This window comes from Pseudomonas sp. HOU2, from assembly GCF_040729435.1.
GTDB lineage: Bacteria > Pseudomonadota > Gammaproteobacteria > Pseudomonadales > Pseudomonadaceae > Aquipseudomonas.
Genome location: NZ_CP160398.1, coordinates 57,672 through 173,014 on the forward strand (window position 1 = coordinate 57,672; position 115,343 = coordinate 173,014).

The following is a 115,343-nucleotide window of genomic DNA, read 5'->3' on the forward strand; positions in this document are numbered from 1 at the left end:
CCTGTAGGAGTGAGCCTGCTCGCGATGGCGGTGGGTCAGCCACTCTGTGGTTGACTGATACGACGCTATCGCGAGCAGGCTCACTCCTACAGGGGAACGGTGTCAGACGCGGAACTGGCGCAGCAATTGGTTCAGCTGTTCACTCAACTGCCCAAGCTTGACGCTCGCCGCACTCGACTGCTCGGCCGCCAGCGCCGTGCTGTGAGACAGGCCGGCCGCCTGGGTGACGTTCTGATTGATGTCCTCGACCACATGCGCCTGTTGCAGCGTGGCGCTGGCAATCGAGGCGTTCAGGCCATTGAGATTGCGCAGGGCCTGGCCGATGGCATTCAGGCTCGCGCCGGCCAATCCCGCCTGTTCGATGGTCAGTTGCGAGGCCTTGCTGCTGTCGCCAATGACTTTCACCGCCGCTTCGGAATGATTCTGCAGGCGTTCGATCATGCTCTGGATTTCCGCCGTCGACTTTTGCGTGCGCTGCGCCAGCAACCGTACTTCATCGGCCACCACCGCAAAGCCCCGGCCCTGTTCCCCGGCGCGGGCCGCTTCGATGGCCGCGTTGAGTGCCAGCAGGTTGGTTTGCTCGGCAATCGAACGGATCACTTCCAGCACACTGCCGATCTGCGTGCTTTCGGCTGCCAGGGTGCGAATCACTTCGACCGCCTGATCAATGGTTCCGGACAATTTGTCGATCTGTTGCAGGCTGCCGTCGATGTTGATCTGACCCTGCTGCGCCTGAGCTTCGGCATCGCGCATTTCCGCAGCAGCATGTTCGGCGTTCTTCGCCACATCCTGCACGCCGTAAGTCACTTCGTTGATCGCGGTCGCCACCAGTTCCATCTGCTGCGATTGCTGTTGGCTGCGCTGCTGGGCCTGGGTCGCGTCGTTACCCAGTTCACTGGACGACTGGCCGAGCGCACTGGCCGAAACCTGCAAGTCACCGATGACCCGGCGCAACTTGGCGGTGAAGGCGTTGAAGTGATGCGCCAGTTGCGTGACTTCGTCCTGACCGTGGGTGTCGAGGCTGCGGGTCAGATCGCTTTCGCCGCTGGCGATGTTGGCCATGGCGTTCACGGTTTCCTGCAACGGACGGACGATGCTGCGGGCAATCAAAATTACCAGCAAGGCCATGATCACGGCGATCACCAAACCAATCACCGAAGCCTTGATCAACTGCCCCCGGAACTCGCTCTGCACATCATCGACGTAAACGCCCGAACCGAGCACCCAGCCCCACGGCTCGAACAATTTTACATAGGAAGTTTTCGCCACCGGTTCGCTGGCACCGGGCTTGGGCCAGCGGTAATCGACCATGCCGGCGCCTTTGCTTTTGGCGATCGCGACCATCTCGTTGAACACCGCGAAACCGTCCGGGTCGCGGATCGCCGAGAGGTTCTGGCCTTCGAGTTTGGGGTTGGTCGGGTGCATGACCATCACGGGGGTGAGGTCGTTGATCCAGAAATAGTCGCTCTGGTCGTAGCGCAGGCCGCGAATCGCGGTCAGCGCCTGTTTCTGCGCAGCGTCGCGGGTCAGGGTGCCGGCAGTTTCCAGGTCGTGGTAGTAGGTCAGCAGGCCGCTGGCGGTCTGCACCACATGCTGGGTTTTCTGCGCCTTGGCGTGGTACAGGTCGTCGTGGATCTGCTTGAGCATCAACACGCCCAAGGTCAACAACATGACCACGGCCACAATCAAAATGAGCCACAAGCGTCGGCTGATCGACACACTGCGCAAGCTGTTCATAACGCTGTCACTCCGATTTCTTTTTCTTGTAATAAATCAACGCCAGCATCCAACCACGTTTGGGTGGTCAGGCATACGCGACCCAAGTCGAATAACGCCGCAGCACTATTAAGGCTTGTCTGTTAGGATTTCGGCCCCGCGCGTGAAAACCTGAATCCAAATTGATATTTCACGGAATTTTGACCGTTTCGTGTGGATGCTGTGTGCGCGGAATCGGTACAGCAACAAACAGCTACGCTGATCGCAGTGAACGTAAAAAATATTATCGGGGCATGCCACCGTGTATCGCTCTTTGGGGGACTGATGGATCTTTGGACCGCCTTGCAGGCACTGATTCTTGGAGTTGTAGAGGGGCTGACGGAGTTTTTGCCCATTTCCAGTACCGGACACCAGATCATTGTTGCCGACTTGCTCGACTTCGGCGGCGAACGGGCCATGGCGTTCAACATCATTATTCAGCTCGGCGCGATCCTCGCGGTGGTCTGGGAGTTTCGCCGCAAGATTCTCGACGTGGTGATCGGCTTGCCGACCCAGCCGAGTGCGCGGCGTTTTACCGCCAACCTGCTGATCGCGTTTCTGCCGGCGGTGGTGCTGGGGGTGATTTTTGCCGACCTGATCCACCAATACCTGTTCAATCCGATCACCGTTGCGACCGCGCTGGTGGTGGGTGGCGTGATCATGTTGTGGGCCGAACGCCGCCAGCATGAAGTGCACGCCGAAACCGTGGACGAGATCACCTGGAAGGACGCGCTGAAAGTCGGTTTCGCGCAGTGTTTGGCGATGATTCCCGGCACTTCGCGTTCCGGCTCGACGATCATCGGCGGCCTGTTGTTCGGCCTGTCGCGCAAGACCGCGACCGAGTTCTCGTTCTTCCTGGCGATGCCGACCATGGTCGGTGCGGCAGTGTACTCCGGTTACAAGTATCGCCAGCTGTTCGTGCCGGCGGACTTCCCGGTGTTCGCCATCGGTTTCATCACCGCGTTCATCTTCGCCATGATTGCTGTGCGCGGTCTGCTCAAGTTCATCGCCAGCCACAGTTACGCGGCATTCGCCTGGTACCGGATTGTTTTTGGTCTGGTGATTCTGGCGACCTGGCAGTTCGGCTGGGTCGACTGGTCGGCGGTCAAACCATGAGTGATTCCCGCGCGCGCCGCCCGGATGGACGCCCATCCGGTGGCGGCGTTCAGCATCTGAAACTGAAACTCGCAGTGCTGCTGATCGTCTGCGCGCTGCCACTGTTCGGCTCTCTGTCGATGTGGCTGCGCGGCATCTCGCTAGTGCCGTTGACGGCTTATGGCGTGGTCAGCGTGCTGGCGTTTTTCATGTACTGGGCAGACAAGCGCAAGGCCCGCGCCGATGCCTGGCGCACGCCGGAAAACATCCTGCATGCACTCGAACTGGCCGGCGGCTGGCCCGGTGCGCTGATCGCCCAACAGGTGTTCCGGCACAAGACGCGCAAGGTGTCGTTTCAGATTCTGTTCTGGGTCATTGTGGCGTTGCATCAGGTGTTCTGGATCGACCAGTTGTTTCTCGGTTCGAACCTGCTGTCACTGTTCTGAATCACCACAAATCCCTCTGTAGGAGCTGCCGCAGGCTGCGATCTTTTGATCTTTTAAAAAGCAAGATCAAAAGATCGCAGCCTGCGGCAGCTCCTACAGGGGGGGGGTTAGAGCAGTAATCCGATTTGGGTTTTCTTCGGCAACTTGCTCACCACCAACTGGTGCGAACGCGTCAGCAATCCCTGCAGTTCCTCGGCGCCCAGCGGGTAGGGCGGGTGCATGATGATCCACTGCGCCCGCGCCAGATAAGGGGCCGGGTGAATACCCGGGCGGTCGCAATGGCCGAGAAACAGATCCTTGTCGACCTTGAACGCCAGTGAGTCCCCGCGCAACCCTTGCAGGGCGAACATCTTGTTGCCGGCAATCGAGAACACCCGCACACCGCCCCACTTGTAATCCTCGCGCGCGCCCGGCAAGGCCAGGCAAAAGGCGGCGACGTCCGCTTCGTTCATTTTTCCCTTGTTCATAACAACCGCTCCCCGCACGCATTGAACGATTCGACCAGGTGATCGATCCACGCCCGCACCGCCGGCATTACCCCGCGCCGATGCGGATACACCGCCTGCAACCAGCCGCCGGGCAATGACCATTCGGGTAGTAATTGCACCAGCGCGCCGCTCTCAAGGTCAGCTTCGCAATACATCATCGGCAGCAGAGTGAAACCCTGGCCGGCCAGCACACAGGCTTTGCGCACGATAAAGTCATCGATGCCCAGCCGCGCCTCCATGTTCAGTTCGACGCTGTTGCCTTGCTCGTCCAGCAAGCGCACATGCACCATGCGATCGGCCTCCAGTGCGCCGAGCACCGGCAGGTTCTTCAAATCCTGCGGATGAGTGATGGTTTTGCCCTCGACAAAGGCCGGGCTGGCGACGACGACCATTTGTGCCTGGCGCAGACGTCGAGTCACGAGCAACGGATCTTCATCGCCCAGCTCGCGTACACGCAGGGCCACGTCGAAGCCTTCGGCGACCAGATCCACCCGGCGATTGAGCAGCACCACCTCCAGTTGCACCTGAGGAAATTTGCCGAGGAATTCGCTGATCACCCACGGCAACATTTCTCGCGCCAGACCAGTGGGACAGGACACGCGCAAGCGGCCGCGTGGCTCGCTGGACATGCTGGCGACCGCTTCGTCGGCCATCTCCGCTTCCAGCAACATCGCCTGACAGTGACGCAAGTAGCGTTCGCCAACAGCGGTCAGGTTCAACTGGCGCGTGGTGCGTTGCAGCAGACGGGCGCCGAGGCGCTCTTCGAGTTCGGCAATGCGTCGTGACAGGCGCGACTTGGGAATGCCCAGCAAACGCCCGGCCGCCGCGAAGCCACCGGCCTCGACCACCTTGGCAAAATAGTAGAGATCGTTGAGATCCTGCATCAAAAGTCCACCGTTCTATCAGTGGGACGAACTATCGCATTGTCGGCGGCTAATCAGCTATTGGTTTCTTCCGTAGGATTGTCTCCATTCCGTCGCCGCCGGCGATTCTTTCCAGGAGATTCCACATGAAACTGCTGCACATCGATTCGAGCATTCTGGGCGACAACTCCGCTTCCCGTCAGTTGAGCAGCCAAGTCGTCAAAGCCTGGCAAGCCGCCGAGCCAACCGCCGTGGTGACTTACCGCGACCTGGCCGCCGACGCCATCAGCCACTTCTCGTCGACCACCCTGGTGGCTGCCGGTACCACCGCTGAACTGCGCGACGCCGCACAACAGCATGAAGCCGAACTGAGCGCCTCGACCCTGGCCGAATTCATTGCCGCCGACGCCATCGTCATCGCCGCGCCGATGTACAACTTCACCGTACCGACTCAGCTCAAGGCCTGGATCGACCGCGTCGCCGTGGCCGGCCAGACTTTCCGCTACACCGAAGCCGGCCCTGAAGGCCTGTGCGGTGGCAAGAAAGTGGTGATCGTCTCCACCTCCGGCGGCATCCATGCCGGTCAGGCCAGCGGCATCGCTCACGAAGAATATCTGAAGCTGGTACTGGGCTTCCTCGGCATCACCGACATCGAAATCGTCCGTGCCGAAGGCCTGGCTTATGGCGAAGAAGTACGTAACAACGCGATGAGCGCTGCTCAGGCGAAGATCAGCGAGCAGCTGTTCGCCGCTGCGTAAGCATTGCGTAAAGACCAGCTGCCGTTCAGGTAGCGCCTCAAAAACTCTGTATTCTGGTTCTGCAAGGGCCGGATGCAGAGTTTTTTGTTTCTGACTGTTGCATAATCTGGCCCGGGTTATGCAGTCAAACGATCAACGTCTGAGTGCACCGCTGTGCCGAATCTCCGAACCTCGGGATTTGGGGCGTGTCGGAACACAAAGGATCTTTCGATTGAGTAACACAGGGTGGGCCATCCGATGATGCGTCTTTGTGCAACGTTACTGATTTGCCTGCTTGGCAGCCTCGGTTCAGTGCATGCCGCGCCCGGGCGACACCCTGTCTGGAGTGTCGGTTACCACGAGATGACCTTCCTCGATCCGCTGGATCTGCAGCCGATGCGCGCCATCGCCTTCTATCCCTCTAGCGATCGCGAACACACCAGCCTGCTTGAGGGCTACACCGTCGAGGCGGGCGCCGACACCAAGGTGGCCATCGGCCGCTTCCCGATGCTGATGCTGTCTCACGGCAACACCGGCACGCCGCTGGCACTGCATGACCTCGCCACCTCGCTGGCACGCAAGGGCTTTGTGGTGGTCGCAGTAATTCATCCCGGCGACAACTCCAAAGACCACAGCCGCCTCGGCACCCTGAGCAATCTGTATGGCCGGCCAATCCAGATTTCCGAAGCGATCACCGCCACCCTGGGCGACCCGATGCTCTCGCCGTTCGTCAACGCTGATCAGGTCGGGGTCATTGGTTATTCGGCCGGTGGCGAAACCGCGTTGATCCTCTCCGGGGCGCAGCCGGATCTGGATCGTCTGCGTCGTTACTGCCAGGAGCGTCCGGACGACCATGATGCCTGCAATACCCAGGGTGAACTGATCGTCGACCGCGATGATTTGCAGCCAGTGGCCGATCCGCGCGTGCATGCGTTGCTGCTGATGGCGCCGCTGAGCCTGAAATTCGGCCGTAGCACTCTGGCGGATGTGCATGTGCCGGTGCTGCTGTACAGCGGCGATGGCGACAAACTGGTGGCCTTCGACAAAAACGCCGCCGCTCTGGCGCGCAAACTGCCGACCGCGCCGGACTTCAAGTTATTGGCCGGGGCAGGGCACTTCGTGTTCATGGCGCCATGCAACGAAGAGCAGATCCGCGCCATGCCGGCGCTGTGCACCGACGCTGACGGGGTGGACCGCGAAGACATCCATCGCAACCTGATTTCCGAAGCCGGGCAGTTCTTCTCGCGCACGCTGGGCAAGCCGAGCCGGGCGGGGATGCAGACTGCGGATCAATAAAGATCAAAGATCAAAAGATCGCAGCCTTCGGCAGCTCCTACAGGGGATTGCATTCCAATGTAGGAGCTGCCGAAGGCTGCGATCTTTTGATCTTTTGATCTGGTCTTTCAGCTCATCGCCCGGCGCTTGAGCAGCAAGGTCAACCCTAACCCGATCACCGACAACAGCGCCGCACTGAAGAAAATCCACGCATACCCCAGATTCAATGCCACCGCGCCCATCAGCGGCCCGGCAATTGCCAGCGCCAAATCAAAGAACACCGCATACGCCCCCAACCCCGAGCCACGGCTGGAACTGGGCACCTGCTTGATCGCCTCGACCCCCAGCGCCGGATACACCAGCGACAAGCCAAACCCCGCCAGTCCCGCGCCGATCAACGCGAACGCGGTGGAGGGTGCCAGCCACAGCAACACCAGGCCGACGGTCTCGATGCTCATGCAGGCAATCGCCGAATTGAAGCCGCCAAAACGGCTGATCGCCGAAATGAACAGCAGTCGCGACACGATGAAACACACGCCGAATACCGTCAGGCAATACGCGGCGCCGCTCCAGCCTCGGTTGAGGTAATAAAGGGTGATGAAGGCGGTCAGCGTGCCGTAACCGATCGACGCCAGACTCAAACTGGCCCCATACGGTGCAATCCGTCCGAACACGGCCCAAAAAGGTAGCCGTTCGCCACGCACCACCGGCACCGAAGGTTTATTGCGGATCAACACCAGGGCGCCCGCGGCCAATACCGACAAGGCGATGCCCAGGCTGGCAAAGCCGTAGTCGGCGACCATGACCACGCCCAGTGGTGCGCCAATCGCAATCGCGCCGTAGGAGGCAATGCCGTTCCAGCCGATCGACCTTGCCGTGTGTTCGACGCCGACCTGGCCCATGCACCAACTGATGGTGCCGACGCCGATCAAGCCCTGTGCGACGCCGAGCAGCAGCCGACCGATGATCAGAATGATCAGGCTCGGCAACGGGAAGTCCTGCAACAGCGTCGAAGTCAGCGTCAGCAGCCCGCTGAGCACAATCCCCGACAAGCCATAAACAATCGCCCGTTTAGTGCCCAGCGTATCCGACATGCGCCCGGCCATCGGCCGACTGAGCAGGGTGGCCAGATACTGCGAGCCGATCACCAGCCCGGCAATAACGGCACTGAAACCCAGCTGCTCATGCACATAACCGGGCAACACCGCGATCGGCAGGCCGATGCACAGGAAGGCGACAAAGGTGTAGAACACGATGGAGACGATCTGCAGGGTGATCGCCAGGGAGCTTTGCGGAGGCGGTTGCTGCGCAGACATGTGGACTCGTTCGCGGGCGGCGGTGGGAGAGTCGGCATCATGGCTTGGCATTGAAATAAAAGGAAGCAGGCTAACTATTAAAACGATCGTCCGTTCGCAGCCCGAGCCTCCGGCAGCTCCTGTACAGTTCAAAAGCTGACCATGTAGGAGCTGCCGAAGGCTGCGATCTTTTGATCTTCAGGCCTCTGAAATGCAAAAGCCCCGTCACATGGACAGGGCTTTCTTCAAAACTGGAACAATTTAGAACACCACACCCTGACTACGCAGGTAGTCATCGTAAGTGCCGCTGAAGTCAGTCACGCCATTGGCGCTCAGCTCGATGATGCGCGTGGCCAGGGACGATACGAACTCACGGTCGTGGCTGACGAAGATCAGCGTGCCCGGGTAGTTTTCCAGCGCCAGGTTCAACGCCTCGATCGATTCCATGTCCAGGTGGTTGGTCGGTTCGTCCATGATCAGCACGTTCGGCTTTTGCAGGATCAGCTTGCCGAACAGCATGCGGCCTTGCTCACCACCGGAAATCACTTTGACAGACTTGAGGATCTCGTCGTTAGAGAACAGCATGCGGCCCAAGGTACCGCGAATCATCTGCTCGCCCTGCGTCCACTGACCCATCCAGTCGAACAGCGTGACGTCGTCTTCGAAGTCGTGCGCGTGATCCTGAGCGTAGTAGCCCAGTTCCGCGGCGTCGGTCCACTTGACGCTACCGGCATCCGGGGTCAGTTCGTTGACCAGGGTGCGCAGCAGGGTGGTTTTGCCGATACCGTTCGGGCCGATGATCGCTACGCGCTCGCCGGCTTCAACCTGGAAGCTGAAATCCTTGAACAGTGGCTTGCCGTCGAAACCTTTGGCCATCTTTTCGACCATGACCGCCTGGCGGTGCAGCTTTTTGTTCTGCTCGAAGCGGATGAACGGGCTCACGCGGCTGGAAGGCTTGACCTCGGCCAGCTGGATCTTGTCGATCGCTTTGGCGCGGGAAGTCGCCTGTTTGGCTTTCGAGGCGTTGGCCGAGAAGCGGCTGACGAACGATTGCAGCTCGGAAATCTGCGCTTTCTTCTTGGCGTTGTCCGACAGCAGTTGCTCGCGGGACTGGGTCGCCACGGTCATGTACTCGTCGTAGTTGCCCGGGAACAGGCGCAGCTCGCCGTAATCCAGGTCAGCCATGTGCGTGCACACGCTGTTCAGGAAGTGACGGTCGTGAGAGATGATGATCATCAGGCTGTTACGCTGGGTCAGGACGTTTTCCAGCCAGCGAATGGTGTTGATGTCCAGGTGGTTGGTCGGTTCGTCGAGCAACAGCACTTCCGGATCGGAGAACAGCGCCTGCGCCAGCAATACGCGCAGTTTCCAGCCTGGCGAGACTTCGCTCATCGGGCCGAAATGCTGTTCCAGCGGAATACCCAGACCCAGCAGCAGTTCACCGGCGCGGGATTCGGCGGTGTAGCCGTCCATCTCGGCGAACTCGGTCTCCAGCTCGGCCACGGCCATGCCGTCTTCTTCGCTCATTTCCGCCAGCGAGTAGATGCGATCGCGCTCGGCCTTGACCTTCCACAGCTCTTCGTGACCCATGATCACGGTATCGATCACGGTAAATTCTTCGTAGGCGAACTGGTCCTGGCGCAATTTACCCAGACGCACGTTCGGCTCGAGCATGACCTGACCGCCGGACGGATCGAGGTCGCCGCCGAGGATTTTCATGAAGGTCGACTTGCCGCAACCGTTGGCGCCGATCAGGCCGTAGCGGTTACCCGCGCCGAATTTGACCGAAACGTTTTCGAAGAGCGGCTTGGCGCCGAACTGCATCGTGATGTTAGCTGTAGAAATCAAAGGTTTTTCCTGCGAAGCATGCTGAGTAGCGAGGGTGCGGCTGGAGCGCTTGGCCCGAGTCAAAGTGCGCTGAGTCGGGACAGTCCCGTCATCAACCAAGGGGGGCGCGTAAAGTTTGGCGGCGATTGTACTGGTCTGGCTCTTTAAACGATAGGGCGATGACGTCGCGCCCGCCGTTTGGCAGATTCAGCGGACAGTTTTTCACAGATCAGGTTCACTATTGGTTACAAAGTATGGCTAAAATGCCATCCGATTACCCAATAGCCGCTAACGGCATGGGCTCAAGGAAGTGCCACCGGGATAGTATTTGTATTCATGCCACTGCATCAGACCCTGGGCCTCCGGCCGGCAGGCGCGCAGTTTGTTCACTTTTGACGTGTGACGATTTCCGTGAAACTCATCATTGCCGCTATTTATGTCATTTCGATTGCATACGTTCACCTTCGTGGACGTGTGCGTCACAAACTGGGCCGTCAACTGAGCGATCACTCGACGTTTCTGGCCCCGATCAACTGCTTCCTTTATCTGTTTTCGAAGAAGCCGAACAAACCGTATCTCGATCCGTCCGAGTTTCCGGACCTGAGCCCGTTGCAGGCGCATTGGGAAGAAATTCGCCAGGAAGGGCAGGATCTGCTGCGTGCCGGTGAGATCAAGCGCTCGAATCAGTACGATGACGTCGGTTTCAACTCGTTCTTCAAAAGCGGCTGGAAGCGTTTCTACCTCAAGTGGTACGGCGAGAGCCATCCGTCGGCGATGAAGCTGTGCCCGCGCACCACCGAACTGGTGCAAAGCATCGGTTCGATCAAGGCCGCGATGTTCGCCGAGCTGCCACCGGGGTCGAAACTGGTTCGCCACCGTGACCCGTATGCCGGTTCGTACCGCTACCACCTGGGTCTCGACACGCCGAACGATGCCGGTTGCTACATCAATGTCGACGGCGAGAGCTACCACTGGCGCGACGGTGAAGCGGTGATGTTCGATGAGACATACATCCACTATGCCGAAAACACCACCGACAAGAACCGCATCATCCTGTTCTGCGACATCGAGCGCCCGATGAAATATCGCTGGGCGGCGGCGTTCAACCGCTGGTTCAGCCGCACCGTGATGTCCGCAGCAGGTGCGCCAAACGATGCTGGCGACCGCACTGGCGGGATCAATCGCCTGTTTACCAAAATCTACAAGGTTCGCCTGCGTGGTAAAGAGCTGAAAAAACGTAATCGCGCGCGTTACTACATGGAAAAGTGGGCGATCTTTGGCGGTTTGCTGGCAATCTTCATTCTGATCTGACTGCTGTACCGCGCGTGTTTATGGCATCGCCAGCAGGCTGGCTCCTGCAGTGGAATGTGTGTTCGGCAAAGAACGAATTCCAACTGTTTGGAGCCACCTGCTGGCGATGAGTCTCTCAAAGCCAACCTGTCAGCTTCCTGACAGGAAACGGATCTGATTACGCCCCCGAAGCCTTTTTGGTCTTTCTCGCCGGAGCTGCCTTACTGGCAGGCTTGTCTTTTGCCTTCGCTTTGGCCGGCGCTTTACCGCCCAGACTGCGCTTAAGCAACTCGGTCAAGTCGATAACATCCGCAGACTTGCGCTCTTCCTCGCCACCCACGGTCTCGACATCCTCGATCTTGCCTTCATGGGCCTTTTTCTCGACCAGGGCCATGATCTTGTCTTCAAACTCGTCCTTGTAGTCTTCCGGACTCCAGTCGCCACTCATGTCCTGCACCAGACGTTTAGCCATGTCCAACTCGCCCTTGGCCAGTTGCGGTTTGGTCACTTCGCTGCCCAGTTCCAGTTCGTCGAGGCCGCGCACCTCTTGCGGCCAGCGCAGTTTGACCAGCACCAGCGCCGATTCCAGCGGCATCAGTGCCGCCAAGTATTGCCGAGTGTGCAGGACGACGCGGGCGAGGGCGACCTTGTTGGTTTTGCTCAATGTTTCACGCAACAAGGCGTAGACCTTGCCGCCGCGTTTGTCCGGGGCCAGGTAATAAGGCGTGTCGATGTTCTGCAGCGGGATCTGCTCGGCATCGACGAAGGAGAAAATGTCGATGGTTTGCGTCGACACCGGGTGCGCCGAACGGATCTCTTCTTCACTGAGCACGACGTAGCGGCCTTTTTCATAGGCCACACCTTTGACGATGTGCTCCTTGGTGACTTCCTTGCCGGTGACCTTGTTTACCCGTTTATAACCCACCGGATCCATGCTGCGGTTGTCGAGCCAGTCAAAGTCCACGCCGTGCGAAGAGGTTGCCGACACCAGCGCGACAGGGATGTGTACCAGTCCGAAACTGATCGCGCCTTTCCAGATTGCCCGAGCCATGGTGAGTTCTCCAAGTGATGTTCAGGTGACCTGTGGCGCCGTGTGAAAGTTTCCGGCATTTGCGTGGCGCGCAGCGTTGCCGGTCAAGCCGTGTTACATCTTGTTTAAGGGCGACGGGTTAACAAATCCGAACCCGGGGCGTAGCGTGGACTCGAAGGCTTTATCACCTGTGCATCGAGAGGCCACCCCATGAACCGAATACTGCCAGGCATTATTGTTCTGCTCCTTGGGGCCGGTCTGGCGCATGCCGACGTCGCGGCACCGTCCGCGCCTCTGTTACTGGCGCAGAACCCAGCCGGCACCAACAACAATCCCTACAACAGCCCGATCCGCCGGGCCAATCCCAACAGCATGCAGGGCACGCAGCCCAGCGCGCCGGTGATTCGCGGGCCGAATACAGTGCCGGTGCCCAGTACGCCCACCGTTGGCAATGGCGGCATCGGCAACGGTCAGCAGCAACGCTCGGTACCGAGTACGCCGCCCAGATTCATTCCCAACCCACCGCCACGCGATGGAGACAGCAACCGTTGAACGGCGGGACTGCGTTCCTGTCAGCCTTTGAAATGAACAAAAGGAATCGTGCATGTTGCGTAAACCCCTTCTAGCCACGTTGTGTGCCGGCGCGCTGATCAGCGCTCCCGCGTTCGCCGCTGCCCCCCAAGCGCTGCAAAGCGAGCAGGGCACCCTTGAAGTCACCACGATCACCCAAGGCCTTGAGCATCCCTGGGCGCTGGCGTTTCTACCGGATCGTCAGGGGATGCTGGTGACCGAGCGCCCGGGCAACCTGCGGGTGATTACAGCCGACGGCAAGCGTTCCGAGCCCATCAGCGGCGTGCCCAAGGTCTGGGCCAAGGGCCAGGGTGGTTTGCTCGATGTGGTGCTGTCGCCAGACTTCAAACAGGATCGATTGGTCTACCTGTCCTACGCCGAGGGCGGTGGCGCCGGGGACAAGGCAGGAACGGCGGTGGGGCGCGGCCGACTGTCAGACGACTTGAAGACAATCAGTGATTTCAAAGTGATCTTCCGTCAGGAGCCGAAACTCTCGACCGGTAACCACTTCGGCTCACGGCTGGTGTTTGACCGCGACGGTTACCTGTTTATCACCCTGGGCGAAAACAACGACCGGCCGACCGCGCAGGATCTCGACAAGCTGCAGGGCAAGGTCGTGCGGATCTTCCCCGACGGCAAGGTGCCGGATGACAACCCGTTCGTGGGCCAATCCGGCGTGCGTCCGGAAATCTGGTCCTACGGCCAGCGCAATCCGCAGGGCGCGGCGCTCAATCCATGGAACGGGACGATTTGGGAGAACGAACACGGCCCCCGTGGCGGCGATGAGGTGAACATCATCGAGCGCGGAAAAAACTATGGCTGGCCGCTGGCGACCCACGGCATCAACTATTCGCTGCAACCGATCCCCGAAGCCAAGGGCAAGAGTGTCGAAGGTGCGGTTGACCCCTATCATGTCTGGGAGAAATCACCCGGTGTCAGCGGTATGGCGTTCTATGACGCTGATCGTTTCAAGCCTTGGCAGCAGAACCTGTTTATCGGCGCGCTGGTCAGTCAAGAGCTCATTCGCTTGCAGTTTGACGGGGACAAGGTGGTGCACGAAGAGCGGCTGTTGGGTGAGCTGAAACAGCGGATTCGGGATGTGCGGCAGGGGCCGGATGGCTATCTGTACGTGCTGACGGATGAGCAGAACGGTGCGCTCTACAAGATCGGCCTGAAGTAACTTCACTTCAAATGTTCAAAGATGTCCTGTGGCGAGGGAGCTTGCTCCCGCTGGGTTGCGCAGCAGCCCCAAAATCTTGTGAGCGCTACGCACTCATGCGGGAGCAAGCTCCCTCGCCACAAAAAAGTCTCTAGAGCGTAACGATAGTTGGGGTAGCGCGAGCATACAAAACCACCGCCGCGCGCAATTTCCCCCGACCAAACCGACTCATCTTCTCAAACTCGCCATGGCTGACTGGCACATGCTGGCAGTCCATCGGCTGGCGATGCTGGCTGTGATCGACATCCGGATCGTGCAGATAAACAAAGTCTTCATCGCAGTCGGTCACCATGACCCAATGCGGTGATTTGGAGCGGGTCAGGCGATAGCTGCTGATCAGCACCAGAGGCTGACCGCCAGCCTGCAGCAGGCGCGGCAAATCCAGGTGGGTACCAATCTTGCGCTCGATATCGGTCTCTTGCATTTGGGCGCTGAACTCCTCGTGTACCAGGCGCATGACGTCTTTTTTATGCTCATCGCGCACGCCATCGAGAAACAATGGCCCGGCCATACTCAGTTGCAAACGCACCCGGAAACCCCGCCGCCAGGCCGCCAGTGCCAAGCCTTGAGGGCTGCAGCCACCATGGCCGGAGGTCATGAACACCGTGGTCGCCTCACGCCAGATCTGCAGTTCCTCACGCCGCTCCAGCAAGCGCTCAGGTTGCAGCGCGCCCATGGCCATCAGCAGGCAAGCCGGGCCACAGGTGAATTCGGTGGTTTGCGGGTAATAGGGCACCTTGATGTTGCGCGAATCACGGTGCTGAACAATGCGCTTTTCCAGACGCAACGCATCGGCGTGGTCTTCGTAGTAATCATGAATCAACGCAAAGCGTCGGTAGCCGTTGCGCTCGTAAAGCGCGATGGCGGTGGGGTTGTCGATACGCACTTCCAGGCGCAGGTACGCGCAGTCATGCTCGACGGCGCAGGCCTCGATACGTTGCAGCAACTGTTTGCCCAAACCGCTGCCGCGAGCTTCCCCGGCAATGGCGATCGAGTACAGGCGCGCCAGCGAGGTGCCGCGATGAAACAGCACCAGTGCGTAGCCGAGCAATCGACCGTCAAGCTCGGCGACCAGCAACTGCGCATGGGCGCGGGTGATCATCCATTGAAAGCTGCGGCTGGTGAGCCGGTCGGTGGTGAAACATTGCATTTCCAGGGCCAGCAGCGCTGGCAGATCTTCAACTACCGCCAAACGAAAAACAGCATTCATATGACCACCGTAAAAGTTGCGTAACGAAACGGGACTTTCGAAAAACTTCGTGCTTAATAGAAATGGTCTTGTTCTCCAACGGATCAATCTCTATGTCAGCGGTACAGGGTCATTGGCGCGAAGTATCCGAGCAAAGTTTGCCGGCGGCAACTTTTTTAAATCCAGCCATCAGAACTTCCAGTCAAGTGTTGATTATCGTCGAACGCAAGGAAGACTGGGCCTCGTACTTTCCCAGCGAGGACATCGTCACGGCTCAGGAATACCTCGAGCAAACCCGTGACAGCGAGCCGGGCAAGCGGGTGCAGGTGATCAACCTGTGCCGCAGCTACAAGTATTTGGGGCACGGTTACTACTGCTCACTACTGGCTGAAGCCCGAGGCCACAAGGTGATTCCTTCGGTACGCACCATCAGCGAACTGACGAAAAAATCACTGTATGGTCTGGCATTGGACGACCTCGATAAAACTCTGGAAAAAGCCCTCAGTCATCATCTGTACAGCGATACCGAAGGTTTTACCCTCACACTCTATTTCGGCAAGACGCATATCGAGCCGCTGCAGGATCTGGCTCGACAGTTGTTCGAAGTGTTTCCGTGTCCGATCCTGTTAGTTGAGTTTTGTCGAACTAACGGTTGGCACATCGAAGGCATAAAGTCCGGCGCGCTGCACAAGTTGCGTGATGACCAAGAAGATCAGTTCGCCAATGCGCTGGATGGCTTCAGCCGTAAAGTCTGGCGGGCGCCACGCTCGCCACAAGTGGCGCGTTACGACCTGGCTATCCTGCACGATCCGCAGGAAGCTTTGCCACCATCCAACGCCAAGGCGCTGGAAAACTTCGTGCGAGTCGGCAAGCGCATGGGCATCGACGTCGAGCTGATCGAACGCAAGGACTACGCACGGATCGCCGAGTACGACGGCTTGTTGATTCGCGAGACCACCAGCGTCGACAACCACACCTATCGCTTTGCAAAAAAAGCCGAGAGCGAAGGACTGGTGGTCATGGACGACCCGACGTCGATCCTGCGCTGCACCAACAAGGTCTACCTGACCGACCTGCTCAACAGCCATCAACTGGGCATGCCCGCCACGGAAATTCTCTACAAGGAACGACCGGAAGACTTCGAACGGGTCGGCGAACGCCTCGGTTTTCCGCTGGTGCTGAAGATCCCTGACGGTTGTTTTTCTCGCGGAGTGATCAAGGTCGAAAGTCAGCAGGCGTTGCTGGAGGCCACCGCTGAACTGTTCGAACATTCGGTATTGCTATTGGCTCAGGAGTTTTTCTATACCGAGTACGACTGGCGCATCGGCGTGCTCAACCGCAAACCGATCTTCGCCTGCCAATACTTCATGTCCAAGGGCCACTGGCAAATCTACAACCACAAAGCCAAGGGCCAGGACATCAACGGCGAGTGTCGCACCCTGGCCGTTCATGAGGCGCCGCGAGCGGTGGTGGAACTGGCAGTGAAGACCGCCAACCTGATCGGCGATGGCCTCTACGGTGTGGACTTGAAACAGGCCGGCGACAAAGTGGTTGTAATCGAGGTCAACGACAACCCGAACCTCGACGCCGGCATCGAAGATGCCTACTTGCAGGACGATCTGTATTCACTGGTGCTGGAGGAGTTCGTGCGACGGCTGGAACTCAAGCGTCGCGGCCAAGCCTGGTGACGCGCCGATGATCAGCAGTTTCGCATTGAGTCATGGCGCGTTGCAGCGGGTCGAGCGGCTGGACGCCGAGGTGATGCTGTTCAGCAATCCCGATGCCGCCGAGCGCGATTTGCTCCACAGCCACTACAAGGTCGACGAACACGCGCTGGCCTCGGCGCTGGACCCGGACGAGGTCTCGCGAATCGAGTTTCACCCCGATCACTTGTTCCTGATCTGGAAACGCCCGGAAAACTATTCCGGCGGAGGCAGCCTGGCGTTTGAAGTGTCATCTTGCGGCCTGCTGTTTGCGCCCGGCCAATTGCTGGTGATCGCCACCGACGACACGCCGCTGCACGGCATCGGCACCCGGCAGCCGCTCAACGCACCGCTTGATGTGTTGCTCGATCTGCTGTTCAACAACATCCACCATTACCTTGGCCATCTGAAGGTGATCAAACTGGTGGCCCGCGAGCTGCAACAGAAGTTCAACGCCTCGATGCAGAACCAGCATCTGGTGCAGATGTTCAACCTCAGCGAAAGCCTGATCTATTACATCAATGCCCTGCACAGCAACGGCGCGGTGCTGACGCGGCTGCGCAATCATGCGGAAAAGCAGCATTTCGGCAGTGAGGCGATCGGGCTGATCGACGACCTGATCATCGAAAATAACCAGTGCTACAAGCAGGCGGAGATCTACTCCACGGTGTTCTCGGGGCTGATCGATGCGCGCGGCAACTTGATGAATAACAGCATGAACAACCTGCTGCGCAAACTGACGTTGATCAACGTGGTGTTTCTGCCGTTGAACCTGATTGCGAGCATTGGCGGGATGTCGGAATTCAGCATGATGACGGCGGGTACGCCGTGGTGGATTTCCTACCCGGTGTTTCTGCTGGTGATGTTGTTGGGGGCAGGGGGGATGTTGTTCGGGTTGCGGCGGTTGGCCAAATAATCAGTGGTGACTTGGCCGACGCCATCGCTGGCAAGCCAGCTCCCACAGGTTTTGGGCGTGCCGCAAACCTCGCGGGCAACTCCAGACTTTGTGGGAGCTGGCTTGCCAGCGATAGCTATTTCAGCAGCAAAATCCGGCTTAGCTCGCTTGAGCCTCCTCAGCAGACTTCCTCTTTTCCCGAACCCCACGCACCACCAGATACAACAACGGCCCGATCGACACAAACACCGCCGTCAGCAACAGATACGGCACCACCGACCAGACCGACATCCCTCGCGAGCCTGCATCCTTGACCATCCATACCCCGGCCAGCGTCGCCAGCAGATACAGATCAATCACCACCTGCGCCGTGTCCGGACGCGACATCAGGCTGATACCGAAGTCGATCAGCGACTGTTCGGCCTGGAGCATCACCGATACGGTGTAGCCGGTAAACGCAATCAACGCAGTGAGGGGCAGGGCGACAGACATCATGCATTCCTTCCTTGGGTGATGAGCAGAATCGCCAGCCTACCTTGGCATCCGCAAATAAGCCATTGACTCGCCGGCCGCCGCCGGGCTAATTTCAGGCCCATGACTTCCACTGTATTGCGCTGCCAGCCAAGCATTATTACCGCCATTCCTCATTTGGCGGGCTAGCTCACGACTGCAGCACCCAACCCGCCCTAGAGGCGGGTTTTCATTTTCTGTCTCCAGGGTTTTAACAACGATGGCTCCCCGTAGGAGCTGCCGAAGGCTGCGATCTTTTGATCTTGCTTTGATTTGAGAAAAACAAAGTCAAAAGATCGCAGCCTTCGGCAGCTCCAACACGGCGCCCGGAGATGACGATGAAATACAGCCCCGACCAGCAAGCCCTGCTTGAGCAGTACGTGAAAAAGATCCTCGCCGCGCCGGTCTACGACATTGCCGTGCGTACGCCGTTGCAAGCGGCACCGGCGCTGTCCGAAGCGCTGGGCAACCGGATCCTGCTCAAGCGCGAAGACCTGCAACCGACGTTCTCCTTCAAGATTCGTGGCGCCTACAACAAGCTGGTGCAACTGAGCGATGCGCAGAAATCGCGCGGGGTGATCACCGCTTCGGCGGGCAATCATGCCCAAGGCGTAGCGCTGGCGGCGCGGGAGCTGGGAATCGCGGCGACCATCGTCATGCCCTCGACCACGCCCGAACTCAAGGTGCTTGGGGTACGAAGTCGGGGCGCCGTGGCGCTGCTGCACGGCGAGAGTTTTCCGTTTGCCCTGGCCCATGCGCTGCAACTCGCGGAGCAAACCGGGTGCACCTTTGTCTCTCCCTTCGACGATCCAGACGTAATCGCCGGCCAAGGCACGGTAGCCATGGAAATCCTCCGTCAGCATCAGGGCCCGCTGGATGCGATCTTCGTTCCGGTCGGTGGGGGCGGGCTGATCGCCGGCATCGCGGCGTACGTCAAATACTTGCGGCCGGAGGTACGGATCATTGGAGTTGAATCGGAGCACTCGGCCTGCCTGAAGGCGGCGCTGCAAGCGGATGCACGCGTTGTGTTGCCCAGTGTCGGAACGTTCGCCGATGGCGTGGCGGTGGCGCAGATCGGCGATTATGGTTTTGAGGTGTGCCGGTTTTGTGTGGACGAGGTGGTCACCGTCAGCAATGACGAACTCTGCGCGGCGATCAAGAACATCTACGACGATACCCGCTCGATCACCGAGCCTTCCGGGGCGTTGGCGGTGGCCGGGATCAAGCAGTACGTGGCGCGCAGTGGTGTTCGCGAGCAGACCTTCGTCGCGATCGACTCCGGCGCCAATATCAACTTCGACAGCCTGCGCCACGTCGCCGAGCGCGCCGCGGTATGCGGCGTCCCGGCGTGATACCGCTCAGGGCAGCAGTGGGCGCAGGAAACTGCGCTCGTAGCTGACGATGAATTTCTTCTGCACCAGTGATTCCACCAGCGCCGTGCTTTCCGGGTCGGTCAGCGCGATGTGCCGGTAGCTTTCGTAATCGGCCAGCGAGGGAAAGCTGAACAGGCAATAAGCGATGTTGCTCGCGCCCTCGGAGGGCAGGAAATAGCCGTGATGAGTGCCGCCCAAGCGCTCGACGATGCCCAGCCAGGCCTTGGCGTAGGCCTCGAACTCGGTCAATTGGTACGGATCGATCACGTATCGCACATGGCAGGTAATCACGTTTGGCGCTCCCTGTTCAGGTCATTCCGCAATGGCGGTGCCGACCTTGTCCGAAGCCGACCAGATGCGATAGCGCACCTCGACATCTTTCGGGGCGTAGATCACCAGCGGCAGCTTGCTGTTGTAGCGCAGCATGAAGCCGTCACCGACGACCGGGACAAAGGCGCGTTTCTTCGCGGTGCCGGGTGGGCAGGCCATCAGCGTGCTCATCGGGCCAATGACTTTTTCCAGGCGGTAGAAGGGATAGCCCCAGCCTTCGAGGTTTTTCTCGTCCAGAGCGCCGCCCAGGCGCTGGCGATTACAGTCGACTTCCAGGGTTTTGCCGGCGAGGACTTCAACCTGGAAGTTCTCCTCCTGATCCTGTTTGGGCAGGTAGATGACTTGGCGGGTGAAGCCGTTTTCCGCCTTGGGATACGGCGCGACGTCTTCGAGTCTGGCCGCGTGGGCGAGGGTAGACAGGCCAGCAACGAGCAGACCGATTGTCGCGCGAGCGCGTAAAGAACCCATGAAAGCCTCCTGGCGGGTGTAGGGTGGATGTCGGGCATTCTCACTGTCATCAGCGATGAATGCAAACCGGCGTCGACTTGCAAATTGCAGTGCTCAGGAGAGTCGATCTTGCATTTTGCAACTGGCCAACTGCTGGCCACCGCGCCAAGTGCTTGATTTCATGAGGGTCGAAATGACCCGATGAAAGGCACGTTTTATGCGTCGCTTTGGTGCAGCGCACCGTCTTCGGGCGCCTACACTCCAATGGGCATTTCGCAGTACAACCGTTTGCCGCACTAGGGAATCAGCGGGGACACACCCGTGCAGGGGCAGCAAAAGCGGTCAACGTGAAGAGTTGATTGGCAGTTTCATCAATAAGGAGAGGTTCACCATGTTTCTGTCTGCCTTGGAACTACGCAATATCATTGAAAGCAGTTTTTTGCCTAAACGCTGCCAGTGCACGCTGTCGCCAGACCTGTCGATGACCGTCAAGGTCTTCGGCGACCACCAGACTGACCAGGTTGATCTGCACGTCAGTGGTATCGACGCCAGCCACCTCAACGGCTGTCGCGAGATCAACGAACTGATTGCCGGCCTGCGTTCGGATCTGGCGCAACAAACCACGCCACAGCATTACAGTCCCCGCTCCAGAGCGCTTTAACTTACCGTTTCACCCAGTTCGACCGTCACGCGCCGGGCCTGCACAAAGCCAAGGCCCAGCGCGAACTCGACCAGCACCGCGAGCAGAATCCCGGGGCCGGCATGGCCGTTAAGCCATTCGCCAAAACCCAGTACCGTCAAACCAAAACAACCGACGATAAACCCGTTACTCAGGGCATTGCGACCCAGCGACGGCGGCGCGCTGCGCACCAGATAAAACATCACCCCCAACGCCGCAAACAGCACCGCACTGCGTCGCGCAACAAACCCTACCGCGCTCGAATACTCAATGCTCCAGATCGCCAGCAACACTTCCGGGAAAAAGCCCCAGACGAGCGCCAGTACAAAACACAATGAAGCCGTGATGATCGACAACGTGCGAAACGACAACTGCATGGCGAGTCCTTGCGGCAGTGAGAAGTGACCCCGAGCATAACCCGCGAGCCCTTCACCGCCTACCGCAAAGCCGCAAATCAGAGCCTTCTGTCAGTTCTGCTCGCTGCAAGCGTCAGACATTTTCCGGTAGGTGATTTCCTCAGGCTTACCGGCATTGTCGATGTACTTCATATCAGCGCTCACGACCTTGCACTGGCGCGTGGGCTGCTCGGTCATGGAGATCACTTTGTTCACATGCAACGGCATACCGTACTGATAGGGAACGGCCTTGGACGTGGCGGTGGTGTCATTGGCCTGAGCCAGCCCGGCGAATGCGGTGCAGGCGAGGACGGAGGTGAGCAATAGCGTGCGAATGTTCATGAATCGGACTCCCGTGCGACGGAATAAGCGTTCGGCGCCATACGGCCGAACCTGCCGCACTCGGCGTCAGCCAGGGGCTGAGGTGTGCGGTTCAGTACAGTCTTGGACTGCGGCGTTAAGCGATGGTTAACCTGGCTGAACGCCGGCTGTCTGGCAGAGGGATGATTTCTCGGGGATGCGGTGCCGATTCCTACAAGAGGTGATGCCTTGTCTGCTTTCGGCGGCGGGAACGGGGCGGGTATGGTTTGGCGTCGCTGCAAAATCAGCGATTCGGGTTTGGTCACCTGAGAAGAGTTCATTGCATATGTGCCTTCATTTGCACTACGGACACTCATGTTCGTAAAGTGCACTGCTGTGGCGGCTGTGTGCAGGACGCCTTCGGGCGAGCTGAGTTTGAACTGTTCTCGGTTGACCAAGCCTGTACACGGCCGCCTCCCACCGTTTGGTCACGGTGTTGGCGGTTACCCTCTAATACAGTTGAGTAATCAGTATGCCAATACTAAATCCGCTCCCAAACCGCTATCACCCGCTAAACAGCGGCGTCACCGACAGCGCGCCAATGGTCATCGACACCCAAGCCAACCCCCAAGACATCCTCGAGTCCGCCGTCCAGCGCATCCGCGCCTGCAGTGACCTGCTCGAAACCCTGCACTGCATGTGCTTCCGGCATGGCGATGTTCAGGACATTCCCCACATTACCCATGCACTGTACCTGCTGGCGCAGGATGGCAATGATTTGCTGCAGGTGGCTCAGCAGCAGATGCTGGATTGGAAGGCGCCGGTTTGCTGATTTGCCTGACGGTTAAGCATTCACGGGCAGGTGAGTTATCTGCCCGTGCTTAGGCGGATGCCATTCGAGGGTTTTCAGAGACGGGGAGTTTCATCTGGGACAGGATCGAATGGACTAATCAAGCCAGGGCTCCATTTCAGTTCAACAACATTTCCGGGCAAAAAACGGACGTGAAGATAATCATCACCGCGTTCCCGACGAGGGAGAGGCACGGTTGCTTCATGATTTTCTTTCTTGACTCCTTGCCTGAGCTGTTCGCCTGTACGGCTGAGTATCCACTTGATCTGAACCGTTTTCCCTTCGATTTTCTGGCAGCACATAATTCCGCCACCGCCCATTGCAGCCAAATTGCCACCCCAAAAATCATTGACCCAAAAACTAAGAATTGGCCGATCCGTGTGGTTCTCCGATGTCAGCATGGCGCCGGGTGTGCGAAATAACCCCGGAATTTTCGGGGCGGCGTAGATAAATATCAAAGCCACCAAAGCCAGGACTATCCGTCTTCGTCGCCAGGCTCTGCGCCGGCGTGCGTCCGCAGCAATATCTATCAAGCGATTGAAATCCCTATCAAGAGAGCGATGCCCAGACTTTGAGCCCGCGATGAGATTTGCCTTGATTTAGGTCGATGCACCTGAAGACTCTGCTGAAGGTTTGCGCATCATCTGCTCCAGATAGTCAGGAGCCATCCCTTTGGTTTTATTCAGGCTCGGCATGTCGAATTCCCGAACGCGGAAATACTTTGGTATTGGAGCACCCGTGCCTTTAGGTATCTGTTGGATCATGTATTGATCGTTTACGTAAAATTCGAGCAGATCTTCCACGTCAAAGCTGAGGCCTTTGGGGACGGGAGCGAACCATTCGTCCAATAGCGCTTTTACCGGGGCGGAAGGAAAGCTGGTTTTCAACCTCCAGGCTTCCCGATCTACGTCTTCAAGCCAACTGAGTTCGGCACGAAGGGCGGCCTTGCCTTGCTGGGTTTGCTTGAGCGCTTGATCGCGTTTTGCTGCTTGCGCCTCGCTTTCGCTACTCATCCCAAACGCACGGGCGATTGATCCTTGCTTGCCCAGAATAGGACGTTGAAGGCGCTCTTCCTCGTCGTCGTAAGCTTTGTGCTGGCCCCGGTATAGTTCCCATAGACCGCGCAAGCGTTGGATATACAAACGACGATGAGCAAGGAAAGCCTCAGCAGAAATTGTTTTATTTCCTGCTTTGCTCATGTAGTTACTGCTAGCCCCGATAGCGCTAATACCGTTTATATGATCATTTAATGTGAATAGTTTCGCGACGCCGAGGTCGATTTTCCTCAGTTCATTAAGCGTTGGGAACGGTACCCCGGCACGAAGCGATGCTTGGTACATTTCATGGAGACTTGCTAAGTGGAGTTCAGAGCTATGTTGTACGTCGTCTTTTCTCAAGCCTCCACCAACATCATAAGATGTGCCTGGAACTAGTCGTTCCTCCCATTTTGGCGTTGATGGACCTGTGCCAATCAATCTTGACCGCCGAGAGTCTTGGCACTCGTGAGCTGCTACGAGATGAAGAGCTGACCTTACGGGACCTGCAAGGCACTCACCGTCATCGACGACGTTTACAAATGGTATCAAATACTCAAGGATGATGGAGTTTTCACCACTGCGATCCACTGAATCGAAGAGACCAGCGAAATTGACGTCAAGCTTTGCGCCTTTAAAATTCGTTGTCGCCGGATCGCACTCCTCAAATAGCTTATGGGTAAAGGCACGGGCCAGCGTAGCGCCAAAGTCATAGCCATAAACTGAAACCGAAACTCGTTTTACCGGAACTTCGGATTTGCTTTTAATATTGGTTAACGTGTCTTCCAATACGCTGAATGCGGCTTCGAGTCTTGTATCAACGCCGGTTTTGAAAAAGGTTGCTGCAGCTTCGTTATCGCGAGTAGCTCCAAAAATGTCCAGTGTTGCTGGGGCCACGGCTTTGGCAATGCTTGATACAATGCTGCCAGCTTTCAAATTGCTGACTGCGCTTTCCCACCATTTTTTACCCGAAATGACGTCCTTTACCGCATCAAGTGGGCTGTTTTTCATCGTATCTTCAGGAGATTTGAGGGCGCTGTCTTTGGCTCTATTTAAGGCACCATCTAAGCCGGTGTTGCTTAGTTCAGCACTACCACCCAACGTTTCGTCGAACTTCGACCCTAAGCCTGATATATAAAACTTTCGGTAATGTGCATTGGAGGGATCGGTTGACTTGCTGTGGTTAATGGCGTACGCCAAAAATAGTCGAGCAACATTGGTTAGTCGGCTTTCTTTAAGGTCGTCAATCAAGTTTCGACTAAAGCCGTCAAAAAAGAACCCAACATGAAGCGTAGATTCGCAAGGCAGAACAGGATTTTTTTCAGTGCCTGTATTAGCACATGTCTTGGCGCTAACCGATTGCGCTCGATCCAAATTGTTTGTGCTGGTCATTTAATACTTCCTTGTCCAGTGGTCGATCCAAGTGCTGAATTCGTATCAAAAGGGCTATCAAGATTTTGACTCCATTTTATCTCCACTACATTTCCCGGGAGAAAGCGCACATGGAGATAACGGTCGCTTCGATCCTGTTTCGGTAGCGCCAGTGTTGCCTCATGAGTCTCTTCCTTTAGACCCTGCTCTGATTGTTCTTCTGTGATACTTAGTATCCAAGATACCTTTACGGTGGGGCCTTTAATGGCTTGACAGCAAGTAATGCCTCCGGTACCCATGGCAGCTAAGTTTCCGCCCCAAAAATCATTCACCCAAAAACTGAAAATCGGTCTATCCATATAGTTTTCAGACGTCAACATCGCGCCCGGTGTACGAAACTGGTTATAAAGAAATGAACCTATAAAAGGCATCAGTAATACGAATATCCCGATGGCAAGATTGCGGCGTCGCCAGATTTTTTGCCGCTTGGTATTCATGGCCATGGTCATTTACGAAAATCCTTCATCCAGCAATGCATCTTGAATATTCAAAAAGTGTGGGACAAACAGAATGACTGATTTGCAGGTTCATCACCCAACTCACTCCGACAACTCTCTCATCACCACCCCAAGCGGCAGATTCTCTCCAACCGCTCGCGCTTTGGCCTTTTCCCACATCGGCCAGTTTCCTGGGAATTCGCGATCCATCAGTTGCAGGCTGGCAAACAGGCTGACGTCCTCGGGGTCGGTCAAACCTTCTTCGCGGCCCGCGTCCAACGCTTCTTTGACCTGTTTCAGCCGTGCACCGTGGCAGGTGCTGCTGAATACTTCCGGCGCTTCTTTTTCCAGTTCGGTGGTGAGGCTGTAGGGCAGGGGATCAATCTCCATGTCCGTCCACAGCTTGCCGTCCAGAAAGATCGGATCGTATTTGCCGGGTTGTTCGAGGTTGAGTCCTTTCAGGCACTCCCATTGATCCTCTTCTGCGGGCACCCACCATTCTTGCAGTGGACCAAACAGCCACGCATGCCAGGAAAGATCGTCACGGGCGTACAGCATCGGCAGCACTTCCGGTGCGTAACTGCGGATCATCAGCACTTCGCCCGCCTCATTTTTTGCCAATAACGCATCACTCAGATGAGCGGCGAGCTTGTCGGCGGTACATGCGGTGCGAATCCAGCTAGCCATAGCGGTACAGCCGGTGAAGTATTCGTGAGCGAGAAAGGCCTCGAACTCCATGTGGCTGACGTCGACCAGCCACGGGCCGTAGTTGCGCAGTTCGGCGAACTCCGGTTGCACCATCAACGGTCGGCGTGACGGATCGGGATTGAGAAACTGCAACCGGGCGGGTTCTGCCAGCAGACCGATTTCAACGATGGCGAATAGCGACTGAGCGTTCTTTTGCGCTTCGCTCCAGGCGTTCGCGGCATCACTCTTCGTCATCAATTGGCCCCCGACTGCAGCGCCAGTTTTTCTCGCATGGCTTTCTTCAAACATTCAACGCAGATGCCTTTGGGCGCTTGAAGCTTCGGTGTTACCGCTAACGATTCAGCCTGCATCATCTGATTGATGCGGGTTTGCATCAAACGTCCGGCATTATCGATCGCGGCCAGCCCAGGAATGAACGGTGCGAGGATCTGGATGCCGGTACCGGCCCCAGGCGCACCGCCGGTATTCACTTTCACCTCAGCGCCACTGATCGTGACACCACCGGCATCCACCTTCACAAAGCTCCCACCCGCCTTGGCGGTCAGCTCCATGCCACCCTCGATCACCACTTTCTCACCCGCGTGATAGTGAATCTCGGTCCCGGCCTCGACAAACTGCGCCGTACCGACTTTCACATGCTGCGTCACGCCCACCGTCAGGTGATCATCCGCGCGCATTTCACTGACACGATCCAGATGGGTTATCCGGTGTTCTTCAACCTTGAACTCGCTCAGGGTGTTGGCCTCAACCGTGTCATGCCGCTCATTCCCCACGCGGATCTTCTGGTCGTGCTCGATGTTCTCGTCCCAGTCGCGCTGCGCATGGATGTAGATCTGTTCGACACCCTTTTTGTCTTCGATGCGAAACTCGTTGTAGCCCTTGCCGCCCGGAGAGCTGAGGGTTTTGAAGGTGCTGCGGGTCTTGTTTGCCGGCAGGTCGTAGGGGACGACGTTTTCCTTGTGGTACAGGCAGCCGGTGACGAGTGGCTGGTCGGGGTCGCCTTCGAGGAAGGTGACGAGCACTTCCATGCCGATACGCGGGATGGCGATGCCGCCGTAGGCGGCGCCGGCCCAGCCGCTGGCGACGCGCAGCCAGCAGGTGGTTTTGTCGTCGGACTGGCCGTCGCGGTCCCAGTGGAACTGGACTTTGATGCGGCCGTACTGGTCGCAGTGGATCTCTTCGCCGGCCGGGCCGGTGACGACCGCGGTCTGGCTGCCGAGGACTTTCGGTTTCGGGTGTTCGAGGGCCGGGCGGTAGTGCGCGTCCCACGGGGTGGCGAGGAAGCTGTTGCGGTAGCCCTGGTGGAAATCGCTTTTGTTGTCGGTGACGTCGCTGGTGACATTTTCACCGAGCACCTGCGGTTGTTTGCCTTCGTGGAAGACTTCCAGCAGCAGCCACAAGTCGTTCCATTCAGCGCGCGGGTGTTCGGCCAGGGTCAGGAAGTGGCCGCTGGTCAGGGTCGGTTCGTCACCTTTGCCTTCGGCGAGTTTGTAGTCGCTGCGATGGCGTTCGAGGGCGCGGGTCGAGAGGAATTTGCCGCGCTCGCGGGTGGTGAAGCGGCCGGGGTAATCGTAGTCCTCAAGATCCGGGGCGAACTCGGATTTGACCGCGCCTTCGGGCAGAATCTGCGGTTTTTCGAAGTCGTAGTCGCGGCGGCTGACGCGGGTGGTGCGGGTTTCCAGGCGCAGGTTGAAACGCTTGATCACCGGTTTGTCGGCGCTCATGCCGGAGTCTTGCTGGTAGCTCACGGCCTTGAGTTTGCGGAACACCGTCTGGTCGTCGCCGAACACCAGTTTGTGTCCGCTGCTGCTGTGCTGGAAGTGGAAGTGAATGCCTTCCTCTTCGCACAGGCGCTGGATGAAGTGCAGGTCGGACTCGTCGTACTGCACGCAGTAGTCGCGCTGCGGGTACTCGGCGTTGAGCTGGAAACTGTAGGCGTCGGCCAGAATGCCGCGATCTTCCAGCACCTGGGCGATGATCTTCGGCACCGTGAGGTTCTGGAAAATCTGCTGGTCATGGTTGTGCCGCAAATAGGCCAGTTGCGGCACCAGGCTGATGCTGTAACGGGTCAGGGTCTTGCCGGAGTCGCCTTGCTCGATGCGATACACCAGGCCGTGAATCTTGCCTTCGCCGGTGGCGCCGAAGGTCAGGACGCCGGGCTTGTGCAGCAGCTCTTCGAGTTTCAGGTCGGGGCGGGCGCTGACCAGTTCGAGGTCGAAACGGAAAGGCTCGTTGAGGGCTTCGCGACCAGTGAAGCTGAGCACTTGCAGGTCGGCGGAAGCGCCTTCGAGGGTAAGGGTAATGTGGGTAGCGTTGGCGTCCAGCATGCCTTGAATTCCGTCCATTGAATAAGCAGGTGACGGATGATGGAGGATTAAACCGCCTCGTTCAAGGCGCAAATGCCGTAGGGACGGGGGCCGTGGGGTATAGGGAAAACCCCTATGACAGCGTTTACACCCAATGAAAACGGGGGCTTCGCTGCCGTGAGTCACAGGGCTGCACGCGGTTTGAGCCCATCGCAAACCGAAGAATCGCCAGTCAGTTTCAGACTAAAGTCGCCTTCAGCCCGTCAAAGCCATCTGCCATCATTGCAACTCACCCCTGCGTGTCCACTTCTTCCCGGCTGTTTTTGACCCGGGACGGGAGCTATTTTTCTGGCTGACTGCGCTCTGGCGCAAACGCTGTACTGTTGGAGTTTTTCATGCGTCCCCCATTCCCTCTCATCACCCCGCGCCAGTCGTTTGGCTTCGGAGCCGTTTTGCTGTGCGCCGGTTTTGCCGCGCAGGTTCAGGCCAGCGGTTTTCTCGAAGACACCACGGCGAAAATCGAATCGCGCACGGTGTATTTCAACCGCGATTTCCGTGATGGGCACACCTCCAGCGACCAGGGCGCTTCCAAGCGTGAAGAGTCGGCGCAAGGCTTTATTCTCAATCTGCAGTCGGGTTACACCGAGGGCACGGTCGGCTTCGGCATCGATGCGCTGGGCATGCTCGGCTTTCAGCTCGATTCCAGCCCTGATCGCAGCAACAGCGGCTTGCTGCCGTCCAGCGGCGAGAACCCGCGCGGCTCGAAGGGCCAGTACGCGAAGATGGGCCTGACCGCCAAGGTCAAGGTCTCGGACACGGTGTTGAAGTACGGCGCGCTGCTGCCGGATCTGCCGTTGCTCAAGTACAACGACGGCCGCTTGCTGCCGACCCTGTTCAACGGTGCGATGCTGACCTCCAGGGAAGTGAAGGATCTGACCTTCATGGCCGCGCGTCTGGACAAGTACACCGCGCGCGATTCCACCGATTCGCAAGACATCCGCGTGCACTGTAAGAACAAGCGCTACGCCTGCAACACCACCGCCGACCATTTCGACATGTACGGCTTCGACTACAAGATCAACGATCGCCTGACCGCGCAGTATCACTACGCGGAACTGGAAGATATCTATCGCCAGCACTTTGTGGGTCTGTTGGCTAACCAGCCGCTGGGTGACGGCGTGCTGAAGGCCGATCTGCGTTTGCTGAAAAGCGCCGACAGCGGTGATGCCAAGGCCGGCTCCATCGACAACCGCGCCTTGAGCGGCATGCTCTCGTACGGCATCAGCGGCCACACTTTCAGCGCCGGCTGGCAGCGCATGAACGGCGACAACTCGATGCCGTACCTCGATGGCAGCAATCCGTATCTGGTCAACTACGTGCAGGTCAACGACTTCGCCGCCGCGCAGGAGCGATCCTGGCAGCTGCGTTATGACTATGACTTCAAGGCCATCGGCATCAACGGCCTGAGCTTCCTGACCCGCTATGTCAGCGGTGATCACATCAAGGTCCCGGGCAGTGATCAGGAGGGCAAAGAGTGGGAACGCGACAGCGAGTTGAAGTACGTGATCCAGACGGGCACGTTCAAGGATGTCAGCCTGCGTCTGCGCAATGCGACGTACCGCACCAACTATGAAAAATTTGCCCGGGATGTGGATGAGACCCGGTTGATTGTGAGTTACAACTTCTCCGTCCTGTAAACCTCACCCCCTGTAGGAGCTGCCGCAGGCTGCGATCTTTTGATCGTGATTGTAAAAAACAAGGTCAAAAGATCGTCCGATCGCGGCCCGAGCCTGCGGCAGCTCCTACAGGGGGCTTCGGTGGGCTACAACCAATGCCAGAACCGGCTCCAAAAGCCGCGATTCAGGTCTTCCTTGCACCCGGCATACTGCCGCGCATACACGTCGGAGCGCGCCTGCACCTTGCGGGCGGTGGGCATCAGCCAGGCTTTGCTGGCGTAGGTCTTGTTGCGAAAACCGCCCCAGCCTTCGTGGTAGTTGAGGTACTGGTTGTAGGCGTCGTACTTGTACACGCCATTGATCGAGGTGGTCTTGTCCATGTACCAGCCGACGAAGTCGATGGCGTCGTCGAAGTCTTCGCGGTCGGCGCCGTGTCGGCCGGTGCTTTTCTGGTAATCGGACCAGACCTCATCCTTGGCCTGGGCATAGCCCGAGGCCGTGGTGACCCGGCCCCACGGGATCACCCACAACAGGTACTTGCGCGGCGTCTTGGCGTCGTAGCGGTAGCCGGACTCCTGATACATGATCGCGAAGGGCACCTGGATCGGCACGCCCCAGCGTTTCTGCGTGACTTGCGCGGCGTCGTACCAGTCGCTTTTCTCGCGGAAGATCGCGCAGATGTCTTCCGGCGAACGCGGTGGCGAGGTGCCGCAGCCGCTGAGTAATCCCGCCAGTATCAAAAGTCCCGCCGTCCGCCCCGACATCAAACCGTCATCCCCATGCGCGCAAAAAGGCCGACAGTCTACGCGCTCAGCTCAACTGGTGACGATAGGGCAAATCCGGACCGGTCTTGCTGCACGTCAGGGCGGCCGCCTGTACGGCAAACCTGAGCATCGCGTCGATCTGCTCGCGGCTGAGCTGTTGCACGCCCTCAACCGAGTCCAGACCTTGTTCGGTCAGCCAGGTGATCAGTGCCGCTTGAAAGGTATCACCGGCGCCGACAGTATCGGCGATCGTCACCGAGCACGCCGGTACTGACCACGAGCCGTGGGCGCGGCTGAACACCGTCGCGCCTTCGCCGCCACGGGTCAGGAACACCAACTGGCAGCGATGCTGCAGCCAGCCTTCGATCACCCGTTGTGGATCCTGCTCGGGATACAGCAGGCTCAGGTCTTCGTCGCTTACCTTGATCATGTCGGCCAGTTGCACCAGGGTCGCCACGCGCTCGCGCCACAGGTCGATATTTGGCTCGGGGTTCAGGCGTACGTTGGGGTCGAGGGTGATCAGGCGCTTGCCGCTTTCGCGCTGCACCAGGGTCAGCAGGGTGTCGGCGATCGGCTGCACCACCAGCGAGAACGAGCCGATGTGCAGACCGCGCACGTCAGCACCGAGCTGCGGCAGATGCGCAGCGCTCAACTGGCGATCCGCGCAGCCTTCACCGCGAAAGCTGTAATGCGGCGAACCGTTGGCGCCGACCGCGACCATCGCCAGGGTGGTTGGCGCGGCGAAGTCGATCAGGTAGTCCGCACGCACACCTTCATCCTGCAGCACTTGCTGCAAACGCCGGCCCAGATAGTCGGTGGACAGCCCGGCAAACAGCGCCGAATCCACCCCCAAACGGCGCAGCCCGACCGCGACGTTGAACGGCGAGCCGCCGGCAATCGCCTTGAAATTGACCTTCGACGCCAGACCGCTGGCATCGTCCTCGCTGAAGAAATCGAACAGGGCTTCGCCACACACCAAATACATGATTGTTTGCTCTTTATAGGGTTGCGACATGCTGTTGATAGCGTTCATAGGCCTGCTGGAACGCCGCGACATTGGCGGCAACCGGCAGGGTTTCACTGTGCAGATCGAGTTTCACGCAGCGCTGGCACAGATCGGCCAAAGTGTCCTCGTGGCCGTTCGACCATGACTTGCACCACGCTGCCTGAATCGCCGCGCCGAGGGCTGCGGCTTCGCTGTGTTCGGTGCAGATCACCGGGGTGTTCATGATGTCGGCGACGATCTGTCGCCACACCGCGCTTTTCGAACCGCCGCCGATCAGGCAAATGCTGCGGCTTTGTAAACCATTGTGGCGCAACAGATCCAGTCCATAACGCAAACCGAAGGTGGTGCCTTCGACCACCGCACGACACAGGTTGGCCTGGGTCAGGTTGCTCAGGGTCAGGCCGTGCAGGCTGCCGGTGGCATGGGGCAGGGCGGGGACGCGTTCACCGTTGAGGAAAGGCAACATGCTCACGCCTTCGGCACCGATCGGCGCCTCGGCCACGAGTTGATTGAACTGCTGCAGATCGAGGTCGAACAGTTCGCGGATCGCACCGGTGGCGTTGGTCAGGTTCATGGTGCAGATCAGCGGCAGCCAGCCGCCACTGGACGAGCAGAACGTCGCAACCGAAGCGTCCGCGCTGACTTTGGGTGCCTCGGCGTAGGCGTACACCGTGCCGGAGGAACCGAGGCTCATGGTGATCGCTCCCGGCTGAATGTTGCCGGTGCCGATGGCGCCCATCATGTTGTCGCCACCACCGCTGGCGACCAGCGCATGCGGGTTGAGGCCGAGCTGTTCGGCAATCGCCGGCAGCAGGGTGCCGACCCGCTGATGAGCGTCGATCAGCTCCGGCAACGCGGCTTGCAGGCGCCCGGTGGCGTCGATATCGCGCAACAGTTGCAAGTCCCACTGACGGCTGCGCACGTTGAAATAACCGGTGCCGGAAGCGTCGCCGTACTCGCTGCAGGCGCGGCCGGTGAGCCAGAAGTTCAGGTAGTCGTGGGGCAGCAGGATGCGTGCGACGCGCGAGAACACCTCAGGATGCTGTTCTTTAGTCCAGAGTAATTTCGAAACGGTGTAGCCCGGCGCGATGACTACGCCGAGGCGCTCAAGCGATCCTCTTTCGCCGCCGAGGTGTTTGAGCAAACGGTCGTTTTCATCGGTGGTTTCGGTGTCGCACCAAAGCTTGGCCGGGCGCAGCACCTGGCCCTGATCGTCGAGCAGCACCAGCCCGTGTTGCTGGCCGGAGACGCCGATGCCGAGGATCGCCTGACCGTCGACATTGGCTGCGAGCAAGGCGCGGCGGGTGGCGAGGGCAAAGGCGTCCAGCCATTGTTGAGTGTCCTGCTCGCGCCGGCCATTGGCGCCGCTGATCATCGTGTGGGTAGCGGCGCCTTCGCCGAGCACCTGACCGCTGGCGGCATCAAGGATGATCGCCTTGGTGCCCTGGGTGCCGCAGTCGATGCCGAGGAAGAGTTGTCGGGTGGTCATGTGTGAGCCTGTCGGTTTGCGCTGAAGATCAAAAGCCACCCCCTCACCCCAACCCTCTCCCCCAAGGGGGAGAGGGGGGAAGGGAGCCAATTTGGGTACTTTTCCAACACTTGAGTTCGACTCGGTTTTTTTGGCCAAAGGTTCTCCTGCAGGCACCTCGGTTAGTTCCCTCTCCCTCCGGGAGAGGGCTAGGGTGAGGGGCTTTTCAGGCCAGAACCCGCTCCAAGGTGCGCGTCACACCCACCTCACGCAAGCTGTTGCAGCACCATTCAAATGCTGCCACGAACGCCGCCGACCGCGGAATCGCCGTGCCGAAGATCTCCTCAACCGCCAACAACCGCTGGGTGATCAACGCATCATCGGCCACCAGTCCCTGACAGAATTCCGCCCGTGGATCAGGAATCGAATAGGTGTCGCCATTCTCGTCCACGCCCTTCAAATACAACGCCCAGGCCGCCACCACCAACGCTGCACGCCTGGTCTGCTGACCATCGGCAATCAAGCGATTGATCGTCGGTACAGTGAACTTGGGAAACTTCGACGAGCCATCCGAACACACCCGCTCCAGCTGATCGGCAATCGCCTGATTGGAAAAGCGCGCCACCAGCGTGTTCTTGTAGTCGGTCAGGTCGATGCCCGGCACTGGTGCCAGTTGCGGGGTGACGTCGAGGTCCATGTAGGCGCGCATGTAACGCACGAACAGCGGATCGTTCATGGTTTCGTGAACGAAGCGATAGCCCTTCAAAAAGCCCAGATACGTCAGCGCCAGGTGGCTGCCGTTGAGCAGTTTGATCTTCATTTCTTCGTAGGGCGAAACGTCGTCGGTGAACTGCACGCCGACCTGTTCCCAGGCCGGGCGACCGTTGACGAATTTGTCTTCCAGCACCCATTGCACGAACGGCTCGCAGACCACCGGCCAGGCATCGTCGACCGCGTGTTTGTCGGCCAGTTGCAGGCGATGCGCGGTGCTGGTCATCGGCGTGATGCGGTCGACCATGGCGTTGGGGAAACTGACGTTGTGCGCGATCCAGTCACGCAGCCCCGGGTCACGCAGGGTGGCGAAGGCCAGCAACGCCTTGCGGGTCACTGCGCCGTTATGCGGCAGGTTATCGCAGGACATGATCGTGAACGCTGGCGTGCCCGTGTCACGGCGCTTTTCCAGGGCTGCACAGAGGAAGCCGAACACGGTTTTTGGCGCCAGCGGATGGGCCAGATCGTGTTGAATCAGCGGCAGGTGCGCCATGAATTCGCCGTTGCTGTCGTCGATGCAGTAGCCACCCTCGGTGATGGTCAGCGAGACGATGCGGATCTGCGGATCGGCGAGTTTATCGATCAGCGCCTGTGCACCATCCTCGGCCAGGAGCATGTCGCGAATCGCACCGATCACCCGCACTTCGGTGTCGTCGCTGTCGCCGAGTTCGAACAGGGTGAACAGGTAGTCCTGTTCCTTGAGGTCGTCACGGGCGCGGCGGTCTTCCGCGCGCAGACCGACGCCGCAGATTGCCCAGTCCAGCGCTTGGCCGCTGTTCATCAGCGCATCGGTGTAGTAAGCCTGATGCGCGCGGTGGAAGCCGCCGACGCCAATGTGCGCGATGCCCTGACGGGTGTCGCTGAGGTTGTAGGCCGGCAGTTGCACCTCGGGCGCGAGGCGATGCAGGTTTTGTTCATTCAGTTTCATCGGGCAAGTCTCGAAATTCAGGCCGCCGCACGCAGCGGGCGGGTCAGCGCCACGCCGTCGGCGTCGAACAGGTGGCAATGGCTGGCGTCCAGGTGCAGGTTCAGTTGTTCGCCGTAGCGGCTTGCGAGGTCACCGCGTACGCGCATGGTCAGGGCTTCGCCGGCGTTGGTGGTGACGTGGCAGAAGGTGTCGCTGCCCAGGCGCTCGCTGACGTCGGCGGTGACTTGCAGGGTGCAGTCGCCCGGTTGCGCCAGTTCCAGATGTTCCGGGCGAATGCCCAGGGTCACCGCGCTGCCGACGCTCAGGTTGGCAGCGTTGAACGGCAGGGTGATGCGCGTGCCGGCGTCCAGCGAAACTTCGCAGCTCTGGCTATCGACGCGGGCGATCTTGCCCTTGAGGAAACCCATTTTCGGCGTGCCGAGAAAACCGGCGACGAACAGGTTGGCCGGGTTGTGATAGAGGTCCAGCGGCGAGCCGACCTGCTCGATCTTGCCGCCGTTGAGCACCACGACCTTGTCGGCCATGGTCATCGCTTCGACCTGGTCGTGGGTCACGTAGATCATGGTCGCTTGCAGGTCCTTGTGCAGACGCAGCAGTTCCAGACGCATCTGCACCCGCAGGGCAGCGTCGAGGTTGGACAGCGGTTCGTCGAACAGGAAGATCTTCGGATTACGCACGATGGCACGGCCGATGGCGACCCGTTGCCGTTGGCCACCGGACAGTTGTTTCGGCTTGCGCTCGAGCATCGGCCCGAGTTCGAGAATGCGCGCCGCTTCGCCGACCTTTTTCTCGACTTCGGCTTTCGGCACGCCCGCCAGATCGAGGGCGAACGACATGTTCTTTTTCACGGTCATGTGCGGGTACAGCGCGTAGGTCTGGAACACCATCGCCAGATCGCGCTTGGCCGGGCTGACTTCGGTGATGTCGCGGCCATCGAGTTCGATGGTGCCGCCGCTGACTTCCTCCAGCCCGGCGATCAGCCGCAGCAGGGTGGATTTGCCGCAGCCGGACGGGCCGACGAAGACCACGAATTCCTTGTCGTTCACCTCAAGGTCGATGCCCTTGATGATGGAAAAACCTTCGAAGCCTTTTTGCAGATTCTTGATTTTCAGGTTGGCCATGATGATGGGCCTCCGCTTTGTTGTTTTTTAAGATCAAAAGATCGCAGCCTGCGGCAGCTCCTACACAGTGCCCCTGTAGGAGCTGCCGAAGGCTGCGATCTTTTGCTTTTCAATCTTCATTTCACGGCGCCGAACGAGAGGCCGCGCACCAGTTGTTTCTGGCTGATCCAGCCGAAAATCAGGATCGGCGCACAGGCCAGGGTCGAGACCGCCGACAACTTGGCCCAGAACAAGCCTTCGGGGCTTGAGTACGAGGCGATCAGCGCGGTCAGCGGCGCGGCTTTCGACGAGGTCAGGTTCAGCGACCAGAACGCCTCGTTCCAGCACAGGATCAACGACAGCAGCACGGTGGAGGCGAGGCCGCCCTTGGCGATCGGCAGCAGCACGCGGACCATTTCCTGCCACAGGGTGGCGCCGTCGAGGCGGGCGGCTTCGAGGATGTCTTTGGGGATGTCCTTGAAGTAGGTGTAAACCATCCAGACCACGATCGGCAGGTTGATCAGGGTGTAGATCACGATCAGTGCGATGCGCGTATCGAGCAGGCCGAAACTCTTGGCCAGCAAATAGATCGGCATCAGCACGCCCACCGGTGGCAGCATCTTGGTCGAGAGCATCCACAGCAGCGTGCCCTTGGTGCGCTGGGTTTCGTAGAACGCCATCGAGTAAGCGGCGGGCACCGCGATCAGCAGGCACAACGCCGTGGCACTGAACGAGATCACCACCGAGTTCCAGGCAAAGTTGAAGTAGTCGCTGCGCTCGTTGATGTGCAGGTAGTTCTCCAGCGTTGGCGTGAAGATGAATTGCGGCGGCGTGGCAAAGGCGTCGATTTCGGTCTTGAAACTGGTCATCACCATCCAGAAGATCGGGAAGAAAATCACGATCGCGATGGCCCAGGCCAGGGTGCCGAGCAGCAGGCTTTGCAGCCGGCGGGATTGTTGAAGAGTCATGGCGGGCCTCAGGCTTTGTCAGTCAGGTTTTTGCCGATCATCCGCACCAGAATGATCGCGGCGATGTTGGCGATGACCACGGCGATCAAGCCGCCCGCCGAGGCCATCCCGACGTCGAACTGCACCAGCGCCTGGTTGTAGATCAGGTAGGCGAGGTTGGTCGAGGCGTAGCCGGGGCCGCCGTTGGTGGTGGTGAAAATCTCGGCGAACACCGACAGCAGGAAGATCGTTTCGATCATCACCACCACGGCAATCGGGCGTGCGAGGTGCGGCAGCGTCAGGTGCCAGAAGATCGCGACGGGGCCGGCGCCATCCAGGCGCGCGGCTTCCTTCTGTTCCTGGTCGAGGGACTGCATGGCGGTCATCAGGATCAGGATCGCGAAGGGCAGCCATTGCCACGAGACAATGATGATGATCGACAGCAGCGGGTAGTGCGCCAGCCAGTCCACCGGCTCGGCGCCGAACAGCCGCCAGACGTAGGCGAGGATCCCCGACACCGGATGGAAAATCAGGTTCTTCCAGATCAGCGCGCCGACCGTGGGCATGATGAAGAACGGCGAGATCAGCATCACCCGCACGATGCCGCGGCCGAGAAATTCGCTGGCCTCGAGCAGCGCACTGATCAGCACACCGAACACCACGCTGATCAACAGCACGCTGCCCACCAGCAACAGGGTGTTGGTGGCACCGGGCAGGAAGCCGGAGTCGGTGAGGAAGTAAGTGAAGTTCTCCAGCCCGACGAATTCGTTTACTCCCGGATCGAGCAGGTTGTAGCGAATCATCGAGAAGTAGATGGTCATGCCCAGCGGCACGATCATCCACAGCAGCAACAGGGCCACTGAAGGGCTGACCAGAAACCAGCCGGGATTGCGTACGCGGACTTTGCGCTGGGGTTGCGACAGGTCGAGGTGGGCTTTGGCAGTTGAAGTATTCATGACAGTGATCACTTACTCGAGATACAGCGAGTTCTCTGTGGCGAGGGAGCTTGCTCCCGCTCGGCTGCGTAGCAGTCGTGAACCCGGCAAACGCGGTCTATCTGATTGACCGTGTCGGCAGTGTCTGGGGCTGCTTCGCAGCCCAGCGGGAGCAAGCTCCCTCGCCACAATTGAAGTAGGCAGCGGTTACTTGGGATACCCGGCGCGCTTCATCTCGCGTTCGGTGGTTTGCTGCGCCGCAGCCAGGGCCTGATCCACCGTGGTCTGGCCGATCAGCGCTGCCGAGAACAGTTTGCCGACCTGGGTGCCCACGCCCTGGAATTCAGGAATGGTCACCAGTTGAATGCCGATGTAAGGCACCGGTTTCAGCGTCGGTTTGCTCGGATCCGCGGCTTTCAGCGATTCCAGCGTGACCTTGGCGAACGGCGCCGCACTCATGTAAGCATCGTTGTAGGTCGAGGCGCGGGTGCCCGGTGGTACGTTGGCGATGCCGTCGGTTTTGGCTACCAGTTCGCCGTACTCTTTGGAGGTGGCCCAGGCGCTGAACGCCTTGGCGGCGTCCTTGGCCTTGGAACTGGTCGGAATCGCCAGTGCCCACGAATACAGCCACGCCGAACCTTTGTCGGTGACCTGATGCGGGGCGAAGGTAAAGCCGACGTGATCGGCAACCTTGCTCTGGGTCTTGTCGGTGACGAACGAGCCGGCGACGGACGCATCCACCCAGATCGCGCATTTGCCGCTGTTGAAAAGTGCGAGGTTTTCGTTGAAACCGTTACTGGAGGCGCCGGGCGGGCCGGATTTCTTCATGGTGTCGACGTAGAAATTCAGCGCGTTTTTCCACTCGGGGCCATTGAATTCCGGCTGCCATTTTTCATCGAACCAGCGCGCGCCATAGGCGTTGGCGACGGTGGTGATCAATGCCATGTTCTCGCCCCAGCCGGCCTTGCCGCGCAGGCAGATGCCGTACTGCTCTTTGTCCTTGTTGGTGAGTTTTTCAGCGAAACCGGCGATCTGTTCCCAGGTCGGGCGCTCGGGCATGGTCAGCCCGGCGTCCTTGAACAGGTCGGTGCGGTAATAGGTGATCGAGCTTTCGGCGTAGAACGGCAGGGCGTACAGCGAACCCTTGACCGACAAGCCTTCACGCACCGACGGGAACACGTCGTCGAGGGCATAACTGGCCGGCAGATCCTTCATCGGTTCGAGCCAGCCCTTGGCGCCCCAGAGTGCCGCTTCGTACATGCCGATGGTCAACACATCGAACTGGCCACCCTGAGTGGCGATGTCGGTAGTGAGACGCTGGCGCAGGACGTTTTCTTCCAGCACCACCCAATTGAGCTTGATTTCCGGATGCTCGGACTCGAAGGTTTTCGAGAGCTTTTGCATGCGGATCATGTCGCTGTTGTTGACGGTGGCGATGGTCAGGGTCTGGGCGCCAAGGCTGACGCTGCTGAGGGTCATGCAGGTGAGGGCTAGCAGAGCTTTTGCAGTGGGTTGCATCGTGCACTCCTTTTCTGCGCCGTTGGGGGGCAGAAGGACAGTTATTGTTTTTGTGTCTTCCGGTGCAGGAAGAATGTGTGTTGATTACAGCCCTCAATCGACAGACTGACAAATCATCCGTCGCACTTGAACCGATACTTTTTTGCACTGGCAAAAATCAAAAAGATCGCAGCCTGCGGCAGCTCCTACACCGATTTCTGTAGGAGCTGCCGCAGGCTGCGATCTTTTGATGTGGCGGTTAAGCGTGATTCTGTTCGGTCAGACGTTGCACCGCGAGGCGCCGATAGTGCGACGGTGTCATGCCCTTGAGTTGCTGGAAGCGTCGATTGAAATTGGAAATATTGTTGAACCCCGACTCGAAACACACTTCCGTCACCGGTTTGTCGCCATCGGCCAGCAGTTCGCAGGATTTGCTGATGCGCAGGCGATTGACGAACTCGATGAAGTTGCGCCCGGTGGCTTGTTTGAATACGCGACTGAAATAGGTCGGCTTCATGCCCAAATGCTCGGCAACTTCTTCCAGCGTCAGCTCGCGGGCGTAGTGGCTGAAGATGTAATCGACCGCGCGGTTGGTGCGGTCGATGTTGTGTTCGTCGGCCAGTTGCGTGTTGGTGGCGCCGGACAACAGTTGATAATCGTCAGTCGCCGCCAGCAGCTCCATCAAAATGAAAAAGTGCCCGAGACGAGTGATGCCGCGACTGTCGGCAATCAGCTGCATCAGTTTCAGCGCCTCGCGGATCGTGTCCTTGTCGCGAAATTCGATGCCGTACTGCGCGCGTTCCAGCAGCGGCGTCAACGTCTTGAGTTCGGCAAATACCTGATGGCCGCTTTCGAACAACTCGTCGGTGAAATTCACCAGCATGTCGCGCTTTTCCACCACTTCATCTTCGGCCACCTGGCTGATCCAGTTGTGTGGCAGATTGGGCCCGGTGAGGAACAGTGTCTGCGGGTAAAAGTTGCCAATGTAGTCGCCAATGAACACTTTGCCGGAACTGGCGACGATCAGATGCAGTTCGTATTCCTTGTGGAAATGCCAACGCACCAGCGGGCACGGAAAACCATGCTGACGGTAGATGATGGACAGCCCGTTATGGTCGTCCATCAGTTCGTAGGAGGGATCAGTGATTCTGGTGGCCCGGGTCATGTCCGATGCGTCTTGTTGTGGTGTTCAGATGCCCATCATGCACGCGCGCCAAGGACAGTTCCAGCGCCTCAGCCTCGGGTCTTTCTGAGACCTTTGGACTGGTTGACCTGCTGGCAATGGCCAATCAGTGGAGTGCCACCGATGAAGTCGGCATTGATGATGCTGCACTTCGGTGCCCATCCCGAGTCCGGGCCAAACCATTGATTGAGCTCGTCGGTGATCCGTTTGACTCCGGCCAGTTCGCCGTAGCTGGTGGCCGACAACGACCAGAGGTTGCCGGATGCCGGTGGGTTGGCCAGGGTTCGGGTGATGTGTTGCTTGAGCTGCTCGGGAGAAGTGATATCCGAACCGCTCCATTCATGACGGATTTTCGGCCAGTACAGGGGTGAACTGAAGTCCGGGTGCGAGTCGCTTGCCAATACCACGCGTTGCAGCGAACTGGTCCTTTTAAGTTGCTCAATTGTCAGGTGACTGTTGCTCCGGGGTATAAGCCGCGAAGCCAGTTCCGTGGTGATGACTTCATGAAAACCCTTGTAATCGAATGGCTGATCGTTGGTGCCCTTGAGTTCATGCAAGTCCAACACGATGAACTCGTTCGGATTCTCGTTGAGGAAAAAATTGAGACTTTTTACCAGCTCGCTCAAGGAGCGTCCCTGGAAAAGTTTCACGCCATGAAACGTATGGAATTTCTTGATGCCCACCCAGTGTTCATCCGCATGCAGGCGCAAGTCGAAGGCGCGCACGCCTTCATTAAGTTGCTGAATGAATGGACCGTCCTGACAGACAAACCAGTTCTGGGCCGGTTGGAGATAAGCCGGGTACGGGAAATCAAAATCCAGCCCGGAGTTATGAGCGCCGGGCCAGACCACTTCGCCAAGGGTCAGTCGGTCCATATCCGGCGTAGCCGCCATCCAGTTTTTGAAAGGGTAATTGTTCATGGTGCATTCCGTTGCAGATAAAGTTTAATTTTCCGACCGTTCAAGTTGTTTGGTCAGTTCGGAAGTTATTCTTTGGTGCAAACGGAAAAACTACAAGCCAGCACTCTTTGCAAAGTATTGGTAATGTGCTCTTGTACTTTGGTTGTCAACTTTTCTGATTTTTTGCTTCGATCCACTGCGCCATGTATTGGGTGCTTTTATGCAAGTGGTGACGCAACATGCTGCCAGTGAAGTTGGCGCGACGTAATGCTGACAAGTTGTCGCGACAATGTTGCAGGCGATTGATCAGCGCCGGGCCGTGATCATCCTGCCGATAGCGCGCATTCAACAACGCGACGCCGGCCTGCTGTGCGTCAACCCAGCGCAATCTGTCTTCGTGCAGTGCCACAGCGGCATCGGCCAAGGCCTGGGCCGACTGAGCCACCGCACCGGGCCAGGGCATTGCGCCGCCCATGCCTTCAGCGCCGATGGGCGTCGTGACATTGGGCGTGCCGCAGAGCATCGCATCGACGATCTTGCCCTTGATCCCCGCGCCGAAACGCAAAGGCGCCAGGCAAACTCTGGCTTGCGACATCACTTGCAGCGCATCTTCTGCCCAGTTCATCACATGAAACCCCTGCGCCGCGTTGTGCAGGGCTGTGGCCTTGGGCGGCGTATAGGCACCGTAGACATGCAGTTGAGCGCCGGGCAATTGCTGGCGGATCAGCGGCCAGACGGCGGTCTTCATCCACAGGACGGCGTCCCAGTTGGGCGCATGACGGAAGTTGCCAATACTGAGAAAGTGCGCGCGCTGTTCAAAGGGTACGAACGAATCGCGCGGTGGTTCGAGCATCAGCGGGCACCAGTGCAGCAGATCCACAGGGACTTGAAACTGTTCGACCAGCAACCGGATTTCCACTTCGGAAATCATCAGATTCAGATCGCAGCGATACAACGCGGCGATTTCTCGTTTGGCCAGGTCAGTATCGGCCATCAACGCGAACTCTTCGCGCAGCGCCGGTGCGAACAGGGCACTGAAATCCTGATTGTCCGGGTCGTCTTTCAGGCGCTCCTTGAGCCGTTGGTGGCGGGCGTGGCGCAGGCTCTGCAGGTCGGAAGTCTCCAGTACGCGCAAGGCATTCGGGCATTGCTTTTCGACGCGCCAGCCGAACTGCTCCTCCATCATGAACTGGTCGAACAGCACGATATCCGGGGCCAGTTCACTGATGAAACTATCGAAGCTGCTGCGGTTGAGTTCGATCGGCACCTCGCGGATGCCCAGAGCCGTCAGATCGGCCTTGTGCTCGCCCGGGCCGGCCGGGCTGCTGAAAGTGATGTCCCAGCCTTGCTGCAGGAACGTATCGAGGATCTGCATCACATGCCCGCTGGCTGCCGAAGAGCGCGGTTCGGGCCAGACGTAACCGATGACCAGAACTTTGGTGGCGGGTGATGCAGTCATTGACGGGTGTTCCTTGCAGGCAGGCGGCTGAAAATGGCGCGCAATTAGAGCACATCTGCAGCCGCTGCCGGATCAAGGTGAATCACTGGCCCAGAATGCCCTTGACCTTGTCACGCAACTGATCGATCGAGAAGGGTTTGCCGATCACGTGCATGCCGGCGGGTACCTCGATGTTTTCGGCGTAACCGCTGGCGAACAGGACGGGCAGGGTGGCGCGCAGTTCACGTGCCTTGCCGGCCAGTTCACTGCCTGTCATGCCCGGCAGGCCGTAGTCGGTCATCATCAAGTCGATATTGTTGCTCTGATTCCCGAGAATCTCCAGCGCAGATTCGCCGTCGTCCGCCTCCAGCACGCTGAACTCCAACTCCTCCAGCACATCGACGATGAGCATGCGCACGATGTTGTCGTCTTCTACTACAAGGATGGTGGACGCTGGGGTGGACATATTGGTGCTCTCAAGAAAGGAAAACGGAACGGCGACCGGTCGAAAATGCCGGGCTCTTGCATGAGTAAGTGGCGCATGGCCACAAGTTCCCGAGCGGGTACAAAAAGATTAGCCGCAAATCGGGGCGGCAAGGATAACCGTTGCCTGATCGGGAAGTGCAGCAAATGTAGGAAATTGCCATCATGGCAGTGAGAAAAATGGATCCATAGTACCGTTTTGGGGCAAACTCCCGGGTTTCGACAGTTCGACAAGGCTGCCCCATGTCCACTCGGTCTACAGTTGACGAAGCACGGTTCCGTAAACTCCTGACGCGCAACATCAGTCTGCCCTTGGGCGTTGGCGCGATCAGTGCGGTGTTTTTCATTTCGCTGATCACCTATTTGCTCTCGGTGATTCAGTGGGTGGAACACACCGACCGGGTGATCAACAACGCCAACGAAGCGGTGAAACTCACCGTGGACCTGGAAACCGGCATGCGCGGCTTCCTGCTCAGCGGCGACGAGCACTTCCTCGACCCGTACGAGACTGCCAAGCCGCGGATCAACGTGGCGCTCAACACCTTGCTCGAACTGACCGCCGACAACCCGGTGCAGACCGATCGTCTGCGTCGTTTGCAGGCATTGCAGACCGAGTGGAGCAATTACGCGCAATCGATGATCGACCTGCAGCGCTCCAGCGGCGATTATCGAGCGGCGGTCAAGGCCGGGCGCGGCAAGCGCCTGACCGATGAGATCCGCAAACAGTTCGAAGACGTGATCGACATGGAGCAGCAGTTGCGCACCACGCGCAACGAAGATGTGCGCCGCACGACGATCTGGAGCATCACTCTGTACCTGCTGTTTATAGCCGGGATCAGCGGTTTGCTGGCCTATGTCGGTCGCCGCGATCTGGTCAGCCTGTCGGACAGCTACAGCGCCAACCTCGCCGCGCAGCAGGCCAGTGCCGAGCGTCTGGAGCGCCAGGCGTGGATGCGCAGCGGCCAGACCGAGCTGGCAGAGCAGGTGCTGGGGCAACTGACATTGAACCTGCTGGGGCGCAATATTCTGCAGTTCTGCGCGCAATACCTCGGCACTGCGGTGGCGGCGCTGTACGTGCGCGAAGAGCACGGCGGCCTGAAACGCGTGGCGTCCTATGGGTTCTCCCGTGAACAGGAAGAAAAAGATCAGCAGATCTACAGCGGCGAAGGCATCGTCGGCCAGGTTGCCCAGCAGGGACAACTGATTCGTCTGGATTCGGTACCCGCCGACTATTTCAAAGTCAGCTCCGGCCTGGGCGCGGGCCTGCCGCACAGTGTGCTGGTGGTGCCGACCAGTGATGATGACCGGGTCAACGGCGTGATCGAACTGGGCTTCCTGCGCCCGCTGACTCAGCGCGATGTCGAATTGCTGGAACTGATTGCCGGCAACATCGGCACCTCGATCGAAGCGGCACGTTATCGCCAGCGCCTGCAGGAAGTGCTGGCCGAAACCCAACAGCTCAACGAAGAGTTGCAGGTGCAGCAGGAAGAGCTGAAAACCGCCAACGAAGAGCTGGAAGAACAGTCGCGGATTCTCAAGGAATCCCAGGCGCATCTGGAAACCCAGCAAGTCGAGCTGGAGCAGACCAACGAGCAGTTGGCCGAGCAGGCGCAGACTCTGGCCGAGCAGCGCGACGCCATGGACCAGAAGAACACCGAACTCAATCAGGCACAGGTGCAACTTGAGGAGCGCGCCGAAGAGCTGCAGCGTTCGAGCAAGTACAAGTCCGAATTCCTCGCCAACATGTCCCACGAATTGCGCACACCTCTGAACAGTTCGCTGATCCTCGCCAAGTTGCTGGCCGAGAACCCGCAGGACAATCTGACGGCCGAGCAGGTCAAGTTCGCCGAGTCGATCTATTCGGCGGGCAACGATCTGCTGAATCTGATCAACGACATTCTCGACATTTCCAAGGTCGAGGCCGGCAAGCTCGAGGTGATCCCGGAAAATACCAGTGTCGCGCGGCTGGCCGACGGCCTGCGCAGCGTGTTCGAGCCGCTGGCGGCGGACAAGCAACTGACGTTCAGCGTCGAGTTGCAGCCGGATGCGCCGATCATGCTGTACACCGACCGCCAGCGTCTGGAGCAGGTGGTCAAGAACCTGCTGTCCAACGCCGTGAAGTTCACCGAACACGGCGCGGTCAGCCTGACCATCGCCGGCCAGCCGAACGAACGCATTGCGTTCATCGTGCGTGATTCGGGGATCGGTATCGCGGCGGATCAGCAGGAAAGCATCTTCGAAGCGTTCCGTCAGGCTGACGGCACCACCAACCGCAAGTACGGTGGCACCGGTCTGGGGTTGTCGATCTCGCGGGATCTGGCAGCCCTGCTTGGCGGCTCGATCAGCGTCAGCAGCGCGCCGGGGCAGGGCAGTGTGTTTACCCTGGTGTTGCCGCAGCAATACAGCGAGCCGGGTGACAGCCCTGCGATCCCGCTGACCTTCACTGCGCCGGTATCGGCTCCGGCGCCGGTGGTGCAGCCGCCATCGATCGCGGTGTCGCCACTGGCGCCGGTGCACATCCCGCGGTTTGCCGATGACCGTGGCAAGGCGCCGTTCGCCACGCGCTGCATTCTGGTGGTGGAAGACGAGCCGAACTTCGCCCACATCCTTTACGACCTGGCCCACGAACTGGGCTATCAGTGCCTGGTGGCCCACGGTGCCGACGAAGGTTACGACCTGGCCCGCGAGTTCGTACCGGACGCGATCCTGCTCGATATGCGTCTGCCGGATCACTCCGGTCTGACCGTGCTGCAACGCCTGAAAGAACACGCCGAAACCCGGCACATCCCGGTGCATGTGATCTCGGTCGAAGACCGTGTCGAAGCGGCGATGCACATGGGCGCGATCGGTTATGCGGTCAAGCCGACCACCCGCGAAGAACTCAAGGACGTGTTCGCCCGTCTCGAAGCCAAGCTGACCCAAAAGGTCAAGCGCGTGCTGCTGGTCGAAGATGACGATCTGCAACGCGAAAGCATTGCCCGCCTGATCGGTGACGAGGACATCGAAATCACCGCCGTCGGTCTGGCGCAAGACGCGCTGGAGAAACTGCGCACGACGATTTACGACTGCATGGTGATCGACCTGAAATTGCCGGACATGCTCGGCAACGATCTGCTCAAGCGCATGTCGACCGAGGACATCTGCTCGTTCCCGCCGGTGATCGTCTATACCGGACGCAACCTGACCCGCGATGAAGAGGCCGAGCTGCGCAAGTATTCACGCTCGATCATTATCAAGGGCGCGCGCTCGCCGGAACGTCTGCTGGATGAGGTGACACTCTTTCTGCACAAAGTCGAATCGCAGTTGTCCCATGAACGGCAGAAGATGCTCAAGACTGCGCGTAGTCGCGACAAGGTCTTCGAAGGCCGCAAGGTGCTGCTGGTGGACGACGATGTGCGCAACATCTTCGCCCTGACCAGTGCGCTGGAGCACAAGGGCGCAGTCGTGGTGATCGGCCGTAATGGTCGCGAAGCGATTGATAAGTTGAATGAAGTCGAGGACATTGATCTGGTGCTGATGGACGTGATGATGCCGGAGATGGATGGTTTTGAAGCCACCATCGAAATCCGCAAGGATCCGCGCTGGCGCAAACTGCCGATCATCGCCGTGACGGCCAAGGCCATGAAGGACGATCAGGAGCGCTGCCTGCAGGCGGGCGCCAACGATTATCTGGCCAAGCCGATCGATCTGGATCGCTTGTTCTCGTTGATTCGCGTGTGGTTACCGAAGATGGAACGCATTTAGTGGATAGCAGTCACTCCGCGGAGCGCAACAGCGAAATCGAATTACGCCTGTTGATTGAGGCCATCTACCTCAAGTACAGCTACGATTTTCGCGATTACTCAGGCGCTTCGATCAAGCGTCGGGTGCAGCACGCCTTGAGCCAGTTCGAATGCGCGACCATTTCGGCGTTGCAGGAGAAAGTGCTGCACGATCCCACCGCGTTCATGCAGTTGTTGCAGTTGCTGACGATCCCGGTCAGCGAGATGTTCCGCGATCCGTCGCACTTCCTGGCAATCCGCAAGGAAGTGGTGCCGCTGCTGCGCACCTATCCGTCGCTGAAGATCTGGATCGCCGGGTGCAGCACGGGGGAGGAGGTGTATTCGATGGCGATTCTGCTGCGCGAAGAAGGCCTGCTCGACCGCACCATCATCTATGCCACCGACATCAACCCGCGCTCGCTGGACAAGGCCAAGCAGGGGATTTTCTCGATGGAAAATGTGCGCGCCTACACCGCCAATTACCAGCAGGCCGGCGGCCAGCGCTCCTTTGCCGATTACTACACCGCGGCCTATGGCTACGCGATTTTCGACAAGAGCCTGTGTGAGAACGTGACCTTCGCCGACCACAGCCTGGCGACGGACAGCGTGTTCTCCGAAACGCAGTTGATTTCCTGCCGCAACGTACTGATTTACTTCAACAAGAAACTTCAGGACCGTGCCTTCGGTCTGTTTCACGAATCGCTGTGCCACCGTGGCTTTCTGGTGCTGGGCAGCAAGGAAACGCTGGATTTTTCCGGTTATTCGAATCAGTTCGAACCGTTGGTCAAACAAGAACGGATCTACCGCAAATTATGAACGATGCCGTGGATTTGCCTCGCGTCGAGGCCATCGTGGTCGGTGCTTCGGCCGGTGGGGTCGAGGCCCTGCTGACCCTGCTCGCACCGCTGCGCCAGGGTTACGTGTTGCCGATTATTGTTGTGCTGCACCTGCCGGAGGAGCGGCGCAGCCAGTTGGCCGAAGTGTTCTCCCGGCGGCTGATGCTGCCGGTGGCAGAGGCGACCGACAAGCAAGACATCATGCCCGGCACGGTTTACTTCGCTACCCCCGGTTATCACCTGTCGGTGGAACAGGATCGCAGCCTGTCGCTGAGCCTTGAAGACCGCGTGCACCATTCCCGTCCGGCCATTGATTACTTGTTTGAATCTGCCGCGGATGTTTACGGCGAAACCCTGGCTGCCGTGTTGCTGACCGGCGCCAATCACGATGGTGCTCGCGGCCTGGCGCAAGTCAAGCGACGCGGCGGACTGACCATTGTTCAAGACCCGCAGGACGCACAGGTCGCCACCATGCCTCAGGCTGCGCTGAAAATTCAGCAGCCCGACCATGTCCTACCCATTCACGGCATCGGCCGTCTGCTTGTCGAGCTGGAACGAATCGCATGCTGAGTAATATCCAGGCCAAATTGCTGATCGTCGACGATCTGCCGGAGAACCTGCTGGCCCTCGAAGCGCTGATCAAGCGCGAGGACCGCACGGTGTACAAGGCGCTGTCGGCGGACGAAGCACTTTCGCTGCTGCTGCAACACGAGTTCGCCATGGCCATCCTCGACGTGCAGATGCCGGGGATGAACGGCTTCGAACTCGCCGAGTTGATGCGCGGCACCGAAAAAACCAAAAACATTCCGATCATCTTTGTCAGCGCCGCCGGTCGTGAACTGAACTATGCGTTCAAGGGTTACGAAAGCGGTGCGGTGGACTTTCTGCACAAGCCGCTGGATATCCACGCGGTGAAGAGCAAGGTCAATGTGTTCGTCGACCTGTACCGCCAGAGCAAGGCCATGAAGCAACAGGTCGAAGCTCTGGAGCAGGCGCGTCGCGAGCAGGAAGCGCTGCTGCAGCAACTGCAAAGTACGCAGCTGGAGCTGGAGCAGGCGGTGCGTATGCGCGATGACTTCATGTCAATCGTCGCCCACGAAGTGCGCACACCGCTCAATGGCCTGATACTCGAAACCCAGTTGCGCAAGATGCACCTGGCGCGGGATAACGCCGCGGCGTTCACGCTCGACAAGATGCACGCGATGGTTGATCGCGACGAACGCCAGATCAAAAGCCTGATCCGGCTGATCGAAGACATGCTCGACGTTTCGCGGATTCGTACCGGCAAGCTGTCGATCCGGCCGAATCGTTTCGACCTGACGCAACTGGTGAGTAACCTGCTGCAGAATTTCGCGCAGCAGATCGAGGCCGCCGAGACCGAAGTGTCGTTCACCGCGCCGGAGCCGGTGGAAGGTTACTGGGACGAATTTCGCATCGAGCAGGTGGTGTCCAACCTGCTGACCAATGCCTTGCGCTACGGCGGTCGCAGCCCGATTCAGGTGCGCGTGTACCGTGAGGGCGACGAGGCGCGGGTCGAGGTTCAGGACCGGGGCATCGGCATCAGCGAAGAGAACCAGAAGCGTATTTTCCAACAGTTCGAACGGGTTTCCGCCAAGACGGTAGTGGCTGGTCTCGGGCTGGGTCTGTTCATTTCCGAGCAGATCGTCGCCGCCCATGGCGGTTCCATCGTCGTCGAGAGTCAAATCAACGAAGGCGCCCTGTTTCGCGTTTGTCTGCCAATCCAGGAAAACGGCATATCCGACGCAACCTCTGAGTGACCGCACGGTCGTATCAGCAGCTATTGACCGAACAAAGGCTTCCCATGAGCGTAGATGCACAAGATGTAGTACTCGTCGTCGAGGACGAACCGGTTATCTTGATGGTGCTGACAGATTACCTGTCGGGGCAGGGGTACCGCGTGTTGCAGGCCGAAAACGGCGAGCAGGCGTTCGAGATTCTCGCGAGCAAGCCGCATCTGGACATGCTGATCACTGATTTTCGTCTGCCGGGCGGGATCTCCGGCGTACAGATCGCGGAGCCGGCAGTAAAACTGCGCCCGGATCTGAAGGTGATCTTCATCAGCGGCTATCCGCAGGAAATCCGCGAGACCGGCAGCCCGATCACGCGCAAGGCGCCGATCCTGGAAAAACCGTTCGACCTGGACGTGCTGCAGGAAAAGATTCAGGAATTGCTGGCCTGATCAAGAAACACTGAAATGCCCGTGTAGGAGCTGCCGAAGGCTGCGATCTTTTGATCTTAAAAAACAAGATCAAAAGATCGCAGCCTGCGGCAGCTCCTACAATTGTTTTGGGGACAGATCTAATAAAGCTGATCCGCTTGATTGAAACTGAACGTGGCATCCGCCGACGGCGTGGATGGCAAAACGATCTTGATGATCGGCACTACCTTGCCGCCCGTCGAATTGAAAAAATCCTTCTGGTCAAACTGCGCCCCGGCCAATCCTCCCTCCAGATAAAAGAACGCCTGAATTGGCAGCTCTGTCGGAATGTTTTGCGGCCAGGTCGCCAGAATCAACTCGATATAGTCATGTTGACCGGCGAAAAAACCGCCCAGTTGATGAGCACGAATGGTCTGGTAAAAAGAGTCCGCGCCCAGGTGATTCATGGAGTCACGCACATTGAAACTGCAAATATTCCAGCTATTCGCCCGACGATTGGCTAGCCAGCCTTCGGCTGTGCTTATGCCAATGGTCTGGCAGCGTCGACTGCGATCGGGTGAGTAGGGGTGTGCGCCACAACCGGGCGCAATTCTCAATTGCGTGGCGCCATCGAGTGGATAGGAGCAAAGCACTTCAATTTGCCGTGTGCCGGTGGGGCGCGATAGCACGGGGAAAAAAATGAAGCCGTTCTTCTGACCAAAAACGAGTCCCGTGAACTTGGCGTCTTTGCTCAGGAATGAAAAGGACACGCCGCCACTGGTTTGAGAATGAGGGCTGGGGTTCCAGGCCTTGTAAGCCGTGGAAGGAACGGTTGAGCGCAGCATGATCCCGCGACAGAGAAACGCCGGCATCGAAGCTGAACCGCAGTTGACCCGCACATCGTTGTAGTGCGCCGTCAGGTCCGCCGCGACCTGCGGGCCAGTTTGTGCCGTACTGGATGCTGTGCCGGATGTCGAACTGGCGACGCCGACGTCACTGGCGGTTTTTACCTGCGCCTGTTCGGGAGGCAAACACCCCGCCAACGACACCACCAACATCAGTATCAGTGCAAGATTTCTGTTCATCATCCCTCTCTTCGCTTCGCCATACGTCAGGTAGGCACGGCTTCCCAGCGACAGGAACGGAGCGCCTTTCGCAGCGATTCAAGCAAGGGATGACGGCAGCTGTATAGCTGTCAGAGTTGACAGGTTTCAGCCATTAAACAGCGATATATGCTGAGCAGTTGGGCGCAAGTGAACTTCAGGTGGTCTGCTGTGTTCAGACCTCAGCTTCGAATATCTGGATTATCTGTCGGGGGCAGGGCAGTCGCGTGTTGCATGCCGAAACCCGTGAGACCCGCAGCCGATAGCGCAAAAGGCACCGATGCTGGAGAAAACGTTCGACCTGGACGTGCTGCAGGAAAAGATTCAGGAATTGCCGGCCTGATCAAGAAACACTGAAATGCCCGTGTAGGAGCTGCCGAAGGCTGCGATCTTTTGATCTTAAAAAAACAAGATCAATAGATCGCAGCCTTCGGCAGCTCCTGCAGTCGTTTTTGGGGGATCAGTTCTTGATCATCTCGCGGACCTTGGCGGTCAGCAGATCGAAAGTGAACGGCTTGGTGATCATCTGCATGCCCGGGTCGAGGAACCCACCGCGCACCGCGGCGTGCTCGGCATACCCGGTGATGAACAGCACCTTCAGCCCTGGCCGGTACTGCCGGCCGATTTCCGCCAGTTGCCGGCCGTTCATGCCTGGCAGGCCGACGTCGCTGATCAGCAGGTCGATGCGCTGCGTCGAGTTGAGGATCGGCATTGCACCATCGGCATCGCCGGCTTCGACAAACGCATAGCCCAGCTCACTGAGCACCGCGCTGACCAGTACGCGCACGGCGGGGTCGTCCTCGACGATCAACACGGTTTCGCCGTCCAGCGCTTCCGGGGCCTGTTGAACATCGGACACCGGATGCTCCAGCTCTTCGCCGCGAAAGCGCGGCAGGTACAGTTTGACCGTGGTGCCCTGATCGATTTCGCTGTCGATCGAGACATGACCACGGGACTGTTTGCTGAAGCCGTAGATCATCGACAGGCCCAGCCCGGTACCCTGACCGATCGGCTTGGTGGTGAAGAACGGATCGAACGCGCGACTGACCACACTTTGCGGCATGCCACTGCCGTTATCGGTGACGCTGAGCATCACGTAGTCGCCGGGTTCGAGATTCGGGTAGGCCTCGGTGAACTCCGGCTTAAGCACTTGGTTGCTGGTTTCGACCACCAGTTTGCCGCCCTCGGGCATCGCATCACGGGCGTTGAGTACCAGGTTGAGCAGGGCGCTTTCCAGTTGATTGGGATCCGCTTCGGCGATCCACAACTGGTCGTTAAGGCGCATCTCCAGCTGGATGCTTTCGTTGAGGCTGCGCTGCAGCAACTCGCCCATCGACAGCACCAGCGTGTTCATCTGCACGGCTTTGGAGTCCAGCGATTGCCGGCGGGAAAACGCCAGCAAACGGTGGGTCAGGCCGGCCGCGCGGTTGGCGGAAGTGACACCGAGATCGATCAGGCTGTCGAGGTCTTCAGTACGCCCACGGGCCAGGCGCCGGCGCAGCAGTTCCAGACTGCCGATGATCCCGGTGAGCATGTTGTTGAAGTCATGGGCGATGCCGCCGGTCAACTGACCGACCGCTTCCATTTTCTGCGACTGACGCAAGGCTTCTTCGTTGTGGCGAAGTTGCGCGGTGCGTTCCTCGACCTGCTGCTCAAGGGTTTCCAGGGTCGATTGCAGTCGGCGTTCGCTTTCACTCAGATCAATCAGGCGATCGCGGGCTTCGTACTGTCGTCGTCGCCCGCGCAGGGCGGTCGAGACCAGACTGACCAGGGTCGCCGGATGAAACGGGCGCTCAAGAAAGGTGACGTTGCCCAGCAGTTTGCTCATGCGCGAGGAGGGGCCCGGTTCCGGGCCGCCGTGATGGGTGAGCAAGACGATCGGCAGATCCGACCAGGCCGGCTGCTGTTCCAGAAAGTGCAGAAGACTTTCCAGCTCGGGACCGCGCAGGGCTTCGGTGGCAATCAACAAGAGCCCGGCACCGGGCTCCAGTTCTGCGCACAGTGCGCCCAGATCCGGAGTGATGACGCCGCCATAACCCGCCTCATTGAGGATCATCAGCGCCACTTGGCTGTCCCGACCCATGGGCGCCAGAATCAGCGCCCGTTCCGGCAGTGATACGGAAGCTGTCACAAGGTTTCTTCCCGCAACAGCGGATTGCTCGCGCCGAGGTAAGTCGGCACGCCACGCAGCACGCCCTGGAACGCTTCCAGCGGTTCGCCGATAGTCATGCCCTGGCCCGAAATGCGGTATTCACGGATGGTCGATTCGTGGCTGCCGGTACGTTTCTTGATGATGGAAATGGCTCGGCGGACCTTGCCGATGGCTTCGAAGTAGCGCAGCAGGATCACCGTGTCGGCCAGGTAAGTGATGTCGACCGGCGCCTGCATGTCACCGACCAGGCCATGCTGGGCAACCGTCATGAAGGTCGCCGCACCTTTGCGGTTCAGATACAGCAGCAGCTCGTGCATGTGCAGCACCAGCGCGTTTTCTTCCGGCATTGCGGCCTGATAACCGTTGATGCTGTCGATGACCACGGTCTTGATGTTGCCTTCATCGACGCAACGACGCACCCGATGCGAGAACTCGCCGGGGGACAGCTCGGCGGCGTCGACCTGATCGATCAGCAGGTTGCCGGTGGCTTGCAGGGCCTTGAGGTCGATGCCGATATTTTTCATCCGCTCGAACAGCAGGCCCAGCTCTTCATCAAAGATGAACAGCGCAGCTTTTTCGCCGCGTGCTACGGCAGCCGCGGCGAAGATCATCGAGATCAGCGACTTGCCGGTACCGGCCGGGCCGAGAATCAGCGTGCTGGAACCCGTTTCGATGCCGCCGCCGAGCAGCGCATCCATTTCCTTGATGCCGCTGGTCAATTGCAGGCGCGGATAGTCGCCACGGTGTTCGGCAGCGACCAGTCGCGGGAACACATGCACGCCGTCGCCCATGATGGTGAAGTCGTGGTAACCGCCACGGTATTTCTGGCCGCGATACTTGACGATGCGCACGCGGCGGCGCTCGGCGCCGTAATTGGGCGTCAGTTCCTCGAGGCGGATTACCCCGTGAGCGACGCTGTGCACCGTCTTGTCGAGGGACTCGGTGGTCAGGTCGTCAAGCAGCAGCACGGTGGCGTCATAACGCACGAAGTAGTGTTTGATCGCCAGAATCTGCCGGCGGTAGCGCAGCGAACTCTGCGCCAGCAGGCGGATCTCCGACAGGCTGTCGAGCACCACGCGGGTCGGCTTGAAGCGCTCGACCACTTCGAAAATCTGCTTGGTGGCTTCGCCCAGCTCCAGGTCGGAGGAGTACAGCAGGCTTTGCTGATGCTCGGCGTTGAGCAGGCTTTCGGGCGGCGTCAGCTCGAAGATTTCAATGTTTTCGTTCAGCTCCCAACCGTGGGAGGCCGCACCTTGACGCAATTCACGCTCGGTTTCCGACAGCGTGATGTACAGACAGCGTTCGCCGGCACGGGCGCCCGCCATCAGGAAATGCAACGCGACGGTGGTTTTGCCTGTACCGGGTTCACCTTCGAGCAAAAACACGTGCCCTCGGGACAGACCACCGGCAAGGATGTCATCCAGGCCAATGATGCCGGTGGCGGCTTTTGCACTGATCAACTCGTTGGACGTAGACAAAGAATGCCCTCTCATGACTAGGGGAATCGAGGCAGCAGGCTGTATCAGCCGTTGTGCTCTACCTGATTACTTGACCGCTGCCAGTCATGACGGTTCCGAGGTTTCGATATCAAAATGTCATTGAATCAGCGGGTAAAGGCTCAAAGGCCCTGCTGCAATGCCGGGTCATCAGGGTTCATCTGCTCCAGTTGCGCCAGCAGAATCTGCACGTTCTGCAACTGGCCGCTTTCCTTCCAGTAATTGATCAGCAGCACCCGTGCCTTGCGGTCGGCGGGGTGGCGCTGGACGACTTCCTGCAACTGCTTTTGCGCCGCTTCCAGTTCTTCGGCGGCGTGCAAGGTGGTGGCGAGGTCGTAGCGGTAATCCTTGTTGTCCGGCTCAAGTTCCACCGCTTTGGACAACCCGAGCAGGGCAAACTCACGCTGGCCGTGGTGCAACAGCCACAGCCCGAGCGCGTGTTGCAGGTAGGCGGAGTCCGGTTGCGCCTGCAGTTGTTTGGCGAGCAACTGGCGAGCGGCGTCGCTCTGGCCCTGACGGTCGAGAACATCGATCTGCATTACCAGCGCCGGCAGATTGCCCGGCTCCAGACGCAGGGTGTTGTCCAGCGCTTGCTGGGCCTGTTTGAGTTCGGCGTTGTGCAGATACAGGCGCGCCAGTTGTGCATAGGTGGTGGCGCTTTCCGGCTGCCCCTTGAGCGCTTGTTCCCAGCCATCGATGGCTTGCTGCAGCGGGGCGAAATACAGACCGAGTTCATCCGGCGTCAGGCCGAGCAGCGCGTTGATCGCAGCGAATCGTACGCTTTGGTCTTCATCGTCGAGCATCGGCCCGAGCAACAGACTGCGTTGCCCGCCGGGCACCAGTCCGACCACACTTTGAATCGCCGCCAGCCGTACTTCGGGGGCTTCATTCTGCAGGTGAGCGTCGGCCAGTTTCAGCGCTTGCGGGCTTGGGTAGTTGGGCAGCTCGGCCAGCAGCCAGACACTGCGTTTAACCGACAGGTCCGGGCGTCCCAGCTGCTGATACAACTGCCGCGCGGCTCCCGGCTGACCGGAACGGGCCGCCGTCAGGGCTTCGCTGTAGCCGCGCTTGATCGCTTCCGGCACCACCGGCGCGGTGCTGCGCAGGGATAACCAGGCAATGACGACGAGCAGCACAAGGCCAAGGCTGATGAGCAGGTAGCGGCGGGACTGAGGCATGCAGGTTTCCGTGAACTGACGTTCTATAGCAGAGGGGCAAGCTTCGGTCAGAGAAGGCCATGAGTCAAACCCGTGCTTGCGAATTGACCTGCAGGAGCTGCCGCAGGCTGCGATCTTTTGATCTTGTTTTTTAAAAGCAACATCAAAAGATCGCAGCCTGCGGCAGCTCCTACAGGGGCGGGCATAAAAAAGCCCCGCGACCGAATGATACGCGGGGCAAAAAATTGGTTGGTTGCGGCCAACCAAAGGAGCTCTGTAGAGACGCTTACTTGCTGGCGACGGTTTCCGGCTGCCAGCCACCACCCAAGGCCTTGTAGATCGCGACGATGCCGCGATACAGATCAACCTCGGCCTGGGCCTGGCTGTCTTCGGCGTTCAGGCGTTCGCGCTGGGCGTCGAGCAGCACGAGGAAGTCGGTGGTGCCTTCGCGGTAGCGGATCTCTGCCAGATCCGCAGCCTTACGGCTCGATTCACTCTGGCGAATCAGCGAGATCAGCCGTTGCTGACGCTTGCCGTAATCGCTGAAGGCGTTTTCCGATTCTTCCAGCGCCAGCAGCACTTGTTGCTCGTAGGTGGCGAGTGCGCCTTCGGCGTCGGCATCGGCGCCGCGCAGACGCGCGCGCACGCTGCCCAGATCGAACGCCGCCCAGGTGATGCTCGGGCCGAGTGCCCAGGCGTTGGCCGCCGAGGAACCGATCTGCGAACCGCGCCCGGCCGTCCAGCCAAGGAACCCGCTGAGGCTGACCCGTGGGAACAGATCAGCTTTCGCCACGCCGATCCGCGCGGTGGCCGAGGCCAGTTTGCGCTCGGCGCTGAGGATGTCCGGCCGGCGTTGCAGCAGCTCACCCGGATCACCGATCGGCAAGGCTTTGGCGATTGCCGGCAAGTCTTTCGGGCTCAGATCCACGGTCAGCTTATCCGGACGCTCACCGAGCAGGGTAGCGATTCGGTTTTTCTGCCGAACCTGTTCGGCCTGCAATTGCGGCACGCTGGCTTCGACCGAGGCCAGACGCGCATCGGCCCGTTCGACGTCGAGCTGATCGCCAACGCCGGCGTCACGCAGGCTGATGGTGATCTTGCGCGACTCCTGCTGGTTGTCCAGGTTGGCCACGGCGATCTTCTCGCGCAATTGCGCACCGCGCAGTTGACCGTAGGCATCCACCAGTTCGGCAATCATGGTGACTTGCAGTTGGTACAGATCGGCTTCGGCCGCCTGCTGGTCGGCGTCGCTGGCTTCCAGATTGCGCTGGATCCGCCCGAACAGATCGAGTTCCCAGGCCATGTCCAGACCCAGATCGTAGCGTTCGCTATTGACCCGTTTGGTGGTTTGGCCGGGGATTTGCCCCTTGGCCAGATCACTGCTGGCGCGGCTGGTGATGGTCGGCATCGCATCGTTGCTGACGTCGTCGCGGATCGCCCGGGCGGCTTTCCAGCGGGCAAACGCCACGCGCAGTTGACGGTTGCCTTGCAGCGATTGAGTGACCAACTGGTTGAGGGTCGGGTCGTCGAACTGCTGCCACCAGATGCCTTCGAATTTCGAACGGTCAAAGTTCTTCTGACCGGCAGCGCCGTCGGTGGCGGTCGTGATGTTGGCCGCCTCCGTCGCCGGGGTCTTGTAGTCAGGGCCGACGGCGCAGGCGCTCAACGCCAGCACCAGCAGACTCGGCAGGAAGACTTTCAGACTCATTATTGCGCCTCCAGTGGCTTTTGCAGAGCGTGCGCTTTGGCCGCTTTGCGGGCTTCGCCGCGCTCGACGAAATTACGGATCAACACGTAGAACACTGGCGTCAGCAGCAACCCGAAGAAGGTCACCCCGAGCATCCCGGAGAACACCGCCACACCCATGGCGTGACGCATCTCGGCACCGGCACCGCTGGAAAACACCAGTGGCACCACACCCATGATGAACGCGAAGGAGGTCATCAGGATCGGCCGCAGACGCAGGCGGCAGGCTTCCAGTACCGCTGCCAGCGGATCGAGGCCTTCCAGCTGTTTATCCTTGGCGAACTCGACGATCAGAATCGCGTTCTTGCACGCCAGGCCCACCAGTACGATCAGGCCGATCTGGGTGAAGATGTTGTTGTCGCCGCCGGAGACAATCACCCCGGTGATGGCCGACAGCAGGGTCATCGGTACGATCAGGATCACCGCCAGTGGCAGGCTCCAGCTTTCGTATTGAGCGGCGAGCACCAGGAACGCCAGCAGTACGCAGAGCGGGAACACGAACAGCGCAGTGTTGCCGGACAGAATCTGCTGGTAGGTCAGGTCGGTCCACTCGTAGGTCATGCCGTTCGGCAGTTCATCCTTGAGCAGTTTCTCGATGGCTTTTTCGGCCTGGCCGGAGCTGTAGCCGGGGGCTGCCGCACCGTTGATTTCTGCGGTGATGAAACCGTTGTAGTGCATCACGCGATCCGGGCCCGAGGTGTCGCTGACCTTGATGAAGGTCGCCAGCGGGATCATTTCGCCCTTGTTGTTGCGCACTTTCAGCTGACCGATCTGGTCGGATTCGAGGCGGAACTGTTGCTCAGCCTGAACGTTGACCTGATAGGTACGCCCGAAGCGGTTGAAGTCGTTGGCATACAGCGAACCCAGATAAATCTGCAGGGTGTCGAAGATGTCGCTGACGGCCACGCCGTGGGTCTTGGCTTTTTCGCGGTCGATGGCGGCATCGACCTGCGGCACGTTCACGGTGTAGCTGGTGAACAGCCCCGCAAGCTCAGGCACGCTGTGGCTTTTGGTGATGATGTTCATCGTCTCTTTGTACAGCTCGTCGTAGCCCAGGTTGCCGCGGTCTTCGATTTGCAGGCGGAACCCGCCAATGGTGCCCAGACCTTGTACTGGCGGTGGCGGGAAGATCGCCATGTACGCTTCCTGGATGTTCGCGTACTGACCGTTCAAGGCCCCGGCGATGGCGCCGGCGGACATGCTCGGGTCTTTACGTTCGTCGAACGGTTTCAGGGTCACGAACACAATGCCGGCGTTCGGGCTGTTGGTGAAGCCGTTGATCGACAGACCGGGGAACGCTACGGCACTTTCCACGCCCGGCTGTTTCAGCGCCAGGTCGGACATGCGCTTGATCACGTCTTCGGTGCGATCCAGGCTCGCGGCGTCCGGCAGTTGCGCGAAGGCCACCAGGTATTGCTTGTCCTGGCCGGGTACGAAACCGGTCGGGGTGCTGGAGAAGCCGAAGAACGTCAGCACCATCAGGCCTGCATACAACAGCAGGGCGATGCCGCTGCCACGGATGACCCGGCGCACAGTACCGACGTAACCGTGGCTGGCCTTTTCAAAGAAGCGGTTGAACGGACGGAACAACCAGCCACCAAAGATCTTGTCGAGCACTTTGGAGAATCGGTCTTTCGGCGCGTCATGACTTTTCAGCAACACAGCGGCCAGTGCCGGCGACAGGGTCAGCGAGTTGAACGCGGAGATCACGGTCGAGATCGCAATGGTCAACGCAAACTGCTTGTAGAACTGCCCGGTGAGGCCGGAGATGAATGCCGCCGGCACAAACACCGCACACAGCACCAGCGCCGTCGCGATGATCGGGCCGGTCACTTCACCCATGGCTTTTTTGGTCGCATCGAACGGGTTGAGCCCCAGTTCAATGTTGCGCTCGACGTTCTCCACCACCACGATGGCGTCGTCCACGACGATACCGATCGCCAGTACCAGGCCGAACAGCGACAGGGCGTTGAGCGAGAAGCCGAACAGGTGCATCACCGCAAATGTACCGATCAACGATACCGGCACCGCCACCAACGGAATGATCGAGGCGCGCCAGGTCTGCAGGAACAGGATCACCACCAGCACCACGAGGATCAGTGCTTCGAAGAGGGTGTGAACCACCGCCTCGATCGAGCCGCGCACGAAGATCGTCGGGTCATAGACGATGCTGTAGTCCATGCCTTGCGGGAAGCCTTTCTTCAGCTCTTCCATCTTGCCGCGAACTTCGTTCGAGATATCGATGGCGTTCGAGCCTGGACGCTGGAAGATCGGGATCGCCACCGCTGGCTGGTTGTTCAGCAGCGAACGCAGGGCGTACTGGCTGGAACCGAGTTCAACGCGTGCGATGTCCTTGAGGCGAGTGATTTCACCGTTGTCGCCGGAGCGAATGATGATGTTCTCGAACTCTTCTTCAGAAACCAGACGGCCCTGAGTGTTGACCGACAGCTGGAAGCTCTGGGCATTCGGGGCAGGGGGTGCACCGAGCTGACCGGCCGCCACTTGACGGTTCTGCTCACGAATCGCGGTCACCACATCGGTCGCGGTCAGATTGCGCGAAGCGGTCTTGTTCGGATCGAGCCAGACCCGCAGCGAGTAGTCGCCCATGCCGAACAGCTGCACGTCACCGACACCGCCCAGACGCGCCAGCTCATCCTTGATGTTGAGGATCGCGTAGTTGGACAGGTAGAGCATGTCGTAACGTTTGTCCGGCGAGGTCAAGTGCACAACCATGGTCAGGTCGGGCGAAGCCTTGTCGACGGTGATGCCGATGCGCGTCACTTCTTCGGGAAGTTTCGGCTCGGTCCGGGTCACCCGGTTTTGCACCTGCACCTGCGCGTTGTCCAGGTCAGTGCCCAGGGCGAAGGTGATGGTCAGGGTGATCTTGCCGTCAGCGGTGGACTGCGAGGACATGTACAGCATGTTCTCGACGCCGGTGATGGCCTGCTCCAGCGGAGCGGCCACGGTTTCACCGATGACTTTGGGGTTGGCGCCCGGGAAGTTGGCACGTACCACCACGGTCGGCGGCACGACTTCCGGGTATTCGCTGATCGGCAGCTGGAACAGCGAGATCGCACCGGCGATCAGGATCAACAGTGACAGCACCGCTGCGAAGATCGGCCGTGAAATGAAGAATTGGGAAAAATTCATCGGAGTTGTCGTCCCTTAACCGCGTGGGGTCGCAGCGGCGAGCTTCACAGCCGTACCCTGTGCACCTTTGGCGGGCGCGACTTTGGGCAGGTTGCTGGCTTCCAGCGCTTGACGTTGTTGAGCCAGAGCGGCAATGGTCTGCTCGCTGGCCATCGGGATCACTTCAGGCGTCACCGGCGAACCCGGACGTACCCGTTGCAGACCCTTGACGATGATCGTGTCGTCCTTGTTCAGCCCGGTGCGCACGATGCGCAGGCCTTCGATCTTCGGCCCCAGTTCGACGGCGCGGTAGGCGGTCTTGTTGTCCGCATCCATCACCAGCACGAACTTCTTGCCCAGATCGGTGCCGACCGCTTCGTCGTTGATCAGCATGGCGTTGTAGGTGCCGCTGCCGACCAGTTTCAGCCGTGCGTACAGGCCCGGGGTGTAGGTGCCGTCGCTGTTGTCGAACACCGCGCGACCACGGATGGTGCCGGTTTTCGGGTTGACCTGGTTGTCGACGAAGTTCATCTGACCGAGGTGCGGGTTGCCGTCCTCGTTGGACAGGCCCATGTACACCGGGGTGGTGGCGCCACGTTGGCCGTTGCGGGCGAGTTGGGTGTATTTGAGGAACACACGCTCGTCGGCGTCGAAGTAGGCGTAGACCTTGTCGGTGGAGACCACGCTGGTCAGCGGGGTGGTATCGGCGGTCACCAGGTTGCCGGCGGTGATCTCGGCACGGCTGACGCGACCGCTGATTGGCGCGGTAACGCGGGTGAAGCTCAGGTTCAGCTTGGCCAGATCCAGTTGCGCCTGCAGGGCGCCGACGGCGGCGCGGGCTTCCTGGGCGGCGCTGGTGCGCGAGTCGGCCAGCTCGGCGGAGATGGCGTTGCTGGCACGCAGGCGTTCGCCACGCCCGGCTTCGTTTTCACTGCGGGTGGCGTTGGCACGGGATTGAGCAACCAGCGCTTCGAGGCGGCGCACCTCAGCCTGGAATGGACGCGGGTCGATCTGGAACAACAGGTCGCCTTTCTTGACCAGTGCGCCTTCGGTGAAGGCCACCTCGTCGATCTGGCCGGAGACCCGAGGACGGATTTCAACGGTTTCCGGTGCTTCGAGGCGCCCGGTGAATTCGTCCCACTCGTTGACCGGTTGTTCCAGCACCTTGGCCACGCTGACTTTGGCAGCGGGCAGGGTGGCGGCAGTCTCCGGAGTCTTGCCGCAAGCGCTCATCACCAGCACGGCCAACATGGCCAAGGGGAAGCGCAAATGTTTGAGTGACTGTTCCATGGAATCATCCGCCAATGTATTGAAGATGGGCGGATGATGCTCGGCGGGCTGTGATGGCACGAATCGAATGAAGCAAAGGTAACTATCATTCGGAATGATATAAGACCGATTCGAGCCCTCTAGCATGCACCTTTCGTTAGGGTGCTATCAATTGGTTTGATGACAAATGTGTGTTGCGTCACCCGTAAAAATCCAGCGGCGGCTTCAGTTACCGATTGCACAAACAAAGAGACGGCCGTAAAGGCCGTCTCGTTCAACGTGTTGCGGGGTGGCTCAGTTATTGCCTTTGCGGTTCGGCCCGAAACGGTTTGGCCCCGGCTGGCTGTCTTGCGCCAAAAATACTAGGTTGACGATCGGCAGCAGCAACCACCAGCCGCTGCGGTCGGTGTCGTGCATGCGGCGTGCACCGACGGCAATGCTCGGCAGCAACATCGCCAGGTTGTACAGGTTGTAGAGCACACCCTTGGTGTTGAGCATGGCGTCGAGAACGCCCATGAGAATGCAGATGCCCAGGTTGATCAGCACAAACATCCAGTACTCGCGACGGGTGGCGCGGCCTTTGAATTCGGCGTAATTCTTCAGCGCTTCCACGTAAGGATTGCCGGTGGTGATGGCGGGGCCGCTGGCATACGACGGTTGAGCGGCCTGAGGTGCGCCGCACTGTGGGCATGCCACGGCCAGGCTACTAATTTCCTTGGCGCAACCACGGCAGAAAACCAAGCTCATATTTTTTCCCTAAAATTATTCAATCGATAGACAGGACAAAACGAACGCGGCAAGGCCAGACAAAATGATGCCGGCGATCGCGAGGTTTCTTCCTGGGTGTTTTTGGTTGATACAGACGATGCCGCAAGTGAGGCCCGCAAGGCTGAGGATGCCCACACCGACAATCGCATCCCTGTCCCATTCGGAATCATCGAACAGGGTGAGTGCACTGATAATCCCGAGGATCAATGAAACGATGGCCAGCCAGGGCATTTCGGCTTGCGTTTGCGGCACGCAGGCCTGTTGGGGCGCCCCGCATTGGGGGCAGGTGAGCGCCGTTTCGTGTAGCTCCTTGGCGCAAGCACGACAATAGACCATTGCCATCGTTTTCCTTAACTGAGTGCGAATGCCCGACCCTCCAACGGTCGGGGCGGCGGTAAGTTAAACTTTATTACCGGATTTGTCATTAGCACTTTGCCATCATTGCTGCCGTGGGTACGCGGTTGCGAAATGACTGAAGGCAATCGGGATTCCCTGCCAACGAGGTCATTTACTTCTTCGGCATGGTCGAACGCTTCACTGGCTCCTTGCTGCTCAAGATACGCCGCGCGGCATGCACCGCCCGCCCGGAGAGCATTTCCATGCGTGGCGATTGCAATTCCCAGGCGTGCCAATAAAGCTCTACATCGGTGAAATGATTCGGCGCGACATCCACCAGCTCCCGATTTTTCAGCAAGTCGCTGACCTGCATGTGCGGCACCATTCCATAACCCAGGCCACGGCGTATGGCTTTCAGACGTGCCTCCGGAAGTGACAGGTAGTGTGTGGGATAGGCGTCTGCGGTAAGACCGAAACGCGACTGCATGAACTCCGACTGCAAGGTGTCCTTGCGCGAATAGGCGAATACCGGCGCCTTGCGGGCAGTCGCGCGTGTCAGGCCCTTGGCAAACCAGCGCTGCTGAAACGCGGGCGATGCGACCAACTGATAGCGCATCGACCCCAGCAACTCGGCAAAACATCCCCGCATAGGCTGTGACCGCGTGCCGATGCAGCCAATGACCTGGCCGCTTTCCAGCAAGGCATAGGTGTGATCCTGATCGTCGACCACGACGTCGAGCAGAATATTCTCGCTGACGAAGATCTCGGCCAGTGCCGGAAAGAACCAGGTGGCCAGCGTGTCGCCATTGACCGCAATCACCACGCGCAAGTGATCCTGTTCATCGCCGCTCAGCTCGTTGAGCAGTTCTGCTTCGAGCACGGTTGCACGGCGCAGGTAGAGCATCAGTTTTCTACCCGCCAGCGTCGGCTCGCAAGGGCGCCCGCGCACCACAACCGAGCTGCCGAGGCGAACTTCAAGGGCGTGTATGCGTTGCGACACCGCCGACGGTGTCACGTTAAGACGGTCTGCAGCCTTCTCGAAACTGCCGCTGTCGACCACGGCGAGGAACGCCTGCATCTGTTTTGCATCGAGTTGCATGGCCGTCGCTCTGGTTAAGTATTTCTAAGCGTCACTGAAAGATACTGCGATTGTCTTCACTTCAACATGGCGCGGCTCAATCATTACTCTGCGGCCTGATCAATGACTGCATGCGCGTCTAAGGTTACTCGGGCCAGTGAACAAGGCAGCTTGATTGATCAATACCTCGTATGCTTCTACCGCATTGGAGCAGATCAGTGTGGCTTGACCCTCTGATGATGCGTCCTTTGAACGTCGACACATTCGGCAATCGGTATCAAGACACCGACAGATGGGCACAGATCGCTTGCGTACATTCACGCATGATCATCGAAGAGTAATACGACGTTTAAATGAGTGAATCTACGGCGACAAACTCCGGCAACTGGTACGCAGTCATTGCCTTGGCACTGGCGGCTTTCGTGTTCAACACCACCGAATTTGTCCCGGTCGGTCTGTTGAGTTCGATCGGCAGCAGCTTCGACATGTCGACCGCTCAGGTCGGTCTGATGTTGACCATCTATGCGTGGGTGGTGTCTCTGACATCGCTGCCGATCATGCTGCTGACACGTAACGTCGAACGACGGAAACTGCTGATTGTGCTGTTCGGGATGTTTATCGCCAGTCACATCCTGTCGAGTCTGGCGACCAGTTTCGGGGTGCTGCTGGTGAGCCGGATCGGTGTGGCGTTGTCGCACGCGTTGTTCTGGTCGATCACCGCGTCTCTGGCCGTGCGTCTGGCGCCACCGGGCAAACAGGTTCAAGCCTTGGGCTTGCTGGCAACCGGTACTTCGCTGGCGATGGTGCTGGGCATTCCCCTCGGTCGCTTGTTGGGCGAGGCCATGGGCTGGCGCACCACGTTCATCGTGATTGCAGGCTTTGCCGCGGCGCTGGTGTTCTGCCTGGCGAAGGTGCTGCCGCTGCTGCCCAGCCAGAACTCGGGCTCGCTCAAGAGCCTGCCCATATTGCTGAAACGACCTGCGCTGGTGGCCGTCTATGTTCTGACGGCGCTGGTGGTGACGGCACAGTTCACCGCCTACAGCTACATCGAACCGTTCGTACTGACCGTCGCCAACATGAGCGGCGATGTGGTGACGCTCCTGCTGTTGCTATTCGGCGGCGCCGGTATTTTCGGCTCGCTGCTGTTCAGCTACCTGCACAGCTATAACCCACAGCGCTTTCTGATCATTTGCGTATCGGTGCTCGCCTTGTGCCTGGCTTCGCTGTTGCCGTTGAGCGGCAACGTCTCATACCTCGGCGTGCTGAGTGTGTTCTGGGGCATGGCGATCATGGGCTTCGGTCTGGCGTTGCAGTCGAAAGTCCTGGTGTTGGCGCCGGACGCCACCGACGTGGCGATGGCGCTGTTTTCAGGCATCTACAACATCGGTATCGGCGGCGGGGCGCTGGTCGGGAGCTGGGTTGGCAGTCAGTTTGGTTTTGCTTACATCGGGGTGGTGGGCGGGATGCTGGCGGCTTCGGCGCTGGCGTTTTACTGTTTGTCGATTTATCGACTCGCCCGGTCCGGGGTCTGAGCTCGCGGACTTCCGTTCGCCGCCGGGCGCATTTCATTTCGCGGTTGCCTGCTCAATGCGCAGGCAACTCGAGACTGTCCGGGTCGCCGAAGAACATTTTGACTGGGCTCTAGGACAGTGTTTTTAGGCTGTAAAATGCTAAATGTGCCCCCTATTTTGCCCCCAGTCACATGCGCTGCTCGAGCAATTGTGAATGCGCGCCATGGCGGTGATCCTCCGCAGTTATTGATCGGGTTCAGTGGTAACAACCCCTTTTGAAATTGGCAGGTTCGTCCACTTTGCAGATGCTTACTGACGGCCAGCCTACTGCTATTTACTGATGCATCTCCGTCACGGACATGGTGAACACCAACTTGGATCTGCCGGCATTGGAATAGGAGTGAGGTACATTGGTTTTGGCCACTGCCGAACTCCCCGCAGGTATGACCAGCTCTGTTTCCCCTACCACGCATTTCAGCGTGCCTCTCTCCACATGAAACAGCTCAAGCGTGCCCTGAGGATGCCCCTGTGAAGCGAAAGATTCGCCTGGGTGCATTTCCCAACGCCACAGCTCGATCATATTAGGACCGGACGTTCCCGCCAGAAGCCGCGCCGTTCCTCCCAGGTCCCCGGTCCAGAGCGTGGGGATGTCTTGACTGTCGATGATATGGGCGGATGGGGCTTCGGTCACATTGACGATGTCTGCAACGGACAGGCCAAGCGCGGCGGCGATTTTGCAAAGGATGCCGATACTGGGGTTCGCCGTACATTTCTCTATTTCGACGACCATTCCTTTGCTCACCCCTGAGCGGCGAGAAAGCTCATCCAACGTGATCTTCTGTACTTTGCGCGCCTGTTTGAGCGTGCGCGCAACGGCCAGGCTGACGGCTTGAGCGTCAGCACCAGGGGTAGTCGACAGGCTGGTATTCGTGGTCATTGATGAAGGTCATGAGAAAAAATGTGTGGGGATTCTCGGCCTTTACCAATCGCCCCGTCAATCTGCACACGCGTTATAGTAGATGATATTGGTCATTATATTGACTTTATTGGTCGTCGCTGACTAGCATGAAATGACATTTGGATTTCTGGAGGTTTTTGATGCTGTCCGTACTGCCGTTGATCGATCAAGCCGTTTCAGAATTGGCTCCGGAGTTCAGGGCCCTGAGCATTGTGGTGGACGCTGCGTCACTGACCCATCCTGAGGTTGCTCAGGCAGCCCTGGACCGTGCTTGCAAGGCTGTGCAGGAAGGTGGGCCAAGCTGGGGAGAAGCTCACCTGGCCGCATGGGCGGAGACATTCCGAAAGTTCGGCGCCAAGCCGCAGCGTACGCCCTGTTCAGCTGAGGCGCTGCGTAAACGGGTTTTACGTGACGGAAGCTTGCCTAGCCTGGATCCCATCGTCGATCTCTACAACGCAATCAGTATTGAGTACGCCATCCCGGTTGGCGGGGAAAACATTGAAGCCTATGTGGGTTCCCCTCGGCTCGTAGTCGCTGATGGCACTGAGCTTTTTGACACGATGAAAGAAGGTGCTCCTGCTTTCGAATATCCAGACCCCGGCGAGGTTGTATGGCGCGATGACAAAGGCGTGACCTGTCGTCGCTGGAATTGGCGGCAAGGTGTCAGGACCCGTCTCGGTGCTGACGCGAAGAGCATGTGGTTCATTCTGGAGAGTTTGCCGGCGATGCCGCTTGAAGCCTTGACGGAAGCGGGGGACAAACTCATCGAAGGGTTGCAGCAAATGATGCCAGGCGTCCAGATCGAAAGCTCACTGATTGGTCCTGGAGCCAAATAGTCCATAGACCACTGCAAGGAGTGATGACGATGTTTAACGGTCTTAGTGCATTTCCTCTGACCCCTATGGATGAGCAGGGTGTGGACGAAAATGCTTTTACTTGTCTTGTGCAGCAATTGGTGGCAGCTAAAGTAGATTCCATTGGGGCTCTAGGATCCACCGGAAGCTATGCGTATCTTTCTCGAGCCGAACGTTCTCGAGTTGCTCAGTTGGCAGTAGAGGCCGCGGAGGACGTGCCTGTGATGGTGAGCATCGGCGCGCTGCGTACACGCGACGTTTTGCTGCTGGCTGAGGATGCGCAAGCCGTAGGGGTCAAAGCCTTGCTGCTGCCACCCGTGTCATATCAAAAACTGACTCAGGACGATGTGTTCTCGATGTACGAAATGGTTTCGGCCAACGTCTCAACCCCGCTATGTGTCTATGACAATCCTGGTACCACTCATTTCGAATTTACCGATGAGTTACACGGGCGTATTGCAGAGCTACCCAATGTCAGCTCAATCAAAATCCCTGGCGTCCCCGAGGCGCCGCATCTGGCCAGGGAGCGCGTGGAGCGCCTGCGGAAATTGATTCCGAGTCACGTGACTATTGGAATAAGCGGCGATGCGTTTGCCGCTGTTGGAATGAATGCCGGTTGCGATGCCTGGTATTCGGTCATGGGCGGTTTGTTCCCCAATACGGCGCTCGCCATCACACGAGCAGCATTGTCAGGTGACACCTTTGAGGCTATGCGCCTCTCCGAATCCTTGAAGCCGCTTTGGGCATTGTTCAGCCAATTTGGCGGTAGCTTTCGCGTGATAGCCACTGCAGCGGAGCTACGCGGTATTACTCACTCTCCGAGCGTGCCTTTGCCGCTTAGAACCATCGAAGGGGAAGGACGCAAGCAAATTGCAGCGGTGATAGACGCGCTCGAATTGAGCTGAGCACTTCGGTGAACACTCTGCCTCATCACGGTTGAGGAGGCAGAAATCCAACTGCCTACAGTTTCAAAAACGTTGTGAAATGATCTTGGTGTCCCTCCAGGATTTCACTGGGTAGGATCGTGCCAACACTTCCTCGATGCTGCAGGCCATGAGAAAGCACATGAGCAAGGATTTGCTCCTTGGTCATATTGCCCGGTTTGCCATCCTTGAATATAAATGCCACCGGTTCAGACAGCTCTTTTGCAGTGACTGATTTTGTGTAGTCAACAAACCATTGATTTGCCTTTGTGAAAGCTTCTTCCAGCTGACAAATGTCTTGCTGCTGCTCAGTGACGACATCGTCAAATTCCTCCGGTTTTCCCTGCAGTCTGGCGATGAACAGTTGGTCCACGATATTGATGTGCCTGAGCCAATAACAGGCCTTCTCCATTTCCACAGGGAAGGACTGCGCAATGGGCGCTTTCAAACACCTGAATAACACATCCTCCGACCATGCCTTGTACTGATAAAGCGAGTGCAGAAGGTTTTTGGCACACATGATGTTCTCCCATTTTTTAAGCATTTTCGGCGCTGGTACAGCCCAGGAACTGGGATAAAGGGGGTTTCGTGTAACGGAACGGAATGCCGTTGGTGAGATATGATAGTCGATATATTGACTTTTATGGTCATTAACGTGAAGCTGGGTCAACGGCGATTAACGCCACCGCATTGAATTCCGCCGAAGCCCCAGCTTGCAGGTGGCCCGCTCGGAAATGGCTTGAGGGTGTCTTGGATCATGAAGTACGTCAGCACACGGACCCCTGGTAGAACATACGAATTCAGCGAGGTGCTGATGGGGTCGTACGCGCCTGACGGTGGCTTGTACGTGCCGCGCAAGGTTCCCCGCTTTAAAAAGGAGGAGCTCTCAAAGCTCGAATGGTTGCCCTTCCATGAATTGGCTCGCTACGTAATCGAGCCCTTTCTGGGGGGATGTATCGAGCAGGATCTGTTGTCTCGGATGCTTGAGGAGATTTTTGATTGTTTTAAAAGCAACGCAGTGACACCGCTGTACCAGACCGCAAGTAACGAGTGGATACTCGAATTGTTTCATGGGCCGTCAGGCGTCTACCAAGACGTTGGCCTTCAGTTGATGTCTCGCTTTATCGATCATGATTTACTCAGGTCTGGTAAGAAGGCGCTGATTATAGGTTGTACAGGTGGAGATACTGGCACCGCAGCAATAAAAGCATTTTCGGGAATGAAGGGCGTTACGTTGTTGGTATTGCATCCTTCCATGGGGTTAACGGCGGAGGATCGCATACGCTTACTGAGTACGCACGAAGATAATGTTGTGAATGTTGCGGTCGACGGAGACTATTCTGATTGTCATCGTTTGTGTGAGCAGTTCCTGAAACAAAGTAATAATGCACGGCAGCATCTTATTTCGTTCAACTCAGTGCACTGGGTTCGCGTACTTGCGCACCTCTCCTTCTATTTCTATTCTGCTCTTCAGCTCGGTGCGCCTAAAAGAGAGATTGCTTTCAGTGTCCCGACTGGAAATTTTGGCGCCCTATACGCTGGTTATATTGCCAAGCAAATGGGGCTGCCGATTCGACAGCTTATCGTTGCCACGAATGCTAACGCCGGACTGCATAACTTTCTCCAATCAAATCTGTACAGTCGAAATGAAATTCGTGCTACAAAAATTCCCACTATGAATGTTTCATTGGCCTCTAATTTTGAGCGCCTACAGTGGAGCATTTTAAATCGATGCGGAGAAAAAGTAGCTCGTAATATGCAGTTGCTAGAAGGCGAGGGAACTATTCAGTTAGCGCAGGATGAATGGTTGGAGGCACGCAAACTGTTTGACTCACTGGCTGTGGACGATGCAGACGCATTCAGTTGTATTCATGAGGTCTTTGCAGAGAGTGGATATCTGGTCAGTCCCAATACCGCCATCGGCTTGCGCGCTGCACGTGTAAGCAGACGCAGCTTGATGATCCCCATGATTTGCCTGGCAACCACACATCCGTCGAAAGTTGGCACTGCAACCCAAAAGTCAGAGATTGGTGGCCACCTAAATACAATTGGTGTTCCTGTAATTGCTGAACAAAACTGTACTTCAATTCCCAACGACGTCAGGTCGCTGATCTCACTGGTCAGGGCATTATCAAAAGACACGGAGTCTCACTCGTTATAAGTCCGGAGCCAGAGATGAAACGTGTTTTAGATAAAGTTGATGAAAAAATTTTGGAGGAGCTAACTCGCAATGCACGGTTGGCCCACAACGATATTGCCCTAAAAGTCAATTTGTCCAGGAACGCAGTCAGGCTGCGGATTGAGCGATTGGAGCGCGATGGGTATGTCCGAGGCTACACAATTATTAAAGGTATGCCTTCAGCTGATGCAGGACCCATTAATGCATTAATCTTCGTTTATCGTAAGGATCGTATGCGAGATTCAGAAGTTGTTCGCTCCGTTGGTGCAATGCCTGAAGTTATTTCCTGCAATGTGATGAGTGGCGACCTCGATATTGTACTGACGGTTCAGGCGATGAATGCAGATCGTATCCACAGGGTATGGAGTGAGATCTCGACGCTGCCGGGAGTCCTGAATACCGTGACATCTTTTGTGCTATCCAGCACAAAGTAGCAAGTTGTGCCGTTGTGCGAGCATTTTGCTCGTAACAACGTTCTGTTTGCCATATTCGTAAAGTTAAATTGGCGGATTACTATCTCAGCACCACAACATAACAATGAGAACCCTGTCGTGACTGAATACAAAATTGCGTTGCTTGGTTTTGGTGGTGTTAACCGCGCACTGACTCAGCTTATTGCCGATAAGAATTCGCGCTGGGCCTATGAGTTAGGTTTCACGTTGAAGATTGTCGGTGTCAGTGACCTTTACCTCGGTTCGATCATTAACAAAGACGGCCTGGACGCTCGTGAATTGGCAGCAGTGCCTGCTGCTAAAGGCAGTTTCAGAACCCTGGCCGGCGGGACTGCTGAGCCGGCAAACGAAACCGTTATCCGCTTCTCTGGCGCCGATATTGTCGCTGAGGCAACGTTCACCAATCCTGTGGATGGTGAACCGGCTACGACCTTCTGTCGCTGGGCGTTGGAGAAGGGCGTCAGTGTCGTGACCACCAACAAAGGGCCCGTGGCGCTGCATGCGCAAAGCTTGAAGACGCTGGCCGATAGCGCCGGTGCCTGCTTTGAATTTGAAGGTTCTGTCATGAGCGGAACCCCGGTTATCCGTTTGGCCAAGGAGTTACTGGCAGGCTCGGAAATCACCGGCTTCAAAGGGATCCTCAACGGCACGTCAAACTTTGTCCTCTCCAGTATGGAGACGGGGTTGGACTTCTCGAGTGCTGTCGCAAAAGCCCAGGAGTTGGGTTATGCCGAAGCCGATCCAACAGCGGATGTAGAAGGGCACGATGTGCGCTTGAAGGTCGTCATCCTCGCCAATGAACTACTGGGCGCAAAACTCAAACCAAGCGATGTCTTGTGCAAAGGGATCTCTGAAATCACGGCCAAGGATATCGCCGAGGCAACGAAAGTGAATGCCCGTTGGAAGCTGATTGGCAGTGCAGAGAAACGGAGCGATGGCTCGATTTCGGCCTCGGTGAGTCCACAGCTATTGCCATCGAGCGACGCACTCTCAGCAGTGAGCGGAGCCACCAACGCAATCACGTTCAGTACCGCCATTCTCGGTCCCGTCACCGTAGTGGGGGCAGGGGCAGGTCGTTTTGAAACCGCCTTCGCATTGCTCGCCGATATCGTGAGCATTCACAACCACAAAACCACTTCAGGTAAGTAATCATGAATAGCTTGAGTCTCTCGCTCGCTGCTGATTATAAGGCCATTACGGTGCTCAGCCCGTTTGACGGCAGCAAGGTGGGTGAAGTGGCAGACATACCTGCATCATCAGCCACCACAATAGTCGATACCGCTATTTCGGGTGCTTTGATTGCCAAGGATCTGCCGCGACATCAACGCGCGCGCATATTGGAAAAAGCCGCAGGCTCAGTCGAGCGTGACAAGGACTCCTTTGCCAAACTGATCGTCGCGGAGTCGGGAAAAACACTGAAGCAGGCGCGAAAGGAGGTGTTGCGCTGCGTCAACACCTTGAAGTTGTCTGCCGAAGAAGCCAAGCGTAATGCCGGTGAAGTCATCCCTTTTGATGCCTATGTCGGGTCTGAATCCCGTCAGGGCTGGTTCACCCGTGAAGCGTTGGGCGTAATCGTCGCCATCACGCCTTACAACGACCCGCTTAATCTGGTTGCGCATAAATTGGGACCTGCCATTGCGGGGGGAAATGCGGTTGTTCTCAAACCGTCTGAGCTCACACCGCTATCAGCGATCAAACTGGTGGAGTGCTTGATCGACGCGGGCCTGCCTCCGGTTGTCGTCACCGTCGCTACAGGCGGCGCCGCGCTGGGCAAGGCTCTGGTGGCCCACCGTGCGGTGCGCATGGTGTCGTTCACGGGCGGCTTTGTCACCGGTGAGCAGATCGCTCGCACAGCCGGCCTCAAGAAACTGGCGATGGACCTTGGCGGTAATGCACCGGTCATCGTGATGGCTGATTGTGATTTGGATGAAACAGTCGATTCATGCGTGTCGGGCGCCTTCTGGGCAGCTGGTCAAAACTGCATCGGTACTCAGCGGATCCTCATCGAGGCCCCACTCTACGAAGTCTTCAAAACGCGCTTTGTTGAACAGACCCGGCAGTTGATCGTCGGCAACCCTGCTGACGAGCAGACGGACGTGGGGCCGATGATTACCGAGGCGTCAGCCAAGGGTACCGAAGAGGTGGTCAATGACGCCATTGCCAAAGGCGCCACCTTGTTGTGTGGCAATACGCGTAATGGCTCGCTCTATTCACCGACCGTGCTGGAACGTGTCGACCGCCATTGCAAGTTGTGGTGCGAAGAAGTGTTCAGCCCGGTGGTCATCCTCCAGAGCGTTGCGTCCTTGGACGAGGCATTGACGCTGGCTAACGAACCTGAATACAGCCTGCATGCCGGGATCTTCACCAGTAATCTGAACGTTGCAATGACAGCGGCCAAACGACTGGAGGCGGGCGGGGTGATGATCAATGATTCTTCCGATTATCGCTTTGATGCAATGCCTTTCGGCGGTTTCAAGTACGGGAGCATGGGCCGTGAGGGCGTACGTTTCGCTTACGAAGACATGACGCAGCCCAAGGTCATTTGTATTAACGGTGTGAGTGGAAGCTAAACAGCTCGCTCGACTCAAGAATGAATCACACAACAATAAAGAGGAATCGATATGCGCCCCGATAAGCACAATCTTTCGACATTATCTGCAGCGACGCTGGCTGTTCATGGCGGGAATGTCGCGGATGTCACCAGTGGCGCCGTCCGTACGCCATTGGTCATGGCTAACTCCTATCTTCTGCCGGAAGATCCGGCGACCATGGACTGGTCGAGCCCGGATGGTCTCGTGTACACGCGCAATCAAGGCCATAACCAAGTCTGCCTCGAGAAGAAACTCGCCGCCCTTGAGGGGTGTGCAGATGCGGTGGTATTCGCGACCGGTGTCGCTGCCTTGCACTCGGTGTTTTTTTCATTCTTGAAAAGTGGCGACCACGTGATTGTCAGTGACATCACCTACCAGGCGGTCTGGCGGCTTTTCGCAGAACTACTGCCTGAACGTTACGGTATTGAAGCAACGTTTGTAGACGTCGGTGACCTGGAGTCGGTGCGTAAAGCTATTCGGCCCAATACCAAATTGATCCATACCGAAACGATCGCTAATCCCACCACCAAAGTTGCAGACATCGCCGCATTGGCTGAGATTGCACACGCGCACGGCGCGCTTATCTCTGTGGATGCCACGTTTACGCCCCCTCCATTTTTTCGTGCGAGTCAACACGGCGTCGACTTCGTCATTCACTCACTGACCAAGTACATCAATGGTCATGGTGATGCCATGGGCGGGGTGGTGGTCGGCTCCAATCCGTTGATCAACAAGATCAAGAATGATGCATTGGTTGACCTCGGCGCGACTATTTCGCCTTTCAACGCGTGGATGATCATGCGCGGTTCGGTCACGTTGCCACTGCGCTTGAAGCAATTGTTGAACACGGCCGAAAAGTTGGCTCAGTTTCTGGATGGAGACGATCGGATTGCCTATGTCTACTACCCCGGTTTGCCTTCCCACCCGCAGCACGAGTTGGCGCGCCGGCAATTTGCAGGCAAGGGATATGGGGCAGTGATGGCTTTTGCAGTAGAGGGCGATCCTGATACCCAGAATCGCTTTGTGTCGAATCTGCGCATCATCACATCGGCCGTTTCATTAGGGCATGACGAGTCGCTGATCGTGCACGTAGGCGCAGAAGGTCGGGGTGGCTTTGACAAGTACCCTGAAGAGTTCCGCCAGTATGGTCATTTGCGTTTTTCTGTTGGGCTGGAAGATCCAGATGACTTGATCAAGGATATTGCGTGCGCGCTGGATGCAACATTCAAGTGATTTGAATACAGGCGTCATGTAACCAGGGTTTGGTCAACCCGTCTTTACCCCCGTGCTCGCGGGGGTCTTTTTAATAAGGTTGGTGCGTTAGTTTTCTCTAGCGCGAACTATCTGTTTGCCTGTTGTTTGGGGGTTGCTCATGGCTTGGGTAAGTTTGATCATTGCAGGTCTGTTAGAAGTTGTCTGGGCTTTTTCGATGAAGCAATCCGAAGGGTTTACGCGGTTAGTGCCAACGGTAATTACATTCATCACCGTGATCGCCAGTTTTGCGCTGCTTTCGTTCTCGATGAAGAACTTGCCGCTGGGCACGGCGTATACCATCTGGACCGGCATCGGCGCGGTGGGCGCGTTTTCGGCGGGTATTTTCTTCATGGACGAACCCGCCACGCTATTGCGTATCGTGGCCGCCGTATTGATTGTCAGTGGACTGTTAATGATGAAATTGGTGTCTGCTTGAAAGGCGAGCATTTTGCTCGTGATAACGTTCAAATTGCCATATTCGTAAAGTCGCCGTACTCAGGTAACGTTCAAGTCGAGACGCAGGTCTCGCTAAATAATAACGAGCGTCATGGTTAATGCTGTCGGATGTTTACTGCCCTTAATCCAACTACAATATCTAGGGATGTAATTATGATTTCGCTAAAGAAGCTATGTTTAGTAATGGGCTTGGCGTTGTGCACAAGTGCAGTGTCTGCCAAAGAATACTCCACCTTGCGTTTCGGCGTAGATGCCAATTACGCGCCGTTTGAGTCCAAGGCCGCCGATGGCAGCCTCAAGGGATTTGATATTGACTTGGGCAACGCGATTTGCGCTAAGCTTTCAGTCAAATGCATCTGGGTGGAAAGCGATTTTGATGGCCTGATTCCAGGCCTCAGGGCCGGCAAGTTCGACGGTATCCTGTCATCCATGACCGTGACGGCCACTCGTGAAAAAGCCATAGATTTTTCAAGCGAGCTTTTTTCCGGGTTCACGTCCTATGTGTTCAAGAAAGGTTCGGGCCTGAGCACAGATGTGGCGTCACTCAAAGGCAAAACGGTTGGCTATTTTCAAGGCAGTATCCAGGAAGCCTACGCCAAGGCCGTGCTGGACAAAGCCGGTGTAAAAATCCAGTCCTATCAGAACCAGGACCAGGTGTATTACGACCTGGTAGCGGGGCGGCTGGATGCATCCCTGCAGGATGCGCTTCAAGCTCAACTGGGTTTTATCAACTCACCCCAGGGCACTGATTACGAAATGAGCCCATCGGTAGAGAGCCCTTATCTTCCCTCCAAGACAGCCATCGGCATCGCTAAGGGCAATGCAGAGCTCAAGGCCTTGCTGGATAAAGCGATCCAGGCCCTGCACGACGATGGCACCTATGATTCGATCCAGAAGCAGCACTTTGGCGATCTGAATCTTTACAGCGGTAAATAACCACCCGGCGCTCGTCCGCTGGATGGGCGTTTTTCGCTATAGGTTGTTGATCATGTTCGAAACACTATTAGGCGCATTGGGGCTGTCTGCATTCAGCTTGCAAGGCTTCGGCCCACTGCTGCTCGAAGGCGCCTGGATGACCGTCAAGCTGTCCCTATCCTCCCTGGCACTTAGCGTATTGCTCGGGCTGATTGGGGCCAGCGCCAAACTTTCCAGCCTCAAGCTGCTGCGCTTGCCGGCGCAGCTCTACACCACGCTGATTCGTGGGGTGCCCGATCTGGTTCTGATGCTGTTGATTTTCTACAGCCTGCAAACTTGGCTGACGGTCATCACGGTGAGGTTGGGCTGGGAGTACATCGAAATCAATCCCTTCGTCGCAGGAATCATCACCCTTGGGTTTATCTACGGGGCCTATTTCACCGAAACCTTCCGCGGCGCCATGCTGGCAGTACCCCGTGGCCAGGTTGAAGCCGCTACCGCCTATGGGTTAAGTCGCGCTCAGCGTTTTCGCTTCGTGGTGTTCCCGCAAATGATGCGGTTCGCCTTGCCGGGTCTTGGCAATAACTGGATGGTGATTCTCAAAGCCACCGCATTGGTGTCGATCATCGGTCTGGCTGATTTGGTAAAGGCTGCCCAGGACGCAGGAAAAAGCACCTATCAATTGTTCTTTTTCCTGGTGCTGGCTGCACTGACCTACCTGCTCATCACCAGTGTTTCCAATTTCGCCCTGCGCTGCCTGGAAAAACACTACGCCGCGGGTTCACGGGAGGCGGTGCGATGATCGAACTACTGCAGGAGTACTGGAGGTCATTCGTCTACAGCGATGGCCAGCAAATTACCGGTCTGGCCATGACGTTGTGGTTGCTCAGTGCATCGCTCTTCATCGGCTTTATCGTGTCGATTCCATTGTCCATCGCTCGTGTCTCGCCCCGGTTTTACGTGCGCTGGCCGGTGCAGTTCTACACCTACCTGTTCAGGGGCACACCGCTCTATATCCAGCTGCTGATCTGCTACACCGGGATCTATAGCCTGGCCGCAATACGTGCTCAGCCTGTGTTGGATGCATTCTTTCGTGATGCGATGAACTGCACCATTCTTGCCTTCGCGCTGAACACCTGCGCCTACACCACGGAGATCTTTGCCGGGGCCATTCGCAACATCGCTCATGGCGAAGTCGAGGCGGCAAAAGCATATGGCCTCTCGGGATGGAAACTCTATGCGTTTGTGATCATGCCGTCAGCCTTGCGTCGCTCGCTGCCTTATTACAGCAACGAAGTGATCTTGATGCTGCACTCAACCACGGTGGCATTCACCGCCACGGTGCCGGACATTCTCAAAGTTGCCCGTGACGCGAACTCGGCGACCTTTTTAACCTTTCAATCGTTTGGGATTGCGGCACTGATTTACCTGACGGTCACTTTTGCGTTGGTCGGATTGTTCCGAATTGCCGAACGTCATTGGCTGGCCTTTTTAGGGCCGACTCACTGAGCCCTGTATCTGACAGGGCCGCTCCCAACCCGCTTAGAGGATGATTGCGAACATGTACAAATTGACGGTTGACGGACTACACAAGAGTTACGGTACCCATGAAGTACTCAAGGGTGTTTCCCTGCACGCCAAAACGGGCGATGTCATAAGCCTGATCGGCGCGAGCGGTTCGGGAAAGAGTACATTCCTGCGCTGTATCAATTTTCTCGAAACACCCAACGACGGTGCCATGAGTTTGGATGGCAAACCAATTTGCATGGTTAAAAATCATGCTGGATTACGTGTGGCGGATGACCGCGAGCTGCAACGACTGCGTACCCGCTTGGCCATGGTCTTCCAGCATTTCAACCTGTGGGGACACATGACCGTGTTGGAAAACATCACCATTGCCCCGCGTCGGGTGCTAGGCGTCAGCAAAAAAGATGCAGAAGACCGTGCGCGGCGGTACTTGGATAAAGTCGGCTTGCCTGCCCGTGTTGCCGATCAGTTCCCTGCGTTTCTTTCCGGTGGTCAACAGCAGCGGGTAGCGATCGCCCGCGCCCTCGCCATGGAGCCCGAAGTCATGCTGTTCGACGAACCCACCTCGGCGCTTGACCCTGAGGTGGTGGGTGAGGTGCTCAAAGTCATCCAGGGGCTTGCTGAAGAGGGGCGCACCATGATCATGGTGACCCATGAAATGGGGTTTGCACGCAAAGTGTCGAACCAACTGCTGTTCCTTCATCAAGGACTGGTTGAAGAGCAGGGCGGACCTGAAATTCTGGATAACCCCAGAAGCGAGCGCCTGCAGCAGTTTCTGTCCAACGGGCTTAAGTGAAATGCCTTGGCTATGACCAGCAGAACAAAGAACCACGCGGCCCATGAGGGGTTGGGACGCATCGACGCGGCCATCGTCGACGTACTGCGCCGCAATGGACGCATCACCTATAAAAAACTCGCCTCACTGGTGCACTTGAGCGAGAGCCCTTGTCAGCAACGCGTTCGCAAGCTGGAGAGGCTGGGCGTCATCCGCGGTTACGGGGCATTTATTGACGAGCGCAAGCTATTACCCGGTTTATCACTGGTGGTTCTAGTGACACTGGCTGAGGGCAGGGGATGCAGCACGCAAAAGGTATTTGAGGCGCTTGTCAGTGCTTGCCCGCAAGTCATTGAGCGTCACCTGGTGAGTGGTGCGCTTGATTACTGCCTCCGAATACGCTGCCGGGATATGGAGCATTTCCGATCAGTCACTGAATCATGGCTGGAGAGCACTGAACTGCACCTCGAGAAACTGGTGGCCTATCCTCAGCTGGCCGTCATCAAGCCTTCATCGACGCACCTTGGTATCGAATAGCAATTACAACACTTCACGCCTAGAGATAAACCATGATGATTGCGAACCTGAAGTTCAGTCATAAGGTATTGCTTGCGGCATCATTCGTTGTTGTCGCAGCGCTTGCGCTTTTTACGCTTTACAACGACTCGATTCAGCGCAAAACCATTCGCTCGAACCTTGAAAACCACCTAGAGGAAATGAGCAAGATCACGGCTGCAAGCGTTCAGTCCTGGCTATCTGGGCGGGTACTTCTAATAGATCATGTTGCCCAGACGGTTGCCAATGATCCCGCGTCGCAAAACATCACGCGGCTGCTGGAGCAGAGGTCGTTGCTATCGACGTTTACCTTCACTTATCTAGGCAGTCGTAACGGTAGTTTTGTCATCCGGCCAAAGGACGATCTACCTGCTGATTACGATCCTCGCACCCGGCCTTGGTATACCGACGCAATGGCTGCAGGAGGGACAACGCTGACTGAGCCCTACCTCGATGTGACGACAGGGCAACTGATGATGACCATTGCAACGCCGGTCAGTCAGGACAGCCAGCCCCTCGGAGTGGTAGGCGGGGATCTTACACTGGAGACGCTGGCGACCATTGTCAGCTCGCTCGACCTAGATGGAATTGGCTATGCCTTTCTGGTCAACGCAGATGGCAGGGTGTTGGTTCATCCAGAAAAAGAACGGGTGATGAAGCAATTGAGCGATATTTACCCCCTGAACACGCCATCACTTAGATCCCATATCAGCGAGACGGAGCAGGACGGAAAACCTCAAATTTTGATGTTCTCGCCGATCAAGGGACTGCCTTCGGTGAACTGGTATATCGGTTTGTCCATCGACAAAAGCAAAGCTTATGCGGCACTTGATGATTTTCGCACTTCCGCCATTTTGTCGATGGTTATTGCCGTTGCGACCACGCTGCTTTTGCTGGGCTTGCTTATTCGCGTACTGATGCGGCCCCTGAGGTTGATAGGTACAACCATGCGGGATATTGCCCAGGGAGAGGGCGACCTTACCCGCCGCTTGAGTGCGCATTCGAAAGATGAGTTCGGAGAACTGGCCGCAGACTTCAACTTTTTCGTGGAACGTATTCAGCACTCAATACGTGAAGTGTCTTCTGCTACCGAGCATGTCAATGAAGTGGCCAAGCGTGTAATGCAGACCTCTAGTGCGTCAATGTCGAACTCGGACGACCAGGCCAATCGCACCAACAGTATTGCGGCCGCGATTAACGAACTCGGCGCGGCGGCCCAGGAAATCGCGCGTAACGCGGGTGACGCTTCCCTTCAGGCGTCGGATGCCCGGTGCCAGGCTGAAGATGGCCGCGAGGTGGTGACCCAAACGATAAATGCCATGGGCGCGCTCTCTGGGAAAATCCGCACGTCATGCAGCAACATAGAGGCGCTGAATGGCAAGACCGAAAATATCGGTCGAATTCTTGAAGTCATCAAGGGCATTTCCGAACAGACCAACCTGCTGGCACTCAATGCCGCGATCGAGGCCGCGCGGGCGGGTGAAGCCGGGCGTGGGTTTGCTGTTGTAGCTGACGAAGTTCGCAGCCTGGCTTACCGCACGCAGACGTCAGCCCAAGAGATCCATACAATGATTGCAGAGCTTCAGATGGGCGCACGTGAGGCGGTACTCACCATGAACGAAAGCGAGCGTTACAGTAAGGACGGCGTGATTATCGCCAACCAGGCCGGTGAACGGCTGGGCAGCGTCAGTCAGCGCATCGGCGAGATTGACGGAATCAACCAGTCGGTGGCGACAGCAACTGAAGAGCAAACTTCGGTCATCGGTTCACTGAACATCGACATCACCGAGATCAAAAACCTCAACCAGGAAGGGGTGGAAAACCTGCAGGCCACACTGCTTGCTTGTGACGATCTTGAACGACAAGCCACACGACTCAAGCAACTGGTGGATGGCTTTCGAATTTAGGCCATCCCTACAAGAGCAGGCATTGAATCACGCGCGTGAGAACAGCAGCTTAAAACCTGCTGCGCCAAAGACCAATGCAAGGGTGCCTTCAATCCATCGGCGCGCCCTGCGATAACCCCGAATCATCGGTGCCGTGGAGAACACGATCGCATAACCGCAGAAAATAGAAATACTCAACACAGCACAGCCAGCCAGGATGATCATAACTGTTTCAGGTGTCGCTTGTGGTCCCAGGCCGAGCGTCATCGTGGCGATCCAACCCAGTAATGCCTTTGGGTTGGTCAGGTGCATAAGCAAGCCCCGTTGGTAGAGGCCAAAACCCGAGATAGGCGGTGCTGTGGACAGCGTTTTCTCGATTTTCTCGTCAGGTGTCAGGGCAGAACGTCCCGCTTTCAGGGCTAGGAACAGCAAGTATGCTCCGCCGACGATCTTGAGCACGAAGAGTGCCTCTGCGAACTGAAGCAGAATGGCCGAGACGCCTGTGGCCGCCATCGATCCCCAAAAAAAAGAACCACTGATCACTCCGGCTGCAAGCATCAGCGCAGGTTTTCTGCCTTGGTGCATGGCAACGCCCATGATCCGCATATTGCTGGGCCCGGGGCTTGCCGCTCCAACAATGTAGGCGGTAAAAACGAGTAGAAGGTGGTGGAAATCAAATGACATCAGTCGACCCTCGAGCTGCTTGTAATAGCTCGCAGCTTAAGTGTTCATAAGCTATTCGTCATTGGGTTCTTTAGCTGAATTTTCTGGCTTATTTGATTCTCATCTCATGGGACTGGATCGCTCTCAATGGGATGTTTTCCATCGCCAACTTCCTGTAGTCCTACGCCGAGTTTGCCCCTGCCATTCCCGTCATCAGCGTGTGATTCTTCGAGATTTGGGCTGCTAGACCTTAGACTGGGGGCATCCTTTTCGAACCATCCAAAGCATGCCCTCAGATATGCCCCCAATGTAGCAATGCACTGGAGGTGGATGGATCTCCATGGTCTATGAAAAGGCAGAAATGATCAGCCGCACAGCCTGCCCAGCGACGCCTAGAGACTTTCAGGATCGCCAAAAAACATCTGAATCCGCGACCGCAACCAACGCTCCCCCGGATCATTATCCTGCGATCCACGCCACGCCATATGCAGCTCAAACGTACGCGTCGGTAGCGGCGGATCCTCCGCCCGCACGCCGCCGGCAGCCGTCAGTGCATCAGCGGTGTAATCCGGCACGGTCGCAACAATGTCAGTGCCCGCGAGTAATGTGCTCAAGCCATTGAACTGCGGCACAGCCAGTACCACGTGGCGTTTGCGGCCGAGTTTTTCCAGCTCTTCATCGATGAAGCCACTGAGGTCGCCGGCGAACGACACCAGCGCATGCGGACGTGCGCAATAGTCATCCAGGCTCAGCGGCCCCGGCACGGTGTCGGCGCGCAGCAGTTTCGGCTGGCTGCGCCGTAGCACCTTGCGCTTGGCGTTGGCCGGCAGGTCGGTGGTGTAGCTGACGCCGATGGAGATTTCGCCGGAGGCCAGCAGGCCCGGCATCAATATGTAGTTGACGCGACGCACGACGAGGACGATGCCCGGTGCTTCGGCGCGCAGGCGTTTGAGCAGCATCGGCAGCAGGGCGAATTCGACGTCGTCGGACAGGCCGATGCGAAACACCGAAGTGCTGGTGGCCGGGTCGAATTCCGCCGCGCGGCTGACAGCCGTTGAAATCGAGTCGAGCGCCGGGGAGAGCAGGGCGAAGATTTCCACCGCGCGGGCGGACGGTTCCATGCTGCGTCCGGTGCGCACGAACAACGGGTCATCGAACAGGCTGCGCAGGCGCGAGAGCGCCGCACTGATCGCCGGCTGGCCAAGAAACAGCTTCTCGGCGGCGCGGGTCACGCTGCGTTCGTGCATCAACGTTTCGAATACGATCAACAGGTTCAGGTCGACACGACGCAGGTCATTACGATTCATCTGGAGTCCTGGCAGAGTCATCAAGCTTGACGAGAGCGACCATATGAGAACAATGGCCGGCATGAATATTACGGGGAAAGGCTGGTACTCTGCACCGCTAAATTCAGCTTTACCGGGCCGGTTGCGGTATTTTTTCATCGATTTTGCCAATGCCGTTCATACTGCGGAATCAATGACAGGCATGTCGACTATTAATAGCCACTGATAGTCTTGGGTCAAAAGCCCAGATAGAGTTCAGGGCATTAGAGGTTACTTTGACGAGGTTTGCGATGTCCCGCACGATCCGTTTTCACAAGTTTGGTCCGGCCGAGGTGCTCAAATGCGAAGAGCATGCGGCCGCTCAGCCAGGTCCTGGCGAAGTGCAGGTGCGTGTCGAGGCGATCGGCATCAGCTGGTACGACATTCTCTGGCGTCAGAACCTGGCCTCGTCCCAGGCACGCCTGCCGTCCGGTCTCGGCCATGAAATGGCCGGTGTGGTGACCGCCGTCGGTGACGGTGTGGACGATCTGTCGGTGGGCGACAAGGTGGCGAGTTTTCCGGCCGAAAGCCCGAACGACTACCCGGTGTATGGCGAGCAGATCGTGCTGCCACGCACCGCGCTGACCCGCTATCCGGATGTGCTCAGCCCGGTCGAAGCCAGCGTGCATTACACACCGCTGTTGATCGCCTATTTCGCTTATGCCGATCTGGCGCGGGTCAAACCCGGGCAGTTTGCCCTGGTCACTGATGCCAGCCACTGCGCCGGTCCTTCCTTTGTCCAGCTGGGCAAGGCCATGGGTGTACGGGTGATTGCCGCGACGAAAACCGCAGAGGAACGTGAATACCTGCTGTCCCTGGGCGCCGAGAAAGTCATTGTTACCGAGGAAGAAGATCTGTTGATGCGAATCAACAAGATCACTGACAACCGTGGTGTCGATGTGGTGTTCGACGGTCTTGGTGGTCCGCAGATGTCGTTGCTCGGCGATGTGCTCGCACCGCGTGGCAGCCTCGTTCTGTATGGCCTGCAAGGCGGGAACCAGACACCTTTCCCGGCCTGCGCGGCGTTCCAGAAGAACATCCAGTTCTTCGTGCACTGTATCGGTAATTTCACCGGTAAACCAGAGTTGGGCATTGTTCAGGATCACGTCGCCTTGCAACGTGCCCTGCGTGATATCAATCAGTTGACGGCTGACCGCGTGCTGCTGCCACTCAAGACTCGGGTCTTCCCGTTCAACGATTTCGTCGAAGCACACCGCTATATGGACGAATGCCCATGCCGTGAACGGGTCGCCCTGCAGGTCGAACCCGCGTAATTCCCTCCGAACAGAGTCCGTGACCCCCACGGACTCTTGCGTTTTACCCCTCGCAAATAATCAGACATACCGAGCATGGTGCGTGGCCGGTTGTACATCTGAACCGGTTTTTGTCTGCCATCTGTATCTTCTAATCGTCATATAAGCCCTGATAATTGAATGATTACTTTCATCTCAAGGAATGAGCCATGTCTGTGCATTCTGTTTTCCGTTGCGCGTTTAATATGTTCTCTCGTGGGCGATATACCGATTTCTGTTTAATGGCCGTAGGTTATTTCCTATTGTCGTTCTGCTTTTCTTGTACTCAATATTCGTGGGACGCTGTAAGAAGTTTCCTCAGATATTTTTGTGCCCGGAAAAACTCAATGGTGGCGGGGGTTTGCGTCACCTAGGGTGGTGGCTCTACCGACTTCTTCGCGTCAAGTGTTTCAAATAACTACAAAACCATAAGTGTTAGTATTTGATCGTCTATTACTTATTGATGAATTTATTGCGCCAGCGTCATCGCTGATGCGCGATATGAATTTTTTACGCCGGGTAAAGTACTGATGAGCACGATCCATGATCAGGCAATGAACTATGTCTACCAGCAGGTATTGCAGCGTCTGTTGAGTTTCTTTTCGAGAGCCGAACGGACAGCGCTGCAATTGCTGATTCAACGGCTGGTGGTCGCCGCCGGAGGAATGGAGCGCATGGGTGACTACAAGGTCATGGTGACACCGTCCGGTACCCGTGACAGTTGCTACACCCTGGCGCTGCTGCGCGCCGCGCAGCTGAGTATCGCCGGCCGCGCACCGGCCACTTTTCAGTTGCGTGTGGCCATGTTGCGCAGGAGCGAATCGGGGGCGGCATCCAGCAATATGCACCGCAGTTTCGCTGCCCTGTTCCTGTATGACGACCCGCGTGTCGAGTTGCTGATGGTGGATCATCGTCACGTGTTGCCATTCGATCACCTGGCGCCACCTGACAAGGACAGTACGCAAGCCAATCGCACCAACCTGCTGATGATGGGGCATCGACGGGCCAGGGACGAGAAGCTCGAGTTGTGGGACGACGCCTGCCTGGCCTGGGCGGAGTTTTGCGGGCAGATCGCTCGCTGGGGCAACGGTGTTGATGCCTGGGTGGCGAGTGAGTCGCTGCGACGCCAGAAACAATTCATCGACAACCTCGATCATGCGGTGCAAAAGGCAGGCATCGGTGCGCTACCGCCCAATACCGGGACATTCGATGAATTGTTCGCCCTGCTCGACGGGCTGGGAGGGGACTTGTACCGCGGTTTTTACGCCGAAGCCGAACGGTTGTGCTGGCGTCCCGAGGACAGTTTCGAGTCCTGCCGTCGCACCACGTTTGTCGACATTCACGACATGGCGGTGGGCAACCTGGAAGAGCGCTGGCCGCTGCTCAGCGAGTTTCTCGGGTTCCAGGCCGAGGAATGGGTGTTCCACCAGGGCGGGGGCGAATACGCCGACCCATTGATCGAGGCCCATTTGCGCGGGCTGGAGGCCGAGTTCGTCGATGGCCGCAGCTATGAAGCCGGGTTTTCGCAACATGTTCAGCACATGCTGGTGACGATGCAGCAGCAACGGGTTCCGGAAGCGGTATGCGAGCAGATGATTGCCCGATTGGGACAGCCACCCGCGCTTGATGAGCTGCGCGAGTCGGCGGCGAACTGCATTCAAACAACGTACGGCTTGAATGAAACCCAATGGGTCTGCCTGTTGTTCTCGCCTTTTATCAACCGTGGAGCCAGCCTCGAACGGTTCCTGCGCAGCTGTCATCCCGGCATGTTGGTGGCGATGCCCGATCTGCATAGGGCCATGCAGGGGCTGCACGGCCCGGAGCAAGTGCTGCAATGGATGACGGATGTCAGTGGATTGCCGGTCAGGCTGATCTGTCGTCTCTACGCCATGGAGTCATTGCCGGTGCGCGGGGCAGGTCTGCACGCAACGGATACCGCACTGCAAACTGCAGGACCTGATGGTATCGACGCCAGCATGGGTGACCGGTCAGCGGAACGTTGAGGTGAGCGATCAATTTTTCCCCGCATCGGTGTCAATGGTATTGGGCTCATGAAAGCAGTGCGGGAGTCGGGTTTCGCTTATCAGGCCGTCTATCGCTACTTGATACGACTGATCGCGGATTCGGCCGAAGCAGGCAACCTCAGGCTGCCGTCACTGCGGCAGTTGGCAGATCGCCTGAACGTATCGATCTCGACCATTCAATACGCGTATTCGCTGCTGGAGAAAGAAGGGCGGGTCTATTCCGTCGCCAAGTCCGGGTACTACGCCCAAGCGGTTGCGGGGCTGACACCTCAGGCCGTTGGCAACGATCTGCTTGAGGCGCTCTACGTCAATGCGCGACGCCCGGGGATGCGCTTGTTGAGCGCAGAAGACCCGGTTTCAGTGCAATCGCTGGACAGTCCATTGCTGTTGCTGGAACGCGAACTGCTGCGTCAGTACCCCCGCAAGCCGCCGTTGCTCGATCAGCCCTGCGGTGAGCTGGAGTTGCGCGCCGTCCTCGCGGCTCGTTACACCACCTCGCCGAGACAGTGCTGGCACGCCGAGGATGTCTATATCGGCGCGGATTTGCGCGGAGTACTGGAGATCCTGGTGGCTGTTCTGCAGCTCAAACACGCCACCATTCTGGTCGAGTCGCCCTGTGACTGGGTGATATTGCGATTGCTGCAGGCGGCAGAGGTGCGGGTGATCGAACTGCCGTTGCAGGCCTGTGGAGGGCTGGAACCGCAACGCCTGGAAGCACTGCTCAACACTGAAAACGTACGGTTGATTCTGCTGTCTTCGGGCTTGTCCATGCCGCGCGGTACGCAGGCTCCTGCGGAAAACCGCAACATCATCGCCAGCATGCTTGCCGAACATGGCACCTGGGTGCTGGAGAACGATTGCTATGGCGAGCTTGGCGAGATCATGGGCGACGAGCGTTTGCGTGATCGGCTGGATCCTGACCGGCTGTTGATCTTCTCAACGTTCGAGAAAACCATCGGCATCGAGGCACCTTACGGGTTCGTACTGTCGCGCCAATGGAAAAGCGAACTGTTGCGGCATTTTCTGATGCGCTCGTTCCGACTGTCACCCATCCGCCAGAAGGCGATTGCCCGACTGTACGCAAACGGTCGGGTTGATCAGCATCTGAATGTGCTGCGCCGGCTGCTCAAGGAGCGTCGAACCCCGATGATCCACTTGCTGCGCGAGCGCTTGGGTGATGCGCTGCAGGTTGTCGAGCCGCAGGGCGGTGCGACGGTCTGGGTGCGGGCGCTGCGTCCGGTGGAGATGCGCGATGTGTTTCAGCGCCTGCTCAGGCAACAGGTATTGATCGCGCCGGGCGAACTGTTCAGCTTGCAGGGATTGCACCGTCGTCATCTGCGCCTGAACCTGCTGGATCATGGCGAAACCGGGTTGGCCGTAGCGATCGCCTTGTTGGCTGATGCACTGCGGCTGGCACCGCTTGAATGAACGTTGAAATCTGTCGGATAGATCCCGTCGCGCTGCGGTCAAACTGCCAGTAAACTGCGCTGTATTTCCTGAACCACTCTATTTCAGAGGTTTTGCATGACTATCAGTCCTTTTGCGGGCAAACCGGCACCGGCAGAATTGTTGGTCGATATCCCGCGACTGGTAACGGCTTATTACACCGGCCAACCGGACGCTTCGATTTCCACCCAGCGTGTGGCGTTTGGTACTTCCGGTCACCGCGGCAGCTCTTTCGATCTGAGTTTCAATGAATGGCACGTTCTGGCAATCAGCCAGGCGATCTGCCTGTACCGCGAAGCCCAGGGCATCGATGGCCCGTTGTTCGTCGGTATCGACACCCATGCGCTGTCGACCCCGGCCGGCGCCAGTGCGCTGGAGGTGCTTGCGGCCAATGGCGTGACCGTCATGATCGCCGAAGGTGACGAATACACGCCGACACCTGCGGTTTCACATGCAATTCTCTGCTACAACCGTGGCCGCACCTCGGGCCTGGCCGATGGCATCGTGATTACGCCGTCGCACAACCCGCCACAAAGCGGGGGTTACAAATACAACCCTACCAACGGCGGCCCGGCCGATACCCACATCACCAAGTGGATCGAAGCCAAGGCCAACGAACTGCTGGCCAACAAACTGGCAGGTGTCAAACGCATCAGCTACGAGCAGGCGCTCAAGGCCAGTACCACCCACCGTCATGACTATCTGAACACTTACGTCGCTGACCTGATCAATGTGATCGACTTCGATGCCATCCGTGATGCCAAGCTGCGTCTGGGCGTAGACCCGTTGGGCGGAGCAGGGGTGCGCTACTGGTCGGCGATTGCCGAGCATTACCGTCTCGATCTGGATGTGGTGAACAAGCAGGTCGATCCGACTTTCCGCTTCATGACGGTCGACTGGGATGGACAGATTCGCATGGACCCGTCGTCCAGCCATGCCATGCAAGGTTTGATCGGCCTCAAGGAACGTTACGACGTGGCCTTCGCCTGCGACCCGGATCACGATCGTCATGGCATCGTCACTCCGTCGGGTGGTCTGCTGGCACCGAACAACTATCTGGCGGTGTCCATCGACTATCTGTTCCAGAACCGTCCGCAATGGCGCGCCGCCGCCGCCGTGGGTAAAACCGTGGTCAGCAGTGGCCTGATCGATCGCGTGGCCAAGCGCCTGGGACGTCGTCTGTACGAAGTGCCGGTCGGTTTCAAATGGTTTGCCGATGGCCTGTTCGATGGCTCGCTGGGTTTTGGTGGCGAGGAGAGTGCTGGCGCTTCGTTCCTGCGCAAGGATGGCGGCGTCTGGAGCACCGACAAGGACGGTCTGATTCCGGCGTTGCTGGCGGCCGAAATGACCGCTCGTACCGGCCGTGATCCAAGCCAGGCCTATCGCGCCCTGACCGATGAACTCGGCGAACCGTTCTCGGTGCGCGTCGATGCCAAGGCCAACCCTGAGCAGAAAGCCCTGCTGAGCAAGCTGTCGCCTGAGCAAGTGACGTCGACCGAGCTGGCAGGCGAGAAGATTCAGAGCATTCTCAGCCATGCGCCGGGCAACGATCAGGCCATTGGTGGTCTGAAGGTGATGACCGAAAACGGCTGGTTCGCCGCGCGACCTTCGGGCACCGAAGACATCTACAAGATCTACGCCGAAAGCTTCATTGGCGACGACCACCTCAAGCAACTGGTGGCTGAAGCGCAAACCCTGGTGGATGGTGCTATTTCTACGAAATAGTACTAATCACCGAAAAACTGTGGCGAGGGAGCTTGCTCCCGCTCGGCTGCGAAGCAGTCGCAAAAACAGGGACGCTTCGCGCCCCGGCGGGAGCAAGCTCCCTCGCCACAAGGTTGGCGGCCGTTAAATCACGTGTAAAAAGGGTGACCCAATTGGTCACCCTTTTTCATACCCGCAATCTAAGCCAGATCCACCAAGACGATTTCGCTGTCTTCCAGCGCCGTCACCGTGAGCACCGACTCATGCTCGACGGCAACGCCATCGCGAGCTTGTGCGCGCAAGCCATTGACTTCAATCAGACCGGTGGCGGGTACCAGATACGCTCGACGTCCGGCATCCAGCTGATATTCAGCTGTTTCTCCGGCCTTGAGATTGGCCGCGACCAAACGCGCATCACCGCGAATGCGCAGGCTCTGGTCGTCGCCATCCTTGCCGCTGGCCAGGGTCACGAAGCCTTCGCGCTGGCCTTTGGGGAAAGGTTTGGCACCCCATGAAGGTGGCGCGCCAGTTTCCGTCGGCAAAATCCAGATCTGGAAAATTCGCGTTTCTTTGTCTTCCAGGTTGTATTCGCTGTGAGCGATGCCGGTACCGGCGCTCATGACCTGCACGTCGCCGGCTTCAGTGCGTCCCTTGTTGCCAAGGTTGTCCTGGTGGGTAATCGCACCTTCACGCACGTAGGTGATGATTTCCATGTCGCGGTGCGGGTGCAGCGGGAAACCGGTGCCGGCGGCGATCACGTCATCGTTCCACACCCGCAGATTGCCCCAGTTCATGCGTTGCGGGTCGTAGTATTCGGCGAACGAAAAGTGGTGATGGGCATCCAACCAGCCGTGATGAGCGCCGCCCAGCGTGTTGAAAGGTCTGAGTTCAAGCATGATCGTCTCCTCAAAAGGTTCGTCATGGGGCGTAACGCCAGAGCCACGAAGCGAGACCGTCGGTTAATGACGGGCATCATTCATCAGTCAACCATCGAGAAAAAGCGTAAAAAGTGCGGCATTCTCATCGAATTCGTTGATGGGAAACCGGCTCGAAACGATCTCACCCAACTTTCAGTTCATCGCCTAAACCAATGACCTGTAAGCATTTCGCTAGAACTCATGGGCAAATAAAGACACCATAGCCCCAACAGCCTCACACACTGGAGCCCCTCAGCGTGGCGCAACACACTCTTGATCTTCCTCCCGAACTTCGTCCATTGGCCGAAATGCCTTGGTTCAAGCGGCTGGCCGCGCGCTTCTTCGGCCATGGCCTGACGCGTTTGCGCGCCCAGCACCGTGCCTCTTGGCTACACGGCCAGGCTGACGGTTTTCGCAGCGGCCACACTGCGGGTGTGGAGTACGGTTTCAAGGAGGGAAAACTTGAAGGGCTGGAGGAAGGTCGCCAGGTTCTATTGATTCGCGACAGCCGCAGCACCGAGCATCGTCCGCCGAGCGTCGATAATCATCTGTTCGACGACTGGCGCCTGCCACTCAGTGCCGAGCTGAAGAAACGCATGAAAGCCGACGTAGCGCGCCTGCTGCCCGCGCATGCCCAGCCAAGCCTCGCACAATGGAAGATGATCTTCAGCGACACTCCCTCGACTTCGGTGATCGCCGGGGCCGGGGCAGGCAAGTCGACCACGCTGGTGCTGCGTATCCTGTTGCTCACGCATTATCTGGGCTTTGAGCTGGATTCGATGACCGTGGTGACCTTCACTCGTGAGTCGCGCAAGGATTTCATCAATAAGCTGATCGAGATGTTCGCGCTGTGGGGCCAACCGTTAAGCCTGAAACAGGCGCGGGAACTGGTGCGCACCTTTCACTCACGCATTTTGCCGATGGTCCGCAGCCTGCCGGGGTTCGAGCGCTTGCAGGCTTTTGAAAATCTCAGCAATCGGCCACAAGGTGCTGACGAAGAGGTCGACAGCAACCCGTTCGATCTGCGCATCAACGATGCCCAACGCCAGCAGCTCAACGCTTGCTACCACCGGTTATTCAATGATGACGAACGTTTCCGCCAGTTGATTCAGCCATTGGCCAAGGCGGGTTTGCAGCTCAAGGAACTGGAGCGCGATCATCCTGACGTGCAAAAGCGCGTAGCAGTGACCGAGCTGGCGGCCAAGCGCGACGAGGAACTGTGCGACGCCATCGAAGACCTTTGGTTTCGTGCCGGTGCCTGGCCGATCAAAGGCATCGAACCCAGCCGCCAGACCTTCGAGATCAATGGGTCGACCTTTCACTGCCATGGCTATATTCCCAGCCTCGATGCCTGGGTGGTACTCGGCTTCGATCCCCGGGAAAACCCGCAAATCTGCCGTCCCAACGCCAAACTCAGCGTGCGCGCTGAATGGGCTGTGAAGCGCACCCTGTTTCAAGCTTTCTGTCGCAAGCCATTGATTTGGCTGGACACATACGAGGCATCAAAGCGGGTTTTGTCGACATTGGCCGGTGACGCAAGCGCCGGGCCGGGGTTTGATTACAAGGTCAAAGGCGAGTTGGCTTCAGCGCCGCTACTGGACTGTTTTGTCGCGGCGGCCGGCTTTATCGAAAACCTTGGGCTGGACGTGCCGGATGCCGTCGGCCGCATGAGTTTTGCCAAAGACGATCCCGACCGGTTTTTCTTCGAAGCGCTGAGCCTGTTCTGGCGTGCCCTTGAAGATCATCTGCTCGATCAGAAGCCGCCAGTGATGACCTACAACCGCATGTTTGCGCTGTTCAGCGAACATTCGCCGGAGAATCTCAAGCTGCTCAGCAATGAGCTGCTGCGACCGATGTCGCACCTGATGATTGACGAGTTTCAGGACGTATCGCCGCAGATCGTTTCGTGGATTCGCGCCAGCCTGACGGAAATCCGCAGTCGCGGCCCGGCCATGCACGTCGGGCGGGGCGCGCAACGTTCGTCGTTGCTGTGCGTCGGTGACGACTGGCAATCGATCTACGGCTGGCGCGGCAGTTCGCCGAGTTACTTCATGGAGTTCAACAAGGAATTCCCGTCACCGAGCACTACACGGGTGATGCTCAGCGACAACTATCGCAGCCATCAGCACATCATCGATGCTGCGGAACACATCGTCCGCGCTGCGCCGGCAATTCCCGGGAAGAAGGCCAAGGCCAGCGGTGCCCCCAAGGCATTGCAGCCAGTCAATGTGCTGGAACGCGATGATCAGGCTTTGGGGCAGCGCCTGGCTGAACATTACAATCGCGGCGATTCAATCTTGATGCTTTATCGAAAAAGCAGTGATAAATCATTGATTGAGCAGCATATTCAGCCTGTAGTTAATGTTGATTCGAGTTTGCCGTACGAGGCTCGTCGCCTGAAGCAATTGACCTTCCACAGTGCCAAAGGTCTGCAAGCCGATGCGGTGTTTCTGCTGGGTGATTGCCAGCATCTGACCAGTTCGCCGTACAAGAACCAGGTGTATCGCATGGCTGGCCTGGGCAAGGCTGGCGACAGCGAGCCTTATGACTCGGCGCAGAAGGACGAGATCCTGCGGCTGGCCTACGTTGGCATCACACGGGCGGTCAGTCATTGCTACTGGTATGTCGAGCCGCAGGACACCCAGGCAGTCAACATGCCCAGAGCGTCTGACCGCGTAGCCCAAGGCAAGGCGTTCTTCGTCGATCAGCGAAAACAGCCGCAAACCGCATAACACGCACGCGCAAAAAAGCCCGCCTAAATTGGCGGGCTTTTTTATTAAAAACAGCAGGTTAAGCGTAACTCCTGAAGGATTCCGGAGGAATGAAAGCCTCCAGTTCATCTTCCACCGCTTCGATAATGCGCTCGACATCCGCCGCGTTCATCACCGTGGCACACGGAATGCCCGCGATGGCGATCATGGTTTCGCCGCTGGCACGATCAAACAGACGAGCAATCATGCTGCCCGGTGCATCCATCGTCGCTTCGAAACCCATGGGATGAAAATGCCAGCGCATCAGCTGGCACGCGTTAGGGAACGTGACTTTACTGGAACCTTTATTCATGTGTTGCCCGCCTTCTTCATCGAGCGCTTCCGTTTGCTCATGTTAGGTGGGAAGAGCCTTCATTGGCTCAACCGGTCAGTGAGGTTAAAAGTAGCATCCGCATGTGAATTTTCCGTGAGATTTTTCAGTTCATTTTGCGATTGCTTCGCATTTTTTGATGTAAGTCACGCCTTGAACAGTCATCGCCAAAAGGCCACTACGGTTTGCTCGTTGATCGTTTCGACGAAGTTGGGCAAGCTCGACTCTTTTGCGCAGAGCCCTTTATGCACGCCGACGATGACGGCCCAGAACAGACCCCGGCCACGGCTGCCACGGTCATGCGCTATCACCTGAGCTGGAAACACCGCGATCTGGACAGCGTCATGGCGCTGTATCACCCGGACGTCCAGTACAACGATTTCTTCCAGAACCGGATCCTCGGCCTCGACGAATTGCGCGAGTACGTGCGCGTGAGCATGCCGCGAGAATCCGACGAAGCGCTGGAGCATTGCGACCGGATTCGCGTGGATGGCAACACCGCCTTCATTCAGTACGAAGTGACCCTGCGCGGCGGCGACGGGCTGGTGTCGTTCCGTTCCAGCGAAGCGATCACGGTCAAGGACGGATTGATCTGGCGGGTCAACGAATACGCTTCGCTGGTTCGCGCACAAACCAATGGCGCCGCCGCACCGAGTGAGCGCCCGGCGGTGAGTCGCCTGGGGCTGTCACCGCGCCAGATCAGTTTCATGGCCGAAGACCTGCAGCAGTACTTCGAACGCCAGCAACCGTATCTCGACCCGGAACTGGACCTGCAACGGGTGGCAAAGGAGTGCGGATACAGCCGCAATCAGATTTCCTACCTGCTCAATCAGGTGCTGGGTCAGAGCTTTTACCGCTACGTCAATCAGGCGCGCCTGCAGCACTTGCTCAAGTCGCTGGATCAGGCCACGCCACCGCTGCGTATCGACGAACTGGCGTTTGCCGCCGGTTTCAACTCGCTGTCAGCGTTCTACAGTTGTTTCCGCCAACACACCGGTCAGTCGCCGAAGGCCTACGCCAAACAAATTTCTTTGCGGGCACGCGCGCAAGACAGTCATTGAAGTCACGCACTAGGATCGACGCCATCGAAGGTTTTCAGTGGCGGAGTCTTGCATGCCGGCGTGGCGCACTATCAGTTTGTGGATGGATCAACTCGACGAGCCGCTCACCGCGCGGCCGGCGCTGGAGCAGGATCTGGATGTCGACGTGGCCATCATCGGCGCCGGTTACACCGGGCTGTGGACCGCGTACTACCTGAAAAAACTCGCTCCGGGTCTGGATATCGCCATCGTCGAGGCGCAAACCGCCGGATTCGGTGCGTCCGGGCGCAATGGCGGCTGGCTGATGGGCAACCTGCTGGGCGAGGATCGACTGCTCGCCGGGCTCTCTCCAGAACAACGTCGCGCCTCGTTTGATCTGCTGCACAGCATCCCGGATGAAGTGGAAGTTGTCCTCGAACGTGAGGGTATCCACTGCGATTACCGCAAGGGCGGGGTGCTGTACTGCGCCGCCCGCTACCCGGAGCAGGAAGCCAGCCTGCGCGAATACCTCGACAAACTGCACGCCCAGGGTCTGACCGACAACGATTACCGCTGGCTGAGCCCCGAGCAACTGGCGCAACAGATTCGCGTGGCGAAACCCTACGGCGGCATCTATGCACCGCACGTGGCGACCATTCACCCGGCGAAACTGGTGCGCGGTCTGGCGCGTACCGTGCAGAACATGGGCGTGAAGATCTACGAAAACAGCCCCGTAACGCATTGGCAGTCCGGCAGTTTGCGCACGGCCAGGGCCAGTGTGCGCAGTCGCTGGATCGTGCCGGCGGTCGAAGGCTATTCGGTCACGCTGCCACCGTTGGGTCGCTATCAGTTGCCGGTGCAAAGCCTGATTGTCGCCACCGAACCGTTGTCGGCAGCGACCTGGGATGAAATCGGCCTCAACCGTGGCCAGGCGTTCAGCGAGTTCAGCCGTCAGGTCACCTATGGCCAGCGCAGTGCCGACAACCGTCTGATCTTCGGTGCCCGCGGCGGTTATCAGTTCGCCGGCAAGTTGCGCCATAACTTCGATCTGACCCGAGATGAAGTCGAGCTGCGGCGTTATCTGTTCGGCGAACTGTTCCCGCAACTGAAAAACGTGCAGATCACCCACGCCTGGGGCGGTAACCTCGGCATGTCGCGGCACTTCAAGCCGCACATGCTCTGCGATCGCGCCAATGGCATCGCGCTGTCCGGCGGCTATGGCGGGGAGGGTGTGGGGGCCAGCAATCTCGGCGGTCGCACCCTGGCCGATCTGATTCTTGAGCGTGATACCGAACTGGTGCACCAGCCGTGGGTGCTGCCGGACGGCGGGATCCATGCGCTGCGCGCCTGGGAACCGGAGCCGTGCCGCTGGCTCGGTTACAACGCGATCATCAAAAGTTTTGTCCACGAAGACCAGACCCTGGCCAATCCGGCCAGCGCACCGTGGCGGCGCAAGCTGGCCAGTCAGGTCGCGGGCTTCATGGAAGGTTTCATGCACTAACCGCCGTTTTCTTCACAAGACAGGTCTCACCATGAGCATTACGCAGTTCAAGAACACCGCCAGCCTGCAACTGGATGAATCCAACCCGGTCGCCGCGCCAATCGGCGAGCCGGTCGCGATTGCCTCGACCACCAGCGTCGAGCGCGATGACGGCGTCGAAACCGGCGTCTGGGAATGCACCCCGGGGCGCTGGCGCCGGCAGATCACCGCGCAGGAGTTCTGCCATTTCATTTCCGGGCGTTGCACGTTCACCCCCGACGACGGCAGCGAAACCCTGCACATACAAGGTGGCGACGCACTGATGTTGCCGGCCAACACGCTCGGCATCTGGGATATCCAGGAGACCGTGCGCAAGACCTACGTCCTTATTTTCTGATTGTTTGATCCTTTGATTGCCTGCCAACAAAAATAGCCACTACAGGAATCACCTCATGATCCAGAAAACCCTCGCTCTGGCGCCGCTGCTGCTGGTCGCCTCTATCAGTCATGCCGCCGAAACGGTGAAGATTTACAACTGGTCCGACTACATCGCGCCGGACACTACGAAAAACTTCCAGAAAGACACCGGCATCGGCGTCACCTATGACGTCTACGACAGCAACGAAACCCTCGACGGCAAGTTGATGACCGGCAAATCCGGTTATGACGTGGTGTTCCCTTCCAACCACTTCATGGCCCGGCAGATCCAGGGCGGGGCGCTGAAGAAGCTCGACAAGAGCCAGTTACCGAACTGGAAGAACCTCAACCCGGTATTGCTCAAGGCCTTGCAGGTCAACGACCCGAACAACGAGCACGGCTTTCCGTATCTGTGGGGCAGCACCGGCATCGGCTACAACGTCGCCAAGGTCAAAGCGGTGCTGGGTGATAACGCGCCAGTGGATTCCTGGGACCTGATCTTCAAGCCCGAATACATGGAAAAACTGCAGAAGTGCGGCGTGGCGATTCTCGATAACGGCCCGGAACTGCTGCCGGCAGCGCTGAATTACCTGGGCTTGCCGCCGCACAGCAAGAACCCCGAGGACTACAAGAAAGCCGAAGCACTGCTGATGAAAGTGCGCCCTTATGTCAGTTACTTCCATTCCTCGAAGTACACCAGCGACCTGGCCAATGGCGATATCTGCGTGGCGGTCGGTTTTTCCGGTGACATCCTGCAAGCGGAAAACCGCGCCAAGGAGGCGAAGAACGGTATCGACATCGGCTATGCGATTCCCAAGGAAGGCGCCGCCATCTGGTTCGACATGGTCGCCATGCCCGCCGATGCACCGGACGAGAAGGCCGGTTACGCGTTCATGAACTACCTGCTGCGCCCGGACGTGATGGCCGGTATCAGCAATTACGTGCACTACGCCAATGGCAACCAACAGGCCGATGGCCTGATCGATCCGGCAATCAAGGGTGACACCAAGGTCTATCCGAGCCCGGAGATGATGGGCAAGCTGTTTGCGCTGGAGGCCATGCCGCTGAACATTGACCGGATCCGCACGCGGGTGTGGAACAAGATTCGCACCGGTAGCTGAGCCAACCCCAAACCCTGTAGGAGCTGCCGCAGGCTGCGATCTTTTGATCTTGAAACCCCAAAGATCGCAGCCTCGTTCCACTCGACAGCTCCTACAGGAATAGGGGATCAGGCCTTATTAAATAGTTGATATCAATACACTGGCATCGCACTAATAGAGTGCAGGAAAGTGAGACGTACCCATCAAAAAGCAACTTACCAATATTTAATATTTAAATAGAAAATCGTCAGACAATTGGGCGATGCCTAATCCGTTAAAACAATCTTTTGACCCCGCAGGCTTTGTTTACGGCAGTTTTGCGCAACAGTGCAATTTGATCTCAAAAAAACGCTAGACGACAGATTTCAAATTGTGTCAGGTTTCTTACGCCTTCATTGGGCGAGTGATAGGACGATCTCGCCAGGGATTGTCGCTATCTGACAAAAACTGTTCCATTGCTAAACAAGGAAGTGTGTTTATGTCGAAAGTAAAAGCTAATGCTGTTGATATCACCGCAGACACATTCGTGCCTGTCGGCGCAGCGCAATCTCTGGCTGCGACCAGCTCTGCCTGGAACCAGATCAACAGCTTCAGCCATCAATACGATCGTGGCGGCAACCTCACGGTCAATGGCAAACCCTCCTTCTCGGTGGATCAAGCCGCCACTCAACTGTTGCGCGACGGTGCCTCCTGGCACGACCTCGACAACAGCGGCAAGATCGAACTGACCTACACCTTTCTGACCGCCAAAACCGCTAACTTCAGCGGCCTCGGCGTCACCGGTTTCAGTCAGTTCAGTGCCCTGCAGAAGGCCCAGGCCGTGCTCGCCATGCAATCCTGGGCGGATGTCGCCAACGTTACGTTCACCGAAGCATCCCGCGGTGGCGACGGTCACATGACCTTCGGCAACTACAGCGGCGGCCAGGAAGGCGCGGCGGCGTTTGCGTTCCTGCCAGGCACCGAGCCAGGCTATGACGGTCAGTCCTGGTACCTGACCGGCAGTGGCTACGACGTCAACAAAACCCCGGGTCTGAACAATTACGGGCGTCAAACCCTGACCCATGAAATCGGCCACACCCTGGGCCTGTCTCACCCTGGCGACTACAACGCCGGCGAAGGCAACCCGACTTACAAGGATGCTTCCTACGGGCAAGACACCCGCGGTTACAGCCTTATGAGTTACTGGAGTGAAAGCAACACCGCCCAGAACTTCAGTAAGGGCGGTGTGGAAGCCTATGCCTCCGGCCCGCTGATGGATGACATCGCAGCGATCCAGAAGCTGTACGGCGCCAACCTGAACACCCGTGCCGGTGACACCACCTACGGCTTCAACTCCAACGCCGGGCGCGATTTCCTCAGCGCCTCGTCGTCGAGCGACAAGCTGGTGTTCTCGGTGTGGGATGCGGGCGGCAAGGACACCTTCGACTTCTCGGGTTTCACCCAGAATCAGAAGATCAACCTTAACGAAGCCTCGTTCTCCGACGTTGGCGGCATGATCGGTAACGTGTCCATTGCCAAGGGCGTGACCATCGAGAACGCCATCGGCGGTTCGGGCAACGACCTGCTGATCGGTAACAGTGCGTCCAACGAGCTGAAGGGCGGTGCCGGCAACGACATCATCTACGGCGCCGGTGGTGCGGACAAACTGTGGGGCGGTTCGGGTTCGGACACCTTCGTGTTCGCGTCCAGCTCCGACTCCAAGCCGGGTGCGGTCGATCAGATCCTCGATTTCGTCAGCGGTCTGGACAAAATCGACCTGAGCGCCATCACCAATGGTTCCGGCCTGCACTTTGTCAGCAGCTTCACCGGTTCGGCCGGCGACGCGATCCTGACCTCGTCGGGTGGTAACAGCCTGTTGTCGGTGGACTTCTCCGGGCACGGCGTGGCGGACTTCCAGGTCAGCACCGTGGGCCAGGCAGCGACCAGCGACATCGTGGCGTGATGTGAAACAGGGAAGCGGCGCTTGATGCGCCGCTTTCTTTACTTGCATCGTCTTGGCCGCTGGGCAAGGCTACGGGCCGGAGCGAATTTTCTGATGATCTATAAAGCTTTTACCTACAAGGCAATGGCGTGGCTTTCGGCGGCGCTGATCATGATTTCTGGAGAAACAACCATGGCAAGCAGCCTCAGACTTGAAGATCCATCGGTGTTTGCCGGGCAATGGCAGGCCGTATTGACTGCAACGGACGACGCCCCGCAGGCGCAGGCATTACAGGACAAGCCGTCGAACACCTGCCTGATTGACCTTGAACCGAACCAGACGCTGGGCAAGGGCGCCGAATGCCTGGGGGCATGGCTTGAGCAAGCGCCGATTGGCTGGTTCCCTGATCCGGACGGCCTGTCGATTACCGGCAAGGAAGGTTCAAGAATCCAGTTCTTCAGCCGACAACGTGATGGGCTTTATCTGAGCACTTTGAAGTCGGGGCTGGTGATTACGCTCACGCGCCATACGCCACAACCGTGAACAGCGGGACCGACTGAGCAGTTGAATATAAGGTTTGATGTTGCAGTTATAAGCAACAGTTCAATGCAACGAATGGCGTTTGAAATGTTGAAAGTTGTTATTGAAGTGTAAATGCAAGTTGCAAGAACCCGTCCGATCTGCGCACGGATAATTATTGGAAGCGTCTCGCCAAAGAATGGCGGGGAAATTATTGCAGGAATAATCAATGAAGATGGCGAAGGCCCCAGCCACCGCTCCCTTATTCAAGGCTTTGGGTGACTATAAAAGCATTCTGATCAGCGTCGGGTGCTTTACCGCACTGATTAACGTGCTGATGCTGGTGCCCTCGATTTATATGCTGCAGGTCTACGACCGCGTGTTGTCTTCGCAGAACGAAACCACCCTGGCCATGTTGTCGTTGATGGTCGTCGGGTTCTTCGCGTTCATCGGCATGCTGGAAGTGGTGCGCAGTTTCATCGTGATCCGCATCGGCAGCCAACTGGAGCGCCGCTTCAACCTGCGGGTGTATCAGGCGGCGTTCGAACGCAACCTGTTCAAGGGCGAGGGCAACGCCGGGCAATCGCTGGGCGACCTGACCCACATTCGGCAATTCGTCACCGGGCCGGCCCTGTTCGCGTTTTTCGACGCACCGTGGTTCCCGGTCTATCTGTTTGTCATTTACCTGTTCAACGTCTGGCTGGGCGTGCTCGCCACGGCCGGGGCGCTGCTGCTGATCGCTTTGGCATGCCTCAACGAATACATGACCAAGAAACCACTGGGCGAAGCTGCCGGTTACTCGCAGAAGTCCAGCCAACTGGCGACCAGCCACCTGCACAATGCCGAAACCATTCAGGCCATGGGCATGCTCGGCGCGCTGCGCAAGCGCTGGTTCGGTGTGCACTCGCGGTTCCTCGGCCTGCAGAATCAGGCCAGCGACACCGGCGCGGTGATCAGCTCGATCAGTAAAACCCTGCGCCTGTGCCTGCAATCGCTGGTGCTGGGCCTCGGTGCGTTGCTGGTGATCAAGGGCGACATGACCGCCGGGATGATGATCGCCGGTTCGATCCTGATGGGCCGCGTGCTGAGTCCGATCGACCAGTTGATCGCCGTGTGGAAGCAGTGGAGCGGGGCGAAGCTGGCCTACCGTCGTCTGGATTCGCTGCTGCAGGCGTTCCCGCCGAGTGACGACGCCATGGCGCTGCCGGCGCCAAAAGGCCAGATTGCCTTTGAGCAAGTCAGTGCCGGCCCTCCGGGGCAACGCGCGGCGACCCTGCACATGGTCAACTTCGCGATTGGCGCGGGCGAAGTGCTGGGCGTGCTCGGTGCTTCCGGTTCCGGCAAGTCGACCCTGGCCCGGGTGCTCGTCGGCGTGTGGCCGACCCTCGGCGGCACGGTGCGCCTGGACGGTGCGGACATCCATCGCTGGAACCGCGACGAGCTCGGCCCGTACATCGGCTACCTGCCTCAGGACATCGAACTGTTCAGCGGCAGCATTGCCGAGAACATCGCCCGTTTCAGCGAAGCCAACCCGGAAAAAGTCGTGGCCGCCGCGCAACAGGCCGGCGTGCACGAGATGATTCTGCGGATGCCACAAGGCTACGACACGCAACTGGGCGAGGACGGCAGTGGTCTGTCCGGCGGCCAGAAGCAGCGCGTCGCGTTGGCGCGCGCCATGTATGGCGATCCGAGCCTGGTGGTGCTTGATGAGCCGAACTCCAACCTCGACACCGTCGGTGAAGCCGCGCTGGCCAGCGCCATCGCCCAGCTCAAAGCCAAGGGCACCACCGTGGTGCTGGTCACGCACCGTTCTTCGGTATTGGCCCAGGCCGACAAGTTGCTGGTGCTCAACGACGGACGTTTGCAGGCCTTCGGCAACAGTCAGGATGTACTCAAGGCGCTGTCCGGCGCCCAGGAACAACAACGGGAAAAATCTGCGCAGGCACCGGGCGGGCTCAGCATGAGCCGGCAGTACCAGCCCACGACAAGGAATTCGGGTGTATGAGCAGCGCCAGCATGAACACTGAAAACGAAGCCTCCATGGAACACGCGTACGTCACCGAGCGCCCGGAGCGCGATGCGAAATTCTTCGCCCGCATGGGCTGGATTCTGGCCATCGTCGGCGCCGGCAGTTTCTTTACTTGGGCCGCACTGGCGCCGCTGGATCAAGGCATCCCGGTGCAGGGCACCGTGGTGGTGTCGGGCAAGCGCAAGGCTGTGCAGTCAATGAGCGCCGGCGTGGTCAGCCGGATTCTGGTGCGCGAAGGCGAGATCGTGAAGCAGGGCCAGCCGCTGTTCCGCCTCGATCAGACTCAGGTCGCGGCCGACGTGCAGTCGCTGCAAGCCCAGTACCGCATGGCCTGGGCCAGCCTCGCGCGCTGGCAGGCGGAGCGCGATAACCTCAAGCAGGTGACCTTTCCGGCCGAGTTGAGCAACGACCCGGATCCGCGTCTGGCGCTGGTCCTTGAAGGCCAGCGTCAACTGTTCAGCAGCCGTCGCGAAGCGTTCTACCGCGAGCAGGCCGGTCTGCGTGCCAGCATCGAAGGTGCCACCGCGCAACTGGCGGGCATGCGCCGCGCCCGCACCGACCTCAACGCCCAGGCCGACTCGCTGCAACAGCAACTGAGCAACCTGCAGCCGCTGGCGGACAATGGCTACATCCCGCGTAACCGCTTGATGGAATACCAGCGTCAGCTGTCGCAAGTGCAGCAGCAACTGGCGGAAAACACCGGTGAAAGCGGCCGGGTGGAGCAGGGCATTCTCGAATCGCGCTTGAAGCTGCAACAGCATGGTGAGGAATATCAGAAGGAAGTGCGCACCCAACTGGCCGACGCGCAGCTCAAAAGCGTGACCTTGTCGGAGCAACTGACCTCGGCCGGTTTCGACCTGCAACACAGCGAGATCCTCGCCACCGCCGACGGCGTGGCGGTCAACCTCGGCGTGCACACCGAAGGCGCCGTGGTGCGTCAAGGCGAAACCCTGCTGGAGATCGTCCCGCAAGGCACCACCCTGGAAGTCGAAGGGCACTTGCCGATCAACCTGATCGACAAGGTCGGCACGCATCTGCCGGTCGATATCCTGTTCACCGCGTTCAACCAGAGCAAGACCCCGCGTGTACCGGGTGAGGTCAGCCTGATTTCCGCCGACCAGATGGTCGACGAGAAAACCGGCGTGCCGTACTACGTGTTGCGCAGCAGCGTCAGTGATCAGGCGATGGAAAAGCTCCACGGCCTGGTGATCAAGCCCGGTATGCCGGCGGAAATGTTCGTGCGCACGGGCGAACGTTCACTGCTCAACTACCTGTTCAAACCGCTGCTCGATCGGGCCGGCTCCGCGTTGACCGAAGAATAAGGATGTTCGGCTGTATGAATAAGCTTTCGATGTTGGGAGCAGCGTTCGCGCTGCTCGCAGGAAACAGCGCGCTGGCGGCCATGGGGCCATTCGAAGTCTACGAACAGGCATTGCGCAACGATCCGGTGTTCCTCGGCGCGATCAAGGAGCGCGACGCGGGCCTGGAAAACCGCCTCATCGGCCGTGCCGGGCTGTTGCCGAGACTGGGCTACAACTACAACCGCGGTCACAACACCTCGAAGGCCACGCAACTGACCGCTCGCGGCAACCTGACCGAAGACCGCAACTACAACAGCTATGGCTCGACCCTGACCTTGCAGCAACCGTTGCTCGACTACGAAGCCTACGCGGCGTATCGCAAAGGCGTGGCGCAGTCGCTGTTCGCCGACGAGGCGTTTCGCGGCAAGAGTCAGGAGCTGCTGGTACGGGTGCTGGACAACTACACCAAAGCCTTGTTCGCTCAGGATCAGATTGACATCGCCCAGGCCAAGAAGAAGGCTTACGAGCAGCAGTTCCAGCAGAACGAACACATGTTCAAACAGGGCGAGGGCACGCGCACCGACATTCTGGAAGCCGAGTCGCGCTACGAACTGGCGACCGCCGAAGAGATCGAGGCGCGCAACGAGCAGGACGCCGCGCTACGTGAACTGGGGGCGCTGGTCGGCGTGCAGACGGTGGACATCAGCGAACTGGCGCCACTGGATCAGAATTTTCAGACCTTCGCCCTGATGCCGGCCAACTACGACACCTGGCATGAGCTGGCGATCAGCAACAACCCCAATCTGGCGTCGCAGCGTCAGGCGGTGGAAGTGGCCAAGTACGAAGTCGAGCGCAACCGCGCCGGGCACCTGCCGAAAGTCAGTGCCTATGCGTCGATCCGCAAGACAGAATCGGACAGCGGCAACACCTATAACCAGCGCTACGACACCAACACCATCGGCTTTGAAGTCAACGTGCCGCTGTATGCCGGTGGCGGGGTGTCGGCCTCGACGCGTCAGGCCAGCCGCACCATGGAGCAAGCGGAATACGAGCTCGATGGCAAGACCCGCGAGACGCTGATCGAACTGCGTCGCCAGTTCAGCGCCTGCCTGTCGGGCGTCAACAAACTGCGCGCCTACCAGAAGGCGCTGGCCTCGGCTGAGGCATTGGTGGTGTCGACCAAGCAAAGCATTCTCGGTGGTGAACGGACCAACCTCGATGCGCTGAACGCCGAACAGCAACTGTTTACCACCCGCCGCGATCTGGCCCAAGCGCGCTACGACTACTTGATGGCCTGGACCAAGCTGCATTACTACGCGGGGACGTTGAACGAACAGGATCTGGCACGGGTGGATGAGGCGTTCGGACAAGGCCCGAAAAGCAACTCGCGTTAATGCTTGGCACCGAACCTGTGGCGAGGGAGCTTGCTCCCGCTTGAGTGCGTAGCGCTCACAAGATTTTGGGCTGCTGCGCAGCCAGCGGGAGCAAGCTCCCTCGCCACAAATAGACTCGCTCGATAGTTCAAGAAGTGCTCGCCCGGGGAAACGGGTCATAACAAAAACATAAGAAAAGTGAGTGGTGAACATGGAAGTACGCATCAAGCCGGCAGCGGTCGGCAGCCTGTTGCTCGCAGTTTCCATCGCGCAGGCCAACGCGCAATACCTTGAAACCGGCAAGCCCGGCGATCCCGCCAGTTGGCGCAGCGCCGAATTCCAGCGCGACTGGGGCCTGGCGCGGATGCAGGCCGATCAGGCCTATGCGGCCGGGATCACCGGCAAAGGCGTGAAGATCGGCGCCCTCGACTCCGGCTTCGATGCCGCCCACCCCGAGTTCGCCAGCGAGCGCTATCATCCGGTAATGGCCTCCGGCAGTTACGTCGATGGTTCGCTGTTCAGCGTCAATGGCACCCTTAACGCCAACAACGATTCCCACGGCACCCACGTGGTCGGCACCATGGGCGCCAGCCGTGACGGCACCGGCATGCACGGCGTGGCGTACAACGCGCAGATCTACGTCGGCAACACCAACAACAACGACAGCTTCCTGTTCGGCCCGAAACCCGATCCGCGTTATTTCAAAGCGGTATACGACGCTCTGGCGGATGCCGGTGTGCGCGCGATCAACAACAGTTGGGGTAGCCAGCCGCCGGATGTCAGCTATCGCACCCTGGCCGATCTGCACGCCGCGTACGCCCAGCACTGGAATCAGGGCACCTGGCTCGACGCGGCGGCGGACGTCTCGCGCCGTGGCGTGATCAACGTGTTCAGCGCCGGCAACAGCGGCTACCCGAACGCCAGCGTGCGCTCGGCGTTGCCGTACTTTCAGCCGGATCTTGAAGGTCACTGGCTGGCAGTCTCCGGGCTGGATCAGAGCAATCAGCAAAAGTACAACCAGTGCGGCATCGCCAAATACTGGTGCATCACCACTCCGGGGGCGAAGATCGACAGCACCATTCCGGGTGGCGATTACGCGATCAAGTCCGGCACCTCGATGGCCGCGCCGCACGCCACCGGGGCACTGGCGCTGGTGATGGAACGCTATCCGTACATGAACAACCAGCAGGCACTCGAAGTGCTGCTGACCACCGCCACGCAACTCGACGGTTCGGTCACCGATGCACCGACCGAACGGGTCGGCTGGGGTGTGGCCAACCTCAACCGGGCGATGCACGGGCCGGGGCAATTGCTCGGCGCGTTCGATGCCAATCTGGCCGCCGGGCAAAGCGATGTGTGGAGCAATGACATCTCCGACAAGGCACTGATTCAGCGCCAGCGCGAAGACCTCGCCGAACACAGCGCCTGGCAGCAGACCCTGCAGGACAAGGGCTGGCAGAACGGTGTCCCGGCCGGCGCCAGTCAGCAGGATCAGACCGACTACGCGGTCGGTATGGCGCGCGATGCTGCAGCGGCGACGCGGGTCTATCAGGGCAGCCTGATCAAGTCCGGGGCAGGGCGCTTGCTGCTGACCGGCGACAACACCTTCCGTGGCCCGACCACGGTCAATGGCGGTTTGCTCAGCGTCAGCGTCAACGGCTCGCTGGCCTCGGCGGTGACCGTCAACGACAGCGGCACCCTTGGCGGTTCCGGGCGGATCGCCTCGTTGCTCGCCAACAGCGGTGGCCGCGTGGCACCGGGCAATTCCATCGGTACTTTGAATGTGGCCGGTGACGTGACCTTCACGCCGGGTTCGACCTACGCGGTCGAGCTGTCGCCGACCAGCAGCGACCGCATTGTTGCCGGCGGCATCGCAAGCATCAGCGGCGCCACGGTCAGCCTGTCGCTGGAAAACAGTCCGACCCTGCTCAGCACCACGCAAGCGCGCAGCCTGCTTGGGCATTCGTACGACATTCTGCAAGCGGCCGGCGGCATCCAGGGCCGGTTCGGCGCGGTGCTGCCGGATTACCTGTTCATCGGCGGCAACCTCGACTACACGGGCAACGCCATTCAGCTCGACATCCAGCGCAACGCCACCTCGTTCGCCAGTGTCGGGCAAACTCCGAATCAGCGCGCGGTAGCGGCTGCCGTCGAAGGCCTTGGCGCCGGCAACTCGGTGTACGAAAGCCTGCTGCTGTCGGCAGATGCTACCTCGGCGCAACAGGCCTTCCAGCAATTGAGCGGGGAGATCTATCCGGCGCTCGGCTCGATGCTGATCAATGACAGCCGCCAGTTGCGCGACGCGGTCGGCGAGCGTCTGCACGATGTAAATGCCACGCAAAGCAATGGCTGGATCAAGGCCCTCGGCGCCTGGGGCTCGACCGATTCCGGCAACGACACCTCGCGCTACAGCACCTCGATCGGCGGTTTGCTCGCCGGTGTCGACGGCGCGCTGGACGAGCAGACCCGCATCGGTCTGGTCACCGGTTACAGCGACAGCTCGCTGAACATGGGCTCGGACACGCACTCGTCGGCCAAGGTCGACAGCTATCACCTCGGCGCTTACGCCGGTCATGACATCGGCGCCTGGCGCCTGAGCACCGGCGCGGCTTACAGCTGGCACCGCGCCGATGTGAAGCGCGATCTGCAATACGGCGACGTCAGCGCCAAACAGAAAGCCAAGGTCGATGCGGCGACCACGCAAGTCTTCGGCGAAGCGGCTTACCGGCTGAACCTGCAACCGCTGGCACTGGAGCCGTTCGCCAACCTCGCTTATGTGCATCTGGACACTGACGGCTTCAGCGAAAAGGGCGACGCGGCGGCGCTGAAGAGCTCCGGCGAGCAGCGCGATGCAGTCCTCAGCACCCTCGGTGTGCGCGCGGTCAAGCGCTTCAATTTGTCCAATCAGCAGTCGCTGGACGTCAGCGGGCATCTCGGCTGGCAGCACAGCCTGAGCGACATCGACGCCGAACAGCATCTGCGCTTTGCCAGCGGCAGCACGCCGTACGCGGTCGAGAGTTCGGCACTGGTGCGTGATGCGGCGCTGGTCGGCGTGCAAGCCAGCCTGGCGTTGAGCAAGGACGTGCGGGTCAACCTGGATTACAACGGACAACTGGCTAACCGCGAGAAGAGCCACGGCGTGGGGCTGAGCCTGAATTGGCAGTTCTGACGGAGGGTGAATACGTAACCCTGTAGGAGCTGTCGCAGGCTGCGATCTTTTGATCTTGAAAAGCCAAGATCGCAGCCTTCGGCAGCTCCTACAGGGGGATGTGAGCACACACCTGTGGCGAGGGAGCTTGCTCCCGCTCGGCTGCGCAGCAGTCGCAAATCTGCCAGACCGGGTTCGACTGGAAGAGTGCAGAGGGCCGCTTCGCGCCCCAGCGGGAGCAAGCTCCCTCGCCACACAAAGCAGTACTCATGAGATTGAAATAGAAGGATTTTTCGCAACATCACTAAGGAGCTGCCGCAGGCTGCGATCTTTTGATCTTGAAAAGCCAAGATCGCAGCCTTCGGCAGCTCCTACAGGGGGATGTGAGCACACACCTGTGGCGAGGGAGCTTGCTCCCGCTCGGCTGCGCAGCAGTCGCAAATCTGCCAGACCGGGTTCGACTGGAAGAATGCAGAGGGCCGCTTCGCGCCCCAGCGCGAGCAAGCTCCCTCGCCACACAAAGCTGCATTCATGAGATTGAAGTACACGGATTTTTCGCAACATCACTAAGGAAGGTCGCTGGATGAATAACAACAATACCCCCGCGCAAACGGGCGGTCGCTTCGCCATGAAAACCCTCAATTGCGCGGTGCTCTGCGCGCTGACCACTTGGGGCACTGCGCACGCGGCGCCTTATGTGGAAAGCGGCCGCAGCGGTGATCCCGCCAGTTGGCGCAGCGCCGAGTTCCAGGCGGAATGGGGCCTGGGCGCCATCGGTGCGGATCATGCCTACGCCGCCGGTTACACCGGCAAAGGTGTGAAACTGGGGATCTTTGACCAGCCGGTGTATGCCGCGCACCCGGAGTTTTCCGGCGCCAACAAAGTCATCACCCTGGTCACCAGCGGGATCCGCGAATACACCGACCCCTACATCCCGGTCAAAGCCGGCGATGCGTTCCGCTATGACGGTTCGCCTTCGGTCGGCTCCGACGGCAAGCTCGGTGCCCACGGCACCCACGTCGGTGGCATCGCCGCCGGCAGCCGCGATGGCGGGCCGATGCACGGGGTGGCGTTCGGTGCGCAGATCATCAGCGCCGACAACGGCGACCCGGGTCCGGAAGACGGCATCGTCCGTGGCAACGACGGCGCGGTATACAAGGCCGGTTGGGATGCGCTGATCGCCAGTGGCGCGCGGATCATCAACAACAGTTGGGGCATCGGCATCACTGACCGTTTCGACCTCGGCGGCCGCGACCCGGCGTATCCGCACTTCACCGTCAACGACGCGCAATTGCAGTTCAACGAGATCCGCACACTGCTCGGCACCAAGCCCGGCGGCGCCTACGACGGCGCCATCGCCGCCGCCCGCAGCGGCATCGTGACGATCTTCGCCGCCGGCAACGATTACAACCTGAACAACCCGGACGCCATCGCCGGCCTCGGCTACTTCGTGCCGGACATCGCGCCGAACTGGATCACCGTCGCCGCATTGCAAAGAAACCCGGACCAGGCCAGCGCCAATCCGTACATCATGAGTACGTTTTCCTCGCGCTGCGGCTACACCGCGAGCTTCTGCGTCTCGGCGCCGGGCACGCAGATCTACAGCTCGATCATCAGCGGCACCAACGCCGATAACCTGACCACCGGCTACAAGAACTACAACGGCACCTCGATGGCCGCACCGCATGTGGCGGGCTCGATGGCGGTGTTGATGGAGCGCTTCCCGTACATGACCGGCGATCAGGTCGCCACGGTGCTGCGTACCACCGCCACCGACCTCGGCGCACCGGGCATCGACGCCTTGTACGGCTGGGGCATGATCAACCTGCGCAAAGGCATCGACGGCCCGGCGATGTTCGTCACCGAGCAGGACATCCCGGAAGAGTTCCGCATCCAGGGGGCCTACGGTTCCGGACAGTTTGTCGCGGACTTGCCGGGCATCGGCGCGATCATCGACAAGGGCAAACCGACCGAGCGCCTGTGCACCGACATCACTTGCGGCCTCGACACCTGGCGCAACGACATTTCCGGTCACGGCGGCCTGACCAAGCAGGGCATCGGCACACTGGTGCTGACCGGCAACAACACCTACAGCGGCCCGACCCTGGTCAATCAGGGGCGTCTGGCGATCAATGGCTCACTGGCTTCGGCGGTCACGGTCAACGACAGCGGCATCCTCGGCGGTAACGGCCGCATCGGCGCACTGACTGCGAAAAACGGCGGTACCGTCGCCCCGGGCAACTCGATCGGCACGCTGAACGTCGCCGGTGACGTGACCTTCGAGCGCGGTTCGACCTACGCGGTGGAAGTCTCGCCGACCAGCAGCGACAAGATCGTTGCCGGTGGCAAAGCCGTGATCGATGGCGCCACGGTCAGTCTGTCGCTGGAAAACAGCCCGACCTTGCTGACGACGACTGAAGTGAAGAGCCTGCTCGGTTCGCAGTTCAACATCCTGCAAGCGGCCGGTGGCATTCAAGGGCAGTTTGGGCAAGTGCTGCCGAACTACGCGTTCCTCGGCGGCACCCTGGCGTACTCGGCAAACGGCGTGCAACTGGACGTCGGGCGCAATGGCGCGTCGTTCGCCAGTGTCGGTCTGACGCCGAACCAGCGTGCAGTCGGCGCGGCTGCCGAGGGCCTGGGCGCGGGCAATGCGCTGTTCGAAACCCTGCTGTTGTCGCCGAACGCGGCGTCGGCGCAACAAGCCTTCCAGCAACTGTCCGGCGAAATTCACCCGGCCATCGGTACGATGCTGATCAACGACAGCCGCTACCTGCGTGAAGCGGTGGGCGAGCGTCTGCGTGAGCGTGATCTGTTCAATGCCGACGCACCGACCGACGACCGCAGCAACGCCTGGGTCAAGGTGCTCGGTTCGTGGGGCAAGAGCGATGGCGGCCATGAAAACGCCGACTCCAACAGCTCCATCGGCGGGCTGCTGGCCGGTGTCGACGGTTTGATTGCTGAAGATACCCGTCTGGGTTTCGTTACCGGTTATAGCGACAGCTCGTTGAACATGGGCAGCGACACGCATTCGTCGGCCTCGGTCGACAGCTACCACCTCGGTGCGTACCTGGGGCATCAGATCGATGCGCTGCGTCTGACCGCCGGTGCGGCGTATAGCTGGCATCGCGTGGACGTGAAGCGTGATCTGCAGTTCGCGGGCGTCAGCGGCAAAGAGAAAACCAAGCACGATGCGGCGACCACTCAGGTGTTCACCGAAGCGGCTTACGATCTGCGTCTGCAACCGATGAATCTGGAGCCGTTCGCCAATCTGTCGTACGTGCATCTGAACACTGACAGCTTCACCGAGAAGGGTGATGCCGCGGCGCTCAAGAGCTCTGAAGACAACCGCGACGTGGTGCTGTCGACCCTTGGCGTACGCGCCAAGCGCAGCTTCGCGCTGTCGGACAAACATCAGCTGGAACTGGGCGCGACCCTCGGCTGGCAGCACAACCTGAGCAGTGTCGATGCTGACAGCCACCTGGCCTTCGCCAATGGCAACAGCGCCTTCACTGTGCAGAGTGTGTCGATGGATCGTGATGCGGCAGTGGTCGGCGTACGCGCCGGGCTGGCGCTCAATCGCGATGTCCGGGTCAACCTGGACTACAACGGACTGATCGGTAACAACGAGAAAGACCACGGTGTGGGTCTGACCCTCGACTGGCAGTTCTGATGGAGTACTGGCAGTCTCGCGGGAGGCTGCCAGTCCTGATTGAAGGAAGAGAGAGCACAACATGGGATTGTTCGATTACAAAAATGCCGATGGCAAAGCGCTGTACAGCGATGCCATCGCGCTGACGCTGTATGCCTACACGCCGACCGGCCAGCCGTTGCCGGCCACCGCCTGGAAACCGCTCAGCGCCACGGCGTTGGGCTATCAGGGCAAGGTCGGCGCGCAAGGCACGTTCTTCGGCGAGAAGGACGGCTTCACCAGCGCCGAGGCCGAAGTGCTCGGCAAGTACGACGCCGGCGGCAAGCTGATCGGCCTCGGCGTGGCCTTTCGCGGTACCGGCGGGCTGGGTTACAGCGATACCTTCGGCGACATGAAAAACAATCTGCTGGCCGCTATCGGGCCGTCGGATTACGCGAGCAACTACGCGAAAAACGCTTTCGACAACCTGCTCAAGTCCGTTGCCGCGTTTGCCATCGCCAACGGCATCGCCGCCAAGGACGTGCTGTTCAGCGGCCACAGCCTGGGCGGTCTCGGGGTCAACAGCGTAGCCGAGTTGAGCGGCAGCAATTGGGGCGGGTTCTTCAAGGACGCCAACTACATCGCGTTCGCTTCGCCGACCCAGAGCAGTACCGGCAACAACGTGCTGAACATCGGTTACGAAAACGACCCGGTGTTCCGTGCACTGGACGGCACCACGTTCAGCAGCGGTTCGCTGGGCAAGCACGACGGGCCGCATGAGTCGACCACCGATAACATCGTCAACTTCACCGACAACTATGCGTCCACCGCGCAGAACCTGGTGCCGTTCAGCATCGTCAATCCGTTGAACTGGTCGGCCCATAGTTCGCTCGGGTATGCCGATGGCCTGAACCGGGTGATCGACTCGAAGTTTTACAACCTGACGCACAAGGACTCGACCCTCATCGTCTCCAACCTTGAGGAATCGTCCCGGGGCAAGACCTGGGTCGAGGATCTGGGGCGCAGCGGCGAGCCGCACACCGGCAGCACCTTCATCATCGGTACCAACAGCAACGACTGGCTCAAGGGCGGGGCGGGTAACGATTTCCTCGAAGGCCTGGGCGGTGATGACCGGTTCCGTGATGACGGTGGTTTCAATATTCTGCTGGGCGGCCAGGGTCACAATACCTTCGAGCTGCAGAAACCGCTGCAGAACTTCAGCTTCGCCAACGACGGTGACGGCACGCTGTACGTGCGCGACGCCTACGGCGGCATCAGCATGACCCGCGACATCGGCGCGCTGGTGAGCAAGGAGTCGGGGTCGTGGTGGGGCAGCAAGGAAATCACCTGGGGCGTCACGGCCAAGGGTTTGACCAATGGCAATGAACTGACTCAGTACACCCATTCGCTCAATGGCGATGCGTATGGCAACGCGCTGCACGCCAGCGCCGACGGGGACTGGCTGTTCGGTCTGGGTGGCGACGACAAGCTGATCAGCGACAAGGGCCACGTGACCTTCGTCGGTGGCGCCGGCAACGACGTGATGACGGCGGTGGGTGGCAACAACACCTTCCTGTTCAGCGGCGCGTTCGGTTTTGATGCGATCAACGGCTACCAGGGCAGCGACAAACTGGTGTTCATGGGCGTCGAAGGCGCGGGGCAGGGCTACGACTACAAGCAGCATGCTGCACAGTCCGGCGCTGATACTGTGCTGAAGATTGGCGAATATGCCGTGACCCTGATCGGGGTGGGAGTGGCTAACCTGTCGGACTCGTCTTTCGTGTTCGCGTAAGCCGTCATCCTGTAGGAACTGCCGCAGGCTGCGATCTTTTGCTTCTGATTTTCAAGATCAAAAGATCGCAGCCTCGTTGCACTCGACAGCTCCTACAGGGATTTATGAATGTAGCAGCTGCCGCAGGCTGCGATCTTTTGATTTTGATTCAAGATCAGAAGATCGCAGCCTTTATGCAAGTAGTACTGAAATGCTCCGGGGCGTGCCCGCGAGGGGCGCCCTGGCTGTGAGCTATCTCTGACAATTCCAACAAAAGAGAGGCAATAGCAATGGGTGTGTATGACTACAAGAACTTCGGTACAGCCGATTCCAAGGCACTGTTCAGCGATGCCATGGCGATCACGCTGTATTCCTATCACAACCTCGATAACGGCTTTGCCGCCGGTTATCAGCACAACGGCTTCGGTCTCGGCCTGCCTGCCACGTTGGTCACCGCGCTGCTCGGCGGTACCGATTCGCAAGGGGTGATTCCTGGTATTCCGTGGAACCCCGACTCGGAAAAACTCGCCCTCGACGCCGTGAAAAAGGCTGGCTGGACACCGATCAGCGCCTCGCAATTGGGCTACGACGGCAAGACAGATGCGCGCGGAACCTTCTTCGGCGAGAAGGCCGGTTACACCACCGCCCAGGTGGAAATCCTCGGCAAGTACGACGCCCAGGGCCATCTCACGGAAATCGGCGTTGCCTTTCGCGGCACCAGTGGTCCGCGGGAAAACCTGATCCTCGACTCCATCGGCGACGTGATCAACGACCTGCTGGCCGCCTTCGGTCCCAAAGACTACGCCAAGAATTACGTTGGCGAAGCGTTCGGTAATCTACTGAATGACGTGGTGGCGTTCGCCAAGGCCAACGGCCTCAGCGGCAAGGACGTGCTGGTCAGCGGCCACAGCCTCGGCGGGCTGGCGGTCAACAGCATGGCTGACCTGAGTGGCGGCAAGTGGGGCGGATTCTTCGCCGACTCCAACTACATCGCCTACGCCTCGCCGACCCAGAGCAGCACCGACAAGGTGCTCAACGTCGGTTACGAAAACGATCCGGTGTTCCGCGCCCTCGACGGCTCGACCTTCACCGGCGCCTCGGTCGGCGTGCACGACGCGCCCAAGGAATCGGCCACCGACAACATCGTCAGCTTCAACGATCACTACGCCTCGACCGCGTGGAATCTGCTGCCGTTCTCGATTCTCAATATTCCGACCTGGATCTCGCACCTGCCGACCGCTTACGGCGACGGCATGAACCGGATCATCGAGTCGAAGTTCTACGACCTGACTAGCAAGGATTCCACGATCATCGTCGCCAACCTGTCGGACCCGGCGCGGGCCAACACGTGGGTGCAGGATCTCAACCGCAACGCTGAAACCCACAAGGGCAGCACGTTCATCATCGGCAGCGACAGCAACGACCTGATTCAGGGCGGCAGCGGCAACGACTACCTCGAAGGTCGCGCCGGCAACGACACCTTCCGCGACGCTGGCGGTTATAACGTCATCCTCGGCGGCGCCGGCAACAACACCCTCGAGTTGCAGAAATCGGTGAACAGCTTCGACTTCGCCAACGACGGCGCCGGCAACCTGTACATCCGCGACGCCAATGGCGGGATCAGCATCACCCGCGACATCGGCAGCATCGTCAGCAAGGAGCCGGGTTTCCTCTGGGGTCTGTTCAAGGACGATGTGACCCACAGCGTCACGGCCAGCGGTTTGAAGGTTGGCAACAACGTTACCCAGTACGAGTCCAGCGTTAAGGGCACCAGCGGCGCCGATACGC

At 58.6% G+C, this 115,343-nt stretch carries 95 protein-coding genes and 1 pseudogene (1 of these 96 only partly in view); 51 read left to right on the forward strand and 45 right to left on the reverse strand.

What is annotated here, in order from left to right:
- Window positions 1-102: 102 nt before the first annotated feature.
- Entirely contained in the window at window positions 103-1,737 is a 1,635-nt protein-coding gene (locus tag ABV589_RS00310; RefSeq protein WP_247267394.1) for a methyl-accepting chemotaxis protein, read from the reverse strand.
- 303 nt (window positions 1,738-2,040) lie between these two features.
- Between ABV589_RS00310 and ABV589_RS00315 the strand changes: the two genes are divergently transcribed.
- Together ABV589_RS00315 and ABV589_RS00320 are read left to right on the forward strand one after the other, a co-directional pair.
- A complete protein-coding gene (locus ABV589_RS00315) occupies window positions 2,041-2,871 on the forward strand; it encodes an undecaprenyl-diphosphate phosphatase (RefSeq protein ID WP_367084416.1) in 831 nt (276 codons plus the stop codon).
- Window positions 2,868-3,296 carry a DUF1294 domain-containing protein gene (locus tag ABV589_RS00320; protein WP_367084417.1) on the forward strand — a complete coding sequence of 143 codons (429 nt, stop codon included), beginning with the start codon at window positions 2,868-2,870 and terminating at the stop codon, window positions 3,294-3,296. Before ABV589_RS00315 ends, ABV589_RS00320 begins: the two co-directional genes overlap by 4 nt.
- 107 nt (window positions 3,297-3,403) lie before the next feature.
- Here ABV589_RS00320 and ABV589_RS00325 read toward each other — a convergent pair whose 3' ends face one another.
- Window positions 3,404-3,763, reverse strand: coding sequence for an MmcQ/YjbR family DNA-binding protein (locus ABV589_RS00325; RefSeq protein WP_007964612.1), 360 nt, complete (start codon window positions 3,761-3,763; stop codon window positions 3,404-3,406).
- Window positions 3,760-4,668 (reverse strand): LysR substrate-binding domain-containing protein, encoded by a 909-nt coding sequence (locus ABV589_RS00330; protein ID WP_007964611.1) that lies wholly within the window; start codon window positions 4,666-4,668, stop codon window positions 3,760-3,762. The genes ABV589_RS00325 and ABV589_RS00330 overlap by 4 nt, the downstream gene beginning before the upstream one ends.
- Window positions 4,669-4,793: 125 nt before the next feature.
- On the opposite strand from ABV589_RS00330, the gene ABV589_RS00335 reads away from it, so the two are divergent.
- Window positions 4,794-5,405 carry an FMN-dependent NADH-azoreductase gene (locus ABV589_RS00335; protein WP_064587669.1) on the forward strand — a complete coding sequence of 204 codons (612 nt, stop codon included), beginning with the start codon at window positions 4,794-4,796 and terminating at the stop codon, window positions 5,403-5,405.
- Between the two features lie 237 nt (window positions 5,406-5,642).
- Window positions 5,643-6,680: a dienelactone hydrolase gene (locus tag ABV589_RS00340; protein ID WP_367084418.1), complete on the forward strand. Its 1,038-nt coding sequence runs from the start codon at window positions 5,643-5,645 to the stop codon at window positions 6,678-6,680.
- A 107-nt stretch (window positions 6,681-6,787) separates the two neighbouring features.
- Here ABV589_RS00340 and ABV589_RS00345 read toward each other — a convergent pair whose 3' ends face one another.
- Entirely contained in the window at window positions 6,788-7,975 is a 1,188-nt protein-coding gene (locus ABV589_RS00345; protein ID WP_367084419.1) for an MFS transporter, read from the reverse strand.
- A gap of 240 nt (window positions 7,976-8,215) precedes the next feature.
- Entirely contained in the window at window positions 8,216-9,802 is a 1,587-nt protein-coding gene (locus tag ABV589_RS00350; protein ID WP_027612713.1) for an ABC-F family ATPase, read from the reverse strand.
- 390 nt (window positions 9,803-10,192) lie between these two features.
- Here ABV589_RS00350 and lpxO point away from each other — a divergent pair, with 390 nt between their 5' ends.
- Window positions 10,193-11,092 (forward strand): lipid A hydroxylase LpxO, encoded by a 900-nt coding sequence (gene lpxO / locus ABV589_RS00355; protein ID WP_007964602.1) that lies wholly within the window; start codon window positions 10,193-10,195, stop codon window positions 11,090-11,092.
- Window positions 11,093-11,249: 157 nt separating this feature from the next.
- Here lpxO and ABV589_RS00360 read toward each other — a convergent pair whose 3' ends face one another.
- On the reverse strand, window positions 11,250-12,122 hold the full coding sequence (locus ABV589_RS00360) for a Ku protein (protein WP_367084420.1): 873 nt from the start codon (window positions 12,120-12,122) through the stop codon (window positions 11,250-11,252).
- Window positions 12,123-12,311: 189 nt separating this feature from the next.
- Here ABV589_RS00360 and ABV589_RS00365 point away from each other — a divergent pair, with 189 nt between their 5' ends.
- Together ABV589_RS00365 and ABV589_RS00370 are read left to right on the forward strand one after the other, a co-directional pair.
- Window positions 12,312-12,653, forward strand: a complete 342-nt coding sequence (locus tag ABV589_RS00365) for a hypothetical protein (protein ID WP_367084421.1) — start codon at window positions 12,312-12,314, stop codon at window positions 12,651-12,653.
- Between the two features lie 52 nt (window positions 12,654-12,705).
- A complete protein-coding gene (locus ABV589_RS00370; protein ID WP_367084422.1) occupies window positions 12,706-13,851 on the forward strand; it encodes a PQQ-dependent sugar dehydrogenase in 1,146 nt (381 codons plus the stop codon).
- A gap of 130 nt (window positions 13,852-13,981) precedes the next feature.
- Here the strand turns inward: ABV589_RS00370 and rimI are convergent, their stop codons facing one another.
- A complete protein-coding gene (rimI, locus tag ABV589_RS00375) occupies window positions 13,982-15,100 on the reverse strand; it encodes a ribosomal protein S18-alanine N-acetyltransferase (RefSeq protein WP_367084423.1) in 1,119 nt (372 codons plus the stop codon).
- Window positions 15,101-15,192: 92 nt separating this feature from the next.
- Here rimI and ABV589_RS00380 point away from each other — a divergent pair, with 92 nt between their 5' ends.
- Entirely contained in the window at window positions 15,193-16,767 is a 1,575-nt protein-coding gene (locus ABV589_RS00380; protein WP_367084424.1) for a RimK family protein, read from the forward strand.
- 7 nt (window positions 16,768-16,774) lie between these two features.
- On the forward strand, window positions 16,775-17,698 hold the full coding sequence (locus ABV589_RS00385; RefSeq protein ID WP_047597123.1) for a magnesium transporter CorA family protein: 924 nt from the start codon (window positions 16,775-16,777) through the stop codon (window positions 17,696-17,698).
- Between the two features lie 138 nt (window positions 17,699-17,836).
- Here the strand turns inward: ABV589_RS00385 and ABV589_RS00390 are convergent, their stop codons facing one another.
- Window positions 17,837-18,172: a DUF2834 domain-containing protein gene (locus ABV589_RS00390; protein ID WP_367084425.1), complete on the reverse strand. Its 336-nt coding sequence runs from the start codon at window positions 18,170-18,172 to the stop codon at window positions 17,837-17,839.
- Window positions 18,173-18,519: 347 nt separating this feature from the next.
- On the opposite strand from ABV589_RS00390, the pseudogene ilvA reads away from it, so the two are divergent.
- Window positions 18,520-19,515, forward strand: a pseudogene (ilvA, locus tag ABV589_RS00395) (threonine ammonia-lyase, biosynthetic); the annotation flags it as partial.
- A gap of 30 nt (window positions 19,516-19,545) precedes the next feature.
- On the opposite strand, the gene ABV589_RS00400 reads toward ilvA, so the two are convergent.
- Together ABV589_RS00400 and eco are read right to left on the reverse strand one after the other, a co-directional pair.
- A complete protein-coding gene (locus ABV589_RS00400) occupies window positions 19,546-19,851 on the reverse strand; it encodes an NIPSNAP family protein (protein ID WP_003225174.1) in 306 nt (101 codons plus the stop codon).
- A gap of 21 nt (window positions 19,852-19,872) precedes the next feature.
- Window positions 19,873-20,358: a serine protease inhibitor ecotin gene (gene eco, locus ABV589_RS00405; RefSeq protein WP_367084426.1), complete on the reverse strand. Its 486-nt coding sequence runs from the start codon at window positions 20,356-20,358 to the stop codon at window positions 19,873-19,875.
- 370 nt (window positions 20,359-20,728) lie between these two features.
- Here eco and ABV589_RS00410 point away from each other — a divergent pair, with 370 nt between their 5' ends.
- Window positions 20,729-20,998 carry a DUF1652 domain-containing protein gene (locus tag ABV589_RS00410; protein WP_007964586.1) on the forward strand — a complete coding sequence of 90 codons (270 nt, stop codon included), beginning with the start codon at window positions 20,729-20,731 and terminating at the stop codon, window positions 20,996-20,998.
- Here the strand turns inward: ABV589_RS00410 and ABV589_RS00415 are convergent.
- Together ABV589_RS00415 and ABV589_RS00420 are read right to left on the reverse strand one after the other, a co-directional pair.
- Window positions 20,995-21,393 (reverse strand): hypothetical protein, encoded by a 399-nt coding sequence (locus tag ABV589_RS00415; RefSeq protein ID WP_367084427.1) that lies wholly within the window; start codon window positions 21,391-21,393, stop codon window positions 20,995-20,997. The two genes, ABV589_RS00410 and ABV589_RS00415, sit on opposite strands and share 4 nt — an antisense overlap.
- 90 nt (window positions 21,394-21,483) lie before the next feature.
- Window positions 21,484-21,753, reverse strand: a complete 270-nt coding sequence (locus ABV589_RS00420; protein WP_367084428.1) for a DUF2790 domain-containing protein — start codon at window positions 21,751-21,753, stop codon at window positions 21,484-21,486.
- Between the two features lie 490 nt (window positions 21,754-22,243).
- Between ABV589_RS00420 and ABV589_RS00425 the strand changes: the two genes are divergently transcribed.
- Window positions 22,244-22,543: a hypothetical protein gene (locus ABV589_RS00425; protein ID WP_367084429.1), complete on the forward strand. Its 300-nt coding sequence runs from the start codon at window positions 22,244-22,246 to the stop codon at window positions 22,541-22,543.
- Window positions 22,544-22,617: 74 nt separating this feature from the next.
- On the opposite strand, the gene ABV589_RS00430 is transcribed toward ABV589_RS00425, so the two are convergent.
- The 5 genes from ABV589_RS00430 to ABV589_RS00450 all read right to left on the reverse strand — a co-directional run bounded on the left by ABV589_RS00430 (window position 22,618) and on the right by ABV589_RS00450 (window position 28,498).
- Window positions 22,618-23,025 (reverse strand): DUF3304 domain-containing protein, encoded by a 408-nt coding sequence (locus tag ABV589_RS00430; RefSeq protein ID WP_367084430.1) that lies wholly within the window; start codon window positions 23,023-23,025, stop codon window positions 22,618-22,620.
- A 135-nt stretch (window positions 23,026-23,160) separates the two neighbouring features.
- A complete protein-coding gene (locus ABV589_RS00435; protein ID WP_367084431.1) occupies window positions 23,161-24,987 on the reverse strand; it encodes a DUF2235 domain-containing protein in 1,827 nt (608 codons plus the stop codon).
- Complete coding sequence (locus tag ABV589_RS00440; protein ID WP_367084432.1) at window positions 24,984-25,475, reverse strand: DUF3304 domain-containing protein; 492 nt, start codon at window positions 25,473-25,475, stop codon at window positions 24,984-24,986. The genes ABV589_RS00435 and ABV589_RS00440 overlap by 4 nt, the downstream gene beginning before the upstream one ends.
- Window positions 25,476-25,565: 90 nt before the next feature.
- Window positions 25,566-26,405 (reverse strand): DUF4123 domain-containing protein, encoded by an 840-nt coding sequence (locus tag ABV589_RS00445; RefSeq protein WP_367084433.1) that lies wholly within the window; start codon window positions 26,403-26,405, stop codon window positions 25,566-25,568.
- Window positions 26,405-28,498 carry a type VI secretion system tip protein VgrG gene (locus tag ABV589_RS00450; protein ID WP_367084434.1) on the reverse strand — a complete coding sequence of 698 codons (2,094 nt, stop codon included), beginning with the start codon at window positions 28,496-28,498 and terminating at the stop codon, window positions 26,405-26,407. Before ABV589_RS00450 ends, ABV589_RS00445 begins: the two co-directional genes overlap by 1 nt.
- 374 nt (window positions 28,499-28,872) lie before the next feature.
- Here ABV589_RS00450 and ABV589_RS00455 point away from each other — a divergent pair, with 374 nt between their 5' ends.
- The gene (locus ABV589_RS00455) at window positions 28,873-30,174 is read left to right on the forward strand and encodes an OprD family porin (protein ID WP_367084435.1); all 1,302 of its coding nucleotides are present in this window, start codon (window positions 28,873-28,875) and stop codon (window positions 30,172-30,174) included.
- A gap of 125 nt (window positions 30,175-30,299) precedes the next feature.
- Here the strand turns inward: ABV589_RS00455 and ABV589_RS00460 are convergent, their stop codons facing one another.
- The 12 genes from ABV589_RS00460 to ABV589_RS00515 form a co-directional block, all read right to left on the reverse strand.
- Window positions 30,300-30,920, reverse strand: a complete 621-nt coding sequence (locus ABV589_RS00460; RefSeq protein ID WP_134786477.1) for a hypothetical protein — start codon at window positions 30,918-30,920, stop codon at window positions 30,300-30,302.
- Between the two features lie 43 nt (window positions 30,921-30,963).
- The gene (locus tag ABV589_RS00465) at window positions 30,964-31,902 is read right to left on the reverse strand and encodes a carbohydrate kinase (RefSeq protein WP_367084436.1); all 939 of its coding nucleotides are present in this window, start codon (window positions 31,900-31,902) and stop codon (window positions 30,964-30,966) included.
- A 13-nt stretch (window positions 31,903-31,915) separates the two neighbouring features.
- A complete protein-coding gene (gene xylB, locus ABV589_RS00470) occupies window positions 31,916-33,412 on the reverse strand; it encodes a xylulokinase (protein ID WP_367084437.1) in 1,497 nt (498 codons plus the stop codon).
- Between the two features lie 205 nt (window positions 33,413-33,617).
- The gene (locus ABV589_RS00475; RefSeq protein ID WP_367084438.1) at window positions 33,618-35,090 is read right to left on the reverse strand and encodes a mannitol dehydrogenase family protein; all 1,473 of its coding nucleotides are present in this window, start codon (window positions 35,088-35,090) and stop codon (window positions 33,618-33,620) included.
- Between the two features lie 17 nt (window positions 35,091-35,107).
- Complete coding sequence (gene ugpC, locus ABV589_RS00480) at window positions 35,108-36,211, reverse strand: sn-glycerol-3-phosphate ABC transporter ATP-binding protein UgpC (RefSeq protein WP_367084439.1); 1,104 nt, start codon at window positions 36,209-36,211, stop codon at window positions 35,108-35,110.
- 116 nt (window positions 36,212-36,327) lie between these two features.
- Entirely contained in the window at window positions 36,328-37,158 is an 831-nt protein-coding gene (locus tag ABV589_RS00485; protein WP_367084440.1) for a carbohydrate ABC transporter permease, read from the reverse strand.
- Window positions 37,159-37,166: 8 nt separating this feature from the next.
- Window positions 37,167-38,093 carry a carbohydrate ABC transporter permease gene (locus tag ABV589_RS00490; protein ID WP_003225141.1) on the reverse strand — a complete coding sequence of 309 codons (927 nt, stop codon included), beginning with the start codon at window positions 38,091-38,093 and terminating at the stop codon, window positions 37,167-37,169.
- Window positions 38,094-38,279: 186 nt separating this feature from the next.
- Complete coding sequence (locus ABV589_RS00495) at window positions 38,280-39,590, reverse strand: sugar ABC transporter substrate-binding protein (RefSeq protein ID WP_367084441.1); 1,311 nt, start codon at window positions 39,588-39,590, stop codon at window positions 38,280-38,282.
- Between the two features lie 238 nt (window positions 39,591-39,828).
- A complete protein-coding gene (locus ABV589_RS00500; RefSeq protein ID WP_007963566.1) occupies window positions 39,829-40,734 on the reverse strand; it encodes an AraC family transcriptional regulator in 906 nt (301 codons plus the stop codon).
- A gap of 68 nt (window positions 40,735-40,802) precedes the next feature.
- Complete coding sequence (locus tag ABV589_RS00505; RefSeq protein WP_367084442.1) at window positions 40,803-41,672, reverse strand: phospholipase; 870 nt, start codon at window positions 41,670-41,672, stop codon at window positions 40,803-40,805.
- A gap of 145 nt (window positions 41,673-41,817) precedes the next feature.
- On the reverse strand, window positions 41,818-43,110 hold the full coding sequence (locus ABV589_RS00510; RefSeq protein ID WP_367084443.1) for a glycosyltransferase: 1,293 nt from the start codon (window positions 43,108-43,110) through the stop codon (window positions 41,818-41,820).
- 82 nt (window positions 43,111-43,192) lie between these two features.
- Window positions 43,193-43,555 carry a response regulator gene (locus ABV589_RS00515; protein WP_367084444.1) on the reverse strand — a complete coding sequence of 121 codons (363 nt, stop codon included), beginning with the start codon at window positions 43,553-43,555 and terminating at the stop codon, window positions 43,193-43,195.
- 260 nt (window positions 43,556-43,815) lie between these two features.
- Between ABV589_RS00515 and ABV589_RS00520 the strand changes: the two genes are divergently transcribed.
- From ABV589_RS00520 to ABV589_RS00540, 5 genes are read left to right on the forward strand one after another with little or no spacing between them, the layout of a single operon-like run.
- On the forward strand, window positions 43,816-47,316 hold the full coding sequence (locus ABV589_RS00520; RefSeq protein WP_367084445.1) for a response regulator: 3,501 nt from the start codon (window positions 43,816-43,818) through the stop codon (window positions 47,314-47,316).
- Window positions 47,316-48,149, forward strand: a complete 834-nt coding sequence (locus tag ABV589_RS00525; RefSeq protein ID WP_027612745.1) for a protein-glutamate O-methyltransferase CheR — start codon at window positions 47,316-47,318, stop codon at window positions 48,147-48,149. Before ABV589_RS00520 ends, ABV589_RS00525 begins: the two co-directional genes overlap by 1 nt.
- Window positions 48,146-48,739: a chemotaxis protein CheB gene (locus ABV589_RS00530; RefSeq protein ID WP_367084446.1), complete on the forward strand. Its 594-nt coding sequence runs from the start codon at window positions 48,146-48,148 to the stop codon at window positions 48,737-48,739. The genes ABV589_RS00525 and ABV589_RS00530 overlap by 4 nt, the downstream gene beginning before the upstream one ends.
- Complete coding sequence (locus ABV589_RS00535; RefSeq protein ID WP_367084447.1) at window positions 48,733-49,947, forward strand: hybrid sensor histidine kinase/response regulator; 1,215 nt, start codon at window positions 48,733-48,735, stop codon at window positions 49,945-49,947. The genes ABV589_RS00530 and ABV589_RS00535 overlap by 7 nt, the downstream gene beginning before the upstream one ends.
- A gap of 44 nt (window positions 49,948-49,991) precedes the next feature.
- Window positions 49,992-50,369 (forward strand): response regulator, encoded by a 378-nt coding sequence (locus ABV589_RS00540; protein ID WP_003225116.1) that lies wholly within the window; start codon window positions 49,992-49,994, stop codon window positions 50,367-50,369.
- 119 nt (window positions 50,370-50,488) lie between these two features.
- Here the strand turns inward: ABV589_RS00540 and ABV589_RS00545 are convergent, their stop codons facing one another.
- From ABV589_RS00545 to ABV589_RS00590, 10 genes are all read right to left on the reverse strand, one after another.
- On the reverse strand, window positions 50,489-51,415 hold the full coding sequence (locus ABV589_RS00545; protein WP_367084448.1) for a halovibrin HvnA: 927 nt from the start codon (window positions 51,413-51,415) through the stop codon (window positions 50,489-50,491).
- Window positions 51,416-51,890: 475 nt separating this feature from the next.
- Window positions 51,891-53,561, reverse strand: a complete 1,671-nt coding sequence (locus ABV589_RS00550; protein ID WP_367084449.1) for an ATP-binding protein — start codon at window positions 53,559-53,561, stop codon at window positions 51,891-51,893.
- On the reverse strand, window positions 53,558-55,060 hold the full coding sequence (locus ABV589_RS00555; RefSeq protein ID WP_123586433.1) for an ATPase domain-containing protein: 1,503 nt from the start codon (window positions 55,058-55,060) through the stop codon (window positions 53,558-53,560). Before ABV589_RS00555 ends, ABV589_RS00550 begins: the two co-directional genes overlap by 4 nt.
- Window positions 55,061-55,200: 140 nt before the next feature.
- Window positions 55,201-56,256 (reverse strand): tetratricopeptide repeat protein, encoded by a 1,056-nt coding sequence (locus ABV589_RS00560; RefSeq protein ID WP_367084450.1) that lies wholly within the window; start codon window positions 56,254-56,256, stop codon window positions 55,201-55,203.
- 265 nt (window positions 56,257-56,521) lie between these two features.
- Window positions 56,522-57,943 (reverse strand): TolC family protein, encoded by a 1,422-nt coding sequence (locus ABV589_RS00565; protein ID WP_367084451.1) that lies wholly within the window; start codon window positions 57,941-57,943, stop codon window positions 56,522-56,524.
- Window positions 57,943-61,131 (reverse strand): efflux RND transporter permease subunit, encoded by a 3,189-nt coding sequence (locus ABV589_RS00570; protein ID WP_123586431.1) that lies wholly within the window; start codon window positions 61,129-61,131, stop codon window positions 57,943-57,945. The genes ABV589_RS00565 and ABV589_RS00570 overlap by 1 nt, the downstream gene beginning before the upstream one ends.
- Window positions 61,132-61,146: 15 nt before the next feature.
- Window positions 61,147-62,400, reverse strand: coding sequence for a multidrug efflux RND transporter periplasmic adaptor subunit MexE (gene mexE, locus ABV589_RS00575; RefSeq protein WP_329697987.1), 1,254 nt, complete (start codon window positions 62,398-62,400; stop codon window positions 61,147-61,149).
- A 273-nt stretch (window positions 62,401-62,673) separates the two neighbouring features.
- Window positions 62,674-63,126 (reverse strand): DUF805 domain-containing protein, encoded by a 453-nt coding sequence (locus ABV589_RS00580; RefSeq protein ID WP_367084452.1) that lies wholly within the window; start codon window positions 63,124-63,126, stop codon window positions 62,674-62,676.
- A gap of 15 nt (window positions 63,127-63,141) precedes the next feature.
- Window positions 63,142-63,489 carry a hypothetical protein gene (locus ABV589_RS00585; protein WP_007963547.1) on the reverse strand — a complete coding sequence of 116 codons (348 nt, stop codon included), beginning with the start codon at window positions 63,487-63,489 and terminating at the stop codon, window positions 63,142-63,144.
- Between the two features lie 166 nt (window positions 63,490-63,655).
- Complete coding sequence (locus tag ABV589_RS00590) at window positions 63,656-64,582, reverse strand: HTH-type transcriptional regulator ArgP (protein WP_367084453.1); 927 nt, start codon at window positions 64,580-64,582, stop codon at window positions 63,656-63,658.
- A 332-nt stretch (window positions 64,583-64,914) separates the two neighbouring features.
- Here ABV589_RS00590 and ABV589_RS00595 point away from each other — a divergent pair, with 332 nt between their 5' ends.
- Window positions 64,915-66,093 carry a sugar transporter gene (locus ABV589_RS00595; protein ID WP_367084454.1) on the forward strand — a complete coding sequence of 393 codons (1,179 nt, stop codon included), beginning with the start codon at window positions 64,915-64,917 and terminating at the stop codon, window positions 66,091-66,093.
- 313 nt (window positions 66,094-66,406) lie between these two features.
- Here ABV589_RS00595 and ABV589_RS00600 read toward each other — a convergent pair whose 3' ends face one another.
- Complete coding sequence (locus ABV589_RS00600; protein WP_367084455.1) at window positions 66,407-67,009, reverse strand: helix-turn-helix domain-containing protein; 603 nt, start codon at window positions 67,007-67,009, stop codon at window positions 66,407-66,409.
- Window positions 67,010-67,170: 161 nt separating this feature from the next.
- Here ABV589_RS00600 and ABV589_RS00605 point away from each other — a divergent pair, with 161 nt between their 5' ends.
- Together ABV589_RS00605 and ABV589_RS00610 are read left to right on the forward strand one after the other, a co-directional pair.
- Complete coding sequence (locus ABV589_RS00605; RefSeq protein ID WP_367084456.1) at window positions 67,171-67,866, forward strand: B3/4 domain-containing protein; 696 nt, start codon at window positions 67,171-67,173, stop codon at window positions 67,864-67,866.
- 29 nt (window positions 67,867-67,895) lie between these two features.
- Complete coding sequence (locus ABV589_RS00610; RefSeq protein ID WP_367084457.1) at window positions 67,896-68,789, forward strand: dihydrodipicolinate synthase family protein; 894 nt, start codon at window positions 67,896-67,898, stop codon at window positions 68,787-68,789.
- A gap of 55 nt (window positions 68,790-68,844) precedes the next feature.
- On the opposite strand, the gene ABV589_RS00615 is transcribed toward ABV589_RS00610, so the two are convergent.
- Window positions 68,845-69,327 (reverse strand): DinB family protein, encoded by a 483-nt coding sequence (locus ABV589_RS00615; protein ID WP_367084458.1) that lies wholly within the window; start codon window positions 69,325-69,327, stop codon window positions 68,845-68,847.
- A gap of 237 nt (window positions 69,328-69,564) precedes the next feature.
- Here ABV589_RS00615 and thrC point away from each other — a divergent pair, with 237 nt between their 5' ends.
- From thrC to ABV589_RS00675, 12 genes are all read left to right on the forward strand, one after another.
- Entirely contained in the window at window positions 69,565-70,968 is a 1,404-nt protein-coding gene (thrC, locus tag ABV589_RS00620; RefSeq protein ID WP_367084459.1) for a threonine synthase, read from the forward strand.
- Between the two features lie 14 nt (window positions 70,969-70,982).
- A complete protein-coding gene (locus ABV589_RS00625; protein ID WP_027606629.1) occupies window positions 70,983-71,420 on the forward strand; it encodes an Lrp/AsnC family transcriptional regulator in 438 nt (145 codons plus the stop codon).
- Between the two features lie 117 nt (window positions 71,421-71,537).
- A complete protein-coding gene (locus tag ABV589_RS00630) occupies window positions 71,538-72,587 on the forward strand; it encodes a homoserine dehydrogenase (RefSeq protein ID WP_367084460.1) in 1,050 nt (349 codons plus the stop codon).
- Between the two features lie 2 nt (window positions 72,588-72,589).
- Complete coding sequence (locus tag ABV589_RS00635; RefSeq protein WP_367084461.1) at window positions 72,590-74,008, forward strand: aldehyde dehydrogenase family protein; 1,419 nt, start codon at window positions 72,590-72,592, stop codon at window positions 74,006-74,008.
- Between the two features lie 51 nt (window positions 74,009-74,059).
- Window positions 74,060-75,262: an aminotransferase class I/II-fold pyridoxal phosphate-dependent enzyme gene (locus tag ABV589_RS00640; protein ID WP_367084462.1), complete on the forward strand. Its 1,203-nt coding sequence runs from the start codon at window positions 74,060-74,062 to the stop codon at window positions 75,260-75,262.
- 139 nt (window positions 75,263-75,401) lie between these two features.
- The gene (locus ABV589_RS00645) at window positions 75,402-75,719 is read left to right on the forward strand and encodes a multidrug efflux SMR transporter (protein ID WP_367084463.1); all 318 of its coding nucleotides are present in this window, start codon (window positions 75,402-75,404) and stop codon (window positions 75,717-75,719) included.
- A gap of 173 nt (window positions 75,720-75,892) precedes the next feature.
- Entirely contained in the window at window positions 75,893-76,675 is a 783-nt protein-coding gene (locus tag ABV589_RS00650; RefSeq protein ID WP_367084464.1) for a transporter substrate-binding domain-containing protein, read from the forward strand.
- Window positions 76,676-76,727: 52 nt separating this feature from the next.
- A complete protein-coding gene (locus ABV589_RS00655; RefSeq protein ID WP_367084465.1) occupies window positions 76,728-77,456 on the forward strand; it encodes an ABC transporter permease subunit in 729 nt (242 codons plus the stop codon).
- Window positions 77,453-78,163 (forward strand): ABC transporter permease, encoded by a 711-nt coding sequence (locus tag ABV589_RS00660; RefSeq protein WP_367084466.1) that lies wholly within the window; start codon window positions 77,453-77,455, stop codon window positions 78,161-78,163. The genes ABV589_RS00655 and ABV589_RS00660 overlap by 4 nt, the downstream gene beginning before the upstream one ends.
- A gap of 52 nt (window positions 78,164-78,215) precedes the next feature.
- Window positions 78,216-78,977, forward strand: a complete 762-nt coding sequence (locus ABV589_RS00665) for an ABC transporter ATP-binding protein (protein WP_161548977.1) — start codon at window positions 78,216-78,218, stop codon at window positions 78,975-78,977.
- Between the two features lie 12 nt (window positions 78,978-78,989).
- Window positions 78,990-79,493: an Lrp/AsnC family transcriptional regulator gene (locus tag ABV589_RS00670; RefSeq protein ID WP_367086235.1), complete on the forward strand. Its 504-nt coding sequence runs from the start codon at window positions 78,990-78,992 to the stop codon at window positions 79,491-79,493.
- A gap of 35 nt (window positions 79,494-79,528) precedes the next feature.
- A complete protein-coding gene (locus tag ABV589_RS00675) occupies window positions 79,529-81,418 on the forward strand; it encodes a methyl-accepting chemotaxis protein (protein ID WP_367086236.1) in 1,890 nt (629 codons plus the stop codon).
- Between the two features lie 27 nt (window positions 81,419-81,445).
- On the opposite strand, the gene ABV589_RS00680 is transcribed toward ABV589_RS00675, so the two are convergent.
- Both ABV589_RS00680 and ABV589_RS00685 read right to left on the reverse strand, forming a co-directional pair.
- Complete coding sequence (locus ABV589_RS00680) at window positions 81,446-82,081, reverse strand: LysE family translocator (RefSeq protein ID WP_367084467.1); 636 nt, start codon at window positions 82,079-82,081, stop codon at window positions 81,446-81,448.
- 371 nt (window positions 82,082-82,452) lie between these two features.
- Complete coding sequence (locus ABV589_RS00685) at window positions 82,453-83,367, reverse strand: LysR family transcriptional regulator (RefSeq protein ID WP_027612769.1); 915 nt, start codon at window positions 83,365-83,367, stop codon at window positions 82,453-82,455.
- Between the two features lie 269 nt (window positions 83,368-83,636).
- Here ABV589_RS00685 and ABV589_RS00690 point away from each other — a divergent pair, with 269 nt between their 5' ends.
- The 4 genes from ABV589_RS00690 (at window position 83,637) to pgm (ending at window position 89,872) form a co-directional block, all read left to right on the forward strand.
- Complete coding sequence (locus ABV589_RS00690; protein ID WP_007963541.1) at window positions 83,637-84,659, forward strand: zinc-dependent alcohol dehydrogenase family protein; 1,023 nt, start codon at window positions 83,637-83,639, stop codon at window positions 84,657-84,659.
- A 548-nt stretch (window positions 84,660-85,207) separates the two neighbouring features.
- The gene (locus ABV589_RS00695; protein WP_367084468.1) at window positions 85,208-86,680 is read left to right on the forward strand and encodes a hypothetical protein; all 1,473 of its coding nucleotides are present in this window, start codon (window positions 85,208-85,210) and stop codon (window positions 86,678-86,680) included.
- Window positions 86,681-86,728: 48 nt separating this feature from the next.
- Window positions 86,729-88,129: a PLP-dependent aminotransferase family protein gene (locus tag ABV589_RS00700; RefSeq protein WP_367084469.1), complete on the forward strand. Its 1,401-nt coding sequence runs from the start codon at window positions 86,729-86,731 to the stop codon at window positions 88,127-88,129.
- A 96-nt stretch (window positions 88,130-88,225) separates the two neighbouring features.
- On the forward strand, window positions 88,226-89,872 hold the full coding sequence (gene pgm, locus ABV589_RS00705) for a phosphoglucomutase (alpha-D-glucose-1,6-bisphosphate-dependent) (protein WP_367084470.1): 1,647 nt from the start codon (window positions 88,226-88,228) through the stop codon (window positions 89,870-89,872).
- 179 nt (window positions 89,873-90,051) lie between these two features.
- On the opposite strand, the gene ABV589_RS00710 is transcribed toward pgm, so the two are convergent.
- Entirely contained in the window at window positions 90,052-90,747 is a 696-nt protein-coding gene (locus tag ABV589_RS00710; protein WP_123586423.1) for a pirin family protein, read from the reverse strand.
- Between the two features lie 278 nt (window positions 90,748-91,025).
- Here ABV589_RS00710 and ABV589_RS00715 point away from each other — a divergent pair, with 278 nt between their 5' ends.
- A complete protein-coding gene (locus ABV589_RS00715; RefSeq protein WP_367084471.1) occupies window positions 91,026-93,500 on the forward strand; it encodes a UvrD-helicase domain-containing protein in 2,475 nt (824 codons plus the stop codon).
- Window positions 93,501-93,558: 58 nt separating this feature from the next.
- Here the strand turns inward: ABV589_RS00715 and ABV589_RS00720 are convergent, their stop codons facing one another.
- A complete protein-coding gene (locus ABV589_RS00720; protein ID WP_007963535.1) occupies window positions 93,559-93,831 on the reverse strand; it encodes a DUF1652 domain-containing protein in 273 nt (90 codons plus the stop codon).
- Between the two features lie 263 nt (window positions 93,832-94,094).
- Here ABV589_RS00720 and ABV589_RS00725 point away from each other — a divergent pair, with 263 nt between their 5' ends.
- From ABV589_RS00725 to ABV589_RS00785, 13 genes are all read left to right on the forward strand, one after another.
- Window positions 94,095-94,910 (forward strand): AraC family transcriptional regulator, encoded by an 816-nt coding sequence (locus ABV589_RS00725; RefSeq protein ID WP_007963532.1) that lies wholly within the window; start codon window positions 94,095-94,097, stop codon window positions 94,908-94,910.
- Window positions 94,911-94,962: 52 nt separating this feature from the next.
- Window positions 94,963-96,369 carry an FAD-dependent oxidoreductase gene (locus ABV589_RS00730; RefSeq protein ID WP_367084472.1) on the forward strand — a complete coding sequence of 469 codons (1,407 nt, stop codon included), beginning with the start codon at window positions 94,963-94,965 and terminating at the stop codon, window positions 96,367-96,369.
- A gap of 31 nt (window positions 96,370-96,400) precedes the next feature.
- Complete coding sequence (locus ABV589_RS00735) at window positions 96,401-96,745, forward strand: cupin domain-containing protein (protein ID WP_367084473.1); 345 nt, start codon at window positions 96,401-96,403, stop codon at window positions 96,743-96,745.
- A 55-nt stretch (window positions 96,746-96,800) separates the two neighbouring features.
- Window positions 96,801-97,886, forward strand: a complete 1,086-nt coding sequence (locus tag ABV589_RS00740) for a polyamine ABC transporter substrate-binding protein (RefSeq protein WP_367084474.1) — start codon at window positions 96,801-96,803, stop codon at window positions 97,884-97,886.
- 457 nt (window positions 97,887-98,343) lie between these two features.
- The gene (locus tag ABV589_RS00745; RefSeq protein ID WP_367084475.1) at window positions 98,344-99,807 is read left to right on the forward strand and encodes a serralysin family metalloprotease; all 1,464 of its coding nucleotides are present in this window, start codon (window positions 98,344-98,346) and stop codon (window positions 99,805-99,807) included.
- Between the two features lie 93 nt (window positions 99,808-99,900).
- Window positions 99,901-100,329 carry an AprI/Inh family metalloprotease inhibitor gene (locus ABV589_RS00750; protein ID WP_367086237.1) on the forward strand — a complete coding sequence of 143 codons (429 nt, stop codon included), beginning with the start codon at window positions 99,901-99,903 and terminating at the stop codon, window positions 100,327-100,329.
- Window positions 100,330-100,534: 205 nt separating this feature from the next.
- Window positions 100,535-102,310, forward strand: coding sequence for a type I secretion system permease/ATPase (locus tag ABV589_RS00755; protein ID WP_007963526.1), 1,776 nt, complete (start codon window positions 100,535-100,537; stop codon window positions 102,308-102,310).
- Window positions 102,307-103,656, forward strand: coding sequence for an HlyD family type I secretion periplasmic adaptor subunit (locus tag ABV589_RS00760; RefSeq protein ID WP_007963525.1), 1,350 nt, complete (start codon window positions 102,307-102,309; stop codon window positions 103,654-103,656). Before ABV589_RS00755 ends, ABV589_RS00760 begins: the two co-directional genes overlap by 4 nt.
- Before the next feature lie 2 nt (window positions 103,657-103,658).
- A complete protein-coding gene (locus ABV589_RS00765; RefSeq protein ID WP_045122086.1) occupies window positions 103,659-105,029 on the forward strand; it encodes a TolC family outer membrane protein in 1,371 nt (456 codons plus the stop codon).
- Window positions 105,030-105,219: 190 nt separating this feature from the next.
- Entirely contained in the window at window positions 105,220-108,177 is a 2,958-nt protein-coding gene (locus ABV589_RS00770) for an autotransporter domain-containing protein (protein ID WP_367084476.1), read from the forward strand.
- A 562-nt stretch (window positions 108,178-108,739) separates the two neighbouring features.
- On the forward strand, window positions 108,740-111,826 hold the full coding sequence (locus ABV589_RS00775) for an autotransporter domain-containing protein (RefSeq protein WP_367084477.1): 3,087 nt from the start codon (window positions 108,740-108,742) through the stop codon (window positions 111,824-111,826).
- Window positions 111,827-111,887: 61 nt separating this feature from the next.
- Complete coding sequence (locus ABV589_RS00780; RefSeq protein ID WP_367084478.1) at window positions 111,888-113,576, forward strand: polyurethanase; 1,689 nt, start codon at window positions 111,888-111,890, stop codon at window positions 113,574-113,576.
- A 269-nt stretch (window positions 113,577-113,845) separates the two neighbouring features.
- On the forward strand, window positions 113,846-115,343 hold the 5' portion of the coding sequence (locus tag ABV589_RS00785; protein WP_367084479.1) for a polyurethanase. It continues 356 nt past the right edge of the window; 1,498 of the gene's 1,854 nt are visible here — the first part of the coding sequence; its start codon is at window positions 113,846-113,848; its stop codon lies off the right edge, out of view.

Coding starts and splice junctions, on each gene's coding strand:
- ABV589_RS00585 (WP_007963547.1), bottom strand. CDS start 63,489: ATGGCAATGGTCTATTGTCGTGCTTGCGCCAAGGAGCTACACGAAACG.
- ABV589_RS00475 (WP_367084438.1), bottom strand. CDS start 35,090: ATGAAACTGAATGAACAAAACCTGCATCGCCTCGCGCCCGAGGTGCAA.
- pgm (WP_367084470.1), top strand. CDS start 88,226: ATGACTATCAGTCCTTTTGCGGGCAAACCGGCACCGGCAGAATTGTTG.
- ABV589_RS00725 (WP_007963532.1), top strand. CDS start 94,095: ATGCACGCCGACGATGACGGCCCAGAACAGACCCCGGCCACGGCTGCC.
- ABV589_RS00490 (WP_003225141.1), bottom strand. CDS start 38,093: ATGAATACTTCAACTGCCAAAGCCCACCTCGACCTGTCGCAACCCCAG.
- ABV589_RS00500 (WP_007963566.1), bottom strand. CDS start 40,734: ATGACCCGGGCCACCAGAATCACTGATCCCTCCTACGAACTGATGGAC.
- ABV589_RS00330 (WP_007964611.1), bottom strand. CDS start 4,668: ATGCAGGATCTCAACGATCTCTACTATTTTGCCAAGGTGGTCGAGGCC.
- ABV589_RS00690 (WP_007963541.1), top strand. CDS start 83,637: ATGTCCCGCACGATCCGTTTTCACAAGTTTGGTCCGGCCGAGGTGCTC.
- mexE (WP_329697987.1), bottom strand. CDS start 62,400: ATGGAACAGTCACTCAAACATTTGCGCTTCCCCTTGGCCATGTTGGCC.
- ABV589_RS00325 (WP_007964612.1), bottom strand. CDS start 3,763: ATGAACAAGGGAAAAATGAACGAAGCGGACGTCGCCGCCTTTTGCCTG.
- ABV589_RS00340 (WP_367084418.1), top strand. CDS start 5,643: ATGATGCGTCTTTGTGCAACGTTACTGATTTGCCTGCTTGGCAGCCTC.
- ABV589_RS00775 (WP_367084477.1), top strand. CDS start 108,740: ATGAATAACAACAATACCCCCGCGCAAACGGGCGGTCGCTTCGCCATG.
- ABV589_RS00380 (WP_367084424.1), top strand. CDS start 15,193: ATGTCAGCGGTACAGGGTCATTGGCGCGAAGTATCCGAGCAAAGTTTG.
- ABV589_RS00510 (WP_367084443.1), bottom strand. CDS start 43,110: ATGACTGCATCACCCGCCACCAAAGTTCTGGTCATCGGTTACGTCTGG.
- ABV589_RS00645 (WP_367084463.1), top strand. CDS start 75,402: ATGGCTTGGGTAAGTTTGATCATTGCAGGTCTGTTAGAAGTTGTCTGG.
- ABV589_RS00680 (WP_367084467.1), bottom strand. CDS start 82,081: ATGTCATTTGATTTCCACCACCTTCTACTCGTTTTTACCGCCTACATT.
- ABV589_RS00540 (WP_003225116.1), top strand. CDS start 49,992: ATGAGCGTAGATGCACAAGATGTAGTACTCGTCGTCGAGGACGAACCG.
- ABV589_RS00485 (WP_367084440.1), bottom strand. CDS start 37,158: ATGACTCTTCAACAATCCCGCCGGCTGCAAAGCCTGCTGCTCGGCACC.
- ABV589_RS00595 (WP_367084454.1), top strand. CDS start 64,915: ATGAGTGAATCTACGGCGACAAACTCCGGCAACTGGTACGCAGTCATT.
- ABV589_RS00415 (WP_367084427.1), bottom strand. CDS start 21,393: ATGCAGTTGTCGTTTCGCACGTTGTCGATCATCACGGCTTCATTGTGT.
- ABV589_RS00545 (WP_367084448.1), bottom strand. CDS start 51,415: ATGATGAACAGAAATCTTGCACTGATACTGATGTTGGTGGTGTCGTTG.
- ABV589_RS00320 (WP_367084417.1), top strand. CDS start 2,868: ATGAGTGATTCCCGCGCGCGCCGCCCGGATGGACGCCCATCCGGTGGC.
- ABV589_RS00685 (WP_027612769.1), bottom strand. CDS start 83,367: ATGAATCGTAATGACCTGCGTCGTGTCGACCTGAACCTGTTGATCGTA.
- ABV589_RS00780 (WP_367084478.1), top strand. CDS start 111,888: ATGGGATTGTTCGATTACAAAAATGCCGATGGCAAAGCGCTGTACAGC.
- ABV589_RS00335 (WP_064587669.1), top strand. CDS start 4,794: ATGAAACTGCTGCACATCGATTCGAGCATTCTGGGCGACAACTCCGCT.
- ABV589_RS00495 (WP_367084441.1), bottom strand. CDS start 39,590: ATGCAACCCACTGCAAAAGCTCTGCTAGCCCTCACCTGCATGACCCTC.
- ABV589_RS00765 (WP_045122086.1), top strand. CDS start 103,659: ATGTTCGGCTGTATGAATAAGCTTTCGATGTTGGGAGCAGCGTTCGCG.
- ABV589_RS00755 (WP_007963526.1), top strand. CDS start 100,535: ATGAAGATGGCGAAGGCCCCAGCCACCGCTCCCTTATTCAAGGCTTTG.
- ABV589_RS00745 (WP_367084475.1), top strand. CDS start 98,344: ATGTCGAAAGTAAAAGCTAATGCTGTTGATATCACCGCAGACACATTC.
- ABV589_RS00605 (WP_367084456.1), top strand. CDS start 67,171: ATGCTGTCCGTACTGCCGTTGATCGATCAAGCCGTTTCAGAATTGGCT.
- ABV589_RS00590 (WP_367084453.1), bottom strand. CDS start 64,582: ATGCAACTCGATGCAAAACAGATGCAGGCGTTCCTCGCCGTGGTCGAC.
- ABV589_RS00505 (WP_367084442.1), bottom strand. CDS start 41,672: ATGAACAATTACCCTTTCAAAAACTGGATGGCGGCTACGCCGGATATG.
- rimI (WP_367084423.1), bottom strand. CDS start 15,100: ATGAATGCTGTTTTTCGTTTGGCGGTAGTTGAAGATCTGCCAGCGCTG.
- ABV589_RS00700 (WP_367084469.1), top strand. CDS start 86,729: ATGAAAGCAGTGCGGGAGTCGGGTTTCGCTTATCAGGCCGTCTATCGC.
- ABV589_RS00770 (WP_367084476.1), top strand. CDS start 105,220: ATGGAAGTACGCATCAAGCCGGCAGCGGTCGGCAGCCTGTTGCTCGCA.
- ABV589_RS00420 (WP_367084428.1), bottom strand. CDS start 21,753: ATGAACATTCGCACGCTATTGCTCACCTCCGTCCTCGCCTGCACCGCA.
- thrC (WP_367084459.1), top strand. CDS start 69,565: ATGAAGTACGTCAGCACACGGACCCCTGGTAGAACATACGAATTCAGC.
- ABV589_RS00385 (WP_047597123.1), top strand. CDS start 16,775: ATGATCAGCAGTTTCGCATTGAGTCATGGCGCGTTGCAGCGGGTCGAG.
- ABV589_RS00710 (WP_123586423.1), bottom strand. CDS start 90,747: ATGCTTGAACTCAGACCTTTCAACACGCTGGGCGGCGCTCATCACGGC.
- ABV589_RS00450 (WP_367084434.1), bottom strand. CDS start 28,498: ATGCTGGACGCCAACGCTACCCACATTACCCTTACCCTCGAAGGCGCT.
- ABV589_RS00655 (WP_367084465.1), top strand. CDS start 76,728: ATGTTCGAAACACTATTAGGCGCATTGGGGCTGTCTGCATTCAGCTTG.
- ABV589_RS00520 (WP_367084445.1), top strand. CDS start 43,816: ATGTCCACTCGGTCTACAGTTGACGAAGCACGGTTCCGTAAACTCCTG.
- ABV589_RS00760 (WP_007963525.1), top strand. CDS start 102,307: ATGAGCAGCGCCAGCATGAACACTGAAAACGAAGCCTCCATGGAACAC.
- ABV589_RS00455 (WP_367084435.1), top strand. CDS start 28,873: ATGCGTCCCCCATTCCCTCTCATCACCCCGCGCCAGTCGTTTGGCTTC.
- ABV589_RS00695 (WP_367084468.1), top strand. CDS start 85,208: ATGAGCACGATCCATGATCAGGCAATGAACTATGTCTACCAGCAGGTA.
- ABV589_RS00635 (WP_367084461.1), top strand. CDS start 72,590: ATGAATAGCTTGAGTCTCTCGCTCGCTGCTGATTATAAGGCCATTACG.
- ABV589_RS00730 (WP_367084472.1), top strand. CDS start 94,963: ATGCCGGCGTGGCGCACTATCAGTTTGTGGATGGATCAACTCGACGAG.
- ABV589_RS00565 (WP_367084451.1), bottom strand. CDS start 57,943: ATGAGTCTGAAAGTCTTCCTGCCGAGTCTGCTGGTGCTGGCGTTGAGC.
- ABV589_RS00310 (WP_247267394.1), bottom strand. CDS start 1,737: ATGAACAGCTTGCGCAGTGTGTCGATCAGCCGACGCTTGTGGCTCATT.
- eco (WP_367084426.1), bottom strand. CDS start 20,358: ATGGGTTCTTTACGCGCTCGCGCGACAATCGGTCTGCTCGTTGCTGGC.
- ABV589_RS00650 (WP_367084464.1), top strand. CDS start 75,893: ATGATTTCGCTAAAGAAGCTATGTTTAGTAATGGGCTTGGCGTTGTGC.
- ugpC (WP_367084439.1), bottom strand. CDS start 36,211: ATGGCCAACCTGAAAATCAAGAATCTGCAAAAAGGCTTCGAAGGTTTT.
- ABV589_RS00345 (WP_367084419.1), bottom strand. CDS start 7,975: ATGTCTGCGCAGCAACCGCCTCCGCAAAGCTCCCTGGCGATCACCCTG.
- ABV589_RS00515 (WP_367084444.1), bottom strand. CDS start 43,555: ATGTCCACCCCAGCGTCCACCATCCTTGTAGTAGAAGACGACAACATC.
- ABV589_RS00365 (WP_367084421.1), top strand. CDS start 12,312: ATGAACCGAATACTGCCAGGCATTATTGTTCTGCTCCTTGGGGCCGGT.
- ABV589_RS00580 (WP_367084452.1), bottom strand. CDS start 63,126: ATGAGCTTGGTTTTCTGCCGTGGTTGCGCCAAGGAAATTAGTAGCCTG.
- ABV589_RS00670 (WP_367086235.1), top strand. CDS start 78,990: ATGACCAGCAGAACAAAGAACCACGCGGCCCATGAGGGGTTGGGACGC.
- ABV589_RS00530 (WP_367084446.1), top strand. CDS start 48,146: ATGAACGATGCCGTGGATTTGCCTCGCGTCGAGGCCATCGTGGTCGGT.
- ABV589_RS00445 (WP_367084433.1), bottom strand. CDS start 26,405: ATGACGAAGAGTGATGCCGCGAACGCCTGGAGCGAAGCGCAAAAGAAC.
- ABV589_RS00370 (WP_367084422.1), top strand. CDS start 12,706: ATGTTGCGTAAACCCCTTCTAGCCACGTTGTGTGCCGGCGCGCTGATC.
- ABV589_RS00440 (WP_367084432.1), bottom strand. CDS start 25,475: ATGACCATGGCCATGAATACCAAGCGGCAAAAAATCTGGCGACGCCGC.
- ABV589_RS00750 (WP_367086237.1), top strand. CDS start 99,901: ATGATCTATAAAGCTTTTACCTACAAGGCAATGGCGTGGCTTTCGGCG.
- ABV589_RS00735 (WP_367084473.1), top strand. CDS start 96,401: ATGAGCATTACGCAGTTCAAGAACACCGCCAGCCTGCAACTGGATGAA.
- ABV589_RS00640 (WP_367084462.1), top strand. CDS start 74,060: ATGCGCCCCGATAAGCACAATCTTTCGACATTATCTGCAGCGACGCTG.
- ABV589_RS00560 (WP_367084450.1), bottom strand. CDS start 56,256: ATGCCTCAGTCCCGCCGCTACCTGCTCATCAGCCTTGGCCTTGTGCTG.
- ABV589_RS00610 (WP_367084457.1), top strand. CDS start 67,896: ATGTTTAACGGTCTTAGTGCATTTCCTCTGACCCCTATGGATGAGCAG.
- ABV589_RS00570 (WP_123586431.1), bottom strand. CDS start 61,131: ATGAATTTTTCCCAATTCTTCATTTCACGGCCGATCTTCGCAGCGGTG.
- ABV589_RS00675 (WP_367086236.1), top strand. CDS start 79,529: ATGATTGCGAACCTGAAGTTCAGTCATAAGGTATTGCTTGCGGCATCA.
- ABV589_RS00390 (WP_367084425.1), bottom strand. CDS start 18,172: ATGATGTCTGTCGCCCTGCCCCTCACTGCGTTGATTGCGTTTACCGGC.
- ABV589_RS00600 (WP_367084455.1), bottom strand. CDS start 67,009: ATGACCACGAATACCAGCCTGTCGACTACCCCTGGTGCTGACGCTCAA.
- ABV589_RS00410 (WP_007964586.1), top strand. CDS start 20,729: ATGTTTCTGTCTGCCTTGGAACTACGCAATATCATTGAAAGCAGTTTT.
- ABV589_RS00535 (WP_367084447.1), top strand. CDS start 48,733: ATGCTGAGTAATATCCAGGCCAAATTGCTGATCGTCGACGATCTGCCG.
- ABV589_RS00360 (WP_367084420.1), bottom strand. CDS start 12,122: ATGGCTCGGGCAATCTGGAAAGGCGCGATCAGTTTCGGACTGGTACAC.
- ABV589_RS00720 (WP_007963535.1), bottom strand. CDS start 93,831: ATGAATAAAGGTTCCAGTAAAGTCACGTTCCCTAACGCGTGCCAGCTG.
- ABV589_RS00615 (WP_367084458.1), bottom strand. CDS start 69,327: ATGTGTGCCAAAAACCTTCTGCACTCGCTTTATCAGTACAAGGCATGG.
- ABV589_RS00660 (WP_367084466.1), top strand. CDS start 77,453: ATGATCGAACTACTGCAGGAGTACTGGAGGTCATTCGTCTACAGCGAT.
- ABV589_RS00315 (WP_367084416.1), top strand. CDS start 2,041: ATGGATCTTTGGACCGCCTTGCAGGCACTGATTCTTGGAGTTGTAGAG.
- ABV589_RS00665 (WP_161548977.1), top strand. CDS start 78,216: ATGTACAAATTGACGGTTGACGGACTACACAAGAGTTACGGTACCCAT.
- ABV589_RS00625 (WP_027606629.1), top strand. CDS start 70,983: ATGAAACGTGTTTTAGATAAAGTTGATGAAAAAATTTTGGAGGAGCTA.
- ABV589_RS00465 (WP_367084436.1), bottom strand. CDS start 31,902: ATGTATTTGGTGTGTGGCGAAGCCCTGTTCGATTTCTTCAGCGAGGAC.
- ABV589_RS00425 (WP_367084429.1), top strand. CDS start 22,244: ATGCCAATACTAAATCCGCTCCCAAACCGCTATCACCCGCTAAACAGC.
- ABV589_RS00740 (WP_367084474.1), top strand. CDS start 96,801: ATGATCCAGAAAACCCTCGCTCTGGCGCCGCTGCTGCTGGTCGCCTCT.
- xylB (WP_367084437.1), bottom strand. CDS start 33,412: ATGACCACCCGACAACTCTTCCTCGGCATCGACTGCGGCACCCAGGGC.
- ABV589_RS00435 (WP_367084431.1), bottom strand. CDS start 24,987: ATGACCAGCACAAACAATTTGGATCGAGCGCAATCGGTTAGCGCCAAG.